Source organism: Pedobacter sp. GW822-FHT03F06, from assembly GCF_058801365.1.
On record NZ_JBXANE010000001.1, the window covers coordinates 539993 to 655335 of the forward strand.

The 115343-nt window shown below is 39.0% G+C and carries 68 protein-coding genes and 1 tRNA gene (2 of these 69 running past the window's edge); 15 read left to right on the forward strand and 54 right to left on the reverse strand.

What is annotated here, in order from left to right; genetic code table 11:
• A protein-coding gene (locus tag AC1RJ8_RS02140) for an SDR family NAD(P)-dependent oxidoreductase (RefSeq protein WP_492951999.1) crosses the window boundary here: on the reverse strand, positions 1 to 659 show its 5' portion. It extends 112 nt beyond the left edge of the window; only the first 659 of its 771 coding nucleotides appear in the window; its start codon is at positions 657 to 659; its stop codon lies beyond the left edge, outside the window.
• Positions 660 to 839: 180 nt separating this feature from the next.
• Here AC1RJ8_RS02140 and AC1RJ8_RS02145 point away from each other — a divergent pair, with 180 nt between their 5' ends.
• Positions 840 to 1370: an OmpA family protein gene (locus tag AC1RJ8_RS02145; protein WP_492951998.1), complete on the forward strand. Its 531-nt coding sequence runs from the start codon at positions 840 to 842 to the stop codon at positions 1368 to 1370.
• Between the two features lie 126 nt (positions 1371 to 1496).
• Here AC1RJ8_RS02145 and AC1RJ8_RS02150 read toward each other — a convergent pair whose 3' ends face one another.
• The 17 genes from AC1RJ8_RS02150 to AC1RJ8_RS02230 form a co-directional block, all read right to left on the reverse strand.
• Positions 1497 to 2354 carry a glycoside hydrolase family 16 protein gene (locus tag AC1RJ8_RS02150; protein WP_492951997.1) on the reverse strand — a complete coding sequence of 286 codons (858 nt, stop codon included), beginning with the start codon at positions 2352 to 2354 and terminating at the stop codon, positions 1497 to 1499.
• Between the two features lie 104 nt (positions 2355 to 2458).
• On the reverse strand, positions 2459 to 3652 hold the full coding sequence (locus tag AC1RJ8_RS02155; protein WP_492951996.1) for a DUF4998 domain-containing protein: 1194 nt from the start codon (positions 3650 to 3652) through the stop codon (positions 2459 to 2461).
• Positions 3653 to 3672: 20 nt separating this feature from the next.
• Entirely contained in the window at positions 3673 to 4872 is a 1200-nt protein-coding gene (locus AC1RJ8_RS02160) for a DUF5000 domain-containing lipoprotein (protein ID WP_492951995.1), read from the reverse strand.
• Positions 4873 to 4900: 28 nt separating this feature from the next.
• On the reverse strand, positions 4901 to 6904 hold the full coding sequence (locus tag AC1RJ8_RS02165; RefSeq protein ID WP_492951994.1) for a RagB/SusD family nutrient uptake outer membrane protein: 2004 nt from the start codon (positions 6902 to 6904) through the stop codon (positions 4901 to 4903).
• Between the two features lie 23 nt (positions 6905 to 6927).
• On the reverse strand, positions 6928 to 10161 hold the full coding sequence (locus AC1RJ8_RS02170; protein WP_492951993.1) for a SusC/RagA family TonB-linked outer membrane protein: 3234 nt from the start codon (positions 10159 to 10161) through the stop codon (positions 6928 to 6930).
• Positions 10162 to 11015: 854 nt separating this feature from the next.
• Positions 11016 to 12650 carry a RagB/SusD family nutrient uptake outer membrane protein gene (locus AC1RJ8_RS02175; protein WP_492951992.1) on the reverse strand — a complete coding sequence of 545 codons (1635 nt, stop codon included), beginning with the start codon at positions 12648 to 12650 and terminating at the stop codon, positions 11016 to 11018.
• Positions 12651 to 12670: 20 nt separating this feature from the next.
• A complete protein-coding gene (locus tag AC1RJ8_RS02180; RefSeq protein ID WP_492951991.1) occupies positions 12671 to 15670 on the reverse strand; it encodes a SusC/RagA family TonB-linked outer membrane protein in 3000 nt (999 codons plus the stop codon).
• 255 nt (positions 15671 to 15925) lie between these two features.
• Positions 15926 to 17767 carry a glycoside hydrolase family 35 protein gene (locus AC1RJ8_RS02185; protein ID WP_492951990.1) on the reverse strand — a complete coding sequence of 614 codons (1842 nt, stop codon included), beginning with the start codon at positions 17765 to 17767 and terminating at the stop codon, positions 15926 to 15928.
• 108 nt (positions 17768 to 17875) lie between these two features.
• Positions 17876 to 18997: a glycoside hydrolase family 43 protein gene (locus AC1RJ8_RS02190; RefSeq protein ID WP_492951989.1), complete on the reverse strand. Its 1122-nt coding sequence runs from the start codon at positions 18995 to 18997 to the stop codon at positions 17876 to 17878.
• Positions 18998 to 19074: 77 nt separating this feature from the next.
• Positions 19075 to 20322, reverse strand: coding sequence for a DUF2264 domain-containing protein (locus AC1RJ8_RS02195; RefSeq protein ID WP_492951988.1), 1248 nt, complete (start codon positions 20320 to 20322; stop codon positions 19075 to 19077).
• Between the two features lie 15 nt (positions 20323 to 20337).
• Positions 20338 to 21471, reverse strand: a complete 1134-nt coding sequence (locus tag AC1RJ8_RS02200; RefSeq protein ID WP_492951987.1) for a glycoside hydrolase family 88/105 protein — start codon at positions 21469 to 21471, stop codon at positions 20338 to 20340.
• Positions 21471 to 23642, reverse strand: a complete 2172-nt coding sequence (locus AC1RJ8_RS02205; RefSeq protein ID WP_492951986.1) for a glycoside hydrolase family 43 protein — start codon at positions 23640 to 23642, stop codon at positions 21471 to 21473. Before AC1RJ8_RS02205 ends, AC1RJ8_RS02200 begins: the two co-directional genes overlap by 1 nt.
• A 15-nt stretch (positions 23643 to 23657) precedes the next feature.
• A complete protein-coding gene (locus AC1RJ8_RS02210) occupies positions 23658 to 24983 on the reverse strand; it encodes a BNR repeat-containing protein (protein WP_492951985.1) in 1326 nt (441 codons plus the stop codon).
• 143 nt (positions 24984 to 25126) lie between these two features.
• Positions 25127 to 29125 (reverse strand): two-component regulator propeller domain-containing protein, encoded by a 3999-nt coding sequence (locus AC1RJ8_RS02215; RefSeq protein WP_492951984.1) that lies wholly within the window; start codon positions 29123 to 29125, stop codon positions 25127 to 25129.
• Positions 29126 to 29575: 450 nt separating this feature from the next.
• A complete protein-coding gene (locus AC1RJ8_RS02220; RefSeq protein ID WP_492951983.1) occupies positions 29576 to 29857 on the reverse strand; it encodes an Rdx family protein in 282 nt (93 codons plus the stop codon).
• Between the two features lie 331 nt (positions 29858 to 30188).
• Positions 30189 to 35027, reverse strand: a complete 4839-nt coding sequence (locus AC1RJ8_RS02225) for a chemotaxis protein CheB (RefSeq protein WP_492951982.1) — start codon at positions 35025 to 35027, stop codon at positions 30189 to 30191.
• Between the two features lie 4 nt (positions 35028 to 35031).
• A complete protein-coding gene (locus tag AC1RJ8_RS02230; protein ID WP_492951981.1) occupies positions 35032 to 36561 on the reverse strand; it encodes a GAF domain-containing protein in 1530 nt (509 codons plus the stop codon).
• A gap of 339 nt (positions 36562 to 36900) precedes the next feature.
• Here AC1RJ8_RS02230 and AC1RJ8_RS02235 point away from each other — a divergent pair, with 339 nt between their 5' ends.
• Complete coding sequence (locus tag AC1RJ8_RS02235) at positions 36901 to 37320, forward strand: SRPBCC domain-containing protein (protein ID WP_492951980.1); 420 nt, start codon at positions 36901 to 36903, stop codon at positions 37318 to 37320.
• Between the two features lie 42 nt (positions 37321 to 37362).
• Here the strand turns inward: AC1RJ8_RS02235 and AC1RJ8_RS02240 are convergent, their stop codons facing one another.
• A complete protein-coding gene (locus AC1RJ8_RS02240) occupies positions 37363 to 38472 on the reverse strand; it encodes a PepSY-associated TM helix domain-containing protein (protein WP_492951979.1) in 1110 nt (369 codons plus the stop codon).
• Between the two features lie 3 nt (positions 38473 to 38475).
• The gene (locus AC1RJ8_RS02245) at positions 38476 to 40827 is read right to left on the reverse strand and encodes a TonB-dependent receptor (RefSeq protein ID WP_492951978.1); all 2352 of its coding nucleotides are present in this window, start codon (positions 40825 to 40827) and stop codon (positions 38476 to 38478) included.
• A gap of 178 nt (positions 40828 to 41005) precedes the next feature.
• On the opposite strand from AC1RJ8_RS02245, the gene AC1RJ8_RS02250 reads away from it, so the two are divergent.
• The 4 genes from AC1RJ8_RS02250 to AC1RJ8_RS02265 all read left to right on the forward strand — a co-directional run bounded on the left by AC1RJ8_RS02250 (position 41006) and on the right by AC1RJ8_RS02265 (position 44726).
• Positions 41006 to 41779 carry an SDR family NAD(P)-dependent oxidoreductase gene (locus AC1RJ8_RS02250; RefSeq protein WP_492951977.1) on the forward strand — a complete coding sequence of 258 codons (774 nt, stop codon included), beginning with the start codon at positions 41006 to 41008 and terminating at the stop codon, positions 41777 to 41779.
• Positions 41780 to 42601: 822 nt separating this feature from the next.
• Positions 42602 to 43408, forward strand: a complete 807-nt coding sequence (locus tag AC1RJ8_RS02255) for a phytanoyl-CoA dioxygenase family protein (protein ID WP_492951976.1) — start codon at positions 42602 to 42604, stop codon at positions 43406 to 43408.
• Between the two features lie 158 nt (positions 43409 to 43566).
• Complete coding sequence (locus AC1RJ8_RS02260; protein ID WP_492951975.1) at positions 43567 to 44256, forward strand: CDP-alcohol phosphatidyltransferase family protein; 690 nt, start codon at positions 43567 to 43569, stop codon at positions 44254 to 44256.
• Entirely contained in the window at positions 44256 to 44726 is a 471-nt protein-coding gene (locus AC1RJ8_RS02265; protein ID WP_492951974.1) for a GtrA family protein, read from the forward strand. The genes AC1RJ8_RS02260 and AC1RJ8_RS02265 overlap by 1 nt, the downstream gene beginning before the upstream one ends.
• Before the next feature lie 193 nt (positions 44727 to 44919).
• On the opposite strand, the gene AC1RJ8_RS02270 is transcribed toward AC1RJ8_RS02265, so the two are convergent.
• The 3 genes from AC1RJ8_RS02270 to AC1RJ8_RS02280 form a co-directional block, all read right to left on the reverse strand.
• Positions 44920 to 46011: a phosphotransferase enzyme family protein gene (locus AC1RJ8_RS02270; protein ID WP_492951973.1), complete on the reverse strand. Its 1092-nt coding sequence runs from the start codon at positions 46009 to 46011 to the stop codon at positions 44920 to 44922.
• 115 nt (positions 46012 to 46126) lie between these two features.
• Positions 46127 to 47476: a Gfo/Idh/MocA family protein gene (locus tag AC1RJ8_RS02275; protein WP_492951972.1), complete on the reverse strand. Its 1350-nt coding sequence runs from the start codon at positions 47474 to 47476 to the stop codon at positions 46127 to 46129.
• 104 nt (positions 47477 to 47580) lie between these two features.
• Positions 47581 to 47898: a beta-galactosidase gene (locus AC1RJ8_RS02280; protein ID WP_493008023.1), complete on the reverse strand. Its 318-nt coding sequence runs from the start codon at positions 47896 to 47898 to the stop codon at positions 47581 to 47583.
• 548 nt (positions 47899 to 48446) lie between these two features.
• Here AC1RJ8_RS02280 and AC1RJ8_RS02285 point away from each other — a divergent pair.
• Together AC1RJ8_RS02285 and AC1RJ8_RS02290 are read left to right on the forward strand one after the other, a co-directional pair.
• Positions 48447 to 49226 carry a hypothetical protein gene (locus AC1RJ8_RS02285; protein ID WP_493008024.1) on the forward strand — a complete coding sequence of 260 codons (780 nt, stop codon included), beginning with the start codon at positions 48447 to 48449 and terminating at the stop codon, positions 49224 to 49226.
• A 186-nt stretch (positions 49227 to 49412) separates the two neighbouring features.
• The gene (locus AC1RJ8_RS02290; protein WP_492951969.1) at positions 49413 to 49628 is read left to right on the forward strand and encodes a hypothetical protein; all 216 of its coding nucleotides are present in this window, start codon (positions 49413 to 49415) and stop codon (positions 49626 to 49628) included.
• A gap of 332 nt (positions 49629 to 49960) precedes the next feature.
• Here the strand turns inward: AC1RJ8_RS02290 and AC1RJ8_RS02295 are convergent, their stop codons facing one another.
• The 15 genes from AC1RJ8_RS02295 to AC1RJ8_RS02365 form a co-directional block, all read right to left on the reverse strand.
• Positions 49961 to 50410, reverse strand: a complete 450-nt coding sequence (locus AC1RJ8_RS02295) for a hypothetical protein (protein ID WP_492951968.1) — start codon at positions 50408 to 50410, stop codon at positions 49961 to 49963.
• Positions 50411 to 50613: 203 nt separating this feature from the next.
• Positions 50614 to 51510 carry a hypothetical protein gene (locus tag AC1RJ8_RS02300; protein ID WP_492951967.1) on the reverse strand — a complete coding sequence of 299 codons (897 nt, stop codon included), beginning with the start codon at positions 51508 to 51510 and terminating at the stop codon, positions 50614 to 50616.
• A gap of 87 nt (positions 51511 to 51597) precedes the next feature.
• A complete protein-coding gene (locus AC1RJ8_RS02305; protein WP_492951966.1) occupies positions 51598 to 51936 on the reverse strand; it encodes a hypothetical protein in 339 nt (112 codons plus the stop codon).
• A 341-nt stretch (positions 51937 to 52277) separates the two neighbouring features.
• Positions 52278 to 55949 carry a YobI family P-loop NTPase gene (locus AC1RJ8_RS02310; protein WP_492951965.1) on the reverse strand — a complete coding sequence of 1224 codons (3672 nt, stop codon included), beginning with the start codon at positions 55947 to 55949 and terminating at the stop codon, positions 52278 to 52280.
• Between the two features lie 1354 nt (positions 55950 to 57303).
• Positions 57304 to 58953, reverse strand: coding sequence for an arylsulfatase (locus AC1RJ8_RS02315; protein WP_492951964.1), 1650 nt, complete (start codon positions 58951 to 58953; stop codon positions 57304 to 57306).
• 18 nt (positions 58954 to 58971) lie between these two features.
• Complete coding sequence (locus tag AC1RJ8_RS02320; protein WP_492951963.1) at positions 58972 to 60627, reverse strand: arylsulfatase; 1656 nt, start codon at positions 60625 to 60627, stop codon at positions 58972 to 58974.
• Positions 60628 to 60652: 25 nt separating this feature from the next.
• A complete protein-coding gene (locus AC1RJ8_RS02325; RefSeq protein WP_492951962.1) occupies positions 60653 to 62128 on the reverse strand; it encodes a RagB/SusD family nutrient uptake outer membrane protein in 1476 nt (491 codons plus the stop codon).
• Positions 62129 to 62139: 11 nt separating this feature from the next.
• A complete protein-coding gene (locus tag AC1RJ8_RS02330) occupies positions 62140 to 65292 on the reverse strand; it encodes a SusC/RagA family TonB-linked outer membrane protein (protein ID WP_492951961.1) in 3153 nt (1050 codons plus the stop codon).
• Positions 65293 to 65926: 634 nt separating this feature from the next.
• Entirely contained in the window at positions 65927 to 68950 is a 3024-nt protein-coding gene (locus AC1RJ8_RS02335; protein WP_492951960.1) for an efflux RND transporter permease subunit, read from the reverse strand.
• 2 nt (positions 68951 to 68952) lie between these two features.
• Positions 68953 to 69879: an efflux RND transporter periplasmic adaptor subunit gene (locus AC1RJ8_RS02340; protein WP_492951959.1), complete on the reverse strand. Its 927-nt coding sequence runs from the start codon at positions 69877 to 69879 to the stop codon at positions 68953 to 68955.
• Between the two features lie 2 nt (positions 69880 to 69881).
• Complete coding sequence (locus AC1RJ8_RS02345) at positions 69882 to 71129, reverse strand: TolC family protein (protein WP_492951958.1); 1248 nt, start codon at positions 71127 to 71129, stop codon at positions 69882 to 69884.
• A gap of 35 nt (positions 71130 to 71164) precedes the next feature.
• A complete protein-coding gene (locus tag AC1RJ8_RS02350) occupies positions 71165 to 71977 on the reverse strand; it encodes a phosphatase PAP2 family protein (RefSeq protein WP_492951957.1) in 813 nt (270 codons plus the stop codon).
• Positions 71978 to 72381: 404 nt separating this feature from the next.
• Positions 72382 to 73635 (reverse strand): sensor histidine kinase, encoded by a 1254-nt coding sequence (locus tag AC1RJ8_RS02355; protein WP_492951956.1) that lies wholly within the window; start codon positions 73633 to 73635, stop codon positions 72382 to 72384.
• Entirely contained in the window at positions 73632 to 74309 is a 678-nt protein-coding gene (locus AC1RJ8_RS02360) for a response regulator transcription factor (protein ID WP_492951955.1), read from the reverse strand. The genes AC1RJ8_RS02355 and AC1RJ8_RS02360 overlap by 4 nt, the downstream gene beginning before the upstream one ends.
• A gap of 77 nt (positions 74310 to 74386) precedes the next feature.
• Positions 74387 to 74986, reverse strand: a complete 600-nt coding sequence (locus AC1RJ8_RS02365; protein ID WP_492951954.1) for an HD domain-containing protein — start codon at positions 74984 to 74986, stop codon at positions 74387 to 74389.
• A 270-nt stretch (positions 74987 to 75256) separates the two neighbouring features.
• Between AC1RJ8_RS02365 and AC1RJ8_RS02370 the strand changes: the two genes are divergently transcribed.
• The 3 genes from AC1RJ8_RS02370 (at position 75257) to AC1RJ8_RS02380 (ending at position 78439) form a co-directional block, all read left to right on the forward strand.
• On the forward strand, positions 75257 to 75964 hold the full coding sequence (locus tag AC1RJ8_RS02370) for a hypothetical protein (RefSeq protein ID WP_492951953.1): 708 nt from the start codon (positions 75257 to 75259) through the stop codon (positions 75962 to 75964).
• 154 nt (positions 75965 to 76118) lie between these two features.
• On the forward strand, positions 76119 to 78062 hold the full coding sequence (locus AC1RJ8_RS02375; RefSeq protein WP_492951952.1) for an LTA synthase family protein: 1944 nt from the start codon (positions 76119 to 76121) through the stop codon (positions 78060 to 78062).
• Positions 78063 to 78073: 11 nt separating this feature from the next.
• A complete protein-coding gene (locus AC1RJ8_RS02380) occupies positions 78074 to 78439 on the forward strand; it encodes a helix-turn-helix domain-containing protein (RefSeq protein WP_215126174.1) in 366 nt (121 codons plus the stop codon).
• Between the two features lie 167 nt (positions 78440 to 78606).
• On the opposite strand, the gene AC1RJ8_RS02385 is transcribed toward AC1RJ8_RS02380, so the two are convergent.
• Positions 78607 to 79101, reverse strand: coding sequence for an SRPBCC family protein (locus tag AC1RJ8_RS02385; RefSeq protein ID WP_426328878.1), 495 nt, complete (start codon positions 79099 to 79101; stop codon positions 78607 to 78609).
• A gap of 139 nt (positions 79102 to 79240) precedes the next feature.
• Here AC1RJ8_RS02385 and AC1RJ8_RS02390 point away from each other — a divergent pair, with 139 nt between their 5' ends.
• Both AC1RJ8_RS02390 and AC1RJ8_RS02395 read left to right on the forward strand, forming a co-directional pair.
• Positions 79241 to 80050, forward strand: coding sequence for a helix-turn-helix domain-containing protein (locus AC1RJ8_RS02390; protein WP_492951951.1), 810 nt, complete (start codon positions 79241 to 79243; stop codon positions 80048 to 80050).
• Positions 80051 to 80126: 76 nt separating this feature from the next.
• Positions 80127 to 81080 (forward strand): nitrilase family protein, encoded by a 954-nt coding sequence (locus AC1RJ8_RS02395; protein ID WP_492951950.1) that lies wholly within the window; start codon positions 80127 to 80129, stop codon positions 81078 to 81080.
• Positions 81081 to 81156: 76 nt separating this feature from the next.
• Here AC1RJ8_RS02395 and AC1RJ8_RS02400 read toward each other — a convergent pair whose 3' ends face one another.
• The 5 genes from AC1RJ8_RS02400 to AC1RJ8_RS02420 form a co-directional block, all read right to left on the reverse strand.
• Positions 81157 to 81963 carry an AraC family transcriptional regulator gene (locus AC1RJ8_RS02400; RefSeq protein ID WP_492951949.1) on the reverse strand — a complete coding sequence of 269 codons (807 nt, stop codon included), beginning with the start codon at positions 81961 to 81963 and terminating at the stop codon, positions 81157 to 81159.
• A gap of 30 nt (positions 81964 to 81993) precedes the next feature.
• Complete coding sequence (locus AC1RJ8_RS02405; RefSeq protein WP_492951948.1) at positions 81994 to 82509, reverse strand: SDR family NAD(P)-dependent oxidoreductase; 516 nt, start codon at positions 82507 to 82509, stop codon at positions 81994 to 81996.
• 164 nt (positions 82510 to 82673) lie between these two features.
• Positions 82674 to 83360, reverse strand: a complete 687-nt coding sequence (locus tag AC1RJ8_RS02410) for a hypothetical protein (RefSeq protein WP_492951947.1) — start codon at positions 83358 to 83360, stop codon at positions 82674 to 82676.
• Positions 83357 to 90235 carry an IPT/TIG domain-containing protein gene (locus tag AC1RJ8_RS02415; RefSeq protein ID WP_492951946.1) on the reverse strand — a complete coding sequence of 2293 codons (6879 nt, stop codon included), beginning with the start codon at positions 90233 to 90235 and terminating at the stop codon, positions 83357 to 83359. Before AC1RJ8_RS02415 ends, AC1RJ8_RS02410 begins: the two co-directional genes overlap by 4 nt.
• A 593-nt stretch (positions 90236 to 90828) precedes the next feature.
• Positions 90829 to 90901, reverse strand: a tRNA-Lys gene (locus tag AC1RJ8_RS02420).
• Between the two features lie 315 nt (positions 90902 to 91216).
• Here AC1RJ8_RS02420 and AC1RJ8_RS02425 point away from each other — a divergent pair.
• Positions 91217 to 91846: a Crp/Fnr family transcriptional regulator gene (locus tag AC1RJ8_RS02425; RefSeq protein WP_492951945.1), complete on the forward strand. Its 630-nt coding sequence runs from the start codon at positions 91217 to 91219 to the stop codon at positions 91844 to 91846.
• A 319-nt stretch (positions 91847 to 92165) separates the two neighbouring features.
• Here the strand turns inward: AC1RJ8_RS02425 and AC1RJ8_RS02430 are convergent, their stop codons facing one another.
• The 8 genes from AC1RJ8_RS02430 to AC1RJ8_RS02465 all read right to left on the reverse strand — a co-directional run bounded on the left by AC1RJ8_RS02430 (position 92166) and on the right by AC1RJ8_RS02465 (position 112590).
• A complete protein-coding gene (locus tag AC1RJ8_RS02430) occupies positions 92166 to 93224 on the reverse strand; it encodes a cellulase family glycosylhydrolase (protein ID WP_492951944.1) in 1059 nt (352 codons plus the stop codon).
• Positions 93225 to 93284: 60 nt separating this feature from the next.
• The gene (locus AC1RJ8_RS02435; RefSeq protein ID WP_492951943.1) at positions 93285 to 95123 is read right to left on the reverse strand and encodes a glycoside hydrolase family 35 protein; all 1839 of its coding nucleotides are present in this window, start codon (positions 95121 to 95123) and stop codon (positions 93285 to 93287) included.
• 125 nt (positions 95124 to 95248) lie between these two features.
• Complete coding sequence (locus AC1RJ8_RS02440) at positions 95249 to 96772, reverse strand: glycoside hydrolase (protein ID WP_492951942.1); 1524 nt, start codon at positions 96770 to 96772, stop codon at positions 95249 to 95251.
• Positions 96773 to 96793: 21 nt separating this feature from the next.
• Positions 96794 to 98494, reverse strand: a complete 1701-nt coding sequence (locus AC1RJ8_RS02445; RefSeq protein ID WP_492951941.1) for a RagB/SusD family nutrient uptake outer membrane protein — start codon at positions 98492 to 98494, stop codon at positions 96794 to 96796.
• A gap of 5 nt (positions 98495 to 98499) precedes the next feature.
• Positions 98500 to 101667, reverse strand: coding sequence for a SusC/RagA family TonB-linked outer membrane protein (locus AC1RJ8_RS02450; protein WP_492951940.1), 3168 nt, complete (start codon positions 101665 to 101667; stop codon positions 98500 to 98502).
• A gap of 228 nt (positions 101668 to 101895) precedes the next feature.
• Positions 101896 to 106020 (reverse strand): hybrid sensor histidine kinase/response regulator transcription factor, encoded by a 4125-nt coding sequence (locus tag AC1RJ8_RS02455; RefSeq protein WP_492951939.1) that lies wholly within the window; start codon positions 106018 to 106020, stop codon positions 101896 to 101898.
• 179 nt (positions 106021 to 106199) lie between these two features.
• Positions 106200 to 110021: a TIM-barrel domain-containing protein gene (locus AC1RJ8_RS02460; RefSeq protein ID WP_493008025.1), complete on the reverse strand. Its 3822-nt coding sequence runs from the start codon at positions 110019 to 110021 to the stop codon at positions 106200 to 106202.
• A 1024-nt stretch (positions 110022 to 111045) separates the two neighbouring features.
• A complete protein-coding gene (locus AC1RJ8_RS02465) occupies positions 111046 to 112590 on the reverse strand; it encodes a glycosyl hydrolase family 28 protein (RefSeq protein ID WP_492951937.1) in 1545 nt (514 codons plus the stop codon).
• Between the two features lie 493 nt (positions 112591 to 113083).
• Here AC1RJ8_RS02465 and AC1RJ8_RS02470 point away from each other — a divergent pair, with 493 nt between their 5' ends.
• On the forward strand, positions 113084 to 113383 hold the full coding sequence (locus AC1RJ8_RS02470) for a hypothetical protein (protein WP_492951936.1): 300 nt from the start codon (positions 113084 to 113086) through the stop codon (positions 113381 to 113383).
• A gap of 738 nt (positions 113384 to 114121) precedes the next feature.
• On the opposite strand, the gene AC1RJ8_RS02475 is transcribed toward AC1RJ8_RS02470, so the two are convergent.
• Positions 114122 to 114910, reverse strand: a complete 789-nt coding sequence (locus AC1RJ8_RS02475; protein WP_492951935.1) for an NIPSNAP family protein — start codon at positions 114908 to 114910, stop codon at positions 114122 to 114124.
• 133 nt (positions 114911 to 115043) lie between these two features.
• Positions 115044 to 115343: the end of a S9 family peptidase gene (locus AC1RJ8_RS02480; protein WP_492951934.1), read on the reverse strand. It continues 1998 nt past the right edge of the window; only the last 300 of its 2298 coding nucleotides appear in the window; its start codon lies beyond the right edge, outside the window; it ends in the stop codon at positions 115044 to 115046.

A 115343-nucleotide genomic window follows, 5' to 3' on the forward strand; every position in this document is an offset into this window, starting at 1 on the left:
ACCTTACCCATTCGTTTTAAAGGGATATTTTGAAGTACTTTTTCCAGCTGTTCTTTATTATTCAATAAATCTTGATTAATCGGCGTTGAAACAGCTCCAGGTGCTACGTTGTTGATCCTGATGTTAAACTTGGCTAATTCTGAAGCGAGATTTCTGGTTAACATTTTTAAACCGCCTTTACTTGCACAGTATGCGGTAAAATGTGGAAATGCGATTTCTTCATGGACAGAACTCATATTGATTACAGTTCCGGCAACCTTACTTTTTCTACAGTAATTTACAAACGACTGGATGCTAAAAAAAACACCTTTTAAATTTGTATTCATGATCAGGTCGTAATCTTCTTCCGTAACTTCCCAAAAGTTGGCTTTTTTTTCTACACCCGCATTATTTATCAAAATATCTAAATGACCAAATACGGCCACGGCATCGGTTATCAATTTAGTGGCTTCTTTGGCTTTACTTAAATCGGCTTCCAAAAAAGCTGCTTTTCTACCCATGTCCTGTATTTCTGCGATAAGTTTTTCGCCCCTTTCATCAAATTTATGGCCATTTAAAATAATATCACAGCCATCTTTGGCCAACCTTAAGGCACACGCAGCACCAATTCCCTGACTGCTTCCGGTAATTAAAGCAATTTTGTTTTCAAAACGGTTCATAGTAAATTGTTATAATACATAAAGGAAATTGACATGAATATGTTTGAGTAAAATTGAAGTTAAATTAGACGGATTAACGCATTAAATATAACTTCTTCAAAAAAACACCGTTATAGCTGTAATCATTTATTAGTATGTTTGGGCAACAAACACACAGTAAACTTAAATTAATCTTAAAACATGAACATTACCAAAAACCTTTTATTTACTACGCTCCTAGCTTTGTTTACCCTTACAATGTACTCTTGTAAAACAAAAAAACTGGTAGCAAAACCTGCTCCAGCACCTGTTGAAAAGCCAGCACCACCGGTAGAGGAGAAAAAACCTACGCCTGCCCCAGAGAAAGAAGAAGCTCCGGCACCCGCTGAAAAACCCAACTTCAACTTAGACAATATCCAGTTTGAGTTTAATTCCTTCGTACTTAAAACATCATCATTCGCTATACTGGATAAAGCAGTTGCAGAAATGAAAAAATCGCCTACCACCAAATTTGTACTTAACGGACATTCATCTGCTGAGGGTACACCCGATCACAATATGCAACTTTCTATCGACCGTGCAAATGCAGTAAAATCGTACTTTATTAACGCAGGTTTAAATGGAAATAATTTCACTGTTGTTGGTCATGGCGAAAAAGAACCAATCAGCTCGAATGATAGTGAAGAAGGTAGAATGGTGAACAGAAGAACTGAAATAAAAGTTCAGAATTAATCTTTAAAATATAATAGAAAGCGCCATGGTTTAATTTCCATGGCGCTTTCTTATTTACAACCCGGTCGTCCTACCGGACTTGTTTCAGCCGTTCGACTACGCTCAGGGTGACAAATGGAAAGGCATCTATTTCTGATACACCCTAACATAATCGACTTCCATCCTATTGGGAAATTTAGTATCATTTAACGGGCCACCGTTCATACCGCCCATGGCCAGATCGAACAAGATGTAATGTTGTTGTTTAAAAGGATGAAAATCTGAGCCATCATCATTTTTAAGATCGCTTAAATTGGTTTTATTAAGGAGCATTCCATCTACAAATAAGCTGATGGCTTCGCTATCCCAGTCCATGCGCCATATATGAAATTCTGCTGCCCATTTTTTTCCACCCAATTCGGTAATGGGCTTGGTATTGCTAAACCATTTCGCCTTTTTATCAGGTCCTAAACTTGCAATATTGGCCAATAATTTTCCCTGATAGTATTCCATAATATCGATTTCACCGTTCGCAGGCCAGCGGCCTTTTACGCCCAATGTCCAGAATGCAGGCCAGAGCCCATCCGAGATATCAATTTTTCCTCTCATTTCGAATCGACCATACTGCCAGCTCTGTAAACCTTTGGTAATGATACAGGCTGAAGTATATGCTATATCTTTTGGTTTTTTACGCCATTCGTTACTTCCTTCTACATATAACGGGTTAGGTTTTACTTCTTTCCGTGCTTCGATAATCAACTTACCATCTTTGCAGAAAGCATTTTCGGGCTGATACCATTGCAGCTCTTCATTACGCACAAACCCTTTCTCATAGTTCCAATTGGCTGGATCGGGAGCGCCATCTTTGTTAAATTCATCATTCCAAATTAGCTTATAACCTTCGGATGAGTAGATATTGGAAAAATTCTGTTCCTTTTTTACTGCGCAGGATTGTATTAAAATAATTATCGCTACAATAAGGAAGAATGGGATTCTATATAACATCGTTTTTTTGATCAACTAATTTAACATTATTCTTAAATAAAAAATTCTCTGGGTTTTCTTTTCAGAAAGCCCCAGAGAATAAGAAATTAACTTAAAAAAAACTGCTAAAGTGATTTAAGCATTACTTCTTTTACAATCCAAAACTGATTACCCGATGCTGTCGTCATTGTGGCGAGAAAGCCTAGTGAAACTGTTGTTGATTGGGTTAAAGTAAACTGAAACTTGTTATTCGCAAAATTGGTATAGCCTAATGATGTGGACACATCGGCTACATCGGGCAGGGTATTTCCAGCTGCTGCTACGATGTAAACCGGATCCTTTGCTTCATTTTTGGCCATGGTAATTTCGAAACTGTAACTGCCCGCCGGAAGCGTAAAAGTTTGGTATATTTTACCATTGGTAATTTGTGCAGTGCCGTCCCAGCCCATTTCCATGGCAAGGCAGCCTCCCTGATCAGAACACCATCCTCCTAAACCACCGTGGTTTTTAACATTTGCAGTAACCGTCCAGTCAGCGATATTACGCCACCTGCCACCGCTTGCAGCAGCAATAAAGGGATTTCCCTTGTTCTTAAAATAGGTTGCCGTAATATCAGCACCTACACGCTGTGTTTGAAAAGCGGTAGAAAAGGTATCAATAGAAACGGTATCGGGCAGGAACAGGGTACGGTACCTTAAACTTGTACCGGGTTTAATATCCGGTATGGCCGTTGTGGTTTCATCGATTTTGGTCCTGATTTTTTTAATTACATTACTTAAGCTGGTGTACTCTACTTCTGTTGCAAATACCCCGGTTAAACGATCCATGCCCTGCCAGGTAATGGTTGTTGCACCACTGGCGTTGGTAAATGCCGATTCGATAGGCCGGTTAAACAACGATGACTGATACCTTGCGCCATAAGATCTTCCGGTTTTATATACCGGAATAGATTTATTTCCTGCTGCATCGTAAGTATAAATCTGGAAGTTCTGCACGCCTTCCTGTACGTTCTCTACAAAATATTTCAGCGTATCGGTAGCGTATTTTTTCTTTACAGGTATTACTACCGAATCGGCCCTGTTGTTCCAGAATATTTTGCATTGGGTTACTTTCGGATCGGAAAGAAATAAGCCCCTGATGTATACCCTGTTATTCCCCGACATTATTTTTACCGAATCTAACTTTCCGGTATAAGAAATCTCGCCTTTTTCGGTAAACTTTTTGTAATCATCAGATTTGGTACAGGCCATAAAAGTACCTGCCCATGCGAACATAAAAGCTAGTTTTAGGGTTCTGATATATGTTTTTTGATTATTCATTTCTAAATGCTGTTTAGTAATTATCTCGGATCGCCATAAAGCTGTACTTCTGATACGCTCATGAATGTATTACCCTGCCAATTGTTAATGGATTTAATGCGGATGTACCTCACCTTTTTCAGGCCCACAGCAAAATTGTAGCTGATACCAGCATTTGCGAAAGCATAATCTTCGCTGGTTTGCACACCATAAGCACTTTTAGAAGGTTTTGTAGAGCTGTATTTACCTAACATTACCCAGTTGTTGAAACTGCCATCGGCCGGTGGATTATCGGTTCCCCAGATTTCGAAATCTTTTAAATTACCACCATAATAATAGGTACGGCCGGCATTTAAGTATTCTGGATAATTCCATACTACAATACGGCTCATGGTTGCCACTTTACCTAAATCGAAGGTTACCCATTGCGGGGTAAGTACCGATGGTTTGGTTAAACATACGCTCGGCCAGTCGATAATGTTGCCATCCCACATTTTAGCTACACCAGTACCGCTATATTCCTGTGGGGTATCGGTTGGCAAAATAACTTCTTTGTAGCCTGATTTTGGAAGCGCTGTTTCATAAAGCGGCTTCAAGGTAGTAAAAAGGGTATCGCTATAATTTAACCACCTATCGCGTATGGTAATGGCAAATTTCTGGCTCAGGGTATCCAATCCTCTTACCGATTGATCGATATCTATTGCCGAGGTGTAAATGTTTTTAGCGGTAGGCACATACTTGCCCTTCGATAAAATCAAAACCTCTATGGCCAGGTCGGCTTTGGATGGATTACTTCCTTTAAAATTTAAACCACCAAAATCAGCTACTGCCTTAAGGCTCCGGTAAACACCCCAAATGGGATTTTCGAGCGGTTTAACCTTAACAATAGTTGGTTCGGAAGAAGTCTCACTCCTGTTTACCGCATAAATTTTCACTTCGTGTTCGTTGGTATCGCCAAAGCCTTCCACCAATAAAGTATTGCCATAATAAGATGTTTTTACTTCCATTTCCTGCCCGTTTGCCAGGTAATAAACCGCTTTAACATACAGCAAATCTTTATCGGCGGGTAAGCTGAAAGTAATGCTGGCATTGCCCGGACCATTGGTAACCGAAACATTGGCTACTTTACCCGGCGGCGTGGTATTATTTTCCAACGGGCCTAACTCATCCTCCTTACAGCCTGAAAAGGCTATGGTTAAACTTAACAGGAATAACAGGAGGTTTTTATTTATTCTTTTCATATCGAATATTTTTAATCATCAGTTAATACTACCAACCTGGGTTTTGAACCAGTTTTGGGTTTACAGTTAAATCATAAGTTCTTAAGGGCCATAAATAATCGCGCGGGGCCACAAAATTCTGGTTAAAAATGGTTCTAACACGGTAATATTCAGCGGCAGTTGGCTGGTAAACGCTCCATCCGGTAATAGATTGATTAAACATTTCTGCAGCACGTTTCCATCGTTTAATATCCCAGTAACGGCTTCCCTCAAATGCCATTTCAATCAATCGCTCCTGCTGGATAATTTCGCGCATGCCATCTTTTGTGGTGTATTTACCCGGGTTGTTTGAAAAGTTGGTCCATGCGTTTTGTACGGTTGGTAAACCAGCCCTTGTTCTGATGCGGTTAATGTATTCGTAAACATCAGCCGATGGTGCTGCCAGGCTTTCGTTTAATGCTTCGGCATACATCAGATAAAGATCGGCCAATCTTACCTGTGGCCATGGATAATCGCGGTAACTGGCACCATTTGTACCGTTAATCATGTTCCAATCGACCAGTTTTTTGATAAAATAACCTGTTTCGTTGTACCAGCCGAAGTTGTTTGCACCTGCCACCTGGTTAGATTTACCTTCTAATACGAAAGTACCTTCATCCGAATTGGTCGGGCTATCGTATTTATACCAGATTCCGCCATCAAAACCTAAATCGGCATAAAACCTTGGCTCCCTGTCGAAATTGATCCTTGCAGTGGTATAACCTTCTTTTACGTAAAAGCGTTCGCTTTTAACTGCGGTACGCAGCGTATATTTATTGGTAAAATCGAGGGTTTTATCTTCGTTAATGGGCACTCCGTTTTTGCTGTAAAACATTTCAGCAATTTTTAAAGGCGGGGCCAGTTGCTGCCTTGCGCTACCTACTACAACCGTTAAAGCCAAACGCGGCATTGCTACCCGCTGCATATTGAAAGTTCTGCTGTTTGGGTTTGCCCAAACATGCTCCAGGTTGGCATTGAAACGCTCCGTTACTGCTCCCTTAATGGTAAGTTGCCTAAGTGTAGTATCCGATAGTTTGAAAGTAGTACCCGGAAACTGGTACAGCTTAAAGCCGGCAGCTTCTGAAGCATCAATAGCTGCTTTGGCCGCATCGGCAGCTTTTTTCCATTTATTGGCATCGTAAGCGGTATTGAACAGCATTACCCCGTCTTTATCCCTAAAGTTACTGTAGTCGGTATTACCGTTAAACAAAGGACTTGCGGCTGTTAATAAAAGCTTGGCTTTAATGGCCAATGCAATGGGTTTGGTAATGCGCCCCAGTTCGGTACTTTTATCGGTAATAATTTGCGGCAAACCCGGAATAGCCTCATCCAGCAAACCCGATACATAGTTTACACATTCATCAAAAGGCATCCGCTTTACCCGTACTTCATCTTCGCTGGCACTGATGCCTAAGTTTGTATCGATAATCGGAATCGGACCATACATCCGTAGCAGGTAGAAATTATAATACGCTTTTAAAAATTTCACCTCAGCAATCCAACGCTGGCGTTCGTTTAAACTCAGATCAGGAATTTTACTCTGGTCCTGTACATTTTCCAAAAAGATATTGCAGTTTCTGATGGCTTTAAATAAACCATAATCTCCGCCAGGATTATCATTGTAGTTGTAAACGTGACCACCACCCTGATAGCGGCCATTCCATGCATCTAAATATGGGTTTTCTGCTCCCTGTCCACCTCTGGCCATTCTCCAGCCATAAGAAATAAATTCCCTTTCATCCAGCGAAGTCCAGATTTCATCACCTGCCATAAAACCGGCATTTAACAAGGGGTCTCCATCTTTGGGTAAGAAAGAATAACAGGTAAACAGGTATTTTTCTGCTTCGTTCCTTAAAGTAAAGGCATTATCGATCGTAGCCACATTATCGGGAACGATATCGAGGTATTTTTTGCAAGAGCTCACCGATAAAACGATAACCAGTGCTGCCAGTGTTAATTTGGCTAAACCTGCCTTTGCCGTGTATTTTCGAAATAAAATATTATTGATTTTCATATTGTTATTTTTAAGCTCAATGGTTAGAATGAAACATTTAAACCTAAATTGTATACGGTTTGAACAGGATAGCCCAAGCCGTTTCCACCCATTTCAGGATCCCATAGTTTGAAGGCACTTATGGCCCCAAGGTTCGTAGCGTTAGCGTAAATACGCGCACTGCTTAAACCCAGTCTTTTCTGCAGTTTGGTTTGCAGATTGTAGCCCAACTCCACACTTTTCAACCTTAAAAATGCTCCATTGCGCATCCACCAGGTTGAGGTACGGGTATTGTTGTTTACAAAATTAGGGCTTAAACGTGGCCAGAATGCATAACTATCGCGATTCTGCTCAGACCAGTGACTATCGGCAATAACTTCCAGTAATCCGTTCTGCGTAACATTAGGATTGCCAGATTCGTTATTAAGTACAAAAGGAGAAATATTACCTGGATTGATGAAAAATGAGGACCTTGCCGAGCCTTGAAAAAATGCCGATATATCGAAACCTTTAAAACCAAACGTACCGCCAAAACCATAAACAATTTCTGGACTGGTAGGTAAGCCAATTGGCACCTGATCTACATCACTGATAATACCATCACCATTTACATCTCTGTACTTGATATCACCTCCACCATAATCTAAGCCTGGTACGCCCGAAAACTGAACCGGCGAGTTTTTAGCTTCTGCATCATCAATAAACAAACGCTCTGCAATGTAACCGAATGCCTGGGTAGTAGGCAAACCAATGTGGTAACGGTAAGTTTCATTGGCGTTAAATGAAGGTTCATCATAAATTAAGATTTTATTGGTAGCGTAGGTAAAGTTACCGCGCAGCTGCAAGAACATGTTGTTGCTGAAAGACTTGTTATAACTGGCAGAAAAATCGACACCTTTACTTTCCGCCTTGTTGGTGTTGGCCCTTACAGAAGCCTGTAAGCCCATGGTGCTTGGTATAAATGTCCTGTCGGTTAAAATGTTCGAACGTTCGTTTTTATAAATATCGAAGGTTAGGTTTAAACTATTGAACAAGGTCATGTCTAAACCAATATTGGTTTGTTTCGATCGCTCCCATGTAATTAAAGGATTTGAATAGCGCGATATCGAAATACCATCACGGTAGTACAAGCCATCCTCTCCAAACCTTGCACCAAATGTGCCATTGTTCATGTTTACTTCCGAAAGATAAAAGAAGCGGTCGGCAGCATTACCAATCTGATCGTTACCTACCAAACCATAAGTAGCCCTCAGTTTTAAACTGTTAATTACACTGGTTAAAGGCTTAAAGTAACTTTCGTTCGAAATGATATAACCTAAACCAAACGACGGGAAGAAACCAAAACGGTTATTTTCGGCAAAACGCTCCGAACCGTTGTAACCAAAGTTAAACTCGGCCAGGTAACGGTTATCGTAACCGTAAGTAGCTCTTCCTGATACCCCCTGGTTACGCGATGGCAAAGAAAGCTGTAGACTACCTGGGTTTGCGGCCAGATAATTCCTCATGGTGGTAATCAACATAGCCCCTACCGCATGTTTCTCTTTAAAAGTACGGTTGTAGTTGGCTGAAAACTCTGCATAAAATGTAGAATTTAAATCTTTTGTTCCTTCTGAATAACCTAAATATTCGGTACCTACCGGACCAATAGATAGTGCACCCCCACCGTTGATGAGGCTAAGTCCGATTGATTTGTCTGGCTGTTCAGTAGCAGAATAATAGAAAGGATTATAAGCACGTGAAATATCAAAATACGAATATCTACGGGCATAACTCATCATTCTAGCGGTTAAACCAGGTGTAATGAATTTTAAATCCTGCTTAATTTCAATCTGCGTTTGCAGCGTCGAAGCATTTTTATCCTGATAACCTTTTACCATTTCGGCATAAGGATTCATATATAGCCCGCCCCTTGGCGAAATGGCATTACCAAATAAAGGGTGGTTGCTAAAAGGCGACAAACTTGCCGGATAAACTGCAGGGAACATTACCGGGTTAGACCAAATTGCCCTGTTAAAGGTTGCACCGCCGCCACCTACTGGCCCCGTATAATCATCAAACTGACCATAAACACGGATAATAGCTTCAGTAGTATTGGTAAGGTTAATGTTTACGTTAGAACGGACGGAATAATTCTTTAACTTGATATTACTATTAAAATTATTTAGATCGGCAACTTTTAATACCCCGTTATCAATATTATAAGTACCAGCGATATAATAGCTTGCTTTGGTACCACCGCCCGAAATGTTGAGGTTATACCTTTGGTTGATGGTATAATCTTTAATCAATTGCTCTATCCAGTTGTTGTTAGGGTAAAGTAATTCGTTTTCGCCTGCTGCTGTAGCGTCTATTTTGGTTTGCAGATATGGCAATATGGCCAGCCTGTTCCGCGTTAATGCCGCTTCGTTGGCCAGTTTCATGTAGGTAACGTTATCGGCAAACTGAAAGTTTTTTGTATTTGACGATAATGAAGATTCGGCCCTGAACCCAAATTTTGTTTGTCCTGCAACACCAGATTTAGTTAAAATGAGTACTACTCCGTTAGCTCCCCTGGCACCGTACACGGCCGATGCTGTAGCATCTTTAAGTACGTTAAAGGAAGAAATATCATCAGGCTGCAAACGTGCCATATCGTTCTGGCTTGATTCGATACCATCGATCAGGATTAATGGATCTTGTTTACCAGCACCGAAAGTACCTAAACCACGGATAAAAAACTGTGCATTATCTGCGCCTGGCTCGCCACTCCGCTGGTAAGCAATCATACCGGCAACCCTTCCTGCCATCATGGTGGTTAAGTTACTGGTTGGGCCTTTAAGCTCTTTCGGATTAATGGCCGTAATAGAACTGATTACACTTGTTTTTTTCTGTGTACCAAAGCCTACAACCGCTACCTCATCCAAAGAGTTGGCATCAGACTGCAGTGTTATATTAATTACATAAACACCTTCGGCATTTTTATCATAATTGGCAATGGCAACATTTTTGGGTTTGTAACCCACTAACGAGAACAATAATTTACCTGTTCTTGGTAATTTTATGGTATAACGTCCAAATTCATCGGTTGATATTCCACGATTGGTACCCGAAACTTTAACATTTACACCTGGCAAACCGCCAACGGTATCTTTTACTACGCCTCTTACCGTTACATCTGTTTGTGCAGATGCGGTTAGGCAGGAAACTGTAATCACGAAATAGATCAAAAGCTGCAAGATTGATCTAAAAGCAATACCCTGCTGATGGAGCGGGATTTTCTTCGGTAATTTTTTCTTCATAAAAATGGTTTAAATTGGTTAGCACATCAATATCAGGCCAGATAGATTACCATCATATTGCACTCGTAGAGGCATTAGGTAGTTATCCAATCGAAATATTCGTCAGTATGGTTTGGGAAATAGCACAATGCCCTTATCCCTGGCAATTGGTTTTGGTTAGTGTGCTTTTATAAAAAGCACTAATGTTATTTTATTTTGCCAGAGGTTTAAAAAAACGGAATGTTGAGTAGATTTAGCTTTCTTCATAATTTTGGGATTAAGGATGAATAATTTGTTAAGGGTAATACTGATTTCAAGCAAACCTTCAATCAGCAATTTGTTAGACAGTAATGGGGGTATTTGTTTGGTTGTTTTAATCTTTTCATGATCGGTTAAAGGTTTAGGTTTTGCTTCTAAAAACAGGATACAGCCGCTCTAAATTTGCTGCATCCATTATTTATTCCAGGTAGTTAATCTGGAATAATCTGGATCGATCTAATATTCTTATACTTGGTTGAAACAAATTAACTATAAAAAAAGCGGTCGTAGTGAGGGGTAATACGGTAATAAGTAGGGGTTAAATTGTTATTTTTTGGCCATTTTAACGGTTTTAACACTTTTTAGTCAACAATTAAACGTCAATACAACGTTTAATTGCAAAAAATAAAGGTTAAAGAAACAGGTTAAATATGGCTTCTTTTGATGCTGGTTTTAGGTAACGCTTCGGTATAGGATAATTCGTTTTTTAAACAGAAATGAATATAAAGAATTGTGTTATTTGACTTTGGTTAAAAAGGCTAGGAACAAAAAAGCTCCTCAGATCCTTCTTTTCAAAAGGACCTGAAGAGCAGTATTAATCAGCTAACTAAACGTTACTAATAACCTGGATTTTGCTCTAAAAGCGCATCTTTATTTAACTGAATTTCGGTTAATGGGATAGGTAACAATAAGTTTTTTGCAGTTAAGCCTTTTAAAGGTTTTGCAGCATCGTTACTATTTAATGTGATGGCACGGTCAACCAAAGTACCTGTACGCATTAAAGTCATTCTCCGGTTTTCTTCGCCAATAAGCTCGCGTGCACGTTCATCCAGTATAAAATTAAGATTAATATCAGAAGATTGTACCTGTCCTCTGGTAGGATAATCGGCAAATGCTCTTTTCCTTAATTCATTTATTGAAGCTGCAGCATCACTCAGTTTTCCTTGTTTAAACTGGGCCTCTGCAAGCAGTAAATAGGTTTCTCCGAGGCGCATCAGGATAAAATCCTTAATCATTGCAAAGCCAAAGGTATCGTTAGGATCGAATTGATTCCATTTGGTGATAGAAGGATTAATCTTAAATAAAGTATCAGGTCCGGTGTAAGGGATAATCTGGCCAAATTTGGCATTAGCAGGATCATTGTAATAAAATCTTCTTTTCACATTGTATTGCGAGTTACGAATATCACCAGGTTTATATAAGCTATACAGAAACCAATTGCTCAATCTTAACCTAGATAATCCTCTGCCACCTAAAGAATCGGCTAGTATCATTCCTTGAATGGCATAATATCCGGTTCCCCATACCCTTCTTTGCTGAGGACTATTGGTAATTCCTCCTACAACGCTCGATGGATTTTCTTGCTCCAATGTCCAGATAACCTCTCTATTATTTTGAGATCGGCGCTGGTTGCCATAAACGAATAAATCTGAATAATAATCTCCGGGAAGGCTTGCTTTAACTCCAAATCTGGCTTTGTTTAAACTAAACTTGCCACTGTTTATAATACCTAGTGCCTGTTGCTCGGCCAAATCATTTTTACCTGTCCTAAGATATACTTCAGCAAGTAGCTGCATTGCCATAAATTTATTTGCACGGCCATACATTTTGCCTTTTGTATTCGACTTAACTGCTTCAATATCTGGCAAATTTGCAACTGCAAACTGCAGATCATTTATAATAAAATCGTTAACCTCATTTAAAGGAGCTCGAACAAAGTCAGTTTTAGGTGCGGTAAGCGCATTTTTAATTAAAGGAACTCTGCCATAAAGTGTAGCCAGCGTATTATAGGCATAGGCCCGAAAAAACTTAGCCTCTGCATTTATTGCCGCTTTACCCTTTGCACTAATTGCACCTACAGATGGATTTTCTATACCATCAATAATTACGTTAGAAAGGTTAATCAGGATATAATTCCTGTTCCACATATATGCAGCAGCCCCATCGGTAGGTGTTAACTGTGTATAATCGTAATAAGGAACCTCAACACCCTGCTGGTTTGTTGTAGCATTGGCCACATCAGTACCTACCTGCCAAACACTTGGCCAACCCTGCTGATCTGAGTACGAATAAATTGTACTTACATGGTTGTATAAACCAATTAAAGAGGCTTCAAAACCTAACGAATCGTTCAGGGTAATTGGAGTATAACTCGAATATGGTTTTTCATCTAAAAAGGCTTTCTTGCAGGAAGAATAAAACATTAATGCAACTGCAAGACAAGAAAACAGTATATATTTTAATTTTTTCATGATCTTTTTTTAGAGGTAAATTATTTTAAAGAAATATTTGCTCCAAACACAAAAGAGCGTGTTAACGGATAATTATTAGTCCAATCTCCCGATCCACGGGTTGCATAATCGTTTTCAGGATCCCACCCGATCCAATCGGTAAAGGTGTACAGGTTTCTACCACTGGCATAGAGCGTTAAACTACCAAGATGGAGTTTTTCCATAATTTTAGGAGAAAAAACATAACTCACCGTTACATCTTTTATACGGGTATAGCTAGCGTCTGAAGCATAGCCGTAGCCTCTGGTGTTATTATAAGATAGCGCTGGACGTGTTGTACTTGGATTACTAGCCGTCCAATAGCCAATTTCGGCAGGTGTATTTCTTCTACCTGTTTCATCGCCATAATTTAAATCGGTATTGTTTCTGGTGATACCTTGTGCTGTTTGAATAAACACACTTAAGTTCCAGTTTTTGTAGTGGAAAGTATTGGTTAAGCCACCTGTCCATTTGGGAGCACGCTGACCAATTATTTCGCGGTCTTTATCTGCAGTAATTACACCATCACCATTAAGATCTGCAAATTTTAAGTCGCCCGGCTTAGCACCAGGATCTTGCTTTGATGCATCTTCTCCTGTTTGCCAAATACCTGTCATTCTATAATCATAAACAACACTTATTGGTTTGCCGATAAACCATCTGTTACCTAAATCATCTTTTCCATCTCCATAGAGATCAACGATTTTATTTTTGTTTGCAGTAAAATTTGCTGAAGTTTCCCATTTAAAATCTCCGTTGGTAATGTTCTTAGTATTTATGCTTAGTTCAATACCTCTATTTTCTACTTTACCCAGGTTATCAAGAATTCTCGAATAACCCGTTATAATCGGCAGACTTCTATTTAACAATAAATCTTTTGTTTTGCCACTATAAACATCCAATGTTCCACTCACACGATCTTTAAATAAAGAAAAATCTAAACCTATATTAGCAGTTGTAGTACTTTCCCAGTGCAGGTTGGCATTCCCTAAATTATTAGGAGCAACACCAATAGTACTTAAACCGTTAAAAGGTGAACGCAATGCACCTTCTGTAGTAATGGTTTGGTAAACACCAACCGCCTCGTTACCTGTTTTACCATAAGAGCCTCTTAATTTAAGGTTATTTACAAACGAAGCATTTTTCATAAAATCCTCTCTGCCAATGTTCCAACCTGCCGCTACTGAAGGAAAAATACCATATTTTGTGGTATTGGCCCCAAATACTGATGAACCATCTCTTCGTGCTGTTGCTGTAAATAAGTAACGGCTATCATAAGAGTAATTAACCCTGATCATCTGCGAGTTTAAACGATACTGATCGGCATAAGAATCACTGGTTTGCGTTGCTCCTGCACTTAATCTATTATATGAAAGCTCATCATTCACAAATCCTACCGCACCAGCTGTTGTATTGGTATATTTTCTTTGTTGGGCACTATATAAACCAGTAAAATCGAAATGGTGTTTTTGAATATCTTTTGTATAGGTAAGTATATTTTCTAATGTGTAGCTGTTGGTTTGGGCATAAAACGTTCTGGCAGTACCGAGCATATCATTTGCTTTTCTACCTGTGTAACTTGCTGTATTTTCTGGAAAGAAAGTATAGCCACCATTTAAACGATATTTCAATCCTTTTAAAACGCCAGAGAACTTAACCTCGGCATAACCATTTCCATTTAAGTTGGTACTTCTGCTGATCCGATCGGTAACTAAACCAAGCAAAGGATTGGTGTAAAGCTGTTCTGGATCCATCGGATATATTTTATATTCGCCTTTATCGTTGTAAATTGGCGAATATGGACTCATTGCGGTAGCAAAAAGTAAATTTGCTCTCCCTCCATCGTAATTATTTCCAGTGAAAAACAGGGACGTACCAACAGTTAAATAATCGGTAATATTAACATCTAAATTAGATCTTAAGCTTGTTCTGTTATATTGATAACCTTTTACCGGGCCTTTTTGATCCAGATAACCTCCTGATATAAAATATTTTACATCTTGACTACCACCAGAAATGCTTAAATTATGATCTTGCATTACTCCGGTTTGTGTAACTTCTTTTACCCAATCGGTAGTTGTACCTGAATTATAATAAGCAAGTTCTCCAAAATTAGGAACCGGGCTGGTTTGTGGCTGATTTATTTGCTTTAAATAATCAGCATATTTTTGAAGGTATTCTGCACCAGTTCTCGGCTTTAAAATATGGGCAATATTTTCTACCCCCGCGTAAGCATTGTACCTAATGGTAGGTTTGCCCGTATTACCTCTTTTAGTAGTAACAAGGATAACACCATTAGAACCATTAGTACCATAAATTGCGGTTGATGAAGCATCTTTTAATATCTCTACTGAGGCAATATCGTTAGGATTGATATCGTTTAAGGAACCCCCGGTTTTGCTCAATGGTACCCCGTCTACAACCACAAATGGCCCTGTACCGGCTGTAATGGAATTTTGACCACGGATAGAGGCTGCTGGTTGGCTCCCTGGAACAGATGAGCCACTGGTGATATTTACCCCAGCTACAGCTCCCTGGATAGCCTGCAAAACATTGGTAACCGGAAGTTGTGATAAACGTTCTTTCGGAACTGAAGCCACTGCACCGGTAATGTCTGAACGCTTTTGGGTACCATAACCTACCACCACTACGTCTTCTAAGTTCTTACCCTTATCTTCTGCTAGGGTAATGCTGAGTTGTGTTTCATTGGCAACCAATATTGTATTGGTTACATAACCTACAAAAGTGATGACTAAATTTTCTCCTTTTTGGGCTGTTATTTTAAAATTTCCATTGGCATCGCTGGCAACAACCCTATTAGTTCCTTTAACACTAATGGAGGCACCTGGAATGGGGTTACCCTGATTATCTTTTACTTTTCCTGAAATTGAGATTTGAGTAGTGGTTTGTGCAATGGACTTGTTTGATTTACCTAAGGATAGGATCAAGGCAAACAAAAATATTACCGCGCACTTAGATGTGTCTAGTAGTTTTCTTTTCATTTTTTATGATTATTTGGTTAGTTATATAATTGAACCGCTAACGTGATTCAAGGGTAGTTTAGCAAAAAAATATTTGTTAAACATTAATCTGACCTGATGTAGAAACCGTGCATGAATAGGGATGGATTGATTACAACAAAGTAACCACTTATTACCCCGATGGAGTGAGGGGTAATACGGTAATAAGTAGGGGTTAAATCGTTACTTTTTGTTAAAATTTGGCCTTTAACCCCTATTATTAAGATTTTTAAACGTTTAATCTACGTTTAATTTTTTAAGCGTATTTAAAATGGGCTGATCTATTGCCTTTAAAATATTTTGATCGGGTTTGATCAGTTCTAGAACAGCAATATCATTCTTGCCTTTTTTTAACCATTCTTGAGGGATATAAAGCGTTTGTTGTGGCCCAATTGCCCAATACTTTCCTAAGTTGTGCCCGTTAACCCAAACTACTCCTTTTCCCCAATCGGTCATATCTAAATAGGTATCTGCAATGGTTGAAATTTGGAAGGATCCTTTCTGCAATGTTGGGCCATTTCCGGTGCCAGTTGATGGAGTAGCTTTAGTAGTATAACTATTGATGTTGCTAAAAGGGAAGCCATACATCGACCAGTTTTTAACTTCAGTCCCGGCAAAAGTTACCTGTTCAGTAATTCCTTTTTTGTTCTCTAACAAATACTTGCCAAAGTTTACCCGCCCCATATTTTCGATAAAAATATCGAGTTGTACTTCACCTTTCGGGAGTGTTAATGCCAGCGTATTTTGGTTTAACCTACGGTCTAAAATACCTACCCTTTTTTGATTGATAAAAATGAGGGCATAATCGCGCAACTGTTTAATTTGCAATTCGCCTTTTTTACCTCCTTCAATAGTGGTGCGGTACAATACATAGCCATAATCCTGTTTAAGATCTTCGAAAGTTAAAGGGGTCGTATTTTTCACCGCTTTTGGCAGTGCATTAAACAAAGCTACTGTACTCTCCAGTTTAAAAGGTGCAATAGCGATACTTGGTTTAGCAGCTGGGATCGGCGGTAAAGTTTGTCCTCCCGGAAGATGTTTTTCGATCACGCTTCTAAACGCTTTAAATTTGTCCGTTACGTTCCCAGCCTCATTTAAAGGCGCATCGTAATCATAGCTGCTGGTTTGTGGCTCGTAAGGAGAAATATCTTTATAGTTTGCCCCATTCATAAAATCGCGGGTTGTACCGCCATGAAACATGTACATGTTAATCGAAATACCTGCCGCTAAAACAGAATCTAACTTTTTGGTGTATTGCGCTGCCGGAACAGTGTGATGAGGCGTTCCCCACCAATCGAACCATGCAGGGTACCACTCAGCTATAAAATACGGGCCTTTTCCATTATGGTTCTCGTTTACCAACTGCCTGATTTTTGTCGGATTATCAATTCCGTTTACGGCTGGCAGTAATCCATCTAAATGTCCATCTTTTACATCTGCAGCCGGATCGCAGGTATAAAGCAATCCATCGAAACCTGCTTCAATAAACATTTTTCTGTTGATATCTAAATAATTTTTGTCAGCAGCGTAAGAACCATACTCGTTCTCTACCTGTACCATAATAATGTTACCTCCATGATTAATCTGCAATGGTGCCAGCTGTTTCCCTACTTCTATAATATACTTCTTATACTCATCTAAATATTGTTTTTCGGTACTTCTCACCACAAGACCTTTTTCGTTCTGTAACCAGTAAGGATAACCACCAAACTCCCATTCTGCACAAACATATGGACTTGGTCTTAAGATAACCCATAGTCCTTCCTCTTGGGCGATCTTCACAAATTCAGCAATGTTATTATTGCCCGAAAAATCGAATTTTCCTTTTTGCGGTTCGTGCAGATTCCAGAATACGTAGGTACCGATCGTATTTAGTCCCATTGCTTTGGCCATTTTCATACGGGCACGCCAGGCTTCTTTTGGTACACGGGGATAATGTAACTCACCAGAAATTATCTGAAAGGGTTTTTCATCTAATAGAAAGGCTGTTTCTCCTAGCTTAAACGTATGTTTAGCTTGCTGGCCAAAAGCTGATAAGGAGAAACATATCGCCACCAACCATAATAATTTTGCTTTCATTTTTTTTAAAGTTGTTTTTAAGATGACCCGAATTTTGGGCAAAAAGATTCCAATTCGCGCATTTTTACGCAATTCATCATCCAGATTTATATAAAAATTTTGTTTTTTCTACTTTTTAAACACGCTCAGATCCCATTCATCTGCCCAGCTTATCGAAATTTTATCGTTCTCAAATTTGATTGGCAACCATAAGTAACGGCCATCAATGGCGTTTTTCGGTTCCCATTTATCGGCCATAAAAATAAATTCTCCTTTTTTGCCTGGTGCTGGTAATACATGTGTGCTCTGCCCACCATAAGTTAACTTAGCCCCTTCGCCCTGGCATGGATTTCCCATATAAGTCCACGGACCCCAGATGGAGCTTGCTTTGAACCATCTTGCCGGATTTGGCGCCCAACCTGTACAGCCCGAACCAACCATATAGTAGGTTCCGTTTTTCTTAAACAAAGCTGGTGCTTCTGTTTGCTGCCCCACATAAATTCTGATAAATTTTCCAGTATGCCCTAAATAATCTGGGGTTAACTCAGCTAAATGCAGCGTAAAATTTTCTTCAGAAGAGAATATATGATAGGCCTTCCCATCATCGTCTACGAAAACGGTCATATCTCTCGCCATTTGCCCGCCGGGTAAATCCCTGCAGAAAAAGCCATCACTTTTATTGGCTGGTTGCTGGCAGTTTACCATATCTTTTTCTGCTGTTCCTGCTGCATAAAAAGGCATTTTCTCTGGATTTGGGCGATAACTCTTGATAAATGTATATGGCCCGGTTGGACGGTCAGCCACCGCAACACCTGATCTTGCTGCTGCATAACCTTTGCCTAAAAGTTCTAAGTGAAACCACATCACAAACTTTTTGGTTTTCTTGTTGTACACCACCTTTGGTCGTTCCAGTATAGCGCCTTTAGCAATATCACTTTTCAAATCTTCGGAAACGGGAAGCGCGATTCCTTCATCTTTCCAGTTGTATAAATCTTTTGATGAGTAGCAATGCACGCCTACCTGTGCCGTATTTCCTTTTTCACCTTCAATTTTATGCTCGCCAAACCAATAATAAACGCCTTTATATTCAACAATGCCTCCACCATGCGCATTAATATGAACGCCTTTATCATCCTTCCAAAGTTTACCGGGCGTAAAAGAAGTATATGTTTGTTGTGCTGAAACATAACTATTTAGCCCTAAACTGAAGGCGATAAATCCTAAAACAAAACTGATTCTCTTATTCATCATTTTAATTAAATAATTTTTAACGTTACAAAGACGGTAATTTACTCACATCTTCTTCAATTGTATAGCTAATCCGCTATTTATTTTAAACTGGCACTATGATCGTTTTCAAAATTCTCGCCACTCCAGATCTTTTGTGCACTCCATTTCTCTGCCGGGTTGGCCCAAAAAGGATCTGCTTCTGGCAAACCTAGTGGCAAAAATATGTTTGAAGCAATATATGGGCTGCCCTGGTTGTTATAGAAATCGCCCAGGTTGGGCTGATCGCCATATAAACCTATCGTTAACCAACCATTTTTATAGGTGCTTGGGCTCTCTAAAGTTTTTTTGATTACGGCGGTTAAAGCGCAACGTACCTGAGCTGGACTTAACTGTTTTGGTAATGCTTTTCTCCAGGCCATATCGGCCAAATGATGAAATGCTGCACCGCGATAAATGATGGAGCGACCAGTTGCCGGGTAAGTGCCGTCGGCGTTAATTAATCTTTCCTGAATGACAGCATACCGTTCATTGCGTTTTTTAATCTTCTCGAACATCTCTTTATAACTGTTCGTTTTAGCACCAATGATATTAGCCAAAGTGGCCAGATAAGGGTGAATAACATAACTATTATAATAATCGAAGGCGAAGGATGTTCCATCGGTGTACATTCCATCGCCTGTGTACCATTGTTCCATTTGCTGTAGGGCATAATCAACCCGCATAGGATCCCAACTGTAACCGAACTTAGCCAGAAAAGCCTCGTTCATGGCAGAAAACAGTAACCAGTTAGAAAAAACAGGCTTGAATCTTCTGGTGGTAACGATCGATTTCATCATCAATTCCTGGTTCTTCTTATCCAGATTTTCCCACAACCAAGGTGCACGCACCAAAGCCAATGCTACATAAGAAGCATCTACCAATTGTTGCCCACCGATATCGAAATTCATAAAATCTTTAGCATTAGAATCCAATGCATTTTTTAGTCCCTGGATGGCCCACTCCCGGTACTGTTTCCTTAAAGCTACTTCTTCTGTAGAACCTCCTTCTAACTGTAACCATGGCGCAATACCACTTAAAACCCTACCCAAAACTTCTACATATTGTACTTTAATGCGGTGTTCTTTATTATCAATATGAATAGAAGTAACTTTTGGCATTGCAATACGAAGGCTGTCTTTAGCCAGGTTATACAAAACGGGTTTCACCATTTTATCCATCTGCTGCAACCACAACTGCCGATCGGTCAAAACCGCATTTTTGGTATTCTTGGTTTTCTTTTGCGCAAATGCAGAACCAGCAACCAAGATGAGTAATAAACCCGTAATTAAAATATTTTTAAGTCTCATTTTTTCCTATAAAATTTAGTTTTTGTTTGATAAATGGCGATACATCTCACATCCAGCCAACAAAAATGCGCCTACACCAAAATTCGCGGTAGAATTTGCATCAACTACCTGCCCCGGAATGGCCTTCTCTCCTATCGGCTGTACATACCCTAGTTTACCGTTAGGTTGCAATGCCATTTTGGTTAAATATGTCCATGCTTTTTGTGCTGCAGGTAAATAGTTTTTTTCTTTTAAATAACCGTTGTTTATCCCCCATAATAAACCATAAGTAAAAAAGGCTGTTCCACTGGTTTCTGGTCCAGGGGCATGTTGCGGATCTAGGATACTTCTGGTCCAATAGCCTTCTGCTTGCTGGCTTTTAACAATTGCTTTGGCCATATTCTGGTACTTACTCAGGTATTCGTTCCGATGTGGATCGTTAAGGGGAAGATCTTTTAACACTTTCGCTAAACCTGCAAATACCCAACCATCACCCCTTGCCCAAAAATCTTTCTTCCCGTTTACACTTTTATGCTTCGGATAAACATATTTGGCATCCCGGTAATAAAGTTTTTCCTTTTTATCGTACATAATGCTATTCGCATACGTAAAATATTCGTACAGCTTATCGAGATATTTTGGGTCTCCGGTTACTTTATAAAGTTTGGTCATAACAGGCATTACCATATACAAACCATCGGCCCACCACCAATAATCGTTATTGGGTGTGCTCATTTCATATTCCATTACCTCTTTTGCCCTTGCAATTTTATATTCTTCGGGTTTTAAATGGTATAAATCGATGTAGGTTTGAAAACAGATCTGCCAATCGCCAAACAGTACATGCTCATCTGTTTCGCCATATTTATATTTCCAGTTAGATTTATCAGTTGATTTAGCGCCCATCCACTTGTTATAAACAGCCCAATCTTCTGAATATTTACGGTAATTTTCGTTCTTGGTAATTCCATAAACTTCCATATTTCCGGTATGGTAAGCAGCATGATCCCAAAAAGCGCGTACCTCCGGTTTATTAGTGCTTTGCCAGTAGGTATTTGCACGGTCGATCATTTCGAGCACTTCCTCTTTTGAAGTTGAAGTTTGTGCATTTACAGCAGTGCTGCTAAAAAACAACAATAAGAAAAGCGCCTGATACAATTTTAAATTCATTAGTGTATTGGTTTAATGCCGTTTACGGTTGGAATTACAGGTTTAATAGTTCCATCAGTATTAAATTCCATTTTATCGATGCAAACTTCACGGTTGTAACCTGCAGCCCTTCCCATCGAAATTCCTTTTGGTCTTGTAAAACGATGATAAACCATGTACCATTCGTCTTTTCCGTTAACTTTGATTACACTGTTGTGTCCTGTTCCGTAAATACCTTGTGTTACATCTTTTGCCAGAATCAGGTTATTTTCCGGAATGGTTATTTTTCCTGTAGGTGAATCAGAAAAGCCATAACGTACCCTATAATTTTCGCTCCGGGTATCATCTTCCGACCATAAGAAGTAATACTTTCCATTACGATAGAAAACTTCGGTACCTTCTCTAAAACCGTTGTTTGGTGTAATAATTTTAATGTTATTGGTATCAATCGAAACCATGTCTGCATTTAATGGTGCAACAGCCATATACCCATTTCCCCAGTAAAGATAACTTTTATTGGTTTTAGGATCGTTAAATACATCTGGATCGATCTCCTGACCGCCTTTAATTCCGTTTGGTTTGCTAGAAATTAAAGCTTTTCCACTATCTTTAAACGGACCGGCCGGATGATCAGCAACGGCAACTCCAATTTTCTGTGCTGCGGTGAAATAATAGAAATATTGATAAGCGCCGTTTACTTTCTTTTCGATAATAGTAGGTGCCCAGGCATTCTTTTTCGCCCATGAAACATCTTTTTCAAGATCTAATATTTTACCTTCATCTGTCCAGTTAACGAGATCAGTTGATGAAAAACTTTTAAAATAGGTTCCACTCCAATTGGTAAAACCATCGCTGGTTGGATAGAGGTAATATTTACCCGTTTTATTGGAATATAAAATTTCCGGATCCGCGTAATAACCTTTTAAAACAGGGTTATTGGCTATATCAACACTTACCGAATAAGTTTTAGGTTGTTGATTGGCAATACTTATCTTAATTTTTACAGGACCTTTAGAAAAATCGAGTTTTCCCTTTGGTATGATGCTGATTTGGTTAAAAGTATTAAACTGCGGATCGAAAGCTTTTATATCTGTGCCGTAATTTACTGGCAGATAAAGTTTTTGGTTCACGCTGTCTAAAACAACATTATTTTGGTTGATTGCCTTATTCTGTGCACTTTGCAAAACAGATTCGATGGTGTACAACTGATTGAGCAACCTGCTTAGCTCTTGTTGATTAATAGGCAAAATAGTTCCGTGCCTTGGATGAAAATCCATTGTAATATCTTGATCAACTACACTGAAATTTGCCAAATCATTACTTTTGGTAAACTGGTAACGGCCTTTCATATATACATCATACATCAGGATATAATCATCACCGTGGTTCAACTTAAAAACACCTGCACCCTCTACAGCTTCTTTAGTTTGTTGCAGGTATTTATCCTGTAATACATAACCTTCCGTTAGTTGATTAGAAACTGCTTTTTTGATGCCATTGCCATTCCCTTCAGTTTTAAAGAACAGGTTGTATTTTCCTTTGTCGTAAATAATGTCTCCATCAATACATGAGCCATTGCTTGGACTAAAGAAGAGTTGCTTCGGGGCGGTTTCCAGGTCAGTAAAGTCAGTGTTGGCATAAGCGTAATAAATTTTATCAGGGTCATCGCCATGTTTCATCGACCAATAAACCATATATTTTTTGGCTTTTTTATCGTAAATGGTTTGTGGAGCCCAAACACGTAGCAGATTTTCGTTATTGGAAAAACGTCTTTGAATATTAACAACTGCCGATGTCCAGTGGATCAGATCAATTGATTTAAGCAATACCATTGCCCTGTTCGAGTTCCAGCCATTGGCCGAAACCATATCAGTGGCCACCATGTAAAAGGTTTTGCCATCTTCGCCACGCAAAATATGTGGATCTCGTATACCGCCAGTACTACTGATTTTTTCAGAAGAAATGACTGGATTATTGTTGTTTAAAGCTTTATAGTGATAACCATCGGTACTCACCGCAAAGCGTATCGCTTCTTCGGCTTTAGTGTTTCCGGTAAAATAGGTAAATAAATAAGCCGTATTTTCTTGAGATACCTTAGTTGTTTTTTTGCTTTGTGCCTGTACCAGGTTTATTGATAACAACAACAAAACAGCAAGTAGTGAAAGGTTATATTTTATAATGGGATGTCTCATTTTAAGGTTAATTCGCTATTTATTTTTTGGTTTCCAATCTAGGGTCTGCACTATTGTTGGTGGCTGGTTTGCCTTTCCTTCTCCATCTATCTGGGTAACATGCTGAAGAAACAGGCTCAAAATCCCTTTACTTTTCCAAAGTTCGGTATCGTAGCTGGGTTCCCAATCGCCCAGACTTTTTTGAGTAAGATCTTCAACCTTCCAATTCCCTGATCCGAGCGCATTGTTCAAAGCAATTGAAACCTTATTACCTCGTTCAGCATCCCTAAACAACAATCCTGCAGCGTAGTGTTTTCCATTCGGCCAAACGATAATCTGTGGTCGCGAAACCGGAATCTGTTTGGTACCTCCTCCGCTTAAACTAAAAGCTGTTTTTCTAAAATTAAGCTTGCTTACTTTCCAATGGTCATCTGTTTTAAAAACCAGGTGATATTGCGGGATGGTTTCGTTAGCATCGCGCCAATAACCAGCAATAAATACTTTTCCTTTGGCATCGGCAAACATCGATGTCTGGTTAATCAGCTCGCTTTTTTGCGGAATTTTAAATGCATATTCTGCATTGGCGGCAGTAATGGGAAGACTATATTTTTTATTGGTAGATTTTAACCAGGTTAAACCTCCATCAGTTGATTTGGCATAACATAAATCATGGTTACTGGCTACATCAGGGCTTTCGCGCCACACCCACGATAAATGAATGGTGCCAACCTGATCTACGGCTACCTGCCAATATGCATTTCGCTGTCCTTCGCCATCAATCATCCCATCCTGTACACGTACCCATTTTCTTGTCTTCAGATGATAACGATTTATCATCAGGTTTCCGTTTCCAGAGCCGCCATCGCGGTAAAAAAATAAGAGATCGCCATTGGCCAGCTTATAAAACTCAGGATAACTGACTTTATTTTCCTTTGCAGAAAGCATCACTTCTTTATTCCCTAAGGTTAATGAACCTGCTGAAACTGATTTGGCATAGTTTAGCTTGTTATTATGCTGGCCCCAGGCAATATGAAGGAAACCATCACCATCTACCATGATACTAATTGATTTATGAGCGTCGGTGGCATCGCCTTTATATGGTGTGGTAACTAATATCCAATCGGTTGAGCCAATTTTGCGTTTGGCCAATACCACATTTTGTTCGTGATCATAATAAGCAGCGTACTGGCTATCTTTATAGCTGATTAAAGAATTTTTTCGGAAAATAACAGTATTTACCGAGTTGTTCGCCCAGCCGTTGCTGGCGATGGTACTCAGTTGTGTTTCTTGTGCAACACTCATCAGGTTGATGCCGATGAATGCGCAGATTAGAAATATACTTTTATTTAGGAATTGATACATTATACGGTTTAGGGCTGCTCGGTTTCTTACATTTGGTAAAGCCGAAGTACCGAAATTTTTAAGCTTTAAACAGGGGGCTAAATCATACTTTGCAGGGGGCGTTTTAAGATAAACGCCTTTAAAAGCTCAAAATAGCGTAACTTTTATGTTGTGGCATTAATATTATAGTATTTATGAAAACTTTTTCGGTGTTTCTTAATAAATTCTGACGGCGTTAACTTAAACAGCTTTTGAAACTGCTCTCTAAAGTATTTACTATCATTTATACCTACTCTAAAGGCAGCTTCGTTAATATTTAAATTGGTATTGATTAACAGTTCGGCAGCCTTTCTCAGTCTGATAAAACGGATAAAACCATTGATAGACTGGCCTGAAGTGGCCTTGATCCTTTTGTAGAGATTAGAATGGCTCATTCCAAGATCAGATGCCAGTATTTTTACGTTAAAGTTGTCTTCCATCAAGTTTTCTTCTATAATGGTAATACACTTTTGAAGAAAGCCCTTATCTTCCTGAGATACTTTGTGGGCATCGCTCTTCAAGGTTATTTCATTGTAGAAATAAGACTGAAGGTTGGTTCTGTTTTTAATAATGCTATTAATTTTGGCTGTAAAAAGTTCTTTATCGAAGGGTTTACTGATAAAATCGTAGGCACCAACTTCGATTCCCTTAAGTTTTACCTCCGGACTAGGGTCGCCGGTTAACAAAATTACCAGAATATGGCTCAAGGCAGAATCCTCTTTAATCGCCTTACAGAGTTCGATACCGTTAAGGCCATCCATGTTTACATCAGATATTACGATATCAGGCAAGTATTCTTTACAGCGTTTCAGCCCGTCTGTACCGTTTTCTGCACGGTAAATTTTGAAATTATCCTGAAAAATATGCTTGATGTAATCTATAATTTCGGGGTTGTCATCAATAACCAAAATCGAGTGCAAATCTGAAATGAGCAATTCGAGGTTGCCTACATGCTCGGCATCGTTATTTTCGGCCTCTTCCTCTTGCGCTATGAGCTCGTTTACATAGGTTAATTCGTTTTGGAAAACACCGCTTTGCTGTTGCAAGTTTGGTTCTCCTACTGGAATATCGATCAAAAATATGGTACCCATCCCCTGGTTGGAGCGGAACGAAATTTTCCCTTTATGCAATTCTACAAAGTTTTTAGCCAGGTAAAGACCTATACCGAAACCCATCTTCAGCGATTCGTTCGACATTACCTTATAAAACTTTTCGAATAACTTTTCACCCACGTGTGCTGGTATGCCCGGACCACTATCGCTCACCTCAATCTGAACCCGCATACCAAGGGTTTTAACACTAAATTTCACAAAACCGCCTTTCGGGGTGAATTTAAGTGCATTAGAGAGCAGGTTAAAGAAAACGATTTCGAGTTTGTCTTTATCTGCATAAATATCCAATTCCTCTTCCTCGCACTCAAAAGTATATTCGATATGGTTCTGCTTTGCCAAATAATTAAAGCAAAGGAAAATCTCGTTTGTAAATTTGTAGAGGTTGATCCTTACAATTTTCAAAGCGTCGTTCTCACTTTCCGTTTTTCTAAACAGTAATAACTGATCTACCAGGCTTAACAAACGCCTCGAATTACGGTAAACAATATTTAAATCGTTCTTCTCTTGCCCTGGGTCTTTCTTATGGATAATATCTTTAATCGGATTAACAATTAAGGTTAACGGCGTTCTCAGCTCATGCGAAATATTGGTAAAGAAATTCAGTTTTTTCTCATTCAGATCTTTTTCACGCTCCATTTTAAGGTTGGTAATTTCTACCTCGTGTTTTAATCTTCTCTGGCGGTTACGATAGGTTTGAAAAAGATAAAATAGAGAAGATCCAATAATAAGGTAAATGGTATAGGCCCACCAGGTGCGGTACCAAGGGGGTAAAATCTTAATTATTACAATCTTTTCATTGTTGCTCCAGGCACCTTCGGTATCGGTACTTTTAATGTGCAGTTTATACTCCCCTTCATTTAACCTGGAATAATAGGCTGTGCTTAATTTATTTACATAATTCCAGTCTCTATCCCAACCTTCCAGGTAATAGGCGTAAGAAATCTGATCCTGAAAAGAGAATTCTATTGCAGCATAATCGATAGAAATTACCGCAGCACTAAATGGAATTTCTATGCGTGCTAAATTAACAACAGAGATATCATTATAACCTGAATCCTGATCGAGCGGGATATTATTGATCCTAAAATCGGTCAGCACCATTTTTGGTATCCGTTTATTTTTCTTAATGCTATCGGGCGAAAACAAATTGAAGCCACCAATTCCACCAAATAAAAAGTCACCATTTGTAAGTTTTAATGCCGCGTTATAATTAAACTGATTGCTTTGTAAGCCATCGGTAGCATAATAGTTTTTAAAGCTATGGTGTTTAACATCGAATTTTGATAAGCCATTGTATGTGCTACACCATAAATTACCTTGGGTATCCTGAAGGATATTGAGCACCGAATTACTTGGTAATCCATCGCTCTGGATATACCGCTTTATTTTTTTTGTTTCAGGATCAAAAAGCAATAAACCTCCACCTTCGGTGCCGATCCATATCTGATGATTAAAATCTTCCTGAATAGCTCTGATGGCAAAATTGATCCTCGTATATTTATGCTTTTTGTTTATTGGATCGATTTCGATCAGTTCCGTATAGTTCCCTGCCCAAAGTCTGCCTTTAGAATCCTGGAACAAGCTGTGGATATCCTTTAGATTATGGTCAAAAAGCTCAAATTTATCTGCAATTTTATTGTAACGGTACAATGCACCACCTTTTGTGGTACCTACCCAGATATTTCGTTGTTTGTCTTGATAAAGCTTCCAAATGTTAATGTCATCAACGCCTTTGTAGGTATTGTAACAGCTATAATGAACAAATTTACCGGTTGTTTTATTAAATCGATCTACCCCGCCGCTAAAACTGGCCACCCAAACGTTATGATCTGCATCGCTTAAAATACTGGTAACAAAATTACTGGTTAACGCGTTTGGATCGCTGGTTTTGGCATAATTGGCAAAAGTATTTTGCTTTCGGTTCCAAACACTTAAACCACCTCCATCAGTCCCAATCCAAATATTATTGTTTTCATCTTCGCTAAAGGAAAGTACAAAATTGTTAATTAAGGAGTTACTTTTTAATGGATCATGCTTAATGGTGGTAAACTGCTCGTTTTCTGGATCGATGATATTAACCCCACCACGCAATGTTGCGATCCACTTTCTAGATTCGTGGTCTTCGTAAACCTGGGCAACAGAATTACTGCTTAATAAGCCTTTTTCTTTTCCTGCAGATAGGTAATTTGTTTTTTGATTTTTTGTATTGTAAACAGCAATTCCTCCCCCATCAGTCGAAATCCAAAGTTTTTGTTGCCTATCAAACAACAAACTCATAATATTCTCATTGCTTAAATGCTGATTAAACTTAATGAGGCTACTATTGGCTTTATCAAATTGAAAAAGTCCGTGTTCTGTTCCAATCCAGAGTGTTTGGTTAGTGCCTTTTGCAATGCAAGTTACTGAGCGTATAGCAGCGGTTACTAAACGAAGTCTATGTTTTTCATTATCATATCTGCAAAGCCCTATATCTTTTATAAAAAGCCATAGGGTTTCTTGTTCATCAACATATAAAGCCTTTACAGTGAAATCGAAATTTTTGCCATATGGAATCCGTTCTGCTATGCTGCTATTCTTTTCGAGCATAAACAGGCCTTTTTCTTCAGTAGCTACATAAACAGCTAATGCTTTACTTATTGCAATGGAATTAATAGAATAACTTACTTCTTTTTTTCTTCCCTTGTCTAGATAAATCAACTGATGGAACTTGGAATCGGCATAATCATAATAAGAAATGCCTTTTTGCGTACCTACCCAGACCTTGTTTTTTGCATCTCCATTCAGTACCGTAATATGGTTATTCACTAATGAATGTTCTTCTCCCCATCCATTTCTAAAAACCTTAAAATGATAGCCATCGTAACGGTTTAATCCATCGTAGGTACCCATCCACATAAACCCAAAATGATCTAGATATAAGGAGTTTACTACATTATTAGATAGGCCACTTTCTACACCTAAATATTTAAGGCGTACAGTTGCAGACTGGGCAAAACAAATACCTGCGCCCATCCATAAAAAAAATATGAAGCAAGCCGTTTTTTTCTGAATAAGAAACATAGAGAAACCGTACCGTGGTATGCATGGCAGGAAACGAATATACATATTTTCCTAAAACTCAGCTATCGGAATTGTCTAGGATTAAATAGTAAAAATTGTAAAACTTCTCCTACATTAAAACAGCCCTATCCTGTCCTATCTTGATGTTCTCTCACCGATATTTCAACATTCAACCTACCATACCTACACATTTACAGATCAAAACCCGAGGTTTTGAAAGGCACAACTTCTTTAACCTACTATTTCAGAATCAAATCAGGCAAACTGATACTGGCTTTAAGGTAATCACCTATAACAGAGATCCTTTTCCGATTTGGAAAGTTTTTTTGTTTTAAGGGGATAAAACAATTGTAAAATATAAACAGCCAGGTGTTTATGCTAACGATATCCTCATCAAGAAATTTACTTAACATCAGAGTGCCCAAGGCTCATGGTTGGATTCACTTCATCACGAATAAGCTGTTTTAGTTCTTTAATTTCAGGAAAGCGTTGCATTTGTTTTCTATCAAAAATTAGTTTCTCACCAATTTGAATAGTAAAAACGCCCGATGTTTCACTCGGCATTAAAGTTACCCCCTTTACCTCTTCTACAAAAGTGGTCAAAATTTCTTGCGCCATGTAAGCCGAACGCAGCATCCAACCACATTTAGGGCAATAGGTGATATTAACAAGTGGTTTCTCCATTTTTATTTTTTTTTTACAAGGGTACAAAAAATATGGAGGGATGGAAAATGGAGATTTTAAATGGGTGTTGAAACCTATTAAGCATCTGCAGATGTGTCTTCTCTTTTTTCTTTGTTGTAATTTCGGATTCAGCTAAACAACAATGAATAAAATGAACTAAACAAGTTAGTTGCTTAAAATGTTGTCAAAAAGAGAAAAGGGTAGCCACATCCATGTCTACCCGTTTCAAATTACTCCCGTGTTAGAGGAACTATAATTACAACAATGAAGCAATTTTTGTTTGCTTCATCTGGATAATCATACAACGCCAGTCTTAAAACACGTACTGGTTCTACGGTTTATCTTTTAACGGAATTTTAAACCAGAATACCGAACCTTCGCCTTCTTTACTGTTTACACCGATTTCGCCTCCATGGCGTTCAACGATTTCGGCCGAAATATATAAGCCAAGCCCAAGCCCCGAAAAGCTGTAGGAAGAAGCTTCTACACGGAAAAACCTGTCGAAAACAAATTGCGCTTTATCGTTAGGAATTCCAATTCCGAAATCCTGTACAGAAACCAACAGGTAATCGCCCTCTGCTTTAGACTGTACTATAATTTTATCCGCATTAGGAGAATATTTGATGGCGTTGGAAATAAAGTTGCTTAAAACCTGTTCAATCCGGTTACGATCGGCATACACCTGAACATTAGTAATATCCTGTACAACCCGGTGTTCATTCATGCTTTCCTGTAAACCATCAATAGCATCTTCAATAACGCCGGCAATATTGAATTCAGAGAAATTGAAAGTCATTTTACCAGCTTGTATCTTGGTTACATCCAATAAATCTTCAACAAGAGCAGTCAATTTTCCAATCTGACGGTTCGCCTTATCTACAAATTCATAAATCTTCTCAAACTTCCGCTGTTCGGCCATCCTCAATGCAAACTGTAAAAAGCCTTTAATACTGGTAATCGGTGTTTTTAACTCGTGACTGGCAATACTCATAAACTCATCTTTTCGGTGCATAAGCTCTTTAGTAGCCTGTTGTGCTTTCATTAAATCGGTTACTTCGAAACCAAAAAAAGCAATGCCATCAATTTGCCCCTGATCAGAAAAAACTGGATTTAGGATAATATCGAACCACTTTTCAACCGATTTTCCTGTAGCGCGGTTTAACTGCTCGATCTTATAGGCGCTGGCTACATAAGTTTCGCCAGTTTTCATCACATTTCTCTCTATTTCGAGCAATTCAGGTGATTCGAACTTAGAACCATTTCCAATCCTTGATCGGCCTATATAATCGGTTCCGCCATCGAAAGCTTTAAAAGCTTCGTTAACAAATTCATATTTGAGGGCTTTCCCCCTACGGATGGTGATTAAAGCAGGTGCATTTTTAAAAATGCTATAAAACTCATCTTGCTGTTTCTTGATCAGCTTTTGAAGTTCGTTACGTTTTTTCTCGGTATGTTTCTGTTTGCTAATATCGATAACATAAGTAATTGCCCCGTTCTGAACATCTTCGTCTAACAACGCCGAACCAACCAAAACATCTACCGGAACGCCCGCTTTGTTAAGGTATTGTTTTTCGAATGGTGGGCAGAAGCCTTTTTCTTTTAATAATTTATGCGATATTTTGCTGATCGGCAAAAAAGCTTCCGGTGTAATCTGCATCCAGTTAATATTTCCATTTTCGAAATCAGATCGCGAATAACCTAAAAGTTTTAAAAAGATATCGTTAGCATCTTCTATCCGCCCGGTTTCAATATCGCTAAACAAAATTCCGATCACATTCGATTCGAAAATCTTTCTAAATTTACGTTCTGTCGAGTTTAATCTCACCTCAGTATCTACCAGTTTTGATATATCGACCATAGAACCAACCATACGGTAAGGGGTATGTAGATTATCTAACAGGATACTTCCGCGGTCGAGCAATGTAGCATAGCTACCATCTGCTTTTTGTAAACGATACTGGGCCGTCCACTGGGTTTTGTTGTGGTTAATGGCTTCATAAACACTTGTTTTAACACGTTCACGGTCATCGGGATGGATTTTATCGAACCAAAATGCGATATTTTCGGTGTGTGCATCTTTCTGATAACCGAACATAGAGGTGAAATTGTCGCTCCGCCACATGGTGTTATTGGCCAGGTTCCAGTCCCAAATGGTATCGTTTGTGGCATGCGACACCAGGTTGAAACGTTCTTCACTTTCTGAAAGTTTCATGGTACGCTCTTTCACTTTTAGTTCGAGATCGGTATTGAGTTGACGCAGGTTCTCGCGCGTGCCTAAAAGTTCATTATAATTCTTTTTCAACTTGTGTTCAGCCAATTTTTGCTGACTGATATCGGTTAATGTAGCTACAAAACCATCAGACATTTTTACCGCAATTAGCTGTAACCACTGTTCTTTAGAAAACTGGAGCTCTGTTTCGAGCACCTTTCCGTTTTCTACCACGCCAACATATTTATTAAAAAGATTACTTACCGTAAGTTCAGGAATCATTTTCATCAACCTGGCTCCAGTGAGCTCCGATTTGTTCTTCTTTAAAATACTTAGTGCCGAATCGTTATAGGTGCTGCACTCAAAATCCACAATAAAATGTTTAGCATCTCTCACGGCTTTAAATGCCAAAATCCCATTAAGGCTTGCATTAAAAACACCGCTTATGATATTGTTCAATTCTGTAATTCTGGAAATATCTACAAAAGAGATCACCACACCATCTGCCCGCTTATCTTTCCTTAAATAAGGCATTACGCGCATCAGGCATCGGGTATTATTTTTCAGTTGTACTTCCTTTTCGATTACATGCCCATTAAGCAGTACCTTTTTAATATCGCTGATTAGATTTTCTGCCTTAATATTGTTCGAAATGTGTTCTATAGACCTGCCAATATCTGATTCGATAAGATTCACCATACTTACTGCCGCAGGATTAAATTTACGGATAAACATTCCGGCGTCGAGAAAAATCTGACCAATATCGGTACTCCTGAAATAATTATCCAAATCATCATTTAATTCGATCAGTTCTTTGATTTTTAACTGGTGTTCGGTATTTAGGGTATGCAACTCTTCGTTTAATGATTGAAGCTCCTCATTGCTGGATTGGAGCTCTTCGTTGGCTGAAAGTAGTTCTTCGTTGCTTGATTGGAGTTCCTCATTAGTGGTTTCCATTTCTTCTACAGCCAGCTGCAGGTTCGAGCGTGTTTCGTTCAGTTCGGCCTCCAGTTCAAATACATATTCGGATTGGTTAGCATCATGAAAGCCAGAAAGAACAAATTCATCCTTATCGGCAACAACTTCTGAAACATGTTCTACAAAAACTACCATGGTAAAACCATTGGTATGAACCGGGGATGCCGGTACAATGGAAATGTCTACAAAAATATCTTTAGTAATCTGTGTAAAACGGATCTTCTTTAATTCAATCTTTTTATTTTCTTTCCAGGCTTTCCGTAACCCGGTATTGAGCACGATAGATACCTCCCGCGGTACCATCTTTAAAATATTGAGTTCGATACTTTGCTCAGGAAGCGATAAATATTGACGGTAATCGCCAACCGCATCCTGCATGATGTACGCTTTATCAATAAATACCGCAACATAGCCCAGATCTGACGAAAGAAAATCGGCCAAACGTTTTTCTAACGGGTTTTGTAGCACCGCGGTGTTACCTCCTTTTTTACGTTCCTGGCCAATTGCGGCCTTCGCACCAGTATTGTAGGTATTGTAACTGGAATAATTGATTTTTCCAGTCTTCTTATAGATTTTCGATTTACCCGAAACTTCTGTTAAACCAGCCTTCATGGAAGAAGCGGTTTCGCTTGATCCCAGAAACAGATATCCATTTGGCAGCAGGGAGAAGTGAAATATGGAAAGAATTTTTTCCTGAAGGATGCTATTGACATAAATGAGCATGTTTCTACAGGTAACCAGGTCGTTTTTAATAAAAGGAGGCGATTTAATTACATCATGTTTGGCAAAAACAACCTGTTTACGTAGGCTTGCAACAACTTTAATGTGCTTCCCTTCCTGTACAAAATACTTCTTAAAAAGTTTAGTGGGTATTTCTTTTTTTACCGACACCGGGTATTCGCCACGAGAGGCAATCTCAATACTTTTTTCATCAATATCAGAAGCGAATATTTTTATCTCGATCTTTTTGCCCGATCGTTCTACGCAATCATCCGCAAGTGCTGCAATGGAGTATGCCTCTTGCCCGGTACTACAGGCACAAACCCAAATTTTGATCACATCGCCGTTTTCTTTCCGGTTAACGATATCCTTGATGGCGAACTCATTAAGTTCTACGAAAGCCTGCTCATCTCTAAAAAATTTAGTTACCCCAATCAGGAAATCCTGCGCTAAAATCTTTACTTCATCTGTATTGTTATACAAAAAATCAACATAACGGTCGAGTTTTTTTATACCTCTTTCGTTCATCCTCCTGCCAATACGCCTGATAATAGTAGGGGTTTTATACAGGTTAAAATCATTTCCACTAATGTTGTGTACCAGTTTAAAAACCTCGTCGAGCAGTTCTTCGTTAACTTTACCATTTTCGAGCACTTTAACAGGTTCTTCATTTACATAGCTAAAAAGTTCTTCCTGCATCTTAGAAGGAACCATTATATGGTCTGCATTGCCAGATGCAATGGCCGAATTGGGCATACCATCAAATTTAGCAGACCCCGGATCCTGAACGATAACCATTCCACCGTTTTCTTTTATGCTTTGTATGCCTTTGGTACCATCGGTACCGGTTCCTGAAAGGATAATCGCAATTGCTTTCTCTTTTTTGTCTTTCGCCAGGGTATGTAAAAAATGATCGATTGCGGTATTAGGTGCCTTAATCTGCGATTTATCAGCGAGCTTAAGTCGCCCCCTAACCAAGGTCATGAGTTTATTATTAGGAATGATATATACACAATCTTGTTGGATGGCCATATCATTGGCTGCTTCGAACACCTTCATATGGGTGTGCTTTCCTACAAGCTCTACCAATAAACTTTTATAATCGGAAGAAAGATGCTGGATCACAACAAAAGAAAAACTCGAGTTTGCCGGCATGTGGTCAAAGAACTCATGAATGGCTTCCAAGCCACCTGCAGACGCACCAATGGCAACAATGTATTTATCGTAACGCTTATTCAATACCGATTCCTGCTTTTTTTCCATTAAGCTAATTGTAAAGTTGCTTTGTTCTAAATTCAAATATAAAATTCCTTAAAGATTCGGCTATTTCCAGTTCATTATTGCTCCAGGGCAACGACTGTCCATAAACGGTTTGTAGCCAAAGCTTAAACGAATTTCTCGGGTGATAGTTTTTACCATCTTTATCAAATTTGATCACCTGCTCAGGATCGCCGCCCCATTTGATCTGCTGTATTACTTCAGGCCTGAAACAGATGATATAATCGCCGTTCCTACCATCAATCGGGATAACCAAAATCCCGCTTCCAAATTTTTCATATGCTTTCGCTTCCTCATACACCCCACTCAAATGATCGCTGGCATACACCTTTTCAGTTTCTTTTCCCTCAAGCCATAACATCAGGTTATATACTTCACTTTTATCAGGTACATCTCCACGTGATTCGATTCTGTTACCCATCTTCACTACCACTCCGCCTGCATTAAACAAAGAAAGAATATTTAAGTTTTCATCTTCAAGCAAGCCTTCGATAATATCATCTTTCGAATAAATAAGATCGGTTATTATAGTTCGTTTTTCAAGTCTGAAAGCAGACTGCTGATAATCTTCCTGGCTTAATATGGCCGTGATGCGATTGGAAATTTCTACCGAAAGCCATTCGAAAAGATAGCGCATATCTACATTCGGATGTTTTGGTTCAATATGATGACATGAAATTAGCCCCCAGAGTTTGTCGTGATGCAATACCCTGATAGACATTGATGCACTGACGTTCATATTCTGCATGTATTCCAGGTGTACCGCTGCAACACCGCGTAAATTACAATCAGATAGATCGATAAAGGCATTGGTTAAAGGATTGATAACAGGAAACAATCTAACAGGTTTATACGCACGGTTAGAAATAAGCCTGAAAGGATTTTTAAGGTAAAGTGCCCTTGCTTGTTTAGGTACGTCAGAAGCCGGAAAAGTTTGCCCAAGATAACTTTCTAATGCCCCTGAAATTTCCTCGGCAATTACTGTCCCGTTCCAGGCAGAATCGAACTGATACATCCTTACTCCATCGAAACCTGAAATCTGACGTAGTTGCTTAATGGCAACATTACACACTTCCTCCAGTGTTGAGGCACTCTCCATGGCCGAAATAAACTGCCGTACTTCCTGAAAAACGTCTGAAAAACTTTTCTGGCCATCCGTTAAAGCAGTTTCTATTTCCAATAAGGTATAGTCATTCTTAATGTGGACCAAACCATTGAATTGCATTTTTTCATTATCATTTTTAAATGTCAGATTAACTGGAATTCTGTCTTTCGCATCTCCTTTAATCAGTTTAATAATATTATCTATGTCTTGTTGGCTAAACCATAATGATAAATGTTTATTTATCATCTGTGCTGGTGCCTCATTGGTAATTGTACTTAAGTTTTCGCTGATTTGTATAATATCCAAGGTTTTATTATCCAATACGATTAAATATCCATAATCTTGAATGGAATTAATGTGGTGAATTGGTAAATTTCCGCAGAATTCTGCATCATAGTTTGGTTTATCTGACATTTCTGACTATTTATTTTTGGAAAAACATAATGCTTAGGAAAAGCAAAAGATTTCATTCTTAACAATTATAAGGCCAATTAAATCCTCATTTAGGTTTAATTTCCTCAAATTGGACCATCAAGTGCATCATGCAACTAAAATATAGATTAAGGACTTTATTGAAAGAAAAACAATAAAAATATTACTGCTCATACAACCCAGCGGAATGTTATTTTATGTTAAGGCTTAATCGAAAAATATTGCACATCAATAAATTACCCGAATCACCTCTGGATTTGTCTTCAATGGCCACCTAAAAGTAGGCCTGGAACAGTTAATTTAGGACATAATTTAGCCTATATGAACAAGAATGTTTTAACTGCCAGCGTTGAAATAAACCAGCCAATTAGCCTGGTTTGGAAAATCTGGAATGAACCCGAGCACATCATTAAATGGAATGCTCCATCAGACGAATGGATCAATGAGAAAATTGAAAATAACCTGGAAGTAGGAAGTGGTTTTTTATACGTTATGGCCAAAAAAGACGGAACCGAAAATTTTGATTTTCGCGGAACTTACACCGAAATTATTGAGCATGAGCGAATTGCTTATACACTAGACGACAAGCGAAAAAGCCTGATCACTTTTACAGGAAATAACCCAGTTACGCTTACCGAAATCTTTGAACCCGTTCCAAACCTTGATTTAACCATGCAACAGGAATTCTGTCAATCGGGGCTGAACCAGCTTAAAGCATATGCAGAGCAGCTTAATAAATGACTTCAGGTTTTAATACAGAACTGGTTTCACTGCGATTTCGATTTAATTTGAGGTAAGAATAGGTTTAGCTTTCCTGGGCTTTTTCCTTTTCTTCCACCAGATGATAAAACCTGTAACCGGCAAACTCGCTGCAACCAAAGCCGCTAAAAAAGAAAGAATTTTATTCGGCAATCCTAAAAGCCTGCCTGTGTGCAGATCGTAATTGGTGGCTTCTATTAAATCAGCCCCGTTAAAATCTTTATACAGTTTAGCCCTGGTCATTGTGCCGGTAGCTTCCTCATAAAAAAAGGTATTCTGGTTGCGTGCCCAACGATAGGGATAAATCATCCTTAATCGCAGTTCACCTTTACCACGCAGCGAAAAACTAGTGGAAATAGCACCAGGGTATTTAATTTTAGCTTCAGTATAAATTTTATTGTAACGTACAGGTATGGGATCGATGTGTGTGGGTTTGGTTAAAACGATGGTTTTACCTTGTCCCAATTTGCTTCCGGTAAAAAAGCTAGCCGCATTTTTCACCTCTTTAAAAGCAAAGTACAAACCACTCAAAGCAGTAACCAATAGCACAACTGATGCATAAAAGCCCAATACGTTGTGTAGATCGTAATTTAATCGTTTAAACGAGGCTTTTCTTTTAATCGTTAAAGATTGTTTTAATAACCGCATTTGACCAGGAAACCAGAGTACCAGTCCCGTAATCAGCATGATCACGAAAATAACCACCGACCATTGCATGATGAACTTTCCTGTTTTTCCTAGCAACAGGGAGGTATGGATGTGCTCTACAACCTGAAGCCAATCTTCGCCACCTTTTTTTACCAAGGCGGCATTGTAAGGATTAAAATAGTAAACAATCCCCTTTTTAGTGGTAATTTCTACTGTTGCATTTGAAAATCCATCTTCAATTCTGATTAGCCTTAACTGATCTTTAGTTGATAACTTTTCGAAATTTGAAATGATATGATCTAAACCTACAAAAGGCTTCTGTTGAAGTTCTACGTAACGGAAATCTTTTTGTGTAAAATCTCTGATTTCTTCTTCAAAGATATACAGCGCACCAGTTACACTAATAATAAATACCACCAGGCCAGTAGCCAGGCCGAGCCAGAGATGAATGTTCCTGATAGTATTTTTAAAATTCCTGTTCTTCATTGCCTAAAAAGCGTAACCTAGCGATAGGTTAAATCTGCGTCCATTCCCTCTTACATAATTTACATTGCTGCCATAAAACTGAGAAATGGCAGGATAATAAACTTTATTCAATAAATTCTCTACACCTACCGATAGTTTTAAAGGCTGTGTAACCTGATATACAGCTGCAACATTAAATAAGTTGAAGGCTTTTACCGGGCCTTCGCCAATTAAATATTTACCTGCCGCATTGGTTTTGAAGCGGTCGCGATTTCCTACACGCATCCAGTTTACATCTAAACTTAAGTTTTTAATACCTGAATATTTAAGGTAAACAGTGGTTTTTGATGGTGGGATACGGGTTGTGTTTAAATATACATCTTTCTCTCCGTTAAAATTGCCATCATTATCTACATCGCCTTTCCCTTCTACCTGTGCATAGTTACCACCGATGCTCAAATCGCGTAGAACCTGATAATCTGCCTGGATTTCAAATCCATATACACGCTCTGGAATACGTTGAGAGATGTAAGTTCCATTAACTTCTAAAAGATTGGCGCCCAGTTTAGACGTGCTGTAATAATAAGCAGCACTAAAATTCAGTTTACCTACGGTACTGCTAAAACCAGCTTCGTAATTGTTTACAATAATTGGTTTAGTTTCTAACTGCGATAAAGTATTGCTTTTTGCGGCCCTTAGTACCCTACCTAGCTCGAACACAGAGAACGACTGCGCATAACTGATAAAAGGGTTAAAAAACTTGAATTTCGAATAACGTGCGCCAGCATTAAATACTAAAGCATTATAATTTAATTTACCGCCCTGCACCGCTATACTTCCTGCACCGTTTGCACCGGTAGCCAGGGTATTAAAGTCGTCTACATCAATGTTTATATTTTCTACCCTTAAGCCTCCCTTTATGGTTAAATCATTAATGAAAGTTGCAGAAGCCTGTAAGTAAGGTGCAAAGTTCACCATATTCATATTAGGCACCCACAAACGGCCATCTGTTAAGCTTTGAGCAGTTTTATCGTTCATTAAATCCAAACCATAGTTCAATTGCATTGGTACCTGATCTGTAATATTAAAAGGTGTGTTCAGGTTTACCCTTGCGCCTTTTTTGGTTGAGGTAATAGCCGATTGGCCACTGCCGAAAAATGATGCTGAGTTGGAATAAATGGTATAAAAATCCTGGTAATATATATTGGCCGTTAAATCTGTTTTACCGAAAATCTGCTGATTGGTGTATTGTAAATTAGCATTATGGTTAAATCTTGTTCCTTCATCTTCACCCAGTCTTTTTCCATAAATACCAATAGCCGGCGATTGACCGTAAACCCCATCTTTGGTTAGGTATTTAGAATGCTGCCTGGAGCTGAAATAATTATACATCACCTGTAAACGCTGTTTTGGAGTAAAGTTATATCCCAGTTTTACAAAACCATTGTAAGATTTAGTCTCACCTAAACCATACTCAGGAGAAATCACCAGGCCTTCAGCATCGCGAAAAACGCCAGTTTTTTCGAACATACCACTTACCAGATAATCGAACTTACCTGTTTTGCCGTAAAGCTGTTGCGAAAAGCGGTACCCTATGGTGCTATCGCCTTTTAAGTTTCCTGTAATTCCGGCTTGAGAATAACCTCCGAATGATTTTCCTTTATCTGCTTTTTTAGTAATGTAATTAATCAAACCTCCTTCTGCACCATTACCATAAATGGCAGTAGCACCTTTAATAACTTCAACACGTTCTATAACCGAAGGATCGATACTGCGGATATCCCTTCCTCCTGCCCTTAATGGAGTAGATTGCGGAATACCGTCAATTAATACCAAAACATTTCTACCGCGCAAAGTTTGACCAGAGTTACCCGTTTGGTTGGTAGAAAAACCCAATCCGGGTACGCTGTAAGATAGTATATTGGCTAAATTCGGACTAATTGTAGATTGTGTATTTAATTCCTTTGCTGTAAGCACCGTTACCGAAGATGGTGTTTGCGACAAAGATTCAGGTCGTCTACTTGCCGAAACAATCACATCGTTAAGTTCTGAGCGTTGCTCTTTTAAAACAAAAATTACCTGAACTGTATCGTTTGCAGTAACCGATACGGCCTGTTCCAATTGATCGTAACCAGTTATCGAAATCCTGATCTGTTGGTTTCCTGCCGGGACATCCGTTAACTTAAATGCACCGTTTTTACCTGATGTGGTTTTAAGATTTTGTTTTTTAACCTGTATGTTGGCAAACGGTATGCTGTTCCCTAACGAATCGACAACTTGTCCAGTAAGTGTGCCCTTTCCTGTTTGCGCAAAGAGGGGAATTGTGGATAAAAGAATAAGCGCAGCGGCGAAAAATTTTATGTATTGGAGTTTCATGCAATTTTTAAATTTCGGCAAAGCTAGCATTATTTAGACTTGTTAAAAATAATAACTCAAAAAAGATACCTACATGGTGTTTAATCATTCATCATTTTAAAATAAATAAGTCATAAGATTTAATTTATCTGATATTTGCGTTAAACCGTTTGTAGTAAAAAAAATGTTGGAAACAAAGATGAAGTACGCACTGATAACCGGAGCCAGTAAAGGTATTGGAAAATCTATGGCCATTGCGCTGGCCAGGAGAAAAATCAACTTGTTGCTTATTGCCCGTTCAGGTGGTGAATTAAGCGCTTTACAAACGGAGATCAAAAACGAATATAGTGTTGAAGTAGATATCTTGTCAATCGACCTTAGTCAGGCTCAAGCTCCAAAAGCAGTATACAATTGGATAACAGAAAGAAATTATGCCATTAATATCCTGATTAATAATGCAGGTTATGGATTATGGGGGAAATTTGAAGAACTGGATTTAGGTGCCCAGTTAGAAATGTGTCAGTTGAACATGACTACGGTAACTTCATTGTGCCATTTATTGCTTCCGATCCTTTCAACAGAAAAAAAAGCTTATATACTTAACGTTTGCAGTACTGCAGCCTATCAGGCGGTTCCAACCTTGGCCATTTACTCGGCAACTAAGGCTTTTATTTTATCTTTTACGAGGGCTTTGAGGTTCGAGCTTAAAGATGGTCCGGTTTCTGTAAGTTGCTTGAGCCCAGGCCCTGTTGATACTGGTTTTGCCCACCGGGCCGGATTGGATGCCTTTAACAAAATGGCTGAAAAATTTAACATGAGGCCTGATGAGGTAGCTGAAATCGCATTAAAAGGAATGTTTGCCAAAAAATCTGAAATTATTCCGGGTTTTACCAATATCATCAGTGTTTATGCCAACAGGATCCTGCCAAAGGGATTTATCGAAAAAATGGCCGCGGGGATTTATAAGACTTAGTTCTATGTGTAGTCAGATGTTTCTATGAATTATCATAGTTGATGCATGAGTGTCGGATGGTAACATCCAACACCACGGATATAATACGATTGGTTGTTTGGAAAGGAAAGGGCAGTTATTCTTGGCGGTTTGCAGTCCTGCTTTTGGTACAAGTCCCGATGAAAAATCGGGAGCTTTCCCCGTCAATCAGGTTTAGGAACAGAGGTGAGTGCACTATACAACCCTAAAAATGAAATACTGTTTAGGCCATCTAGCCCCGATTGAAGCGCTACCCTGCAGCAAGGGGGCATCCCGAACTTTCGGGAAAGCGTATAAGCGGAAAACGGGAACAAAATAACCTATTACTACTGCAATTGCGCTCCAAATGCTAAAATATCTATTTCATTTAAAATAAAGCTAAGTGTCGGATGGAAACATCCAACACCACGGATATTTAACACCTCGAGGTTGTGCAGTCAGATGTTACCATCTGACTGATCGTATACCCTCATTTCCATGAATTATTCTGTCAATGTATAAGTGTCGGATGGGAACATCCAACACCACGGATAAAAAAATCCAATAGCCTTTATTTGCACAGCTCTACCCTACCGCAACTCCCTCCAAAAAAAAATATTTTAAAAAATTTCAAATAAAATTCTTTGGAATATTAAAAATATGTTACGTTTGTATTAAATACTACTAATTCTATAGACTATGTCGAATAAAACAAACACGTTTTATTTTCCTCCAGTACCGAACCACTCGCCCATGCGAATGTGCTGTTGCTGCGCATAACTACCTCCAATTTATCTTTTTCCTAAATCTTTTAAATTTTTACACATGGCCACATCGTATCCAACCTTTACCTTATCTGAAAAATTAACACAAGAACAGCTTGATTTTTTTAATACAAATGGGTTTATCCATTTCAAGAATTTCATCAAACCCGAAACAGTTTCTTCCATTATCGACGCTTCTAAACAAGTAGAACAAAAATGGATACAGGAAGATATTAAAAAAATAAACGGCGTACCAATTAAATACGGAAAAGATCTTGATGGCTCAGCAATTGTGCAACGGTTTGCTTTTATTAACCAACAGCATCAAACGCTAAGTGGCCTCTTATTGGATCCACGCTTTAACGCATTGCTTCAATTGGCTGGCGATGGCGCACGTTTAGGTACTGAAGAAAAAGACGGTATGGTATTTAACCACTACATTAACGGACCAGAAAGCAAATTCAGTAAAATGGGCTGGCATACAGATGGTTTAAGAGATATTTTCTACGGCACTAAACTGAACCCGATGCTAAATGTAGGCATTCACCTGAGTACCTTAAAGCCTGAAAATGGTGGATTAAAAATTATCCCTGGTACCCATAAACAAAGTATTTACCAAATGCTCTTTCGCAAAAAATATTTCCTGGATAATAAACCTGATGCTCAAGAAGTATCGATATTGCCAGAAGCAGGAGATTTAACCATCCATGATGGAAGACTGTGGCACAGGGTGGCAGAATCGGCCATTCGAGGCGAGGAAAGCAGAAGGCGTGTAATTTACGTACCCATCATCGCAGGTAAATATGCCCCAAAAAATGAGAATAGTCCAACAGTATTTTATCAGCGCTTCGCCGGAATTGTAAAATAAATTTATGTTATTTGCCCTATTGTTTACTTACCTGGTCAGATCGGGGAAGCTAAAGCGAATGGCTGATTATTCTAAAGGTATTCCGAAGAAGATCAGTTTAAAATTTTACCGAGCAGAAACAGCTATTCTCTTTGGCGCAATTTTGATCGGCACTTAAATTGGAGGCTATTATTAAACTAAAAGAAGACCATTTAGATGGCAAAAGGGTATTTGCAGACCGCGAAAGGACAAATATTTTAAGAAAAGGCGAACAGGGATTGATCTTATTTTTGCTTCAAAGGGTTCCTAAGTGGATTACGCCCAATATGATGACAGGGATTGGCATGTTCGGATCGCTGATTGTGTTTTTAAGCTTTATTTTGGCTGGTTTTTATGCGAAAAGTTATTTGCTGATCGGAATTTTTGGTTTTATGATCAACTGGCTCGGCGATTCCCTCGATGGCCGGTTGGCGTACTTTCGTAAAATCCCACGGAAATGGTATGGCTTTGCGCTCGATATTGTGATGGATTGGCTCAGCATTATCCTGATCGGTTTGGGCTACTATTATTACGCTGACGGTAACACACAGATTTTCGCATTTCTTTTTGTGGTATTGTACGGTTGGTCGATGATTATTTCTCAACTGCGTTATAAAATTACAGGCTTTTACCAAATTGATTCCGGCCATTTAGGCCCCACAGAATTACGCGTAATTATTTCGCTTATCTTAATTGCCGAAACTTTATTTACAGGTGCCATTACTTATTTCGCAATTGCTATGGTATCGCTGTTGTTGGTGATCAATATTATCGATACGTTTAAACTTTTGAAAGCGGGCGACGCTAAAGATGAGGAGGAGAAGCTATAATGACCTGGGCATCTGTTAAACTTTTCCTCAAAGCACAGGTATCGGCTTTTTCTGGTGGCGTTACCGATTATGGATTAATGATCCTACTAACCGAATGGCTTCATATCCACTTTACCATTTCGATCTTGATTTCTGGCACCATGGGTGGGATGGTTAACTTTTGTATTAACCGTTTTTGGGCATTTAAAAGCAACGATGGTTATTGCAGTTCTACAAGTGGACAGCTAATCCGGTTTTTTACTGTGGTTTTGGGGAGTATTTCACTAAAATCAGCTGGCACCTACTTATTGCACCGAAGTTTAAATCTCGATTATAAACTCGGCAGGCTTTTAATTGATAGTATTGTTTCTTATGGCTTTAACTATCCGCTAATGAAATATTGGGTATTTAAAATCAATACAGTGGAGGCTGTTTGCGCTGAAGAAACAAGCGATTGCTTTGAAACCCTGAGCAAGGAACAGGCCATCTGAGTAAATTAAATCTTTTTCTTAACAGCAAAAGCAAATAATGCTATTATTTGCCTTTATCAAACGTTTGCGCGCTAGCTAACAGGAGTATCCACCCTAAGGGTAACGGGGAATAAAAAACGACCATAAAAAAGGTAAGAGGAATGTCCAGCCCAAACGATGAAGCATAAAAACTGAACACCTTGCCTTTACCTTATTAGTTTAATATTATTTTAGCGTCGTTTACTCTATTTTCATTAATTTTCTTGATAATCTCTTCAAATTTCGATTCTTTGGCGACGTACTTATTTAATAAATCGATCTGATTTAAGCCCCTCACCAAGTTGTGCTCAGGATAATTTGTTTTATAGTAAATATCGCCGTTTAAGAAATCGGCTATAAACCTTACTGCTTGCATGTAAATCATAAATTTACCCGAATAAATAAAGAACTGTTTTTCGGTAAAGGCCAAAACCTGGTCCATTTCTTCCATATAACCTTTATGTATTGCGGCAAAAACATCTTCTCTAATGGCTATTTTACTAAAATCCTTTTCCTCTTCATTGGCCTCTGAGAGATAGGTACGCATCATATCGCCCACATCGCTGATAAAGTATCCGGGCATTACGGTATCTAAATCGATTACACATAAGCCTACCCCAGTTTCGGCCTGTAACAGTACATTGCTAATTTTGGTATCGTGGTGTACCACACGTAAATTAAGTGCACCACTATCTACCATGTGTACATACTGCTCTTCTATATTGTAATGTCTGATTATCTCTTCTATAGCAAACTTTGCCTCGTTAATCCTTTCATCGCCAGCTTGTTCTAAAGCTTTTTTAAACTGCTCTACACGTAAAGGCAGGTTATGAAAATCTTCAATAGTGGGCTTTAATTTTTGTACATTGAAGGCACAAAGCATCCTGGTAAATTTACCAAACTGCTTAGCAGCGTGGTAAGCCTGCTCAGGCTCATGTACAAAATCAATAGCGCAAGAATTTTCCACAAATGGAAAAATTCTGTAAAAATGATCGTCAATAACCACAAAATCATCTCCATTTGTAGCCGCAATTGGGGCAACAAATAAATATTTAGGGGCTGTTTGATCAAGATATTTTTTTATTGTCTCAATATTCTGAGCAATATTTTGAGGCTGTCGAAAAACCTCCGTATTTACCTCTTGCAAGATATAGGCTAATCCCTCATCGTAAACTTTCCAGGTATGGTTAATTAAGCCCGAGCCGAAAGGTTCAATTTTAAATTTTTCTGCGTTAAGTCCATAAGCACCTAAAACTGCTTGAAACATAAGATGTTAATATATATTTGAATAAAAATAGTTCCAGGCAAACCATTTGTTCAACCTGAATAAAGTTGCGTATTAAAATATGCGGGCAAGCCATAAGCAATACCCGCAATCGAGACTAAAAGCCGCTATCGTCTAAAGCGAAAGTATTTTTTCGATCTTTCCATTTTCCTTTTGTAAAATCAGGGAATTTTTGTGGCATATTTCCTTCTTTTAACGATTTGGTAGAAAGTGGCATAATTACACTCATGGTAACTGAATCATATACATCAATAGGTGTTTGTTTTTTCTGTTTTACCGCCTGGATAAATCCATTAAATACAAACCAATCCATACCACCGTGACCGGCGCCTACAGCTTCTTTTTCATATTTTTTCCAAAGCGGGTGGTCGTATTTAGCAAACCATTCATCAGCTTTATCCCAGGCATGATCTTTCGATTTATGTTCGATGTGCACTGATTTGTTTACATCCATCCATAGACCTTTTGTTCCCTGTACCCTGAAACCTATAGAATATGGTCTGGGCAAGTGGGTATCGTGACTTAACAATACGGTTTCACCGTTTGCACAGTTGATCAGCGTAGTGGTAACATCACCATTTTTATAGTTAATTTTAGCATTAGGGTGGCCCGGCGACATTTCTTCTACGTAAGCAGCCAAACCTCTTGCCTTAGAACTGAACGATACCAGGCTGGTAAAGCTGTTTCCCCTGTTAATGTTAGCATATTGCATTAAAGGGCCAACACCATGGGTTGGATATAAATCGCCATCCTGATCGATGTTGAACTGTGTACGCCATTGTGCCTCGCTTAATGCTTTTGGCCCGTACTCTACCCCACCGCCATAATAATCTTTACCGTTATTAAAAAGTACGTTTCTTAAGTTATGCTGGTAACCACCTTCAAGGTGCACCAGTTCGCCAAAAAGGCCCTGTCTAACCATATTTAGCGCTGCCATTACATCTCTACGGTAACAAACGTTTTCTAAGGTCATGTAAGGCATTCCTGTTTTTTCAGAAGTGTTTACAATATCCCAGTGGTCTTGTACACTTAAACCTGCAATTACCTCGCAACCTACATATTTACCAGCTTTCATGGCATCAACTGCCTGGTCGCGGTGAAACTGCCATGGCGTTGCAATAATTACGGCATCAATATCTTTACGGTCTAAAAGTTTTTTATAGGCATCTAAGCCACCGGTATACTCTGTTGCTGCAGGTCTGCCTTTTTTGGCAATAAAATTACGGCAGATTTTAAGTGAACTTTCCTGGGTATCGCAAATTGCAACAATTTCTACATCGTCTCTTAAGGCACCTTCAGAAATATGGCTCATACCACGTGCACCCACACCGATATAACCTACTCTTACTTTTCCACTGTCTGATGATGCAAATAAACTTCCGGTTGGCAGGATGGTTAAACCAGCAGCCGTAAATGCACCATTTTTGATAAAATCTCTACGTTCCATTTGTGTTATTTAATATTTATTGTTTAGTTTTTAAATTGATCCGGTTAATACTGAACAAACGTTTTACCTGCTATTCTTTCGCACTTGTAAACACCAAAACCCATTCACTTACAGCACATTATTGCGTTAAAGATTTTTAAAAAGTTTTTGACCATGGTAAACTGATCGGGCTGTTTCTCGTGCATGTTCCAAAATAAGTAAGTACAAACCGTATTTAAACCCATGGCTTTGGCCATTTGCAAACGCTGTTTCCATTCGGCTTTTGGGATACGGGCAAAATGCATTTTGCCACAGCGTATTACATATGGCTTGCCATTAAGCTCAAAAGATTCGGCACCTATTGCAAAGGTGTTTTCTTTTTGGGGCCGGCTATTAATAGATAAGCTTATTAATAGCCCTAAAACAAGTGTTTTTGTAAGCAAATGGGTACGCATTTATGCTGGTTCTTTTCGGTTTTGTTGATTTGTATTTTTTAAAAGTAGAACAAGCAAACGAGCATTACAACATAAATATCAGCGCAAACGATTGACTAATTTTTACGTAACCCATTTATTTAAGCCCAAAGCAAACGATGTATTTGCTGTGCTTATTTAAGCTGCGCTGCAAGGCCTTTGCTACATACGCCTATTGCCTGGCAAATGGTTACTAAAGCTTTTCGCCTACCCCTATTACCGCTATTTAAAAGACTTTACATTTTAACAAGGGCCATACTGTAGAAATAATAAAAAATATGAGGAAGTATTTCCACAAAGGCAGCACAAAATGGGGAAATATGGAAAAACCTCTACAGTTTTATTCGCACAAATAAAATGCGCTGAAGTTATTTTTTCACCTACGCATTAAAGATTAAATCTGGGTTTTCGAATCATTTGAAAGGGTTTCAATCTAAAATTTGATGGTAGGCATACTTACTCGCCTATTTAAGATTACCTAATGAGAAAATTTAGGCAAGGTTTTATCCACTACATTTTTGGAGGATGATTTTAAATTTAATTATTCTCTACAGTTAAGTAAAAACCTACCTAAATTAGAAAAGCTTATGGCGAATTCAGAAAGCGGCTACGCAAAAAAAGCCGCCAATTTAAAAGATTTAATTATCCGTTTAAAAACCCTTGGGGATGATTATAATCCTCCCAAACCCAAACTCTCAGTAGAAGCCTTAGAAATCTTATCTAAAAATGCAGACGATGCCAATCGTGCCCTAAGTTTGGTTTTGCCAGTTTATAGTAAAGCTGTTGATGAACAAGAGCTCATTTTCAAATCTTTAAATGCATTAATTACCAGAAGTTATAATTATTTAAAGGCAGCTATTGATAATCCTTCCGAGCTACAAACTGCTAAAACACTTGCTGATCGTTTAAGAGGAATTGGGAAAAATAGTATATCCGCTGATGGTGCCGCCGGCCCGTCTAAATCGCGGGTATCATACGACAATAGAGTGGAGAATCTTAAACAATACATTGATGTGCTAACCACGAGTAAAGTATACGAACCTACTCAAGAAGATATCAGTATAGCCTCTTTCCAAACCCTACTAGCGAGTATGGAGAGCAATATAACAGCTGTTGCGATTGCTAAGACACCTGTTGATGATGCACGTAGAAACCGATTTAATATCTTTCATACAGAACAAATCGGCTTGGTCGATACTGTATTAGGTGTTAAAAGTTATATTAAAGCATCTTTAAATATTAATCACCCTCAGCGTAAACATATTCTAGCGCTAACTTTTACAAGAATGAAATTGTAAGTATATTTTTAATACCTCCCTATAATAGTTTGATCAAGGTTATCTTATTTTTAAGATAGCCTTTTTTATTTATCAGCTTGATATAATGCTTCTAATCAACCTCTTTCGCTGTAATTTTTACACACAAAGCTAACCAAGTTAACTTATTATAGTTATTTTTAATGTTCATTTAAAAAGCTAAAATACATGAAAGGTTTTATCAGTCTAGTAATGAGCGAAAATGATGCTCAATGGTTAATATCCATATCTTCAATTTCAATGTTAGAAGAGTACCCTCAATTCAAATGTAGAATAGTTTTAAAGGAACGAATAGAAAGCACAGGTACTAATCTTGTGGCGGTTGTAAAACAGTCTTACCGAGAGGTAGTTGCTCTGATTGAGGAGGCTCAAAAAGAACAATAGAACTCATAGCAAGCGTTGACTTGCACATATCTAGTGCGGCAATCGCTATACCATACGGCACTTTGTCTAAGACCTTTGTTAAATCGTTAATAAGATTGTCAAAAGAACCATTCTCTGTGAATTCTCGTTTTTGAATTGAGACTTGTGTTTTAAGAAGTATAGTGCGGGAAACAGGAATGACAGAACATGAAGTTTATGAAGTTATTAAGGAGACTGTATAAAATCAAAATAAAACCTAGAGTTCTAATATTGTCTTTAAATTAGGCAAGATAAAATGACTTATATCACTAGCTATAAATAGGTTGCCTCATTTCATGAGGCAACCTATTACTTTAATCTTTAAGACGTTGTTTTCTATAACTCAAATATGTTTTCGGGTTACAAATTATATAATCTATAATATCAATCTTCACTTTTTCGCAGGCATCAAAACAAGTGCTTACAAAGAGTTCATTAATAGAATCAATAAAAAGAGGCCTCTCGTCATTGTATTTCAAAATGACTATACCATAAGCATTACACGCTATTGCTAAACCTATTATTTGTTGCACATAGTTACCCACTATCCCAAAATCTTGCAATTTGTACCAGGAAAAAACATGCAGTTTTTCGTTTACAAATAACACGTACCGTTCGTTTTCGTAATTGGGTAATGGTTTACCACTGATATGTTTTAAAAATTTAAAAGAAAACTTAGCCTTACTTACATCTAAAGGCCGTTTGAGCGCTTGATAACCGAACTTAAGCTCAGCTAAAGCAATTTGATTTTTCGTTGGTTGCATTTTGAAAAAAAGTTAAATACGCGCCCAGGTCACTGCAACCAACGTCGGAAACCGAAGTGATGCTAGACTTTCACCAGTATGCCTGGGCTTATAATAAATAATTAAAATTGCTGGATTTCTCCAACGTTGGTTGCATTGTAAAAGTAACAAAAACTTAATATAATTGATCGATTTTTTTGACAATTAGTAACAATTATTATTTATTATCCTTCTATAATCGTAGCAGTATAAATTGTAGTGTCTTTAATCATCTTTAATGACGTGACAACGTTATCAAAAACAGTAAAATTAGGCAAGTTAAGTACCGCGGAGAGTATATGATTATCCTTAAAAACTATTCTATTAATACTAGGATCAAACTGTTTTAGTTTCTCGTACATTTCTGTCGCCCGCTTACTTCTTAAAGCATCAGATTCTTGACTAAGTTTTAATTCAAATAATCCTTTCAATTTGGCTTTAGGATTCCATATTGTATCCTCTGAAATTGAATCAGACTGCCTACTTCTACTATCAATTTTATCTAATCTTTCCATTATTAATTTTAATGGGCTATCATCATCAAGTGTTTGAAAAATTTTATCTTGAGACGCAGCAGTATAAATTGGATTATCTGGTTTCTCATCTTCTAAAGCAATCTTTATCATTTCTCTTAATTGTTGTTTAGCAACAACGTTACCAGATAAAGAATCGGAATAGAAGATGGTCCGCTGATCAGTAATATCAAAAGGTAATTTAGGTGTGAGTGCTTTTTCAGCCATTATGATAACTGGCAGCCTAGCAGCATGGCGAATAGCCAACTCATACATTACATTAGGATTTAAACCTGTCAAATTTACAATACACAGTTTATCCTCTAGAATTCGCTTTATTATCTGATTATTAATAGAACCAGATTTATTTATTTGATGGGCAGCTGTTCCTTTGAAGTTGAATTCTTCTAGAACTGGATTTATTACAGAGTCTATTAGACCATTGGCCTTACTAAAGGTTTCTGAACCAAAATCACCAATGGGAGTGATTATAAAGCATTCATCAATTTTTGGGAGTTCAGCAAGTGGATCTTGATTGCTTTCTTTTAGTTTTTCAGTTTGCTTAGCCATGAGTTATTAATTTAACGGACTAAAATAGAAAATTGTTTTTAATTCCTTCTATTGTGATATTTAATCATTAGTAAAAGCAATTACCATTTACTTATAATATTCAACAACCTTCTTCACAAACACTTCCATCCTATCTTTTAGCGACTGCAATTGTTCATAAGCAGCATCTATCCCCTCCATAGGATCTTTAATCTGTAAGCGCTCCAATCGCTTGAGTTCGCCACCACTAATTCTCTTTTCAAGTTCCAAAAATTCTTCTGGTGTTTGCCAACGTTTAATTTCTGGATCATATATCCAATGCTTAGCAGTCTTTGCTTGCTGATATATGGTAAAGCAAGTTACTGATGCCTTAGCTGGTTCTTCATACTTATAGTTCTCTTTTTTCAGTTCTAACTCGCTTTTTCTTATAAGTTCTTTAGGCTTCATTTTGCTAGTTCTAAAATATAGTTTTTTACTTCTTCGTAAGTTTCTTCGGTTTATCAGTAATTTGATTTAAAGTCGCCGCCTCTTTCAATAAATAGCGTTTTATAAGTTCAATTAACTCTTTCATGTTATTTTAGTTTACGTTGTACAACCATCGCGTTCTAATTTTAGAACCTTTGGCAACGACAAAAATACTAAAAATATTAGTAAATAAAACACCTATTTTAAACACTCCTATTGAGTGTTATTGCTAAAAAAGACTGGATCAATATGTAGCGTCCAAAACAAATTGTGATATGTTAATAAAATAATTCATGAAAATACATCTTGTAATCAATGTAGGGTTAGTGGAAAACCTGATAGAAACTGCGGTTCTCCGGAAAGATCCGGATGATTCCCAAGTGCTGTAACTTTTCCAAAATTGATCTGTTTATAGGGTTTTGCGCAATGAATGGAGTTTTATTAGGGTCATTAATTTCCCCAAACTTATCTCCTAAGTGATCTAGCAAGATTCTATTATCCATAGCATTAAAATCCTGAACGTGTTTTTCGAATAAGGTCACCTTTTGCTCTTGTAATATATTCTGCCCAAGAAGTGCTTCGATAAGTTCAAACGGCCGCGAGACGTATGGAGATCCTAAAAACTGGTTGATCACGTGCGCGGCAAGTGCGGCGCTTTGCTGTATTGCAGAATAAGGAACTTCTTCTGCCAACTTTCTTTTGTCCTCTAAGGAAATCCCGCTACCCATCAAAACAAGATAGTCAGCGCTTAAAAGTGGATAAAGTGACGTATCCTCAAAAAACTCGCCAATATTTTTTTCTATCAAAATTGGTATCAAATCGGAATGATTGCTTTTTATCCCGTTAAAGTTATATTCTGAAAGTTTAATAATACCCTGCCTGATCAGCTTATCTAGCCTGTTAGCCGATAGAGAGGAAAAAATAGGCTCATCATCGACCGGCTCTGAAATGGAAAGAATCAGCTTGTCAAAGGCCGCATCCGAAAGCCCGCTTTTGATAATGTCGATAACGAATACTTCGTTTTCTAGTTTCTCGGTAGCAAGAAACTTATAATTTTCTTCATCGTTTAAAAACGTCGTCAAATCGTCATCAATCCGACTAGTCATCTCAAAATAAGTTAGCACATTTTCCCAGTTCGGCCTGATCTTATTGGAATTTAGCAACGGCTTCCATAAGGACTGCTCAACTTTTGTAAAATCAGAAAGCTGGGCTTCTTGAATTTCGATGATCTTGAGCTTTTCATTTTCACCAATATTCTCGGTCAGCCAGTATATCACAGTGTCCTCGGATTCCTTGGTATTGCCAGGAAGCTTTAAACCGACTCGTGACAAATATCTTTCGATATCCGATTTGAGGTAAGAGATTAAGGTGTCAGCTCTCGATGCAACGACTGTCGTGAAATTTGCCGTAGCCAATCCTTCAGCGTTAATCTCCACTTCTCCCTTTTTCCTCGCCATTAGGCTGATCATGTGTTCGTTAATCTGGTAATGGTTATTATGATAGATTTCCTCGAACAGTGGTGAATTCACCTGATTATCGTCAAGTTCACCAAACACAATCTCAAAATGCTTGATAACTTCACGGGTTTTCTGCGAAAGCGAATTCTCATCCATGAAAGTTAAAAAATCCGTCTTCCAAATTATATATCTGGTGAACAGAAAATCTTCATTGATGGCTTCAATTTCTTCAAAGGTTGCCGTTCTGATAATGGAGGCCATGATCCTGTCCATAATCTCTGGGGAAATATCGTGTTCCCTCGAAATATAGGCCCACATCCCTTGCCAGTTCAAATAAAGCACACGGATGAAGTAATCAAAATGCGTGGTAACCGATAAATACGCTTTTAAAAAGTCGAGGCTTGTTTCCGACGCGTTAGTTAGCTGGGCATTTAAGATCTTGATGAATTTTGGGTAAATGGATTTATGTTTGAAAAGATAATCGACCAAATTAAAGTTTAACAGTTCTTCCAGTATAAAATCTTCTGGTTCCAAACGGTGCAATAACTCCTCGATATTGGTAAGCCCATAACTATGTTTAAGTGCTTCCTGGTTGCGGACCGCACGCAGGAAAACCATATCAGAATCGGTAAGGCTCTTTGGATAAAAGTAAGACATATAATGTTCGTACAGTTCATTCAGATAGCCTCCCCTAAGCAAGTAAACGAGTAGTTTTTCCTTTCTGAACTTTTCATTTAGATGTCCTAAGGCTGACTTGTTTTCTGCCAATAACATTTTAAAAGGACGTGTAGAGATAAATTGAATTTTCCGTATAAGCTCGCTGATCTCTGTTTGCAGGCCTTTCTCGGCATTGGCTTTGGAATCGGTTATCAGCTGGGCACGTTTTTCATATTTGTTTACAGGATCGACTAACTTTTCCAGTTCTGTGAACGAAATCCCACTTCCGGCAATTTCGTTACCATAGTTCTCATAGTAATAGTAACCGATTCTTGATGAGTTTTGAAAGGCCTTGAAATTTTCATCCTCACTCATCTCTGAAATGGTTTTGTTACCATTAACATTGATCAGCGTAACTTTCTTCGCTGTCCTATTGATGAAATGCTGAACATATAGCATTCGGAGTTCTTTAATTCCATTAGCAACTGTATTTTGAAGGAACTGTAGTTCCTCTTTTGCCTTAGCAAGACGCACTGATAAATCTTCGGAAATCTTCTTGGTAAGTTCTGACTTTTGTGACATGACTGAATAAACCATCCCTTCGTGAACATGTAGGGCGGCGAAGTCTTGGGGGTAAATATTTTTATAGACAATCATCCCCATTAATTCATTAGGATCAAAACTACTGCCGGTGAGCTGATTGTTATAGAGCATGAATTCATTAAAGATGTTTTTCAATATCCGCATATCACTAATGTAAAGCGAGATATCATATAGAAACTTTTTCTTCAAAAGATCTTGAAGGCCTGCCTTTTCTAGGTTATCTGTTAGCACATTGATGGAATTGGAATGGTTAATCGCCGGTAGTACCGGTAATAGAAAATCAAAAAACTTGGTTCGGTTGTTTTCGCGAAAAATATCGTCCCTTACCGCATAGATAAAAACAATGCGCCGGCCAACCTGGGCAGAATTATTGAGTAGCAGGTTTAGTTCACGTAATTTAGTAAAGATCTCCGGATCGTTGAACCTGTCCAGATCTTCCAGTATGACCACATTGTATGGCTGCACTTGAAAAAAATAGAGGATCTCATCAAGGTGCTTATTGAGTATGCTGTTGGAAATGTCGTTGCTCATCTCGATCTGCCCACCGGTAAGATTGATCTTACTGAATTTGGCGAAGGCCAAAATCTTCATTCCCTCGATGAGTAATCGGAAAGTACCGAAAAGACAGAAAGTCGCGCTAATGATAAACAGCAGTACTTCTATCCATAGTTCCATGGATTTCCAGCTATAGAATTCCTCACGGAACGCATGGTTGGAAACATAGTAGAGACAAAGTCCCCAAAGGATCATAAAAACAGGTTTTTTCCAATGTTTGCGGATCTCAAATTTCTTGATCCGTTTGAACCTAGACTCTGGCAGGAGTTCATCGGTTTCCCTATAAAATATCTGCTGAAGAATGCTAAGTTCCACCAGCCTATGCTGTTCGATGCGTTCGGTTTCGCTGGGTTTCTTGATCCTGTAGTGCGTTACACCATCCTTTTCATACTGCTCCTCGATCTCATCACGGAAAGAGGCTAGGGAAATCGGAAGATAATTGTAATCCTGATATTTCTCTTTGAATGCCCGAAGAATACTGCTCTTTCCCGAGCCATAGGCTCCCGTGAGGGCGATATTGAACACATCTGTATTTTCCATTGCCCACCTCAGTGCCTTCAAATAATCTTTTGACTTTTCAGCATCTGACTTGGCACTTAAATCAGAAAGATGAAAAGGATTTTCAATAGGTGTTTTTGGAAAGTATTTGACCTTCAATGTCAGAAGTTTTTCTTCCAGGTACAGGATAAGCTTTTGTTTAAGGCTTTGCTTGGGCGTATTCATCGATCGTTAATTTATGCCTAATCTAGCAAGTTCCCTTTAAATTTTAAAATCGTGAAAAAGCCTGTAATAAAATATAGATGACAGAGAGCAGGAACTTATTAGGATTGTTTTTTAAATTGCAACTAGAGTCGACCTTCGAAACTTAAATATCTGTCATCATATGTTTTATCAACATTTGAAATTATTAATTTATCACATTTCGTTTTAGTCACTTTTATATAAATTGATAATAAATATAGCCTTAAATAACTTCTATATGGACTAAAATGTATTTAGGTCTATCACTTTTTGTATTAGATATTTATCACAATTCGTTTCGCACACTACAAATGCCTCAGTTTATTAAATAAACCCAATTATTATATTATCCTACCCGTGATTTATATTATCACACCCGTGATTTATATTACTGCACCCGTGATTTATATTACCGCACCCGTGATTTATATTATTGCACCCGTGATTTATATTATTGCACCCGTGATTTATATTATTGCACCCGCGATTTATATTATTGCACCCGCGAATTATATTATTGCACCCGCGAATTATATTATCGCACACCCGATCATGGAAATTTAATGGAGCAAAAACCATATTTATCCGCAGCCAATATATATACTAAATACATCATTTTGGCTGCAGATATTTATTTATTATCAGCCAAATTGCATATTTCTAACAAGTTTTGGCTGAAGATAATTTATTAACAAGACGGGTTATTTGGCCAAGAACCACAACCCCTTCGTTCATAAACCCGGTAGCAACGGAAATCCTTTTTATTGCATAAGTGTAATCTCTCCTATTCTTGCTGCTGGTAACGTAAAATTTGCAATAAAAAGATTGGAGTGCATAACGGGGCTGCAGCACCTACGGAGGTATGAATGTTCGTTTTCGAATAAAAATGCGCAAACTGTTTGCACACTCCCCAAACCTACCGATGAAAATCGCAACATTTAATAGAAGGTATTTTTAATAGTCGAAACAAAAAACATTTGTCCTTCACTTCGGCTTCGCTCAGTGCAGGCTGGCTCAGGATGACAATGTTTTTTGTTTCTTATAATTGCAGCCCCCTAACCCCTCCAAAATTAGGAAGGAGTTGGAGGCTACAAATAAGGTCTTCGACAGACTACCATTGAGAGATTCAAAAGAAAGGTCGTCATCTCGACTGGAGTGCAACGGAATGGAGAGATCTTTGAATCAATTATTGAAATGAAATTAAAAGATTTTGCTTCGCAGAGCCTTCGGGTTCTCCACTACGGTCGAAATGACGATACTTCCAGATCATTTATCTCCTTAAAAACCTCCTGTCATTAATATTTTATCCCTTAGACTGACATTTTAAAAAAAACGATTAAAAGCCGAAACCCTCTGATACAACTTCCTGCACTTTACTTTTACGGAACTCTTTCATTGATGGTGGTTCTTTAGCCTCGAGCGTGGCAAAATCTACCACACCTGTTCTTTTTGCCCAGTCGAAATAAGCTACCGATAACCTGCTTACTACGTCGTGGTTTTGCCGGGCTACATTGATGGTTTCGCCGCGGTCGGTTTCTAAATTGTACAGTTCCCAGTTGTAGCCTGGCCATGTAGATACCAGTTTCCATTTGCCAGCGCGTACGGCACGATTGCCTGCACGTTCCCAAAATAACGGTTCATCGCGTTTCAGTTCGTTATCGTTGCCAAACAGTACGGGTAACAAGCTTTTACCGGCCAATGCATTCGGCGTAATGCTCTGATAGCTTTTAGGGTAGGTAGCGCCAGCCAGATCGTAAAATGTTGGGGCAATATCGATAATATGACCTGTACCTTTTTTTAGGGTACCCGGTTTAATTTTAGCCGGATACCAGGCAATAAACGGCGAGCTGATGCCACCTTCGTACATATAATCTTTAAAGGCTTTTAATGGCGAATTTGAAGCGTACGACCAGTTTTTACTTTGCGATTCGTACGAACCAATGGTACCCACCGGGCCCGAATTGCGCACGGCACCTTTATACCATTTTACCAGATCTTCTGCAGGGGCACCGTTATCAGAAATAAACAGTATGATGGTATTTTTATCGGCTCCGGTTGCCTTTAACTTATTTAATACCTGGCCAATGCCCTGATCTAAACGATCGACCATGGCGGCAAAAATCTCCATCTTTTTGGCCCACTGACTGCGCTGATCGAACGATAGTTTGTTCCAGCTATAGATATCGGCATCTTTTTCTGAGATGGTAGAATTACCATCAATAATACCCAGTTCTTTTTGTTTTTTAATTCTTTCGGCACGGAGTACATCCCAACCTTTATCGTAGCGGCCTTTGTATTTGGCAATATCCTCAGGCAAAGCATGTAAGGGCCAGTGTGGTGCGGTATAGGCTAAATACAGGAAGAAGGGTTTGTCTTTAGCACTTTGATCTAAAAAGTTTACGGCATTCTCGGTAATTACATCGGTTTGGTAAAATTTACCCGCTTCTAATGGGTAAGGTTTCCCATCAATGGTATATGCGCGTTTTTTACCCCCTTCGTAATCGCCCTGATCGAAATAACTTCCATTTTCCGACATCATTACGTGATCGAAGCCACGCTGCCAGGGAAAACTAAGTTCTTTACCGGCCACATGCCATTTGCCCGACATTAAAGTATTGTAACCCTGGGTTTTTAAAACCTCGGCCAGGGTAAGCGATTCTTTATTGAGGTAACCCTGATAGGCCGGAAGCCCCAGATCGTTGGCGAAATACCCTACCCCTGCTTTATGCTGATACTGCCCTGTTAACAAGGAAGCACGCGTTGGTGCACAAATGGAGTTGTTATAAAATTCTTTTAGCCGAAGGCCCTCATTGGCGAGGCGATCTAAATTGGGTGTTTTAATTTCTGAGCCATAGGCGCCAAGATCTGAATAACCCAGATCATCGGCCAGGATAAGGATAATATTCGGCTTTGCCGGCCTGGCATTTTGCGCAAAACCCTGAATGGCCATTAATGCACCTACGCAGGTTAATATAACTTTGTTCATCTTTTTCTTTATTTAATACTAAAAATTCTGATTGCCCCTATTATTTCCCTGTGCAGGCCGGGCGGGCGCAGTTTTAAGCAATTCGTAATCTACTACTCCATTTTCTGCAGCCCACTTTACATAAGCGGCTTTTAACTGTGCTACTATTTCGGGGTGCTGAGCAGCCACATCGGCATTTTCGGCCCTATCTTTTTCGATATCGAAAAGTTCGTATTTTTCGGTTAAACCTGCCGGAGAAACGAGTTTCCATTTGCCCCAGCGTACGGCTTTGTTACCACCCCGTTCCCAAAACAAGGGTGCAGCACGCTGAACGGTATCGGTTACTCCGCTGAGCAATGGCAGCAAACTTTTACCAGCGAGGGCATTACTGGTTATGCCGTTTAACTGTTTTGGATAATTGATGCCCGCCAGTTCGTAAAAAGTTGGGGCAAGATCGATTAAATGCCCGGTGCCTTTGGCAATTGTTCCGGCTTTAATTTTATTCGGAAACCAGGCAATAAAGGGTGCACTAATGCCACCTTCGTACGGCGCGCCTTTATAATTTCGAAGTGGCGAATTGCCCGTTTGCGACCAATTGCTGTTCTGCGTTTCGTACGATCCGGCTGTACCTACAGGGCCAGTGGTGCGTTGGGTGTAAGGCCTGGTACCATTGCCGCCCTGAGCGCCATTATCTGAAATAAAAATGATCAGGGTATTTTCGTCCTGCTTCAGTTCTTTTAGTTTAGCCAGCAAACGGCCAACACCCTGGTCTACATGATCGATCATGGCGGCATAAACTTCCTGGCGGGTTTGCCAATATTCCTGTTCATCATAAGTTAACTTGTTCCAGGGTTTTACCTGGTCATCGTGCGCGGCAATTTTCTGATCACTACCAATAAGTCCTTTTTTAATGGCGTTGCGGTAACGTTGTACGCGTAGCGAATCCCAGCCTAGTTTATATTTGCCCTTATATTTGGCAATATCGGCCGGGAGTGCCTGAAGTGGCCAATGCGGTGCATTATAAGCCAGGTATAAAAAGAAAGGCTTTTTATCTTTTTGCTGGTTATCTAAGAAACCCAGCGCATTATTGGTAATTTCTTCAGTTAAATATTTTCCTGGTTCCAGAAAATACGGTTCATTATCTTTAACCAATGGTACGGTTTCGGTTCCTTTTTCTCCGATTTCGTAATAATTGCTGGCACCGCCAATAAAGCCAAAGAAATGATCGAAACCGCGTTGGTTCGGCCATTGGTTCCGATCGTCGCCCACGTGCCATTTACCTGCCATGAGCGTGGTGTAACCACCTGATTTAAGTACCTCGGCCAGGGTAAGCGATTCGCGGTTCAGAAAACCCTGATAGGCTGCCAGTCCGAGGTTATTGTTAAAAAAGCCAACACCGGCTTTGTGCTGGTACTGCCCGGTAAGCAACGATGCCCTGGTAGGTGCACAGATCGAATTGTTGTAAAATTCTTTAAGTTTTAGGCCACCTGCAGCGAGTTTATCCAAATTGGGTGTTTCTATCTCTGTTGCGCCAAAAGGGCCAATATCTGAAAAACCAAGATCATCAACCAGTACCAGAACAATATTTGGTTTTTGCTTTTTCTGGGCATATGCCCCCTGCACAACCAATAAGCCAAAGGCCAGCAGACATGCTTTTGCTATGGGCAAAGTGGAATGTTTTTGTTTAAAATTCATGCGATTAAATTTTAGTGTAAAACGGTTAATAGTTTACCCAATCTGGGTTTTGTTTTAATTTAGGGTTGAGGTTAAGCTCGCGTTGCGGAATAGGGAAATGAATATGGCGCCTGGCCGCTAAAGTTTTTCCGGCTGCTTTGAGTGTGGCCACATAATAATCGGCTCCCCGTCTGGCCAGATCGAACCAGCGCTGATATTCGAAAACCAATTCCTTTCTGCGCTCCTGAAAAACAGCATCTCTAAACTGATCTACATTTAATGCCGGAGAAACATCGGCTAATTTGGCAATGCCAGCGCGCTGGCGTACTTCATCTAATGCGACATAGGCTGTTGCATTTGGCCCGTTATTTACTTCATTTAAGGCTTCGGCATAAATTAAAAGCACTTCCGCATAACGGATAATGGGTAAATTTTTAGAAGACTGCGATTGATTGCCCACCACAGCCGGATCGTAATATTTATTAAACTGCGGTGAAAAAGTGTATAACTGACCATTTGTAGGGCTCACCATCTGTGTAACAAAGGTTATGGCCTTTCGGGTATCGTTATCGGCAAAACTGCTATACAAACCGCCAGCGGTATGCAAGGCATCGGCATAATCGCCATTAATACCGGGTACATCTGCCGGGGCCGAACGGCTGGCCAAACTATTGCCCTGAAAGCCAGCGTTACCTACAAACTGTGCCGAGAAGATATGCTCTTTACCATTTTTTGTGGCTACATTAAATACATCAGCAAAATTTGCAAACAGCGAATAGTATTTACTGTCGATTACCTCTTTACTTTTTTGTGCAGCGTTAGCCCACTCTTTATGGGTAAGGTATACTTTTGCCAACAAACTTTTGGCTGCGCCTGAAGTTGCCCTTCCTAAATCTTTACTGCTATATTCTGCCGGTGCAGGTAGTGATTCTGCATCTTTTAAATCCTGAATGATCTGTGCATATACCGCAGCCTCGGGCGCGTTGGGTACATATAAATCTTCGGGCGCTAAAGAAGTATTTTCGTGCAGTACAATGGGTACATCACCAAACCAGCGTACCAGGTTAAAGTAATGTAAAGCCCTTAAAAACTTCGACTCGTTAATTAAACGTTTTCTAACAGCTGAGCTGATTTTCGATTCATCAATCAGTGCAATTTTATCGATGGCGATGTTCGAAGCGTTAATGGCATCGTAGCTTTGTTTCCACAGCTGCTCCATCCTATCGTTCGATGAATCGTGGGTTAGGCCAGATATGGCCCTAACATGTGCATTTCTGGCTCTTGGCCCTGCTTCATAATCGTCGGTAGCCATTTCTACGCCAATCTGCATTAAACTGTTGTAGAGCGACTGGCCACTTTCGTAAAGTTTGCGGTAATTGGCCGTAACAGCAGAAACCGCCTGACTTTCATTTTGATAAAACTGTGCCGTAACAAGCACAGCATCGGGATCTTCTTCTAGCTTGGAGCAGGCCGAGAGTGCTACTGCTAAAATGGATGCATATATTAAGTTTATCTTTTTCATTGCGATATAGATTAAAATGTTAACCTTAAACCAGCCCTAACCGATCTGGCGATGGGGTAAATACCGGCATCGGTTCCTGGCGATACATTACTTCCAGAGGTAATTTCGGGATCGAAGCCTGAATAGTTTGTCCAGGTAAGGAGGTTCTGCCCGGCTACATAGAAATATACATTTGATAACTTGGCCTTAGCAGCGATCTTTTTTGGCAAGGTATACCCCAGTGATACATCTTTTAACCTCAAAAAAGAACCGCTTTCGATAAAACGATCGGAGAATACAGGTGCAGGATCTAATTTGGCTCTTGGAATGGTTTGACTTGGATTACTTGGTGTCCAGCGGTTTAGAGCGGTGGCCGAGGCATTTTGTTGCCCGGTAAACAGCTCCAGGGTTTGCATATTCGAGTTCAAAATGCTGTTACCATATGAGCCTTGTACAAATATTAACAGATCGAACCCTTTGTACTCGAAATTATTGGTTAAGCCAAAAATGAAATCGGGTTGTGCATTGCCAATAATGGCTTTATCTGCAGCAGTGGTAAACAAACCATCGCCATTAATATCTTTGTACAACCTATCGCCCGGTTTTGGCACCGCGCTACCTGTATATTTACCTTTAGTAGCTTCTTCCCCTGTTTGCAGGATTCCATCGGTTACATTACCATAAAAGCTGCCTAAAGGTTCACCAATTTTTACAATGTAGTTTCCGCTGATGTACGACTGTGCACCATTGCCAATACTCAGCACTTCATTCCGGTTAACAGAAAAGTTTAAATTGGTATTCCAGATAAATGCGCCGGTAAGGTTGCGGGTATTCAGGCCAATTTCGAATCCTTTATTTAATACCGATCCATAATTCTGTAGCGATGTACCATAACCCGTTGTCCAGGGGATCTCTACATTTAACAATAAATCTTTGGTTTTCTTGTAGTAACCATCTAACGTTAATTGGATGCGGTTGTTAAAAAAGCCGATATCCAGGCCAGCATCGTATTGATGGGTAGTTTCCCAGCCCAGTTTATCGTTCGCAATGCGGTTAGGTGCAAAACCCGTAGCGGTGGTACCACCAAAAACATAGTTGAGACTGTATAAGGTTGCCAAAGACTGGTATTGACCAATCTCCAGGTTTCCTGTTGTTCCGAAACTGGCACGTACCTTAAGCTCACTGATTGTTTTTTGTAAGGACTCGAAAAATTTCTCGTTACTGATTTTCCATGAAGCCGCTGCTGAAGGGAAATAACCCCATTTGTTTCCTTTGCCAAAGCGGGAAGAACCATCGGTACGGATACTTGATGTTAAGAAATAACGATTATCAAAACTGTAATTTACCCTGGCCAGGTAAGAATGTAATACCCATCTTGTGGCATCAGAGTAAGGCGCTACCAAAGTTGCACCGCTTTGCAGGCTGTTATAGGTTAAATCGTCGGTTACAAACTTCTGGGCATTTGCCCTGGTGGTTTCGCTGGAAAATTCCTGTTGCGTAAAACCGATTACCGCATCTAAAGCATGTTTACCAAAAGCTTTATTGTACGAAAGGGTATTCTCATTTAACCAGGAATAAGAATTATAAGTTCCCTTTCCGGCAGAACCACCAATGGTACTTCCTTCATAAATGGTTGATGGGATATAATTCTTTTCATTTACGCTGTTTACATCAGCACCGAGCAATACTTTTAAATTCAGTCCTTCAATAATGGTGTATTCTCCAAATGCTGTTCCCAAAAATTTATTGGTGGTTGATTTATTGATCTGCTCTTTTAATGAAGCAATTGGGTTGGCAAATATATTTTCGAAAGGATTACGAAGCGTATAAGCACCCGAAGCATCATAAATAGAAGCGGTAGCAGGCATAATCAACAGGCCATTGATAATGCCCGAAGGAGATACATTGGCATCGGCCTTGCTCCCGGTAATACTTGCACTTACTTTAAATTTCTCAAAGGGTTGGGCATCTACATTGGCCCTGATACTGATCCTCGAATAATCGGTATTCTTTAAAATACCATCCTGATCAAAGTAATTTCCCGAAATAAGGTAACGTGTTTTTGGGTTACCGCCACTGATGGTGAGTTGATGGTTCTGGGTTGGTGCACGCTCGAATGCTTGAGCCTGCCAGTCTGTTCCTGTACCCAGCTGGTCAATCTGCGCCTGGCTCAAATACTGGAAACGGCCTTTGGTTGGATCGGTATCGTACAAAGCATCGTTTCGGAGCAAAGCAAAATCGTGGGCATTTAAGAGGTCTAACTTCTTTCTTAACGATTGCGTACCGTAACTTCCTTCGTAGGTAACTGCGCTACGATCTGCTTTCCCTTTTTTGGTAGTGATGATCACGACACCATTGGCTCCTCTCGAACCGTAAATCGCCGTTGCAGAAGCATCTTTTAGAATATCAACCGTTTCAATGTCAGAAGGATTAATACTGGCCAATGGGTTAAGCGGCGTACCGCTCAACGTGCCTGCCGAAGCCGAACTGTTGTACAAAGGAAATCCATCAAGCACATATAAAGGTTCATTTCCACCCTGTACAGAACTCCCACCCCTTACACGGATGCTTACACCACCACCCGGCTGACCAGATGTTTGGGTAACCTGCACACCTGCCGCAGCCCCTTTTAACAATTGATCTACCGAACTTAATGGTTGTTTTAATGCCGATTTAGAAATGGAGGAAACGGAACCTGTAATATCACTCCGCTTTTGCGTTCCATAACCCACTACCACCACATTATCGAGCTGGTTGGCAGCTTCTTCTAGTTTAATTTCAATCGGACTTCCATTTGCAATAATTTCGATGGTTTTATAACCAATGTAACTTACGGTTAAGGTATAAGGAAACTTCTGCCCGGTTACGAACCTAAATTTACCTTCATTATCGGTTGCTGCAGAGTGGGTAGTTCCATTGATGCGGACCACAACACCCGGGATGGGCTCTTTGGTTTTCGAATCGGTAACCAAACCGCTGAGGGTAGAGTTAATGAGCGGTACGGTTTGTGCTTTAACCGCAATCGAAAAAATAAATTGAGCGATAATTAACATTCCTAAATGGCGCAAGGTGCGTAAGGAACGAACTGATAATCTGGATCGAACAGGCTTTTCCTGTCCGAAAACTGGTAACGAGACTTGCGAAGCCGACCCATAGGGCCACCTGACTTCTTCAAATTTTTGCATACTTTTGTTTAAGGTTAAGTGGTAAATTGATTCAGGTACCAACGCCAATTGAAGACCTGTTTCGATGATTTAATCCAGGGGAGATACAGCTGTGTTTCCCCGTTTTTATATAGTTTGTAAAATTCTTATATGCTATCCTCCTATTGTTTAATGGTTTGTTTTTTCTGTATCAATACCATACCTGCTCATTTATTACCAAATGAATTTTGTTCTGCATATCTGTTAAGTAATATCGGATCTGGCTTGAAAAAACCAGACAAAGGAATGATTACAAGAGATGTCCTGTAAAATAAGGCAAAGTTCATAATAAGGATATATTTTAGTTTATGACTGGTAAGTCAAAGCATTATTGTTGAGCGCCTGGCCATTTAGAAAGCCATTTTACAATAAGTTTACGCGTAACAACAACACATTCGCATTGATTCGTGGTAATTCGAACAGTGGATAGCGTAGGTAGAAAATGAAAGAAAGTAAAATTTATTCATATCGTTATTTGCAGGTGGCAGGCAAATATAATATTTAATTCTATAAATCCTATAGAATTTATAGATTAATAAAATTCATTTGTTCTCTATAGATATAAATAAACATTAACTGTTAAAAAGCTTAACCCAATAGCCTATATTCCGCTCTACTATTTATAAATCCCCCTGATTAAGCTTGGTAAAGCAATGAGCAATAAAGGCATAGCCACTATAAAACCGCCAATTACGGCTATAGCCAAGGGTTGATGCAATTGTGCACCGGCTCCAATACCTAAAGCCAAAGGCAATAAGGCGATAATTGCCCCAAATGCAGTCATTAATTTTGGACGTAACCGGGTAGAGATGGCAAAGGTTATGGCATCATCAACACTTTGTTTGGCAAGGGATTCTTTAAACTGTAGAAAGGTAAATACCGCATTCTCGCCGATAATGCCCACAATCATGATTAACCCGGTGTAACTGCCTACGTTTAGGGGGGTATGGGTTAAAAACAAGGCTAAATAACTCCCAGAAAGGCCCAGCACCGAGATCAATAAAATGAGAAAAGCAATTTTAAAATCTTTAAATAGAAATAAGATTACGCTAAACACCAGCAAACCCGATGCGATAAGAATGGTGAACAGTTCGGAAAACGATTGTTGCTGTTCTTTATATGCACCACCATATTCGATGTGGTAACCCGAAGGCAGGTTTACATTGGCATTTATGGCTTTCTGAAGATCTTTCATTACACTACCAAGATCGCGGTTATCGAGCCTTGCAGTAACTACCCCGATGGTTTGCAGGTTTTCTCTTGCTACTTCGGCAATTCCTGCTTTAAGATCAACCTTGGCCATTTGCTGAATGGGTACTGTTGTTCCATCGGGCAAGAAAATTTTAAGCTTACTGATATCAGCCACGCTAAAAGTTCTGCTTCCAGGGTAAACCATGCGGATAGGCGAAAGCTGTTGTTTATCGTATAAATCGCCAATTAAAGTTCCCTGCATTGCGGTTTGGAGCTGCGATTGAAAGGATACCGGACTAATACCATACTGCACCAGCATATTAAAATTGGGCTGAATATTTACCGTTGGCCCGGAGCGTACAATGCCATCAAATACATCGGCTGTACCATCTACATGCGAAACCAGATTGGCTACCCTTTTAGATAAAACCTGCAGTTTTTCCTGATCATTGCCAAAAATCTTCACCTCGATGGGCTGGGTAGAACTCATTAAATCGCCCAGCATATCGCCAATTACCTGCCCGAAATCGATTACCAATGCAGGTTGTGTATTTTCGATATGCGTGCGTATCTCCGAGATCACCTCGTCAGTGCTTTTTGTCCTGTTATGTTTCAGCTGGATCAGGTAATCGCCAGTATTGGGTTCGGTAATAAAAAAACCCATCTGTGTTCCTGTTCTCCGCGAATACGCCTGAACATCTGGAATTTTAACAATTTCCTTTTCTACCTGTTTAAGCATCCTGTCGGTTTCTTCGAGTGAAGTACCTGGAGGTGAAGCATAATCCAATACAATACTACCCTCATCCATTTCGGGGAGAAATCCGGTTTTTAAATGTGGGAAAACGAGCAGAATCGATGCGATCAGTCCGAGCATAAATATGATTGAGATATAAGGTCGTTGTATAAAATAACGCACCCAGTTTTGCGATTTAACCTCATGTACTACTACTTTCTTGCTGCTTGCTGCATGACTGCCCCCTTTACGGGTAAGTAAAAGATAAATCACAGGTAAACCAATCCAGGTAACAAAGAAGGAACAAACCAGGGTAATGATCATGGTATTGGTCATCACCTGAAAATAAGAACCTGCAACACCCGTCATCAGTACAAAAGGAACAAATATCACGATCGTACTGATGGAAGACCCTAACATGGCCGGGAAAAGATAAGTCACCGCCTTGCTCAATAACCTCATGGTAAGCTCTTCGGGGTGTTCTTCATGTGTGCGATGAATCTGCTCTACCACCACTATAGCATCATCTATAATTAAACCTATGGCCGCTGCAATGGCACCAAGGGTCATGATATTGAGCGAATACCCAATAAAATAAAGCACTATTATGGTTAAACAAAGCGTAACCGGGATGGTAATTAAAATGGTAACACTTGCCTTGAACGATCTCAGAAAAATAATAGCCACCAAAATGGCCAATGCCAAACCAATTAATAAACTATCACGTACACTTTTTACCGATTCGTTTACAAAATCGGCCTGTACATAATAAGGTTTAATACTTACTCCCGCTGGCAGGATGTGTTTCAATTGTTCTACTTTGGTAAACATCTCATTAGAAAGATCGACCAGGTTGGCATTGGGTTGTTTGATTACGGCAATCAGGATTCCATCTTTCCCGTTGGCATTGATGCGGGTATATTCTACACTCTGCTGAATATTTACCTTGGCAACATCCATTACCTTGATAATCCGGTTGCCCTTTCTGCTCAACACCAGATTTTCCAGATCGCTTTTGTTTTTTACAGTAGCATCGGTTACAGACAGATACAGGTAATTGTGATCGGTGAGGTAGCCATTAGATTTTATAAAATTAGTTTGGCTGAGTGCATTGTTGATCTGATCTGGAGCAATTCCAAGCGCCTGCATTTTCTGCACATCAAGCTCCAGCCAGTATTCTTTGCGCTTACCGCCAATTACACGGATCTCAGAAACGCCATCAACTTGCGAAAGAAAAGGTTTTACCGTATAGGTAGCGATTTTTTTAAGCTCAGCGGACGAATAATTATGACTTTCTAAGCTGTATCCACTTACCGGAAGGATAGACGGATTCATCTTCTCTACCGAAATATTAACCCCCGCTGGCAATGAAGCACTAATTTTGGCAATCTGCGATTCTATCCGTTGCTGGCTCAGATCGATATCGGCCCCGGGGTTCATAAATGCAGAAAGCTCGCAACTGCCCCTACTGGTGGTACTCCTAACCAATTGAAGATCGGGCACCTGTTTTACCGCATTTTCTAAAGGCCTTGTTACGGTAACTACCATCTTATCAACCGGCTGGAGTTCTGCATCAGCAATAATCTTGATCTTTGGAAAAGTAATTTCTGGAAAAAGCCCTGTTTTTAGCTGACTGAAAGCATATACTCCGCCAACCAGTATGATGACTAATACTGCAAGGATTGGGTTTTTATGAGAAATAAAAAACTTGTTCATGGCTACTTCTGGATTTTAACTTTGGCGGTATCTGCTAATCCATAATTGCCAGCTGTAATAATCAGGTCGGTTTTCGAAAATTTAGGATCGAGCACTTCAATTGTATTTTGGTTTTCGATGCCTTTTTTTACGTTTACCCTTACCGCCGTTGAATCGTTAATCAGTTTCATTACCCAAAACTCATCTTCGGTTTCGTTGGCCAATACCGCCGATTTTGGCAATACCTGGGCCTGTGCATGGTTTACTTTCGTTAACCTCACTTTCGCAATCAAACCTTCGGGAATATCTTTGCCTGTTCCCACTTTAAGAATATAACGTTGGGTCTGTGCTGATGAATCAACAGCAGGCATTGTGCCTGAAACCGTTCCGGTCATTTTGGTTCCGTCCGGTAAGAGAATAACTAAGCTTTTATTCTGCGTGATCAGCTGATTATATTCGTAAGGCAGATCGAGCAGAAAAACCAGACTATTGCGGTTGCTGATGGTAGCCAAAGCTTCCCCATCCTGCACATAATCTCCTTTTTGATGATTTACCTGGATAATCGTTCCGGCTTGATCGGCTCTGATATTGGAAATACCAGAAAATTTAAACCCGGCATCGAGCTTATTTACGCTATTACCAATCGATTTTGCCTCTTTGGTGATTAAACTAAACAACAATTGATGGGTGCCCACCTGCTTGCCCATTACGGCCTGGGCACTTTCTACATAACCGTTGATATTTGCCTTCACAAAACTTTTCTCCAGATAGGCCGAAACTGCCGAAAGCTCCACAAATTCTGAAAGCGCGCTATCCCGAACAGTAATTACCTGAACAGGCGTAATTGGCGAGGGCTCATCTACGGTTTCTGCCGGGGCAGAATGATTACATCCCGAAAAAATAAACAGCGTGGCAATACCACCACACATTAATTTTAGATAGCTATTCATGGTTATCGGTTCCAGTAGTTAAATTGGTTGATCAGTTTTAAACGGTTAATATGGGTTTGGCGCAACAAATTTTGAGCGGCCATATAATTGTTGATCGCAATAACAAAATCGGCCACTTTTAAATCGCCAGTATGCATCAATTTACTGTCTACCTCGATCAAACCCTTGCTAAAACGAATCTGTTCGTTAATTTTTGGAAAAAGCGCATCGGTCTGGTTAATCTGCTGACGGATCAGGTTTAGCTGTTGTTGTTGCTGGCGGACAAAAAAATTGCGGTAACCGGATATGGTTTTAGCGGAAAGACTGAGTTTATTGTACTGCATTTTTTTCTGATGACCATCGTAAATCGGAACGGAAATAGTAAAACCAATACTTGCCCCAAAATTTTTATAGGGCTGCAAAACAAATGAAGAATTATAGCCCCCATTTGCATACACCCCCAGTTTGGGTTTATAGTTAAAATCGATCGCGTTTTTTTGATTGCTGTTTTTTAAACTGTCGATATCAAAACGTTTGTTAAAAAAGCCTTGATCGATTGAGGTGCCAGCGAGCTGCAATTGGGGATCGGCTAACTTAACCTGTGTGGTATCAGAAATACCGGCCAAATAGTTTAACGTGGCATAGTCATTTTTAAACTGCAGTTCGGCCTGTTTTACTACCAACTGCTGTTGTTGTAGCGTAACCAGAAAAGTTAAATACTCTGATTGCTTGTAAATATTGCTTCTGGTTAATTTTTTAAGCAGTGCTTCTTCTTGTTCGAGCAGCATAACCACTTCCCGATTAAAATCTACCTGTTCCTGACTGGCATAGGCCAGAATATATTGATCGGCAATAGATCTTTGCAAATCATATAGTGACAGTTGCCCGGCATATTTAATGGAATCGCTTTGGATTTTAATGCCCTCGAGCTGGTTATTGATGCGTTTCTTGTTCAGCAGATCATAATTCACATTAAGTAGTGCTTCTAGCGCCTGCCCATTGGTAAGCACTTCATCGTAACCATAGCCACGCACAATTGGCGCATACATGCCTGCAGCACTGGCCGTAACCTGTGGGCCTCCGGTAGCCCGAACAATCAAACTATCTATCCCTGCCGAACGTTGTTGGTTCTGAAAATCTTTAAGCACCGGACTTGCAAATTCAGCCTGTTTTAAATAATAATCGAGATTTTTTGACGGGATTTGAGCCACTGCCCCTGTCACCCAAAAAGTAACCATGCATAAAATCAGGTATTTCAACTTTATATTCATTTTTGGATGATTTCAACTCAAAAAATTGAACAATATTAAAATCTGCCCGAAAGCATTAAACCTGTGCTACCTTGTTGATGGAAGGGCATAAACGTAAAATTTCCATCTTTTTTTGTGGTAAAAAGGCTTTTGATATATGGATAAACAAGATAAGATATCTTTGTAGAAGCAATTCCGAATCCAGCGCCGGCCACAACATCGCTAAACCAGTGTTTGTTGTTATACATCCGCAGTGTTCCGGTGGCAGTGGCAACAAAATAACCTGCATAACCAATCCATGGGCTAACATCTTTATACTCCTGGTGCAGAAATTCTGCCGCCATAAATGCAGATGCAGTATGCCCGGAGGGAAAAGAATTTTCTCCATTTCCATTTGGCCGTTCTCTACCAACGCCCTGTTTCACAAAATGGGTAGAAACCCCCATAATTGCAGCTGATGTAACATATAACATCGAAGCATCAAACAAATTGTGTTTACCTTTTATGCCGGATAAATTCAATGCATACACCGCAGCAGCAGGTGCAAATTGGATATAGTCATCAACATGAGCCGCAAATAAAGGATGATCTTCCTGTAATTCTGTCCTGGTACTTAGATCCAATTGTTTTAATGCACCATGATCGTAAACGGCGGCAAAACCATAACCGGCAAGTAAAACGGGTGCAATAAATGCCGTTGCCTGAAACTTTCTTTTTGGAATCGGATGACCAGTGTACCATCTCCCTAAAGAATCTGCAGGAACATTTTTAACCGAATCTATATTTTGAGTGTACCCAATAACGGCAGCAGCATAAGTTTGACTTCTGTAACTGCTCATAATCAACAGCACCCCTAAAAACCTTTTCATAGCTTAAATTTTAATCAAAACTATAATCGAATTATGGAGAAATTCTGAAGTTATCGGTTGGTACAGTTATTTTATAAATTGGGTGTTTGGGAATGAGTAATCGCTTGTGACAGGTGGTAACATCCATCACCACTAAAAATCTGCGGAAATCTTCTTAAATCTGCGGGCAACAAAAAAATATGACAAAATTCTTCTCTTAAGCCTTCCACAGACAGCGCTGATCTACGCAGAAAATATTCATCTCTCTAGGAGTTGTTTCGTCTTTTCTATCTTATACCCTTCCTTTGCATTGACGTACTGTATGAGTAATTGATAGTGACAGGTGGTAACACCTATCACCACGTAAATAAAGATGGCTTCACACCCATGCTAAAATCTTTGCTTCTGTTCGCAATGACGTATCATTAATCACCAAAATAAACTGTAAAAACATGTTCACCATTTTCTTCACGGTAATCGATGCGAAAGCCATAAAGATTACAGATTTGTTTGGTTATGGCTAAACCTAGTCCCATACCATCTGAATCTACAGATTTTGAAAAACGATCGAATATTTTAGTTTGCAGATGACCGGGGTTTCCTGAATTGGAAATGGTTAAACGCTGCTGATCGAGTTTAATATGAATGTACCCACCACTTACATTGTGCCGTACCGCATTGCTAAAAAGATTGTTCAACAGAATATCTGCCAGGTAACGGCTCATTTTAACCTCAACCGGAGCAAGGTCTTCTGTCAGGATCAGTCTGTCTTTTTCCAATAACTCCTGAAACTGGCGGCTTTTTGCTTCTACCATTTCTTTAAGTTCGATATTCTGAAAATCGGGGATCAGGTTGTTTTCAATTTTGGCCAGCAACAATAAAGATTGATGAAGTCTTGATAATCTGCCTGTAGCATGATAAATATCTTCCAATAATGCGCCCTGCTGCTCGGTAAACGACTCTGTTTGCAGTAAAGAATCTAATTTAGAATTAATTACGGCTAATGGAGTCATCATTTCGTGCGAGGCATTATCGGTAAAACTTTTAAGTTCTTTATAGTCTTGCCGTACCCTTTCGGCCATGGCATTTACAGACTTATTAAGCTCGTTAAACTCATCAATTTTAGTTGGCTCTTGTTCAATAGTATCCATTCGGGTTACTTCGAAAGCTTTCATCCGGTTCAAAGTAGAATAAAAGGGCCGCCAAAGCCTGTTTAGTACAAATCGATTAATCAGCAATAAGGATAAAAGCAAAACAACCGTAATTCCGAGTGTTATCAAAAGAATAATTCTAATGAGATATTCTGATTCTACCCTCGATTTGGTTATGGTTACCTCAATGGTTTTACCACCTAAGTGTACAACTGTAATCAGACTTCTTCCCGGTTCGTTTTCACGTTCTTTCGGGTTAAAATAGATTGTATTTAGAAATTCTCTTTCAGAAACAGTCCCGTTTAGGGCTTTATAAGATACCTGTTGGTCGAGATAACTTGCAGGTAAGGGGAGTTTATGAAAAGTATTTACATATTGGTTAATCTCATTCTCTTCGACCGCTAAATCCCTATCCAATTTTTCGGTTAGAATAAAATGGATTACAACATAGTAGATAACCCCAGTGATGATGAGCACCACAATGGAGGTTAAAATATTTGCCTTGTTATAACGGTTGGAGAGTTTCATATATCGCCAAATTTATAGCCTATCCCATAAACAGAACGAAGATAATCTGCTGCTCCGGCTTCGAGCAATTTTTTACGGAGATTTTTAACATGGGTATAAATAAAGTCGAAATCATCCGACAGGTCCATTTCATCGCCCCAAAGATGTTCGGCCATGGCATTTTTAGTGACTACTTTATTTCGGTTAGAAAGGAAATACACCAACAGATCGAACTCTTTTTTGGTGAGTATTACCTGATTACCTTTAACATTAATTTTCATTGCTGAAACATCTACAGTGATCTCATTGAAAAGAATAACATTATCACCATCAAAGTTCTTTCTGCGGACAATGGCGCTCACTCTTGCTTTAAGTTCTGATAAATGGAACGGTTTAACCAAATAATCATCGGCACCAAGATCAAGTCCGGCAAGTTTATCATCCAGCGAATGGCGGGCAGAAATAATGAGTACACCATCTCTTTTTTTCAGTTGTTTAAGTTTGGTTAATAATTCCAATCCTTCGCCACCAGGCAAGCCCAAATCTAATAGAATACAATCGTAACTATAAAGCGATATTTTCTCATAAGCAGCGGCAAAATCTGAAGCGTGCTCGCAAATATTGCCTTCTCCTGTAAAATAGGCAAGTATACTCTCTAATAAAGCCTGTTCATCTTCAATGACTAAAATTTTCATTGCTTAATCATTTTGTTATTTAATTGGATATAAAGTAGTCATTAAAACCAGAAAATTAAAACTGTTATGTAAAACCTTTAGGTAAATCGCTGTATCAATTTTTCGATGTTCAGGTTCTTTTTTTTCTGCAATATTTGTTTACCAAAGGTGGTAAAATATTCGTGCCCCGTAAGCATTTTGATGTTGATGGCATCCCATTCCCGATCTGTGTATACCAAACGAAGGTTTTCTTCCCATTCTCTTTTCAGCCTCGTGGCAAAATCAGTATAACTTTGAAGTGAGAAATGATAAAAATCGGCATCACATATTATTTTTTCTAAATCGGTACTTGGCAATTGAGGGTATTTTGTAGCAAGAATGCAGTTGCTCACCACTTCTATCTGATCGCGTTCAAGACCACTTTCCAGTAAAAACTCATATGCAATTTTGACACTGGCCAGCTCATGACCGATATATTGTTTAGTATAGCCCACATCATGTAAAAAGGCTGCCAAAGTAAGCGTCAGCAACTCATTTTCACTCACACTATTTTGCTTACCAATAATTTTAACGCCCTCTACAACTAACAAGGTATGCTCAAAACTATGAAAGTACATACTTTTTGGCAGTTCCTTTTCTAAAAGCTCTTTAACGAATGTTTCAACCTTTTTTAGCAATATTTCCTGCTCTTTTTCCATTTATCTACCAATAAACAATACAATAGTATCTGCCAATTCTGAAGAAAAACTGTAGCAATGATACATATGGGCAGTTGTCGGACCATAAATCGCTTTTCAAACAAATTCATATTCTATGCAGAATTTCTTTCAGCTTTAATTATACCTATAAGCTTTAAATATGGGTTAAGGAGATAAAAAGTGGGTTGGCTCGTACATCTTCAGAATTACTACAGAATTCGGATATATATTTAATACCGTATAACTAATCCTTTTACCCCTAAACCAAATATGATGAAAAAACTTTACAACATTACTTTTGCTGCACTATTAGTCATGCTTTTTACCTACTGTACAAAAAAAGAGGTAGCAGCTGATACCAAATTAAGTTACAGCTTTAGTGCAGGTAATTTAAGCGCATCGCTAAGTAGCAATGCAACAGCAAGTGGAGCAGTTGTTGCGCCAGGCACTAACGGAAGTATAAACTGGACTACGGCGAGTATTAATATCGCGAAAATAGAATTCAGCGCTACAAAAGCAGGTGCACCCATATCTTTAGAATCTAAAAATCTATATCTCGTTAATGCATTAAAACCCGATTCATTATCCGGAACAGTTTCATTAGTGGCTGGTGTTTATGAGCACAACCAGTTTAACTTAACCATGAGCAGCTCGCTTACCAACCCGCCATTATTATTAACAGGAAATTATATTGAAGCTTCAGGAACTAAAATCCCGGTAAGATTTGAAATGAACCAAACTCAATTGATCAAATTAGAAGCTCCCAGAGTAGAGGTTACTTCAGGAGCATACTTAGCGAAAGTAACCATTCAACTTAACGCATTGGTAACTGGGTTAACAGCAAGCGATTTCGGTCAAACCACACGTACAGGCACAAATAACACAATTATAATTTCGAACACGATAAACAAAGCCTTATACGACAAACTCATTGCCAGATTTACCTCAACATTAAGTGTTAGCTTTTCGAAGCAATAACAAATCGAATATTAATAAATTGTTAAGTACAATACTTTAATGATACCTTTAAACCCTAACCAAACCTTCAGGATTCCTTCAGAATTGAAAATTACCTTCGCCAATTATTAAACAATTGGCAAGTAAAATTCAAGCTTTGGATTCATCATTAACTATGAGCATTAAAGAAAAAACAAATAAGTTGCTCCACCATAGATTTGGACCAGTTTTTTTAGTTACAGTACTATTATCTGCCATATCGCTGCTTACGAGGCTCTCTTTATTAATTTATAGTGCATCATCAGTTGATTGGTCGATATTTAATCTACTTAAGATCCTGGTTATTGGTCTGTTTTATGACCTTGCAGCGGCATCTTTTGCAGTGATCCCGATTGTAATTTACCTATGGTTGGTCCCTTCTAAATGGTACACCAGCAAATTCAACAAGATATTGTTGTTCATTTATTTTTTCTTCGTTGTTTTCACGCTCATTTTCAATGCCATTTCAGAATGGTTCTTCTGGGAAGAATTTTCGGTCCGTTATAACTTTATAGCTGTCGATTACCTGGTATATACCACAGAGGTTATTGGGAATATCCGTCAATCGTACCCGATCAACAGCATTATGATAGGTTTGGTGATCGTCACAACCCTAATCGTTTATCTTTTAAGAAAATCTATTACAACATCTACAACTAATAAAATCAGTTTCGGCAAACGAACGATAATTGCGTTGATTCTTTTGTGCCTACCTGTTCTTACTTATTTTGGGATAAGCCATAGATGGAAATACCATAGTAAAAATCAATATGTAAATGAACTTTCGGGCAATGGCATGTACGATTTTGGATTTGCCTTTTGGAACAATCAGCTCGATTACAATACTTTTTACAAAATCCTCCCGATTAAAAATGCCGAATCTATTCTGAGCAATTTGCTTCAACAAGATTCTACTGCCAAAAACGGAGCATTTAAAAATACATCCAGAGCCATCAATAACACCGGCATCGAAAACAAAATGAATGTGGTGCTGATTAGCGTAGAGAGTTTAAGCGCTGAATTTTTATCGGCATTTGGCAATACACAGCACATAACCCCACAGCTCGATTCGTTGGCAAAAGAAGGTTTGCTATTTAATAATTTATACGCTTCGGGTACGCGTACGGTGCGTGGTTTGGAAGCACTTTCACTTTGTATCCCACCTACCCCTGGACAATCGATCGTAAAACGGCCTGATAATAAAAACCTGTTCACTTTAGGTAGCATATTCCGTTCGAAAGGCTACAACAGCAGATTTATTTATGGTGGTTATGGCTATTTCGATAACATGAACGAGTTCTTTTCGAACAATGGCTATCAGGTAACAGATAGAAGTGCGCTTCAGGATTCAGAAATCCATTATTCTAATATCTGGGGTGTTGCCGATGAAGATTTATTTACGCTTTCGTTACGCGAACTGGATAAAGATTATAAAGATAGGAAACCCTTCTTCGCACAGATTATGACGGTTTCGAACCACCGTCCATATACCTATCCCGAAGGAAGGATTGATATTCCATCACATACCGGCAGAGAGGGGGCGGTTAAGTACACCGATTACGCTATTGGTAAATTTATACGCGAAGCAAAACAAAAACCCTGGTTTTCAAATACCTTATTCGTTATTGTTGCTGATCATTGTGCTTCGAGTGCTGGTAAGGTACAGTTACCGGTAGATAAATATCATATTCCCATGATTTTTTATAGTCCGGGGCATATTGCACCAGGCAAATTCGAGAAACTCACCGCACAGATTGATATCGGTCCCACCATTTTAGGTTATCTGAATTTTAGTTACGACAGTAAGTTTTTCGGTCAGGATGTATTTAAAATGAAAGATAACGAACAAAGGGCATTTATAAGCACCTACCAGAGTTTAGGCTACATTAAAAATAATAAGCTGGTTATTCTCGATCCGAATAAAAAAGCAGCTACTTACAAACCTGATTTTACTAACGGAAATGCTGTAGCCATACCAGCAGATCAGAAATTAATTAATGAGGCTATATCCAATTACCAGATGGCATCGTACCTCTATCAAAATGGTTTGTACGGTTTTGAGTCTAAAAAGAAACCCTAATAAATTTAACCATGAGCATAAATATCGGGTTACTGATCTGGAAAGAGATGAAGGCAAAATCGATGAGTAGAAATCAACTTGCCGAGAAAATAAGCGTTAGTAAACACCGGGTAGATACTTTACTTAAATCGGCCTCGGTAGATACCAATTTATTAACAAAGATCTCTATAGTACTTGGTATTAATTTTTTCGAATACTACCGTAAAGATGAAGATCTGGCTCAATTTGAGATCGATATCCTTGCCCAAAGTGATGAGGAGCTTAATGAGCTTAAAAATTTAATCAAAGAAAAAAATAAATTGCTCGAACTTTACGAAGAAACCATTAAAAGCCAAAAGAAGATTATTGGCACACTTGAAAATCTTCGGAAACACTAACAATAAATTTAATGCATGTATTAACTGCAGTGGCCGCCCCATAATATAGACTGTCATCCTGAGCCTGTCGAAGGACTAGCTTAAATAGTTTTAACAGAGCGTTTCGACAAGCTCACCGTGACAATGCGGATCGAATTTAACTTTTTGATCGGCCTCTGCAGTTATGATCAGGCTTCCAGTTTCCACTTTTTTGCCAATTCGGTATTAAATCCATCGTTTTCTTTAGGATTTGGCTCCCCTTTTCCTGTGGTAATCAACTTATACAAACTTTCTTTTATATAGTTAGTCCAGGCTTCCCTACAAATTTCATAACATTCGTACTGTGGTACCAGGCCTTCGTGTGTAAAAGTTACAGCGGTTTGTTCGCCTTTTTTAGTAATATCGAAAACCAACTTCGTACCAATCCATTCGCTTTTATCGGTTGTAAACTTAAAGTAGTTATCCAATATCAACCAAACTACTTTTTGATCCGGAATCATTTCTACCAATTTCATTTTACAGTAATGAATATCTCTATAATGATAAACAGATTCGGCGTTAATAATATCGGTATCTCCTTCAATAGCTTCCGACCACCATCCGCTAACATTGGTAATTGCATTAAATGCTTCATTCGGACTTTGATCTACCAAAATGGTGGCTGTAAAATCTTGCTTTTCCATGGTTCTGCCTGTTTTAAAAAAATGAGAATAATATTATATATCAAAATTAACATACTGACAAATAATTGATAGGATGTGTAACGGACATTATAACGGGTAGAACTGGACAAATTGCTACGATTCTGCTACATTTGTTAATATGCAATTACCTCCTCAGCATTTACTTCAGGGATTGGTGAAACACTATTTAATTATAGATCAAAAAACCAGTGCACAGCAGTATTACCGGATGTTTTCGGATGGTAATCCAGGCATAGTTTTTCATTTAAAAGATCCATTTTTGCAATGGAATGAAAAAAATCTAACTGCGCAACTTCAGCCGCAAAGTTTTATTTATGGGCAACTCACTCACCACAATACCATAGTTGCTACTGGCAATTTAAATATGATCGTTGTGGTTTTAGAACCTTATGCCTTATTTACCCATTTTCGTACCGCAGCTTATGAATTAAATGATCATGCCATACCGCTTGAAGATTTGTTTGGACAGGAAGCCCGCAATTTACAAGAACAAATTCTTACAGCTTTAACAACAGATACCGCTATTGGCATTATTGAAAATTTCTTATTAAAGCACATGCCTTCGCAAAGGCACTTGACCGCCGATTTTATGATGGCAATGAAGCTGATCTATCAGCATCAAGGTATGATTAGTATAGAAGATTTACTTAAAACACTTCCTACAACCGAAAGACAGCTGGAACGTAAATTCCGTGAACATATCGGTACCTCCCCTAAAAGGTTTGCAAATACCATTAAGTTTCAGCACTTCCTTAAGTTGCTTCAGAAACAGCCCCATAAAAAGAAAATAGCAGCGTTAATTTACGAATCTGGCTATTATGATCATGCCCACCTTAACCGCAATTTCAGAAAAATGACCGGATTTACGCCTAGCCATTATAAAGATACTACCCAGATGCTGGCGATAAACCTCATGCCCCTTCACTAATATCTTTGTCGGTTTTATACAAATTTTTCAGAATCGCACTCGTTAGCTTTGAACAGTTAGCAAAAACACCTTAAAAATGAAAAATTTTAAAATAGCCACAGCACAGTTCGAAAATAAAAGCGGCGATAAAGCGTATAACCTTTCGGTGATTAGACAGTTAACCATGGAAGCCGCAAGCCAGGGTGCACAAGCAATTGCTTTCCACGAATGCTCAATAACAGGTTACACCTTTGCCCGGCACCTTTCTAAACCACAGATGCTTGAGCTCGCAGAATTTGTACCCCAAGGCCCAAGCATTACGCAGTTAACTGAATTCGCCAAAGAATTTAACATCGCTATTCTTGCGGGACTATTCGAAAAAGATGAAAACGACAATCTGTTTAAAGTTTATGTTTGTGTTGATGGAACAGGCCTGATTGCCAAACACCGAAAGCTGCATCCGTTTATAAACCCTCATCTTTTACCTGGCAATGCCTTTACAGTATTTGATTTATATGGGTGGAAATGCGGCATATTGATTTGTTACGACAATAACATTATCGAAAATGTACGGGCAACCACACTGCTAGGTGCACAAATCATCTTTATGCCACATGTAACCATGTGTACACCCTCTACCCGACCTGGAGCGGGTTTTGTAGAAGCTAAACTTTGGGAGAGCAAAGAGCAGAATAGCGATTTATTACGTATTGAATTTGATGGATTAAAGGGCCGAGAATGGCTAATGAAATGGTTACCTGCCCGAGCTTATGACAATGGAATATATGCCGTTTTTGCCAATCCGATTGGAATGGATGACGATCAGCTTAAAAATGGATGTTCGATGATTATCGATCCTTTTGGTGATGTAATGGCCGAATGCAGGTCTTTGGATAATGAATTTGTTATAGCAGAATTAAACCCCGACCGACTTACCAATGCTGGAGGATACCGTTACATTCTGGCGAGGAAACCTGATCTGTACAAAGATATATTGGGTCAGCCGCATGAAAGCCATCAACAGGTTGCCTGGCTTAAAAAGAAAGATTGAGATTATCTGTTGTTCATCCCTTCCGGCAATTTCAATAAAATCAGACACATTTTAATGTTGTCTGATTTTATATATTTCACCTTACTAAGGTAGAAGGTGCATATCCAAATTCTTTTTTAAAGGCGAAAGAGAAATGCGACAAATCTTCAAAACCCGATTCCATATATACCTCAACAGGTTTTTTATGCTTTTCTACAAGTTGATAATGGGCCAATTCTAATCTTTTTTGAGTTAGCCATCTTTGTGGAGAACGGTTAAATGCTTTTCTAAAATCGCGGTTAAAAGTCGATAAACTCCGGCCCATGAGGTATCCAAATTTCTCTAGAGGCATATTAAACATATAGTTTTTTTCCATAAAGTCTACCAGATCAATTTTACCAGGCTCCCGAAAGTCAGACAGCACGTTATCAATTTCAGGATCGATAAACCGAAGAATATTAATGGCTTCATTTATTTTTAATGCAGCAATATGTTCTGGAAAAGTTTCCTGAAGATCAAAATAAGGGATCAAAGATGCCAGGCAGCTTTTTAGTAATGGATGATGGCTAAAACTCAATATTTGCTGTGATACCTGTACTTTATGCTTCACCTCTATATCTGCGTAAAAATCTCTTAACCTTTTTGCCGATAAGTGCATTACCACTGTTTTATGCGGCAGCCCATCTTTTGGGTAATTGATGATTGTGGCCAGTTGATTTCGGGGGATCAAAAAAATATCTCCCGCATTAAACACATGTTCTTTATTGGCCTCAATAATTTTAGTTTCTCCTGAAATAAACCATATCAGCATATGGTTGTCGAAAACCACTTCAGTTTTAAACAACTTGTCTTCATAACAAGAGAGTTTAATCTCTGAAGTGATATATTTTGTTTGAAACTCCATTGTTGCTAAAATACAAATAATTGGTTTTAATTAATCGGCGTTGAAGGTTATATTAAGCATTTCCTCACTCAAACGCCATAACCGTTTTGCATTTATTTCATCAACCGAATAAGGCCTTACCCCACGCAAGGTTGATGGTTCAGACATTAAGTGTTCAATATTACCCAAATCCAGTTCGGCTATATCAGCATCCTCACAATATACACCCCCAATCTCATTAAGTAACGGGCTTGTAGCGCACCAAACCGTTGTACCAGCACCTTGTGTAAGTTGTTTCAGTTTCTTTTCTACCTCTGGAAAAATATGACCATCAGCATCATGAGTACCCATTTGCTGGTAAAGTTCCATAGGTGCTTCTCTTCCTAAATCGGTATGGTTAACCGAGCCGGGATGTACGGCATAAGCCCTTATACCAAATTTCGCACCTCTGGCATCGAGTTCGACTGCAAAAAGGTTATTGGCCATTTTCGATTGTCCGTAGCCCAATAAAGTTTCATATTGCCGATGTTCAAAGTTAGGATCTTCAAAATTGAAAGCCCCTGTCAATCTAAGCTTGCAGGGGCTTGCTGTCTTATTAAAATACCTTAAGTGCCGTTTAATTCCCAGTGAAATTCAGAAGCTAGTGCTTACTCCAGCTTTTTCTCTTCCCTTATTGTTTGTTGGATATGACCCTGGATAAACATCCGGCATTTGTTACTTCTTTACTGCTCCTAATTTGCCTTAAACTGGAATATTCCAGAATCTGAGGTATTACCTGCTACATCTTTCGTGATCACCTTCCAATAGTAAGTTGTACCTGAAGTTACTGCTATACTGTTCAAAAATTTATCGGTAATACTGGTTTTATAGAATGGCGGTGTACTGCTTGTACCAAAATATACATCGTAGCCCGAAATGTCATTATCCGGATCGCTTGCTGTCCAAGTTAGGTTAACCGTGCCAGATGCAGTGCCTTGCCCGAAAATATTAGAAAGATTGTCGGCGGGAAACGGAGGATGAGATACACTACCTGTACCTGCATTATAAAACTTCCAGACCTCACTCTTAGCCGTTGTTGATAATGCACTAGCTTTTGACAAAACATACCAAGAATAAGGCATATCCCGATCAAGGTTTACCGATAACTGATTGGTAGAAGTCGTTACTGTAGTAACAACATTTGTCAGCAGGTTTTTGATGTTTATCTCATAATTATCAGTATTGCTTGCGCTGTTCCAGGTAAAGGTTATGGTGCTTTGAGTGGTTGATATAACAGTTCCGGACGTACATACTGAGTTTTGAGCAGGATAGGTAAGTACTGCAGGTTGGGGGGCAGGTTTAATATCTGTAGTGTCTTTTTTACTACAACTAGTAAATAAGGCAGCAGTTATTAATATAATGGCGATGTACTTTATCATAATTTCACAACTTTAAGTGTTTTTTCACTTTGACCGGTTTTCACCTTAAGCAGATAAACTCCAGGAGTAAGATTCTGAGGTTCGATTGGCACCGTCCCAGAAGTATTGGTAAATTGTTTGCTATAAACCTTTCCACCGGTAATTTTAAATAGTTCAATGGTTGCCAAAGGAACCTCTTCATTACCCAGATTTACATTAAATATTGATGTAAACGGATTTGGATAGGCCAGAATTCCGGTTGACAGATCGAAACGTTTTTGATAAATGCCCTGACAAGATTTATCTGTAGCAACGGTTACATCGTTTGCACCATTTCTCAGGCTAAGTGTGATATTACCTGCTGTAGTTGTAGTGGTTACCCCATTCAGCGTAACATAATAAGTACTACTACCACTTAAGGTAAGGTTTAAGCTCTGTGCAGTATTATTAACAGCGGCGTATACAGCCAAACTTTTAGGTTCGGTTATTACTACATTAAAACACTGCTGATAACTGCTTTGGCCACCAATGGTAAAGCAAACATTATAAGTGCCCGATGCCAGATTGTTAATACTGGTTGTGCTGGTAAAAGGATAGGTAGCATTTACACTTCCTCCAGTTATTGTGGCAGTATAATTCAAACTTTGCGCAGCATTAATCATAATTGTACCATTGGCTGATCCGTGACAAGTAGCACTATTAGCCGTTATCGTAAAGTTAGAAGCGGGCAATGCAAATGTTGAGGTAACTACCGTAGCCGCCGATGTTTTACTCACTCCGGCCAACGTTATAGTAACAGTGTATGCCCCGCTTTGGCTGGCTGTATAAGTACCCGAAGTTGCCCCCACAATGTTAACCCCATCCTTCATCCATTGATAGGTATATCCTGCTTCCGAATTTGCCGATAACAATACACTACCCCCTGGATAAAATTCAAGCGGTCCTGAAGCCGTGATGATTGGCATAGGCAAAACGGTAACCCGTTCAGTAAAGGTTGAAGTACCTGCTATATTAGTTACCGATAACATTCCGCTTATTCCCAAAAAGGTTGCTGCGATCTGTGTATCAGACTTAACCATAAACGACACCGCAGACACACCCGCTATAGATACATGAGTAGTTTTGGTAAAGTTACTTCCCGATATTAGTAATTGCCCAGTACCATCTGTTGCTGCTACTGCTGATGTAATAACCGGAGGGCTTACAAAAACGAAACCTGGAAACGAATCTTGGCCATTCGGAGTTTGAACAGTGACGCTACCACTCTCTCCCTCACCAACAATTGCTATAATAGTTTGAGGTGAAACTATCCTAAATGATTTTGCAGCCTTAGTACCAAAATTCACAACCGATGTTTGGTCAAAATATTTACCGACAATATAAACAGTTGAGTCTTTTGCTGCAATAAGAGGAGATACTGAGGTTATTTGCGGTATAGGTATAGGGCCATTATTATAAATCGTTATTTTATTTTTTATAGGGTCTAGAACCACAAGATCATTCCTGCCATCGCCATCCATATCACATACTTTATAATTATTTAAATTATCGTTAGTACCTGAAATTAGTTGAACAGGCGTTGCAAACAGAATATTGCCAACACTAGATAAATTACGCGAATAGCTAATAGTAGAATTTACTCCTCCCGTTACATCTATCTTACCGTCTCCATCAACATCAGCCAAACCGTTTCGATATTTCAGTCCCGTATTCGAAAACACTTGAGGTGTTTCGAGCGACGAGGTGGTAATCGTTCCCTTTGTTGCTATATTTCTTGAAACCAGAAATACATTGCCAGCATTATAGCCATAATCATTTTCAAGCACATCCACTTTGTTATCTCCGTCAAAATCGGCAGACATTAAAGTTGAAGGATAATAACTCGAGTGCTGGATATACGTAGTTGGAAACAGTTGAGGATTTAAACTACCCGGCACCGTATTATTTTTAAATATTGTAAGTCCATTATAAGAACTTCCATATATAGGATCAGGCATATTGTCACCATCAATATCGGTTAAGCTAAATGAAATATTGCTGCTCGAGGGAATATTTTGAAAGTATCCTGCGGTACCAAAAGATACAGTGCCCCCCCTTGAAGTATTAGGATAATAAGTTCCATCTGTACCTGAAAATAAATCTGGTCTGCCATCCATATCGATGTCTCTAAGCGTCATATCCGAGTATGAACTGTTTAATGATTCAAATGCAGTTGTGCTAAAAGATATATTACCCCCGGTTGATGTATTCCGTAAAAAAACAATACTGAGTCCTGTACCAAATAAAATATCGGGTTTTCCATCTCCGTCTACATCATCTACTACTGTGTTTATCACTTGTTTCCCGCTCATTAAATTAACTTTTTGAGTAAACGATGATCCGGATAATACTTTATCGCTACCATGTAAAAGGACATACAGCGAATCGTTTTTTGCAATTAAAAAATCAGGAGTGCCATCCCCGTCAAAATCTTTGGTAACTATTGAAGAAACTGCAGCGTTGAAATTTATATCATGCTTGTTCGAATAGCCCGAAAAGGTGGCTTTAGTGGTAACCAAAAATGGCAGGTTCGAATATCCGGTTAACCCCTTATCTATATTGGTTACTGTAACTAAATTATTTGCGCCGGCCGGTACCACAACATCTAATTTCGTTTTGGTTGCATTAGTAACCTGGGCTTTAACGGGGCCAAAATAAACCACGTTTTTTTCAGGTACGGTATTAAAGTTATCCCCTGTTATACTTAATGCTGTTCCAACCGGTCCAGATGTTTGTGAAAATGAAAGTACCACAGGCGGCTTACTGTATAAAAATCCGGCTATTGCTCCAGATCCGCCATCACCCGTAACAGTAATCAATCCGGTTTCACCTAAACCGGGTATTGCCTGAATACTGGTAGGTGAATTTACGATAAATGAACTTGCTTCCACACTACCAAATTTCACACTGGTGACATTAGTAAAATTAGCCCCGATAATTTTGACTTCTGCCGTAGCGCCTTCACCAATTGTTGTAAATGAAGTGATTACCGGAGCAGGCAAAAAAATGAACCCCTGAAAAGAAGCAGTTCCCCCGGAATTTGTTACGGTAATGGTTCCACTGGAGGCATTTGCAGGCGTGACTTTAATCTGAGTTGGTGATACCACTGTAAATCCAACCGTAGATGAGCCAAATTTAACCTGTGTTATTCCATTAAAATTACTCCCCGTTATAGTAACTGGAGTTTGCCCATTCGCAATGAGCGGGCTTACACTGGTGATGATTGGGGCAGGATACCAGATAAAACCATCCATCTGCGCAGTACCTGCAATAGTTGTTAGAGAAATTTTGCCGCTGGCTCCAGCATTTACTGTAACCATCACCACATTGTTAGTTACGCTGGTTATTGTAGCCTCAATACCACCTATCGTTACTGCCGATGTAGTGATAAGATTTGAACCATTGATAGATACAGATGTTCCTAAACCTCCTGAAGTAGGGGTAAATGAATATATTGATGGCGGAGGCAAGAATGTAAAACCAGCTATACTTGCCGTTCCTTCAGTACCGGCAATATTTACATTGCCAGTATTGCCTGTTCCAACTGTAGCCGTTATTGTGGTTGAGGAGACAACAGAAAAAGAAGCTGCATTAACACCTCCAAAGTTTACTGATTGTATACCGTCAAAATTGTTGCCGGTAATGGTAACTGTTTGGCCGGCAGCAGCTATTAGCGGACTAATGCTTTGGATAACCGGTGAATTATAAATAAATCCATCTATTGAAGCGCTCCCTCCAACTGTACTCACGCTGATACTACCGCTCACAACGGTATTATTGATGTAAACGAAAATGCTAGTAGGTGAAACTGTAGAATATGAAACCGCAACACCTCCAATTTTCACTCCGGTAACACCAATAAAATTCGTTCCGGTAATGGTTACCTGTCCACCACTTTTTTGTGCAGCAGGAGAAAACGTTGTAATTGTTGGTGGCTGAGCCCACACAAAGCCTGATCTAGCATCCTGACCGAGAGGTGTTACAACTACCACATCTCCCGATGTAGATTCAGCTGGCATAGCACTTATAGAAGTTGGCGACAATACTGTAAATGATCTGGCTGGCACTCCTCCAAAACGCACAGCGGTAGCATTTGTAAAATTTACACCAGTAATTGTTACTGGTGATGTTGACAATGTACCGGCATACTGTGGATTAAAAAAAGAGATCGATGGACCTGGATGGGTAAACCCAGGTGCGGAAATCCGTCCCAAAGGTGTTACTACCGTTACACTTCCTGATTTCCCTAAACCAACAACAGCAGTAATTTGAGTTGATGAATTGACAATAAATGAAGTAGCGGCAATACCCCCAAAATAAACATCGGAAGCATTTGTAAAGTTATTCCCGGTAATAACAACAGTTTGACCAGCACCAGTGCTTGTTGGTGTAAACGAAGTAATTGCCGGCCCTAAATAACTAAAACCAGGTAAACTTGCAGAACCACCTGGCGAACTAACCCCAATAGCACCGCTCGCCCCAGCACCAACAGTGGCCTTGATTGAGGTGGGCGATAAAATGGTAAATAACGAATTAACACCACCAATTGTTACCGTACTTACTTCTGTTAAATCCGTACCACTAATCGTAATTACATCTCCACTAGCCGCAGTTGTTGGTGTAAAAGCGGTAACGGTTGGAGCTGCCACCCAGATAAATCCTGGCACAGATGCCGTTCCGTAGGTATTTGTAACGGTTACATTACCCGATGAAGCACCACTGCCAACGTAAGCCAAAATCTGGTTACTGCTATTATAACCTATATTGGCCGGCACACCACCTATTCTTACCTGTGAATTACTTAAATTAGATCCAATGATTGTAATTGAGCTATTTAGTCCGCCTTTAAGTGGATATACCTGAGTAATAGCCGGAGGTAAAATATAAATAAAATTACTATATATTGCTTTTCCTCCGGGTGTAGTTACAGTAATGCCATTACCTGAGTCAGCGGCAATTACAGCCTTGATGGTTGTTGGAGAAACCACTGTAAATGAACTTGCAGGAGTGTTTCCAAAACTTACATTTGTTGCATTACTAAAATTACTACCGGTTATCGTTATATTATCACCTGTACCACCACTATAGGGAGATACGGTATTAATACTTGGAGTAGCAATATAAGTAAAGCCAGGAAAATTTGCACTTCCAGCAGGGGCATAAACAGTCACCGACCCCGATCCCCCACTATTTCCTACTACTGCATTTATTTGTGTTGGCGAAACGATTGTAAACGAAGCGTAATATCCTCCAAAATTAACCTGAGATACTCCGCTAAAATTTGTACCTGTAATCGTTATAATACTACCTGCTGCCCCGCTAGAAGAAGAGATCGCTGTAATAGTAGGTGGAGGGATAAAGGTAAATCCTGATAAACTGGCTGTTCCGTACGGATTAGTTACTGTAACATCTCCTGATATTGAGCTACCGGCAGCAACAGTTGCAGAAAGGCTGGTTGGAGATGTTAAATAAAAACTTGAGGCGGGCTTTCCACCTATACTTACCGCAGTTGTGCCTGTAAAATAACTTCCTGTAATGGTAACCCCTTGCCCTGTATATGCTGATGTTGGTGAAAAGGAAGTAATTACGGGCGGTTCTGTAGAAACAGCGACCGTGAGATTTAAATTATAGGTGCTTATTCCGACTTCGTTTGATGCGGAAATTTTATAATTAGTGGCAGTAGAAAGTGCCTTTGGTGTACCAGTTATAGTACCATCGGTACGCAACGAGAGCCCCGCTGGTAATGTTGGGGTGACGGTAAAGCCCGTTGTTAAGATCTTATAAAGACCTGCTCCGAAATATACAATATTATCATCCTCATCAAGTATGAAGTTGTTATAATAGTCTTGAGCTTTCGTTTGTCCGTTCGGATCATAATATACTGGTCCTCCAATGGTAACCACATCTGCAGCAGGACTTACACGGCGAAACAATGAATTTCCATCCGCAACAATTAAATTTCCTTTCGAATCCATTTGCATCATGATTGGAGCCCAAAAAGAAGCAGATGGCCCGCTGCCATCCACACTACCAAAGCTAGAGCCGGCAAAGGTTGTTACAACACCTTCCTGCGTGATTTTTCTAATCAAGCTATTGCCCGATTCTAATGCATATATATTCCCGTCAGTAGCTACCGTTATGGCAACCACATTGTAAAATGAGGCAGCGGCACCTGTACCGTTTGCTTTTCCTGAAACTCCAGACTTGCCAGCCAGAAAAGAAACAGTACCATCGGTAGCAACTTTCATTATCCTGCCCGGCGCTTCGGCAACATAGATTATGCCCTTCGCATCCATAGCAAGCGCCTTTGGCATAAACAGCCCTTGCGCATAAGTTGATACTACACCTGCTGGCGTTATTTTTCTTATTCGCCCATTTGTTTCATCCCTGCTATTATTTTCAGCCACATACAAATTTCCGGCATTATCTTTTATAATATCATTCATCTTACCAAACAGTGCAGACGTACCTACTCCATCGGCATAACCGTAAGTTATACTTCCAGCAAACACGGAAGAACTTCCATCCGGTTTTACACGGATTATTGAAGCGTATTGAATGCCATAAAAATCCCCCGACGAAGATTTCACGAAATGATCAATAAACAATGGGTTTGATGAAAAAAGTTGATGGACTTGAGGGTATACTCTGGCTGGAACAGCTCCACCAGTATTTGTAACATTAATGGGTGTTATTTCTTTTTCAAGAAAAACTGTTTGTGGGCTTGTATAACTAATATTTGGCTTTTGTGCGTACGATCCGAACGATATTATCAAGAAAAAAAAAGGCTGAACAAATTTAAACAGGCCAAAGTTACCCCACATTAAAAGCAATTGATTTCTACTTGCTTTTCCCAAGGGTTTTAAATTGAATTTTAGGCATTTATTTAGGCACATAACGAGGCGTTTTTGTTTGGTTAAGCTGTAGCCATCTCTATCCACCTGTAATCATGAATAAGAAATAACTAGCCAATTAAAATATAGTTCGATTATAACACTGAAAGGCAGAAGGCCAAATAAGTGTGAGAGGGGTTCAGTGTAGAAAAAACATTATCGAGATTGTTAATTAATTAAGAAAAATTCATGCCTCACAAATTTAGCATAAATATTCATAGTCAAAAAAAAGTGATCAAGATTATCAAAACAAATAGCACTATCACCAAAAGTAGTTTGGAAGATTAGTGTTCCAAAGTACAAAAAGACACCTCAGTTACCTGGTCTGAATTATAACCATGAGCAGTTATGGCTTCCTGCAAGAAGGATAAGAAATTAGATTTCTCAGAAAATATCCTATCAGAATTGTGGGTGCATCGCCCTTCTAAACTCAATTTTATATTCAAAATCCACTACTTTGTAACTTTGGGGTTTAATGAACTTTATCCCACCAAACATGTGTAATTAACAGAAATGCACGCCAACAAAAAAGCCCCACATTTCTGTGAGGCTTTCTGTGATCCCGCTGGGATTCGAACCCAGGACCACTACATTAAAAGTGTAATGCTCTACCAGCTGAGCTACGGAATCATTTGTCCCTTTCGAGGCTGCGAAGTTAGAAATTAAATTCATTCCTGCAAAGAACAAAGTCAATCTATTTAATAAAAACTTAACATTAACGAAACAAAAAGCAGCTAAATAATTAAACATCAGACTAGAACAACAAAAAATATTATTTCTATTTTTTTGTTCATCATCATCAAAATAAGCACTGCAGTAAAAAAATATATTTCTATACCGAAATCTGATTTAAAGTATTGGCTGAATAAAACCTTTGTAGTTATAAAAGTGATTTTTTATTTTCACTATTATTTCCATTTTTACAGATAAATTACCATTCCTTTAATGAATATTGAAAATACTTACGGTGAAGATAAGTGGGCTGCATTAGGGGGCTTTTCGCCACTCATTACAGTTTTCAAATCTTATCATCCCCTTAATGATGAAATTGAAAAAATTATTAACGAGCAAACCTTTCCCATCCGCTTTGCCAAAAACAAACACATTGCCTCGCCATTAAAGCGTAATCGATATATTTTCCTTATTTTGGAAGGAGCAGTACATGGTTACCTTAAAATGGGAAACAAAAAAATTACGACTTGGATTGCTGCCGAAAATGAACTGGCGGGAACCATCAGAAATTTGTGGGAGAATGAAATCTCTGATGAATATATTGAAACGATTGATCCGGTATTTGCAATTGCCATTCCGCACGAAATGTCGAAACTGCTTTACAACAAGTTTCCGATTGCCAACTACGTGGGCCGTAAAATGACAGAGATTTATTTCCTCGGAGCAACTGAACGTGCTTATATAAGCAGGCTGCCCACTGCATTGAAACGTTATCAAAGATTCCTGGTTTCCTATCCTCATTTAATAAACCGTGTGCCACTTAAGTATATTGCATCATTTATCGGCATGCGGCTCGAAACACTGAGCAGGATTAGGAAAAAAGCACTTACTGAAAAAGAATAGACACCAGGTTTCTGATATGAGTCCCCCCTGCCGAGCATCAAACGTTTGCACTTTAATTTTTTGAATAAATACATAGATAGTACTGAAGTCAAATAGGCCCGGTTTGGTAGAAGGGTGATAAAAGTTTGGGTGATATCCCTATGGATTCCTGAAAGCTAAAGTGTAGATAAAAATAAAGCGGTACACAAATGGCTGTAGAAAAAGCGACCGGAAAAGTCGTGCCTTTCCTGATGAGATTTTTAGCAATTAAGTACATTTATTAAAGCAAAATCCGTCTCGTAAATTATTATTTATGAGACGGATTTTTCCTTAAATCTTATCATAAACCCCAGCCATACCTGATACGGGTTAATCCCGATTGATTGGTGGTTGTTAAGGTAATATTTGTTCCGCTTCCGCCACGGTTCTGAATACTGTAGCTATCATTATCCCTAAGCCCTGGCCAGTACACACTGGCAACTTTATCGGTTCTAAATACATTGGTAGAACCAACTATATAGGCAATCTCATTATCGCTACCAACCGAACCGGTATAATTTTTACCCGTAGTCATGGCTGCACCGAATTCAGTAACCACGGTACGGCTTGCATAACTACCAAAACGGTTTCTCCAGTCGGCTTCCCAGGCCGATTGTGTTCTCGTAGCCCAAAATGCATAATTATGCAGGGATAAGAGGCAACTCGAAAAGCGGCTATCTGCACCAATAGCTGTTACATTTTCCGAATAGCCGGTACCCCCTAAAAGAATCCGCCCTTTGCTTACATTGGGATAACGGGAAAGCCATTCGGCATAAATAGTGGTTAATTGGGCCAATGTATAACCATAGGGCTCATTCATGGGTTCGAAATACACATTGGCATTACTTCCATATTTATTAACTACGGTTTGCCACATGGCCCAAAACTGAGTAGTGTCATCAATAGTACCATTATGGGAAGATGCACTCTCCCAACAAGCTAAAATCACTTTCATGTTCTTGCTTAGTGCACGATCTATTGCGCCTGTATATGCACCCCACCACGAATCGGATACACTTGGCGGATTAATTGGCAACCTTACCGTATTTACACCCGCCATGTTATTCTGGAAACCTGTTAATATGGCATTTGCCTTTGCCGATACAGTGGTGTAATCATCACCAGCGGTTAAACCTGAGGGGATTACCCAGCCATCAACAAAATTATCTCGGCCATCCGCCCAATTTACGCCTGCAATACCCGCAGCACCAACCGATTCTAAATTTGCTTTTTGAGCATCCGTAACATCTGTTTTTCCGATATCAGGTGGAATCTCTGTAATCAATTCTTTTTTTTTACATCCCATTAAGCACACGCTTAACATAACGGCCATTGTTGCAATTGATGTTTTAATTTTCATAGGTTTGATAATTAATATTTGGTTAGTGAGGCGTTAACCAGAAGAAAATCGAAATGTTATTTATTTTTTTAGTTCGTTTAAAATAGGTTTAGCTAAGCTACTTAATGTATGTTGTTTAGGTTTAAGCAGTTCGAAAACTACAATTTCATTCTTTCCTTTTTTAAGCCATTCTGCAGGCAAATAAATGGTCTGTTGTGGCCCAACAGCCCAATATTTACCCAAATTATGTCCATTAACCCAAACCAGTCCTTTTCCCCACTGGCGCATGTCTAAATAAGTGTCGGCAACTTTTGTTAAATTAAAGGAGGCCGATTTAAGTACCGCCGCAGATTGGCTATTTACTTTAGGCTGTATTTTTTGGGTATCGATTTTATCAAATGGCAAAGGATACATTTTCCATGATTTAATCTCTTCACCATTAAAAGTTACATTTTTAGTAATCCCTTTATTATTTTTAAGCAGATATGGACCAAAATTAATTCTACCCATGTTTTCTACTAAAATATCAAGTTGCACATTACCAGCAGGAAGATCAACCACTAAACTATCTTGATAAACCCGTCTATCTAAAACACCTGCAAGTTTTTTATTAATATATACTAATCCGTAATCGCGCAGCTCATTGATTTTAATTACGCCCTTGCGCCCACCTTTTATCGTGCTGCTGTACAATACAAAACCATAAGGTTGGTTAAGGGCTTCGAAGGTTAATGGTTTTTCACTTAATTGTGGTTTCCCAACCAGGTTAAAGATGTCTGTTGATTTGGTAAAAGTAATTACAGGCAACGCAGCTGCAGGCTTGGCAGCAGGTATGGGAGGAAGTGTTTGGTTTGCAGGCAAATTCTTTTTAATCGCTTCGCGGAAAAGCATAAATTTTGGCGTCGCATTACCTGCCTCATCTAAAGGGGCATCATAATCGTAACTACTAATCTGTGGTTCGTAAGCTGTAGAATCATTATAATTTGCCCCGTTCATAAAACCTCTGGTTGTACCGCCATGAAACATATACATGTTAATAGAAATCCCTCCTTTAAGTACAGTATCCAGTTTGTCAGCATACATTTTTGGATCTACCTGATGGTGTTTTGTACCCCACCAATCGAACCAGGCCGGATACCATTCTGGCACAAAGTAAGGTCCGGTACCATTGTTATACTTATTGATCAGCGTTCTGATCTGAGCAGGATTGTCGATACCGTTTACGCCTGGAAGCAAACCCGCTAAATGCCCACCTTCTAATGCAGGAACAGGATCGCAGGTTGAAAGCACGCCATCAAAACCGGCATCTTTAAAGAGCTGGGTATTGATTTTTAGGTATTCTTTATCATTCCCATAAGAACCATACTCGTTTTCTACCTGTACCATTAAGATGTTGCCACCATGATTAATCTGCAATGGCGCTAACCGTTTACCAATTTCTTTAAGGTATTCTTTATATTCTTTTAAATATTGCGCTTCTTTACTCCTTACCTGTAGACCTTTAATGTTCTGTAACCAAAATGGGTAACCACCAAATTCCCATTCGGCACATACATACGGACTAGGGCGAAGCAATACCCATAATCCTTCTTCTTTTGCAATACGCACAAATTCAGCAATATCATTATTACCAGAAAAATCAAACTGATCTTTCTGCGGTTCGTGTACATTCCAAAATACATAGGTACCAATGGTATTTAAGCCCATCGCTTTAGCCATTTTCATTCTATCGCGCCAGGCTTCTCTCGGTATACGGGGGTAATGCATTTCGCCAGAAATGATCTGAAAGGGTTTATTATCCAGTAGAAAAACAGAGTCTGCAAGCTTAAAAGTGTGCTGAGCCTGTGCAAAAGCACCAAAGCTGGAAAAACAAGTAATTAAAATTACTGTAATCTTAAGGAGTTTGAGGATAGGTTTCATTTAAGATATATTTTAAAAAGTTAAAAGCATAGTTTTCCCATATCGATCTGTAAAGTGCCTTTCAGCTCAAAACAAAATGATTGATATAAAAAAATAAGGCGCTTTGTAATTACAGATTAAGAAAGTTAATTACTAAGTATAGTGGTTACAGATTTAGCTGGAACACGAACACGTTTCGTATCCTTATATTGTTTAAAGGGTGATAAATTGTATTCGGCCGAAGTAACATAGGTTTGTACAAAACTTTGCTTATTCCCTTTTACATCAATATCCAGATCGAGATCGTTTTCTGTCGGGTTAACGGCTACCGTTACAAGCTTTTTATTTTGCAAGTAAGATGATACATACACCTGTGCTACTTTTTCTTCAATTGTTTTAACCTGAAGCCGCTTACTACCTGCACCAATAAAACGGCTATAATTGCCTAAAGCCCATAACATTTTACTCTCGTACACTTGTCCGTCGGTTTTGTTTCGATCGATATAAACCAGACCATCCTTGTAATCGCCAGTTGATACGCCCAACCACCACTGCCATGACGTTGCATTTGATAAAACGAGATCGTGGTGGATTAACCTTGCAATAAACAAAGCGGTTACCATACCCAGGTCGCGTTTTTCACCTTTAAGCACATCATCCCCCAGCACACAATATTCAGACATCCAATATCTTAAACCTTTTACACCGGCCACAGCATCGCCTGTTTTTTTACGTACATCAATAAATTTTTGTTCTGGGCTGGTGGTAAAATAGCTATGACCAGAAATAGAATTATCGATATTTGAAAGATTGCCAACATAGTTCGGTGATGAAGCATTAAAGAACTGATATACCTGATTTCCCTTTGCAGTGTTTCCATTATCGTATAAGTAATCGAGCTGACCTGCCTCTCCTACCTGTATTTTGGTTTTGATCTGATTTTTAGCGAATGCATCATTTACACCTTTATAAAGCTGAGCCAGTTCAGTGTTGTTATATGGGCAGCCTTCCTGGTTATGCTCATTCCATTTCCATTGTGGCTCATTTGCGGGGCTAAGGTAATCTAGTTCTATACCTGTTGTTTTTTTTATTCCATTAATAGTGGCTACGAGATCGGCAGAAAATTCGGGAAGTTTATCGAAATTCAGGTTGCAGTTACCATCGGTAGAATATGCTTTACCGTTTTTGGTAAAAAGTACATGCGGACTGTTTACAAAGCCGATAAACTGTTTTACACCACGGTTTTTTGCGGCCTTTAAAAACCAGGTTTGCCCTGGCATCGCATTCCAATCATAACTGCCATCTGGTTGCAGAAAAGCGTATTGACGACGCCACTCGTCGCCAATATCGCTTGCCTTACCTTGGGCGGCACTGCCACCGCCAATGCTGAAACGCCACATGTTAAGGCCAATACCAACAGGTTGACCTGTTTTTGTCGTTTGGGTACTAAAAAGCAGATCGGCCATCTTATCCCTTTTCTCTGCAGGCCATAATCCGGCAAACTGACAAGTCCATGCATCAGAAGCGCCGAAACCTTCTATGGTTTGGAATGTGATGGCTGGATCGATCTCTATTTTCGCAACAGCAACTTGCGCAAGCGCGGTTTCGCCATAGAAAAATAAGGCCAGGCAGGCAAAAAAAAGGTTCAGGTATTGATATGGCTTTATCATGTAAAATTTAATTTCTATTTATTAATAACCCGGGTTTTGCTGCAATTTACCACCTGAGGCTAAAATCTCGGCCCTTGGTATTGGCAACCAGTAATGTTTGGTTTCAAACTTACGCCCATCCAGCGCAACTTTAGGTGCATAAGTAAATCCTGTGCCTGTTTTGGTAATAATCACTCCTGCAGCAGGTTTGTTTTCGGTTACATCCGCAATTTTCCATCTTCTCACATCATAAAAACGATGTTCTTCGAAAGCAAGTTCTACCCTACGCTCATAACGAACTGCATCGCGCATCTGTGTTTGTGTAAGTCCAACGGCCAATGCAGGCATATTCACATCTGGTCTTGCCCTTACCATATTGATGGCTTGTCTTGCCGATAATGTTGATCCGGCAGGAACAGCATCAGGACCGTAAGCTTCGTTTGCAGCTTCAGCATAATTAAGCAAAATTTCTGCATATCTAAAATATATCCAGGGCTGAAAACCTGCATTGCCCCAAGGATTTTGCAATGGATAGGCATTGTTCATGAATTTTTTAAGGTAATATCCGGTTTTGGTTGTATTCCAGTTATCATTCCCATCTTTACTATCCTTTCCTCCCGGAATAAAGGTTTCTACATTACGCTCTCGATATGCTGCACCATTGTATAAAATGGTTGCTGCAAAACGAGGATCACGGTCTTTGTACGGATTGTTCGCGTCATAACCAGAGGTAGGATCGGTAATGGCTTTACCGTTGGCCATTTCATAATCATCAACCAGATTTTGCAATGGGGTATTACCCGCCCAACCACCGTAACCATTTGGTCCGTTAGCAATTTCTAAATGGGTATGATTTGCATTTTTGGTAAACAACCTCGCGAAAATAATTTCATTGCTTTGGTCGGTTAAGAATAAATTCCCATAACCACCTGTGTAAATTCCGTATTTATTTAAAGAAATAACTGCCTGGGCTGCCGTAACAGCCGCCTGCCAGGTACCAGCATTATACAATGGACTTGCTGCATATAAAAGTAAGCGGGATTTTAGTGCAAGCGCAGCGCCTTTTGTTGCCCTTCCTACCATCCAGCTACTGCTGTTATCCAAAGGTAAATCTGCTGCAGCCTGGTCTAGCTGTGCTGCTACATAATCTATAGATTCTTTAATCGAAGCGCGTTGAAACAAAGCCGGATCCTGCAAATTATCGGTCAGGTTGGTTACCTTATCACCCATTAAAACTACGCCACCATAATTCCTAATTAAATCCTGATAACGGAAGGCCTTAATAAACTTAAGCTCTGCAACCAATTGTTTTTTATGTGCTGCACTCATGCTAATTTTACCAAGCACTTCGAGCGCATAATTACATTCTCTGATGCTTTTGTAACTCCTTCCCCAATATACACCAGCGCTTCCTAAATTTTCAGGCGCCAGCTGTCCTCTTTGTATCAACCAGGTTGCATCATCATTATTATAAATAGATTCATCGGTAAAAGAGCTCCACATGCTATATTCAAAACCTCTACCAAAACCCGGTGAAGAACCGTCGCCTTCCTTATCCTGCAATCTACTGGCGATATAACGGTTGGTTACATAGGCCTCAAAAACAGCTGTATCGGTTTCTATAGCAGCTGTAGAGATCCGGTCTGTTGGTTCTACATTTAAAAATTCTTTTTTACAGCCCACAATATTCACTGAGATAAGAGACAGGCCTAAAAGTGTTATATATATTGATTTGTTATTCATGATATTTAGAATTTAATATTGGCGCCTAAATTAATAATGCGTTGCTGTGGATAAAATTGCCCGCTGCCACTGGTTCCTTCAGGATCGTAATCTTTTACTTTAGAAATGGTGAACAAGTTAAATGCACTTGCATAAAGCCTTAATCCCGATATATTGATCCGATCCAAGAAACTGGCCTTAATGTTATAGGCAATTTCTACATTTTTAAGCCTTAAGAATGAGGCATCATTAAGCCAAAAAGTATTGTTAAACTGCCCACCGCTAATCGCATTCGATGCACGGTCAGTTACCCTTGGGTAAGTTCCGTTCGGATTTGCCGAACTAAACCTGTTATCGGCCCAACTGCTATAAAAGTTACCTACGCTACCCGATTCTGGCAAAACATATTGGCTTACCTGGGTTTGTCCGGCTAATACCATTGATACATCAAAGTTTTTATAAGATGCGCCAAGCGTAAAACCATAAGTAATCTGAGGAATATTGCTATATGGCGTTCTGGTTTGGTCATCGGCCGTTATTTTACCGTCATTATTATAATCGAGGTATTTAAGGTCGCCTATTTTAGCGCCACTTACATGTGGGTAAGCATCTAACTCTTGCTGGGTTCTGAATATGCCTATGCTATTGTAAAGCAGGTTAGCGTTTAATGGTCTTCCGGTTTGGCGTTGATAATCTAGCGTACCGCTTGCTTCATCAATAAAAATTACTTTGCTTTTTGCATAAGTAATGTTACCAGATGCATTCCATTTAAAGTTTTCGCCATTGTGGTTATACCCTAAAGTAGCTTCAAAACCAGCATTATTAACCTTACCGATATTTTCTGACGGTACCAGCGGATCGGAACCAAAAGGGTTTACAATTCCTGAAGATCCAGGCAATGATGCGTTACGCGTGGTTAAGATATCGGAACGTTTCTGCTGAAAATAGATCGCTTCGATACTAAAGTTTTTGAATAAAACGGCATTGAAACCGATATCAAGTTTTTTGGCAACCTCCCAGGTAATGTTCGGGTTTGCGAGTTTAACTAAGTTTACACCTGGCTGTATGGTTGATGAGGTTGCACCCGGGCTTTGGGCTACAAATCCATTCCCAACCAATACATAATTATCAAAATACTGGAAACCATTTACATTATCATTACCTAGCGCTCCGTATGAAGCCCGGATTTTTAAATTATCAACAAATTTAATGCTTTCGCTAAACCATTTTTCTTTTGAGATTACCCATCCTGCAGAAACAGAAGGAAAGTAACCGTACTGTTTGCCCTGAGGAAAAATTGAGGATCCATCTACACGCAACTGCCCTTCAAAAAGATATTTATCATCATAACTATAGGCCAGGCGACTGATAATGCTTCGGCGGTTATAGTTTGTACTATAGCCTGAGTTTAAGAAATCGGTAGCTGCAGTACCTCCCTGAGAAAGTTCAGGCAACGAAGTAGAGAGGAAGTTAAAACGTTGTGCATCGAAATATTCTAAATGATTTTCGCTCTGCTCATAACCCACAAAAGCATTGATATCGTGCAGGTTAAAACGACGAGCGTAGTTTAGTTTAATATTCGAAGTAAGCAACGATTCATTTCTATGACTTTCGGTCAGCGTAGCTTTTTGGTTATTGCCACCAACAATAACACTATTGTAGTTTTTAGATGTAGGATCGTATTGATATAGCAGATATGGTATGCTGAAACTTTTGGTAAATACATTAGATTTATCAGCAGAAAAGAAACCATCAACCGAAAGGCCTTCAACCCCGGGAATAATAAAACTAGCTCTTAAAATACCATTTAAAACCTGCGTAGGCGATTTATTCGTTCCCCCAATATCAGTAACCTGTACGGCAGGGTTTGCATTTTCTATACCAGTTGTTGGCAAACCATTTGGATAATAAGCACCTACAATAGGTTTTGCTCTATAAATGGCCCTAAAAACATCGCCCGCACCAACCTGAGGAAACAAACGGTTTTCTTGTCTACCAGATACAGATAAGCCAACTTTAAGGTATTTAGAAACATTAGCATCTATATTCGTACGAAAATTGTACTGATTGTATTTGGTTACTCCATTTTTATACAAACCGTCTTGAGAAACAGTCCCTAACGACATGTAATACTTTACATCTTGTCCGCCACCATTAATGGAAAGGCTGTGTTGGCTTTGCAAAGCTGTTTTTTCTAAAGTTTGGTCAATCCAATCGGTGTTAGGGAACAACAACGGATCAGAACCGTTACGAAACTTTTCGATCTGATCAGCCGAGTAAGATTGATTAAGACCACCTGCGGGATTCGAATCGAAACCAATTTCGTTCATTATCTGCGCATAAGTTGCAGCATCTGCCATTTTTGGCAATCTTGTTGGCGAGCTAAAACCTTGGTTAAAACTATAATTGATGGTTGGTTTACCAGTTTTCCCCTTTTTTGTAGTCACTAAAATTACACCATTGGCTGCTCGGTTACCATAAATGGCGGCAGAGGCATCTTTTAGTACCGAAACACTTTCAATATCGTTAGGGTCTAATCGTTCCAGACCGCCAATTTGTCCAGGTATTCCATCTACAACAACTAATACACTGTTGCTCCCGGTTGTAGCCAAACCCCTGATGGTGATGTTTGAACCATCAAAACCTGGCTCGCCACTCCTATTGTTAATTACCACACCAGAAAACCGGCCGGCTAATGAATTGGATAAATTCGGTTGCGGACTCTTCACCAGGTCGGCTCCTTTTACCTGCGAGATTGATCCTGTTAATGTTGCTTTTTTCTGGGTGCCGTAACCAACCACTACCAATTCGTTTAGGGTTTTGGTATCCGAACTAAGCTGAACATTAATGGTTGTTCTATCACCAACCGTTTGCTCCTGGTTGATATAGCCTACAAAAGAAAAAATAAGTACATCAGTTTTGGCCGCAACATTAATGCTGTATTTACCATTTGCATCTGTTTGCACCGCTTTTTCGGTTCCCTTAATTTTAACCGCTACACCTGGAAATGTAGTACCTGTTTCGTTTGTTACGGTACCCGTTACCACAATTTCTTTGCGCTTGTTCTTTATCGCTGTTTTAACAGAAACTAAAGATGCCATTGCCGGTAAACTAATGGATACGATAAATAGAAATGCCAGTGTTTTAATTGTAAAGATTTTTGGCAAAAATCCTTTCAGAACTTTTCTTCTCATATTGGTTTGCAAGTTTAATATTTGGTTAGCAGATCAATTTTATAACCTACCCAACAGAACCCTCTATCGGAATCGCGATTATAGCACTGCTTTATAGAAGGCTAAATTAGCGCCAACAAACAACTCCTATAGGGTACAAACAATCCAAATTAGAGGGGTAAACAAACCGAAAAAACCCCAAAAGAATGCTTCGGGGCCAATTATTAAAAAATAGATGAAGGCTACTTGCTATTTACCTTTTTTAACTGTGGTATTAATATTATTGGAAAACGGCTTACGGAATTTTTTAATGTACTGCGATGGGTTCATATTAAAGAGCTTATAAAACTGCTCTCTAAAATATTTCGGATCGTTAATACCCACCATGTAAGAAGTTTCCTGAATGGTTTTATCGGTATTGATAAAAATTTCTGCAGCTTTTCTTAACCTGATGAAACGGATAAAGCCATTTGCTGACTGACCAGAAATGGATTTTATTTTGCGGTAAAGGTTAGATCTCGACATGCCAATAGCCGCAGTTAATATATCGATATTGAAATCGGGGTCGATCAGGTGTTCTTCTACAATCCGGATACAGCTATCCAAAAACTCTTTGTATTCTGCAGAGATTTTGGTATTGTTAGAATTGAGGGTAATCTCATTATAAAAATATTTTTGCAGGGCATTTTTACTTTTTAATATACTGGCTACCCTCGCTTTTAAAAAATCTTTATCAAAAGGTTTGCTAATGTAATCGTCGGCCCCGCCTTCTATTCCTTTAAGTTTAACTTCTGGTGCAGAAATAGCGGTCAACAGGATAATTGGAATATGAGAAACGGCTACATCTTCTTTTATTTTACTACAAAGTTCTATGCCGGTTATACCATCCATCATTACATCACATATCACAATATCGGGCAATAGCTCTTTTACCATATCATATCCGTCTTCTCCGTTGCTCGCTTCATAAAGGTGATAATCCATTCTGAAAACCTGTTTCAGGTATTCTCTGATCTCGATGTTATCATCAATGATCAATAGTGTTTTCAAATCCACAGCGAGCTGACTATCAATCAATGGTTCTTCTGCTGCTTTTACAATATTATTTGCCGTAATTTCATCCTCTATTAACTCTTTAAACAACGATGAATCGGTATCTACCAATTCCTCCTGCAAAATTACCGCATCTTTGAAATGGCTTATTCCCTTTAGTAAAGCAATATTAAATGTAGTGCCTTTATTTTCGACGCTGGTATAACTTATCGCTCCGCCATGCATTTCTATAAAATTCTTGGCCAGGTACAAACCGATACCGAAACCTCCCTTTGCTGATTTATTTCCTGGATCCTGATAAAATTTTTCATAGAGTTTTTCTCCTGCAAAGCTGGTAATACCACAGCCTGTATCTTCTATAAGTACATTTATATTCTCCTGGTTACTTTTTACAATCATTTTAACCGTACCGCCATCGGCCGTAAATTTTATGGCATTTGCAAGCAGATTAAAAAACACAATCTCTATTTTTTCCCTATCAGCATAAAATGGGATCAATTCATCAGCGCATATAAACTCAAATACAATATTTTTAGACCTGGCCTGGTGCACAAAGCAAAGAAATACTTCTTTACACAAACTCACCAGATTTACCGGAGCTACTTTTAATTTCCCGCCATAGGTATCTGCTTTTCTGAACAATAACAATTGATCTACCAAACTTAAAAGCCGTTTTGCATTTCGGTACACAATATTTAAATCAGTGGTATCAACATTTTTATCGTTCTTGTATAAAAGCTCTTTAACCGGATTGATAATTAGTGTAAGTGGCGTACGAAACTCGTGCGATACATTGGTAAAAAAAGAAAGTTTCTTCTCGCTGAGTTCTTTCTCTTTTTCACTCTCTACATGGGCCAGTTTCACCTGAAATTCGAGGTTTGCGCGATGCTCACGATATTTAAGATAAGCATAAATCATCCCAAAGAAAGCCAGTCCATAAATACAAAAAGCCCACCAGGTACCATACCATGGCGGTGTAATGGTAATTACAATAGAGTTGCCCTCCATATTCCAGATGCCATCGTTATTTGATGCCCTTACCTTTAACACATACTTACCGGGATTTAAATTGGTATAGGTAACTTTATGCTCACTGCCACTGTAATTCCATTTTTTGTCGAAACCTTCAAGAAAATAAGCATACTTGTTTTTTTCGGAAAGCGTGTAATTAAGTGCTACAAAACCAAAAGAAAGCACACTTTGGCTGTAAGGCAAAGTAATCTCCTTAGTCATATACACCGGTAATTTTAAAGGAGAATCATCACCTGGCAGAATTAATTTATTAAAAATAGAAAAATCGGAAAAATAAACCGCCGGGGCCGTTTTATTATATTTTAGCTGTTGTGGATTAAAATAAACGATTCCTTTACTTCCTGCCAGGTAAATTTCTCCTTTTGCATTTTTACAGATAGCGGCATTGGCATAAACACCGTCTTTCTCATCGTAATTTTTCACCATTTTATTTACCGGATCAAAGAGTGAAATGCCCTGTTCGGTAGTTACCCATAACCTGCCATTATTATCTTCTACCAGATCGGTAAAAACATTGCTCGCAAAACCGTTTTGCTTTGAATATATTTCGAAAGTATCTGTTTTAGCTACATATTTATTCAATCCATCGCGGGTGCAGATCCAAACATTTTGGTGTGAATCCAGATAGAGGCTATTTACAATATTATTGCTAATGCCACCTTTTCTTGAATTATCGATCATGTAATTGCTAAACTTTCTGGTTTTAGGGTTAAAGCGACTGAGCCCGCTTCCGTATGTCCCTATCCAAACATTTCCCTGCGCATCTTTTAACAGGCAGTACAAATGGTTATTACTTAATGAAGCCTGGTTTTTAGGGTCGTTAAAGTAATGTGTATAACTGCGGGTTTTATCATTATATACTTTCAAACCAGCATCGGTAGCCAAATAATATTCGTTATTGTTTACCTCAATTAAATCTCTAAAAACATCTTCATTAAAAAAACTACCAAGTGCCGAGCGGTGATGATGGTGAACAAATTTATTCTCTTTCTCCTCGTAAAGATCGAAACCATTTTCGCCAAGCACCCATAACCTGCCCTTTAAATCGGCAGATAAGTTAATAATATCAGAGCTGGATAAACTATTCGCATTACCGGTATGCAGCAATTTAATTACTGAACGATTATCAGGATTATATTTAAACAAACCTTTGTTTGTGCCTATCCAAAAAATCTTACCATAACTGATGATGGATTTAACTTCTGCCTGGTCAAAAGGAAGGGAGATAAAATTAAATTTATATTGGTTAAAGTCTATTTTGCTGAGACCATTTTTACCACAAACCCATATCATTCCTGTTTTATCGCGGTATAGCCCCCCATTGGCAAAAAAATCGAGTTCTTCTATTTTCTCCCATTTATTTAATTCAGTGTTTACCCAAAATAATCCGGCATTTCCGCCAACCAGCATTTTTTTTGCACCTAAACTTAATATACTAAATACTGAGGCGTTACCAGTGCCTTTACTACTGAAGGTGTTGAATTTCCCTGTTTTCGGATCGAATCTGAACAGATCACCTTTCCAATAACAACCAACCCATATCATACCATCGGCATCTATACTAAGTGTCCAGATATCATTTGGATTTTTTTCACCCGCTATTTCCTTCTGCGTGTAATTGGTAAAGCGCCGCGTCTTTTGATCAAATTTATTTAATCCTTTGCTCCAATTGCCTAACCATAAGTTACCTTCTTTATCTTCTGCAATGGCATTAACGGATTTTCCTTTAATGGCATTTGGATTTTTAATGTTGGGCTGATATACTGTAAATGATGCTGAGTTTTTGTTAAAAAGGTTAAAACCATCGTCGGTACCTACCCAGAGCTTATTTGTTCTATCGATGAGTAGCGACCATATTTTATTATTGCTCAACGATGTCCTCTTGTTTTCTTTATGATAAAAACGCTCAAATTTCTCTGTTACAGGGTCGAATTTATTTAAACCGTTCATGGTAGCCACCCAGAAAACGCCATTCTGATCTTCTACAACAGCATTGATATAGTTATTGGTTATTGATGTGGTATCGCCCGGGATATTTACATAAATTTTAAAAGAATAGCCATCAAACTTACACAAACCGTTTTCAGTACCTACCCATATAAATCCCCGCTTATCTTTTAAGGCAGCTGTTGTACTTTTTGAGGGCAGCCCTTCGTTTATGCCATATGTTTTAATTACATAATGGCCTGCTATTACTGGCTGGTTATTTACAGGGAATACCTGCGCTTTAACATGAGTAAAGAGGAAAAAAAATTGCAGAATAAAACAAGCTAGACTAATTAATCTCATAGTTGAACAACAAAATTTGATGGGAGAATGCCTTAGCTAAACCCCGCCTCTTTCTAAAATAGACGAGTTGTAAAGATACACTTTGCAAACTTATTACCGAATCTATTCTGGTGTTCTAGTTAGTGCCAATAAAAAAGAGGCCGATTAAAAACCGACCTCTCTGCACTAATCACTACTAACTAAAATTTAACTGAATTGAGATTCTTATCTACTAAAATGCCTTCACTAATTTTAAGCATGAACTGTAGTTTATGTTTTGCCTTTAATTTCAGGATAAACAGATCGGCAGTTTCGTTTAAAGCATCTTTGTTACCTATGTTTACAAAGGTTGGGTACAAAACCTTGGCACCACTTGTATGCAGGCGATCGTTGGTCAGGTTATCCATCTGTTTGGTATTTAAAGGCTGAATGCTTACAAAATCATAATCCTGTGCACTGTATGGTAGTGCAAAACTTAAAGCATTTACTGATTTCAGGTTTATTCCTTTTACTTTGATTTCGATGATTTCGTCCTTATTGTAAGCTTGTTTAGCAGTACTGATTTCCAGTTTACCTGCAATTTTATCGATTTTAGCATTTTTCACACCTCCTTCAAGCTGCGTAGCCACAACTGAAATATCGTAAGCATCGATCAAATTGTTTTTATTGATATCGCCATTGCTGATATAACCTTCAAAATCGGCATCACCTTTTCTTAAACCGGTATAATTGATGTAAGAAGTTAAATCGTTCTTATCAATTAAACGGTCGTTATTAATATCGCCCGGAAGATAACTTTCGGTACCAGGAACCTTAAACACATACAGCTCCCTACCTGAACCAAAACCACCTACGCCATCAGCAACAGCAATTTTGATGTAACGTGCAGCAGGATGTGCAGTGAAATTAAATATTTTAATTTCGTCGTTATTGGCCCATTCAAATGCACCAGCTTCTGTCCAGTTTTCTTTATTATTGCTATAAAATACTTTACCTTTTAATAAAATGCCGTTCCCTCTTCCTGTGCGTGGCAGGTAGTGGAATTTATCCAGTTGATTGACCGATTTCAGATCAATGATCATATCAAAAGGAACTGCTTTAACACCCCATTTGGTATGCCAGGTATTACCTTCGTCATAATCGAACAATTTATTGATACCAGAACCTCCTTGATTTTCTACTGTAGTTTCGGCAACAATACCCTGAATAGCAAACTCAAGCGGGTTGGTTTTAGTAGTTGCCTTAATTTCGGTCCAATCCGAGTAGCCATCTTTGTTTACTGCACGCAATTTAAAGGTGTAAGCTGTTTCGGCCAATAAACCATCAAATAATAAAGCAGTATCTCGGATAGTAGTGTAATGCATATCGTTAAAATCGATTTCATAAAAATCTGCATTGCTCACTTTGGTCCAGCTTGGTGTTAGCGTATAGGCTTCTTTGTTTTTATCACTTACCCTTGCATTAACAGGAGCAGTTAATTTCCCTGTTAACATACGTTGTTTATCTACAGGCTCAAATTTAAAACCGTTTATACTAAGTGTTACCGGATTGATGGTAATATCAGTAGACTGAAGTTTAACCAACAATTGTGGGTTTTTAACCATTGCCACTTTTTCAAACTCGCTTCCCTTAGTAGCAAAACGGTTTAAGTTTGGTGTAGCATCGTAGAAATAAACGTTAGACTGTTTTAAAAACTCTTCTTTTGAGTTTGCTTCTGTCAATTTTATTTTACTGTTTCCAACTTTTGCCGTTAACCTTTTTGGTTTTTCGGTAACGTTGATCACAAATTCGGTTGTTTTTTCTTTCACAAAACCATCGAAATCGCCCTTTGCAGGATGAATGGTAACCAAGGCATTGTTCTTCCCATCTAGTGCTGATTCAATCAAAGTAGAAGCGCCTTTTCCCAATTTGTAGGCTTCTGTTGCACCGTCGTCGTCGTATTCCGTAAATGAAGTTTTTCCAAAAGGATATAATTCATAAATACGGTTTGCTTTATTGATTTCAGAAACGTTGTTATTCGGATTCGTGATCGGGATAATGGCGCCATTTTTCACAAAAACAGGCAATTTCCATAACGGCGAATCAAAACTATTGAGAATACTGTTCCCTGCATATTTTTCTCCGGTGAAATAATCAATCCATACTCCATCTGGCAAATAAATACCATTACGGATATCGTTACCTTTCTCATCTGACTTGGTTGCCTGATAAATCGGCGCTACTAAGAAAGAAGGTCCGTACAGGTATTGATATTGTGTTGAAGTACCTTTGGTATAGGCATTTGGATACTCCAGAAACATTGCCCTTATAATCGGCAGTCCGGTAACCGCTTCTCTAGCTACGCTATAAGTGTAGGGCATCAACTCCGATTTCAGTTTTAAATAATTACGGTTAATCGAAGCTACAGGCTCGCCCAATGCATGTGGATATTTTTCGTTAGCGCCCCAACCATCCATGTTTAATTCCATCGGCGTAAAGGTTTTCCATTGGAAATCGCGGGTATTGATGGTTAGATTCTTACCACCAAAAATACCATCCATATCGGAAGTAATATTCGGTTGACCTGATAAACCAGCCCCCAAATAGGTAGGGATGTGGAAACGGATATATTCCCAAACGCCACCAGTTTGATCACCCGACCAAATACCTGCATAACGTTGTGTACCTGCCCAGCCATCTAATGAAATGATAAACGGACGACTACTATTGCCATAATAAGGCATAATCTGCGCTACATCGGCAACGCCATTCAAGCCGAACGAATAACCGGCACCTACCCAGGCTACATCAGTTTTTAATACACGAACGCCTGCATCTCTGGCTTCCTTAATAATATCGCGCTGCAATAACGGACTTACTTCTGCTTTAGGGTGAAGATCGGATTGTGTCCAAAGTCCAATTTCCACGCCGTTTTTACGGGCATAATCGCCAAAACTTTTCAGGTTCTGAATGTTGCCATCTAATGTTTCAGTTTGACCATAACCTGCGCCATAACCATCATTTGGAAGCACCCAGCCCAAAGGCATATCGTGTTTTTTATAACGGTCGATCACCGCACGGGCTGAAAACTGATAATTATTTTTTTCGCCGTTAAGCGATTCTTTTATACCGCCATTATCTTTCTGACTTTCTTTGTAACGTTTGCCATCTTCAAATAAAGTTCCTTTTTCGTCTTCTTTCCAAAAATCGCGGTTGTAAGCGTTCAAATGGCCCTGGTAGAAGCCAAATTTTGGCAACAGAATGGGATTTCCGGTAAGTTGATAAAAATCGTTCAATAAAGGGACTGCTCCATCATTAACCATAAAAAAAGCATCCAGGTAATCGGTTTCATGTGCCAATTTCACCAATCCTTTTTCTTTAGCCCCAAAATTGTAATTTCCTTTGCTAAAGGTATGCCACATTACAGCATAACCATTGGTAGACCAATAAAAAGGCGTTGGCGAAGCAACTCCCCCATCCGTCCAGCTGTTTTGGTTTTCGATAGAAATGTTTTTTCCCTTGTGTGAGAAACGACCGTTCTGTACACCTCCGCCATAAAAATATTCCTGCGGATTTTCTTTCAAACTCAGGGTTACTTTTCCTTTTTCGAACTGAACCGGCGCTAATTCTTCAACAGCCACAGCTTGTGTAGCAAGGTTAATAATTTTGATCAGCGAAGTATTTTTATCGAAAAGAACGGTAATCTTACCGGTAGATATGAACAGTTGATTATTCTCATCTTTAACATCCAGTTTTGAAACTGGTCTGCGTGGGTTTTCCACTAAAATTTTGGCTTCTGGTTTAGCTTCCGGATTGCGTATAAAACCTCCCGTAGGGTCTTCGAAAAGACGGAAAATATGATCACCGTAAAAATCTAACATTAAACATTGATTATCAGAAAGCAACAATTCTACTGTGGTGGTATTAATCTTTTTTGCACCAATCACTTTGGTAACTTTTTCTGCTGCCTGATTGGTTTTCTGAGCAGCTGGCTGAGCAGAAGCAAAAAATGGAGTGGCAATTAAAAAAAACGCACATGCCAAAACAACGCTTTTAGGTTGATTTTTGAGATTGGCTATTTTAAAGTTTTTTAAGAAATAATGCGGGGTCATTAAATTTTGATTTGGTTATGTGTTTATGTCTAAGCAAGCATTTAGCTTTAGTTGCTGTGGGCTAAAGTTAGCAAACACATTAAAGGATCTAGTGCGTTTTTAGCTACAAAAACCGCGCAATCGTTTGCCTATCTAATTTTTTACCAGAGCTGGAGTGATGTTTTCTATCATTTAAGGTAGTAGAAGATCGATTTTACAGAACGGATTCAGCAATCGTCCTCCTGGACTTGTTTCAGGATCTAAAATTGCGTCATTCTGATCCGATAGCTATCGAATTTATTTCAGAATCTTTATGGTTAGTTTTTTGCCACGGAAGCACAGATTTGCACGAAATAATATTATTAGGAGTTATTTAATGTGGTCGTCATTCCCGCGCAGGCGGGAACTTTAAAGCGGTCGCTATTCTTGTCCTTTGCGCAGTCTTGCTTCGGCTGCCGATGAAAAATCGGTACAGGTCCACCGCCGCCGAGGGCTCTTTCTTTTGGCTTGGCCCAAAAGAAACAAACCTGAGCGCAGCGAAAGCATGCCTGCCGTTAAAAATAACAAAGACCAAGGCATAACTGAAAGGCTTGGAACTGATGTCGGATAAATTCGTCAAAGCTTTTTGGGTCGCCAGCACAAGCCCCTCCCGAAGAATGTTCGGGACAAGCTTATAAAGGATCGGGGAGTGCGTGCTGCCTCGGGGTAGTGGTAGGTTGAAAGAAGGTGCAAAAGCTTTAACGTCCTGAGCGTAGTCGAAGGATCTCCTTCCATCATTTCCTAGGCCGATAGCATGGGGCATATTGCAGTATGCAGTAACTTGTTTTTTAGCCCTTTCCCTTTCAGGGGAAAGGTGCCGATAGGCGGATAGGGGTTTAAGGTAGTAAAGATTATTAAAGTTATAAAAAGATCAATAATTGATGTTTAATGGTCACCAGGTAATGAACTAATGACCATTGAACAAATGACTAATGAACTAATAAATCACTTCCGAACTATTGTTTACCATGTACTGAGGTTTAGCGCCGGCGGCCGATTTCACTTCAGTAAATTTTATCTTTTCGGCATCATTTACTACAACCTTTGACTGCTCTGGCAGTGTGACGTTCGTGAAAGTTACATTTCTCAAGCGGTGGGCTGGATCTTTAAAACCATTGATATTAATTGTTGTACCTGCATCTGAAGCCATAGACATATCTATATTTTTGAATACAAAATTTTCGAAGGTAGGGATCTGTGGTGCGGCTTCACCATCGTTGTTATAGTTTACTGCTGAGAAGATGGTAATCTGCAATAGTTGACAATCGGTTACGGTTACATTTTTCACATAACCACCTCTATCTTTTGTTCCTTTTATCTGCATGCCATGTAATAATTTCCCAGCTTTACAGTCTTGTACCAAAACATCGCTTACCCCACCAGACATTTCGCTGCCAATCGAAATACCATGACCGCGTTTAAAGTCGCAATCTGTTATCCGTACATTTTTGGTTGGTTTGGCTACAAAAAAGCCTTCAGGGTTTTTACCTGATTTAATGGCAATACAATCATCACCAGTATCGAAAGTACAGTCAAAAATATAAGCATCGGTAGAAGAATCGGGATCTATACCATCCCCGTTACGGATATTTACAGTGATGATGTTTAAATTCTGACAGGTTACGTTGTTACTATAAATATAATGAATGGTCCAGCAAGGAGGTTCAGTAATCGTTAAATCAGACAAACTTACGTTCTGACAGTTCATTAAGCAGACTAAACGGCCTCTGCTTCTTATTCCACTGGCTTTGATCATCGCATCGCCAAGTTTTTTCCCTCCGCCACTAATGGTGCCTTTACCTGTAATTCTTAAATCTTTCACATTATAAGTTCCATTGCGGTTAAGCGTACCTGCATTGAGTAAACTGGCATATGTTTTCAGCTCCCAGCCTTCGAAACGGTTTAAGATCATCGGCAAATAATCTTCTACAATTGTTGACCCTTTTAATACTGCACCTTCTTCTATCCGGAGGGTCATATTACTTTTTAAATAGAGTGCACCTGAAACGAAAGTCCCTTTAGGGATATAGACCGTTCCGCCCACACTACAGGCGTCTATCGCTTCTTGAATCGCTTTCGTATTACTGGCCATACCATCTCCTTTTGCCCCGAAATCTAAAACATTGAATATTTTTCCCTTTACCCTGGTTTTAAAACGTAGAGTATTTAAGCGGGCAGTCTTATTTCCTTTAACATTTACACTTACCGTATACCAGGTATTTGGATTCAAATTTTCGATCGTATAATTGGTTTTTCCTGTAGTACCGTATACTTTACCGTTTAAAGAGATTTGATAAATTACATTCGGCGCCTCATATTGTTTATCCCACAATAAGGCCGCAGTATTTTCTGATAAGGTACCTGGGGCAACTAAAAGATTAAACTGATTTATGGCCCTTGCACCAGCCTTGAACGACAGAAAAACGAGCATAAACAACAGCAACTTCTTGCTTATTTTATTGATAAGTATCGGTACAATCATGATGAGAAAATTATTTGGTTAGCGAAATAATTACGGGTACTGCAGTTATCTCTTTACAAAGATAACTGGCTTATCAGATTAACTGTCATGCGCTATAGGGTACAATATTTAAAGCAATAATATATCTATCAAGAATGATTTTTATTTCGATTTATATGCTAAAGGAATCGGGAACGAGGATTTGCGAAAAAGATTTCTTCAGGTTGCTATAAATACGGGGCTAGAACCGCAATTACCTATACTATCAAAAAAAATACAAAGCACAAAATAGTTTATTTTTTATACTACCTGACCATAAAACATTGATTAGTTATATTTTAAACAAAGTATTTTTGCATGATAAACTTAAAAAACAATCGAATGGCAAGCATTTTGCAAGTGTTTATAAAATTGCTTATTACAAATGAATTCCCCCCTATCAAAATCCTATAGCTGTGTAATTATAGATGACAGCCAAACGAGTATAAAAACACTTGAGCACTTTGTTTCCAAAATGAACAAACTCCAACTAAAGGGAAGTTTTACAGATGCAATAGATGCCATGGCCGCCTTTTGGACTTACGGGAAAATTGATTTTCTATTTCTGAATATCCAGATGGAAATATCAGGAATTGATATAGCCAGAATGCTTCGAAACAGCGTAAAATTTGTTGTATTTGTAAGTAACGATGACGATAATACCATTGATAAGGGCAACTGTTTTTTATTTAAACCGCTCGATTTTAGAAAATTTGAAGACACGGTAAATCAGCTGATTCTGACTGAACATAAGGATAAAGAAATACTTTTGTAAGTAGCTCGCTGATGATATTCGCTTTTATATTTCTACCATTAAGTAATTAAGAACATTAAGATTTCATAGCTCGGTTCCGGCGATCGTCCTCCAGAACTTGATGCAGGATTTATCCAGGGTTATTTTTTCGCCACGGAAGCACAGATTTACACGGAATTTAATTTTGCTTTGCGCTTTAGTCTTTCAGCTTTTACCTTTCTTATCATTAAGCAATTAAAAACGTTAAGATTTTTATAGTTCGGTCCCGGCGATCGTCCTCCTGAACCTGGATCTATCCAGCTTGGATTATTTTTTTGCCACGGAAACATAGATTTACACTGAAATTAGTTTACCTTTTGCTTTCAGCTTTTACCTTTCTACCATTAAGTAATTAAGAACATTAAGATTTCATAGCTTATTCCTAGCGATCGTCCTCCTGAACTTGTTTCAGGATCTATCCAGCTTGGGTTATTTTTTGCCACGGAAACACAGATTTACACGGAATTTAATTTTGCTTTAAGCTTTAGTCTTTAAGCTTTTACCTTCTACCATTAAGCAGTTACGGACATTAAGTTTTGATAGCTCGGTCCCGGCGATCGTCCTCCTGAACCCGATAGCTATCGGGTTGTTTCAGGATCTTTCCGAGTAGTTTTTTGCCACGGAAGCACAGATTTGCACGGAAATTAGTTTACCTTTTGCTTTCAGCTTTAGTCTTTAAACTTTGGTCTTTTAGCTTTAGTCTTTCAGCTTTTACCTTTCTTAAAAATCTGAATAGTCTGTAGGGTAAACAAATTTAGTATCGTTTTTAGAAACATTGTGCTGATATTCTGGCATGGCTGATAACTTCTTCCAATAATCATCTGCCGAGAAAGCCTTCCAGTGTGCATCTCTATCTGCCTTATTTTCGAAAGTGGTTAAATACATGAGGTTAGGCATGCGACTACCTGCGATTACTTCTCCATAAAATACGGCATTAAAATTGAGTCTTTTAAACAACCCGATTTCATCACCTTTATTAAACATTTCAACTTTATTCTTAAAATATTTCTCAGTAGGTGCCTCATAACTTCTTAACTCGTACACCCGTTCTTTCATCGGCGATTTTAGATTAGGGAGCATAAAATGAGGAGCATCTTCAAAAGCCTTTAAAACAATAGATTCTAATCGCTCATAAGGAGTCTCGGTATAAGCTGCATCAAGGTAAGTTTTACCGTCAATGGCATGTTGTTTATCTTTGGCTAACTTTTCATCCAAATCCAGAACGCCATTGAATGATTTCAAAGGAATAAATACATAAATAAGCTTTTCTATAACCACAGCCTGATCGCTTACAATTGGCTTAAATACACCAACTTTTGTAATTCCGATACGGTGCAATGCGGGTAAATATGCATTCTGCAGATAATCATCTACTGTTTTTTCTTGTGCATCGGTTTTCAAATGGTAAATTTTGATCTGATAGAAATCTATCTTCGATGCATTGGCCACAAATGCGCTGGATAATAGCACAAATAAAAACAGACAGGATACTTTAATTCTTTGCAACATGGTTAAGGATGATTAGATAATGCAGCAAAGTAACAATTTATTTTAATGATTGAATAAAAGTAGCGTTGAGTCATTACATTTTTAGGGAGCCAATGATAGATAAACAAATGGCTAATCACCTATTAACCAACGACTATTGAACCAATACATTTGGATTTGGTGGTTCGGCGTGCAATAAATGTTTTACAAAGAAATCGCGTTTACGCCTACGACCGTAAATACCGCCATCACTGTGCCCCATACCCGGAATGCTTAAAATATCAAAATCTTTGTTTGCTTTGATCAATGCATCGGCAAGTCGATAGGTTGATTCTGGTGGTACGTTTTCATCGGCCTCACCAACAATTAAAAATAGATTACCCTGTAATTTTGCTGCATTGGTAATGTTAGATTGTTCTCCATAGTGCGGTCCTACCGGATAACCCATCCATTG

Excerpts from the sequence above, each read along its gene's own strand:
- AC1RJ8_RS02400 (WP_492951949.1), bottom strand. The coding sequence starts at position 81,963 with ATGGAGTTTCAAACAAAATATATCACTTCAGAGATTAAACTCTCTTGT.
- AC1RJ8_RS02470 (WP_492951936.1), top strand. The coding sequence starts at position 113,084 with ATGAACAAACTCCAACTAAAGGGAAGTTTTACAGATGCAATAGATGCC.
- AC1RJ8_RS02390 (WP_492951951.1), top strand. The coding sequence starts at position 79,241 with ATGCAATTACCTCCTCAGCATTTACTTCAGGGATTGGTGAAACACTAT.
- AC1RJ8_RS02410 (WP_492951947.1), bottom strand. The coding sequence starts at position 83,360 with ATGATAAAGTACATCGCCATTATATTAATAACTGCTGCCTTATTTACT.
- AC1RJ8_RS02465 (WP_492951937.1), bottom strand. The coding sequence starts at position 112,590 with ATGATTGTACCGATACTTATCAATAAAATAAGCAAGAAGTTGCTGTTG.
- AC1RJ8_RS02230 (WP_492951981.1), bottom strand. The coding sequence starts at position 36,561 with ATGTCAGATAAACCAAACTATGATGCAGAATTCTGCGGAAATTTACCA.
- AC1RJ8_RS02355 (WP_492951956.1), bottom strand. The coding sequence starts at position 73,635 with ATGAAACTCTCCAACCGTTATAACAAGGCAAATATTTTAACCTCCATT.
- AC1RJ8_RS02185 (WP_492951990.1), bottom strand. The coding sequence starts at position 17,767 with ATGAAAGCAAAATTATTATGGTTGGTGGCGATATGTTTCTCCTTATCA.
- AC1RJ8_RS02360 (WP_492951955.1), bottom strand. The coding sequence starts at position 74,309 with ATGAAAATTTTAGTCATTGAAGATGAACAGGCTTTATTAGAGAGTATA.
- AC1RJ8_RS02335 (WP_492951960.1), bottom strand. The coding sequence starts at position 68,950 with ATGAACAAGTTTTTTATTTCTCATAAAAACCCAATCCTTGCAGTATTA.
- AC1RJ8_RS02235 (WP_492951980.1), top strand. The coding sequence starts at position 36,901 with ATGAACAAGAATGTTTTAACTGCCAGCGTTGAAATAAACCAGCCAATT.
- AC1RJ8_RS02325 (WP_492951962.1), bottom strand. The coding sequence starts at position 62,128 with ATGAAAAAGATAAACTTAATATATGCATCCATTTTAGCAGTAGCACTC.
- AC1RJ8_RS02295 (WP_492951968.1), bottom strand. The coding sequence starts at position 50,410 with ATGCAACCAACGAAAAATCAAATTGCTTTAGCTGAGCTTAAGTTCGGT.
- AC1RJ8_RS02180 (WP_492951991.1), bottom strand. The coding sequence starts at position 15,670 with ATGAAAAGAAAACTACTAGACACATCTAAGTGCGCGGTAATATTTTTG.
- AC1RJ8_RS02270 (WP_492951973.1), bottom strand. The coding sequence starts at position 46,011 with ATGTTTCAAGCAGTTTTAGGTGCTTATGGACTTAACGCAGAAAAATTT.
- AC1RJ8_RS02245 (WP_492951978.1), bottom strand. The coding sequence starts at position 40,827 with ATGAAACTCCAATACATAAAATTTTTCGCCGCTGCGCTTATTCTTTTA.
- AC1RJ8_RS02175 (WP_492951992.1), bottom strand. The coding sequence starts at position 12,650 with ATGAAAAAATTAAAATATATACTGTTTTCTTGTCTTGCAGTTGCATTA.
- AC1RJ8_RS02440 (WP_492951942.1), bottom strand. The coding sequence starts at position 96,772 with ATGATAAAGCCATATCAATACCTGAACCTTTTTTTTGCCTGCCTGGCC.
- AC1RJ8_RS02190 (WP_492951989.1), bottom strand. The coding sequence starts at position 18,997 with ATGATGAATAAGAGAATCAGTTTTGTTTTAGGATTTATCGCCTTCAGT.
- AC1RJ8_RS02215 (WP_492951984.1), bottom strand. The coding sequence starts at position 29,125 with ATGGGCGCAGGTATTTGTTTTGCCCAGTCTGCAACTGTACGCCTTAAA.
- AC1RJ8_RS02220 (WP_492951983.1), bottom strand. The coding sequence starts at position 29,857 with ATGGAGAAACCACTTGTTAATATCACCTATTGCCCTAAATGTGGTTGG.
- AC1RJ8_RS02210 (WP_492951985.1), bottom strand. The coding sequence starts at position 24,983 with ATGTATCAATTCCTAAATAAAAGTATATTTCTAATCTGCGCATTCATC.
- AC1RJ8_RS02455 (WP_492951939.1), bottom strand. The coding sequence starts at position 106,020 with ATGAGATTAATTAGTCTAGCTTGTTTTATTCTGCAATTTTTTTTCCTC.
- AC1RJ8_RS02160 (WP_492951995.1), bottom strand. The coding sequence starts at position 4,872 with ATGAAAAGAATAAATAAAAACCTCCTGTTATTCCTGTTAAGTTTAACC.
- AC1RJ8_RS02250 (WP_492951977.1), top strand. The coding sequence starts at position 41,006 with ATGAAGTACGCACTGATAACCGGAGCCAGTAAAGGTATTGGAAAATCT.
- AC1RJ8_RS02345 (WP_492951958.1), bottom strand. The coding sequence starts at position 71,129 with ATGAATATAAAGTTGAAATACCTGATTTTATGCATGGTTACTTTTTGG.
- AC1RJ8_RS02310 (WP_492951965.1), bottom strand. The coding sequence starts at position 55,949 with ATGAATACGCCCAAGCAAAGCCTTAAACAAAAGCTTATCCTGTACCTG.
- AC1RJ8_RS02430 (WP_492951944.1), bottom strand. The coding sequence starts at position 93,224 with ATGAAAATTAAAACATCAATTGCAACAATGGCCGTTATGTTAAGCGTG.
- AC1RJ8_RS02350 (WP_492951957.1), bottom strand. The coding sequence starts at position 71,977 with ATGAAAAGGTTTTTAGGGGTGCTGTTGATTATGAGCAGTTACAGAAGT.
- AC1RJ8_RS02265 (WP_492951974.1), top strand. The coding sequence starts at position 44,256 with ATGACCTGGGCATCTGTTAAACTTTTCCTCAAAGCACAGGTATCGGCT.
- AC1RJ8_RS02255 (WP_492951976.1), top strand. The coding sequence starts at position 42,602 with ATGGCCACATCGTATCCAACCTTTACCTTATCTGAAAAATTAACACAA.
- AC1RJ8_RS02305 (WP_492951966.1), bottom strand. The coding sequence starts at position 51,936 with ATGAAGCCTAAAGAACTTATAAGAAAAAGCGAGTTAGAACTGAAAAAA.
- AC1RJ8_RS02315 (WP_492951964.1), bottom strand. The coding sequence starts at position 58,953 with ATGAACAAAGTTATATTAACCTGCGTAGGTGCATTAATGGCCATTCAG.
- AC1RJ8_RS02340 (WP_492951959.1), bottom strand. The coding sequence starts at position 69,879 with ATGAATAGCTATCTAAAATTAATGTGTGGTGGTATTGCCACGCTGTTT.
- AC1RJ8_RS02195 (WP_492951988.1), bottom strand. The coding sequence starts at position 20,322 with ATGAGACTTAAAAATATTTTAATTACGGGTTTATTACTCATCTTGGTT.
- AC1RJ8_RS02155 (WP_492951996.1), bottom strand. The coding sequence starts at position 3,652 with ATGAATAATCAAAAAACATATATCAGAACCCTAAAACTAGCTTTTATG.
- AC1RJ8_RS02150 (WP_492951997.1), bottom strand. The coding sequence starts at position 2,354 with ATGTTATATAGAATCCCATTCTTCCTTATTGTAGCGATAATTATTTTA.
- AC1RJ8_RS02205 (WP_492951986.1), bottom strand. The coding sequence starts at position 23,642 with ATGAGACATCCCATTATAAAATATAACCTTTCACTACTTGCTGTTTTG.
- AC1RJ8_RS02385 (WP_426328878.1), bottom strand. The coding sequence starts at position 79,101 with ATGGAAAAGCAAGATTTTACAGCCACCATTTTGGTAGATCAAAGTCCG.
- AC1RJ8_RS02275 (WP_492951972.1), bottom strand. The coding sequence starts at position 47,476 with ATGGAACGTAGAGATTTTATCAAAAATGGTGCATTTACGGCTGCTGGT.
- AC1RJ8_RS02365 (WP_492951954.1), bottom strand. The coding sequence starts at position 74,986 with ATGGAAAAAGAGCAGGAAATATTGCTAAAAAAGGTTGAAACATTCGTT.
- AC1RJ8_RS02380 (WP_215126174.1), top strand. The coding sequence starts at position 78,074 with ATGAGCATAAATATCGGGTTACTGATCTGGAAAGAGATGAAGGCAAAA.
- AC1RJ8_RS02165 (WP_492951994.1), bottom strand. The coding sequence starts at position 6,904 with ATGAAAATCAATAATATTTTATTTCGAAAATACACGGCAAAGGCAGGT.
- AC1RJ8_RS02225 (WP_492951982.1), bottom strand. The coding sequence starts at position 35,027 with ATGGAAAAAAAGCAGGAATCGGTATTGAATAAGCGTTACGATAAATAC.
- AC1RJ8_RS02375 (WP_492951952.1), top strand. The coding sequence starts at position 76,119 with ATGAGCATTAAAGAAAAAACAAATAAGTTGCTCCACCATAGATTTGGA.
- AC1RJ8_RS02290 (WP_492951969.1), top strand. The coding sequence starts at position 49,413 with ATGAAAGGTTTTATCAGTCTAGTAATGAGCGAAAATGATGCTCAATGG.
- AC1RJ8_RS02330 (WP_492951961.1), bottom strand. The coding sequence starts at position 65,292 with ATGCAAAAATTTGAAGAAGTCAGGTGGCCCTATGGGTCGGCTTCGCAA.
- AC1RJ8_RS02475 (WP_492951935.1), bottom strand. The coding sequence starts at position 114,910 with ATGTTGCAAAGAATTAAAGTATCCTGTCTGTTTTTATTTGTGCTATTA.
- AC1RJ8_RS02425 (WP_492951945.1), top strand. The coding sequence starts at position 91,217 with ATGAATATTGAAAATACTTACGGTGAAGATAAGTGGGCTGCATTAGGG.
- AC1RJ8_RS02435 (WP_492951943.1), bottom strand. The coding sequence starts at position 95,123 with ATGAAACCTATCCTCAAACTCCTTAAGATTACAGTAATTTTAATTACT.
- AC1RJ8_RS02145 (WP_492951998.1), top strand. The coding sequence starts at position 840 with ATGAACATTACCAAAAACCTTTTATTTACTACGCTCCTAGCTTTGTTT.
- AC1RJ8_RS02445 (WP_492951941.1), bottom strand. The coding sequence starts at position 98,494 with ATGAATAACAAATCAATATATATAACACTTTTAGGCCTGTCTCTTATC.
- AC1RJ8_RS02395 (WP_492951950.1), top strand. The coding sequence starts at position 80,127 with ATGAAAAATTTTAAAATAGCCACAGCACAGTTCGAAAATAAAAGCGGC.
- AC1RJ8_RS02200 (WP_492951987.1), bottom strand. The coding sequence starts at position 21,471 with ATGAATTTAAAATTGTATCAGGCGCTTTTCTTATTGTTGTTTTTTAGC.
- AC1RJ8_RS02320 (WP_492951963.1), bottom strand. The coding sequence starts at position 60,627 with ATGAATTTTAAACAAAAACATTCCACTTTGCCCATAGCAAAAGCATGT.
- AC1RJ8_RS02370 (WP_492951953.1), top strand. The coding sequence starts at position 75,257 with ATGATGAAAAAACTTTACAACATTACTTTTGCTGCACTATTAGTCATG.
- AC1RJ8_RS02170 (WP_492951993.1), bottom strand. The coding sequence starts at position 10,161 with ATGAAGAAAAAATTACCGAAGAAAATCCCGCTCCATCAGCAGGGTATT.
- AC1RJ8_RS02450 (WP_492951940.1), bottom strand. The coding sequence starts at position 101,667 with ATGAGAAGAAAAGTTCTGAAAGGATTTTTGCCAAAAATCTTTACAATT.
- AC1RJ8_RS02240 (WP_492951979.1), bottom strand. The coding sequence starts at position 38,472 with ATGAAGAACAGGAATTTTAAAAATACTATCAGGAACATTCATCTCTGG.
- AC1RJ8_RS02300 (WP_492951967.1), bottom strand. The coding sequence starts at position 51,510 with ATGGCTAAGCAAACTGAAAAACTAAAAGAAAGCAATCAAGATCCACTT.